Origin of the sequence: Pandoraea capi, assembly GCF_902459735.1 — a bacterium.
Lineage (GTDB): Bacteria > Pseudomonadota > Gammaproteobacteria > Burkholderiales > Burkholderiaceae > Pandoraea > Pandoraea capi.
Window position 1 is genome coordinate 1 of record NZ_CABPRV010000007.1, and the last position, 114,718, is coordinate 114,718.

Here is a 114,718-nt window from a genome sequence, read left to right on the forward strand (position 1 = left end):
ACATCGAGCAACCGCGGACGCTCCTGCCGCTTTCCAGGAGTTGGTTTAACGGGACTTTGCTAGAAGCCCATTGGCCCTATTGAAGGGGGCAGGTCAGATCTTCACTGTGTCGTTGTTGAAGAATATTTCAAGCGCCTCAAGGATCGAAGATTTTCCGATGTCGTTCTTGCCGACAAGCGTCGTTAGGTCGGATATCGGTACAATCATTTCCTCGCGGTAACAACGAAAGTTCTTGATCGCAAGGGAAATCAGCTTCATTTTTTGCCCCGTTGAGTTGATTTTATTCGTTGAATGCGGCTTTTCAGGAAAAAGCGCCCCGCCTTGGGATACTGGCAGGTCACTTCGCAGTTTTATCTACGAGGCCGCAGCCGTACAACGTGTCCCACGACATTCCCTCGCCCCGAAAGAATGCTTCCACGCCCTGCGTCGCAGGGATGGCACCTAATTTCCCCAACGCCCACGCGACAGCGAGCTCGCCGGAAATGATATTTTGTTGAGCGTCTCCCGTATCCAGTGCTGCGGACACCAGAAAGGCTCGTAGGGCGGGGTCAAGTTCTTTGCCCTTTAGAGACCGAATCAAGCCAAGCCATATGAGCCGTTCGGTGTAAAAATCAGACAGTACATTTCTTGCCATGAAGGTAGGGGTGGGGAACAAGTCAGCATTCAGCGGCTTGTCATCTGTCGTTCTTAACTGCTGCACTGCGCTGGCGCAGGCAAACAACACCTGCATCGCGGTAGCCCCTTGGTGAAGCACCACCGACTCGGCACCAAGCACGGGGGTCTGTGCCGCATGGGGCGCGGAATAGAATGGGGCAGTGGACACCCCGGCAGTCGTCGTTGTCAAATGAGCTATCCGTTCCGACAGCACCCCGTCTAGTTGCCCCTCGCCTTGTGCCAATCGTGTGAGAAGGTGCTGCTCAATGCACCAGGGGCACGTCGGAGCGTCATGCCAATTGGGAAGAGGGACGGTATAGCAATGACTGACAGTGGATTTCCATTTGTGCCTAGTGGTCATGCCAGTGACGAACTTCCGATAGTCGGCGTCAGACGACGGCGTGGCCAGCACGGTCCAATATTGGATGTGTGAGAGTTTCGGGGCGCGCTGGGATCGCTTCTCTCTTAGAAAACGATTGATAGACTTGAGCCGATCACCGGTAATCAATACGTCATCCAGAATGAGTGCGCAATTCGCGTCGTGAAGATTGTCATCAACGGGGCCCGAGCCGCTCGCGATGACATGAGAATCCAGAACGACTAGTGGTCGCCCAACGGCGTCCGCTATCAGTTTTCCGAGCCGCCTTGCTGTTGCATGATCGGGGCACACAATGACGTCAGGTTGCGGTTCAAATTTCCGTGCGCTAGCCGTTAACTCCGCTTGAAAATCGGAGATATCAAGCAGCGAACTAACATCAATGTAATACGCGTGGTGACGAGCTGTCGCTTCATTGGGATCGTCGTAGTGCACCCGAAGTACGCCGTCGTGATGCCCCCATCTTTGTAGGAAGGATTTCTGTTGCTCGAAGTACCTTGGGGGCAGCGGAACGACTGTGTTGGACGTTTGTCCGATAAGGTAACTCGACGAATGGACTTTGACGGCGGAGCTGTTGGATCCGCAAAGTTTGCAATCCGCCTCACTTTCATAGTGTTTGTATTCCGGTAGCCGAACGTTGCAGAGCGAGACTGTCTGCATGAGTTCTTGTACCGCGTAAAGTACGATCACGTCTACTGGACCAACTCTTTCCTTTTCGGCCCAGTCTTGTATGAAGTTGGCGAGCCGACCTGTCGACGCAACCCCAATGGCTACGAATACAGATCCGCACCGCGCGGCAACTCTGCCCAGCAACTCTATCGTTGCTGTGCGTGATTCAACGTCCGACGGATACATCGGGAAAGCCGCTACTTCGAGGGGGATCGGGAGAAGCAGTTGAGCTCGAGCCGCAAGGATGAGCATGCTGGGATGATCTACTAGAAGAGCATGAATCCCAGACGTTTCCATCTGTGCGCGAGTTTTGATTTCCAGTGATAGCCAATACGCAACTTGGTCGACGATCGCAATGTCTGTGAACGCATCCGCAAGCCGGATAAACTGCGTTGCGTGGGCGCCGGAAGGTAGCGAAAAGTGATAGTTTTCGCTCGCACATATGACGCTTCTCGCCTTCCCTCGATTGAAAATGCTGTTGAGCTCGGCGGTCCGGATAGTTTCAAGCTCGCTGCCGCTTACGTGCGTGTGTGTTTGCGATCCCGTCACACCGTCCAATACCTGCAGCGGCGCATTTAGAGCTCCGTTGGCAAACCAGTGCTCAGCAAGGCTGTGGCCGTCAGGCATCAGATACAAATTAATGCCAGGAGCACGGCGGCTCACGGCCTTTAGACATTCTTCAAAATTGGCGGGAGGGGAATTCTGTTGGGTGAGGTTGCGCCACAGCGTTGCATGCGTTCGCAAGACAATGCCGCGTGCATCACGAATATTGGCGTCCGAGATTTGAGCAACCGCATGGTCTAGGTCTCCTGGGGTCTCGACGAGGAAGTCGCTGAATGCGAAGTCCATACCTGGTCAACCGCGGGGGCGAGAAAAGAGACTAGGTTGATCCCGATCGATCGCAAACTCAGGGACGAAAATGGAAATGCATGTGCCGAAAACTGTTTCACTGGGTACTTCGTGAATAGACTCCAGATTCAGTCGGGGGTATTTGTCCTCCCCGAGTGAGAAGTCCTGCTCCGCGACGAGGTTACCCGACGAGATTCTCAGTAGGGCTTGTAGGCTGTGAGCTGCCGAGATGACGCTAGGTAAGCCAAGGCCTCGCTTGATGACGCCGACGGGTTTTCTGCTCTCACCGGGCAGAAAGGCTCTTGCCAAGCGTTCCACTGCAGATTCTTGCGGAAGCTCTGCTTTTACTGGCAACGTGCTTTGAATACCGCTCCCTTGATCTGCCACGGAAATACAAAGGACACCGAGGCCGAGGTCTGACTTGTTCGCCTCGAAAATTCGAAGAAGGTACTCCTTTAAATCTTCCGATAGGTGGCGTGAAGAGAGTTCTGCACTTTGAAGAACTATTTTTTCAAGTATGAGGGCTCGCGTGCTTCTCGATTTACGCACAGAGCCTTGCGGGAGGCCGTGCTCCAAACTGTTACGGAGTGCTTCGTAAACGAACGCGACAATGCCGGACTCCTCAGAGGATCCGAGCGCGCGACGAAATCCCAACGACTCAACTTCGGAATTCAGCAGGACAGAGAACGCCGAGGGAGACGGGAAAATATCGGCCGATGTAGCATTTCTCGTGGAGAGTGCTGGTGCAATTTGAAAAACCGGGTCGGGGAAGACCACCGCACGGCTCGTTCCTTTGCCAAAAACGCCTTGACTTGATTTGTACATCCCCCCAAGAAGCGGCTTTAGTGTGGGCGATGCTAAGCCGTTACTAAACTGGATCTGGGACACCAATCGCGATAGCGCGAATCCGAACGGTGATGCGAGCGGTGTTCCTTCAAGCTCCTCGATGCCTTTAGGCTCGTCGAAGTCGCATACGAGGATCGGCGCGTCTCGGCCAATCCGGATCGACGCGAGTAATGAGAGCGCCAACGCTTGTGCGCCAGGTTCAAATGCGGATCTGCGGGCCAAGTTGATGGTGTTGCACGCAGCCAGTCGCCAAGATAGAACATCTGCAATGGACGTTCTATCTTGGATTCGGACGAATGTCATATGCGATATCCCGAGATGTGGCGGCCGATCTCAAGTGCCGGAACTTTCTGCGCGGTATAAGTGAAAATTCCCGCGCTCCCAGTGAGATAGAGACATTCATCATGCCATATAGTGAGCGCATCTGGAACTTTCATGAACCAATTCGCGTTTGCGTTTTTGTTGATATCCTTGAATTCCTGTTGGTCGATCAAGGCATCTTTCACTCAATCCTTGATAAAGCCGGGGATGGGCTGGTGAGATGATTTAAACAGGCACGCCCACATCGCGCGGAGCGATGGCGCGGGCCTTTAGCTTCATACTGCTACGGAGCGCAACTAAAATTTGGCCGACGGACGCCGATAATAGTGTTCCGGGAATAGCTGTCGAGCGACTGTCACACCCGAGTCGAAATGCGAATATACATGATCGGCATCAACGCTTACCCAAAAATTGCGAAGACTACGCTTTTTGTGTTTTCTGTAGCTTTTGTTCTATCCGTTGCGTACCTCTTCGCAGCAGAAAATCTTGGTTTTCAGCATGAAGCGCTTCGACGAATCGCTGGCTTTGTTTGCGCAGTACTGTTACTCCCCGCGTTTGTGACTGTTCGATATGTCACGAGCGTGGTTGACTACGCCAACAATGAGTTGCAGATGACACATGACCCGACACTCGCTATGCGACTCTCCTCGGTGCTCGATCAATTACCCCACCCGGTGAGTATCGGTGTCTACCATTCGGAAGAGATCAACGCTTTTGCTATTTCTTCGATTTTCGGCAATCGGTCTGTGATTGGTTTCTCGTCGGCATTACTGTCGAAGGCTAGTCATGTGCAACTGTTAGCAATTGGGGCGCATGAAGTGGCTCATATTAGGAGCGGCGACTCGAAGAGCAAAGCATTTGTTCTTGCATTTAATTGTTTTCTTCGGGTCTACCCATTTCTCCTTGCAACGATGGCCAAGCAGGTATTTAAGAAGGTGTTGCCTTGGATGCTCGGCTCGGCAGTCCTGTTGTTGCTATTGGGTATCTATTGGGGGGACGTGAGGCACTCTATCGAGAGCGTGGGGAATGGTCTATTGCCGTTCGCGAAGGTTGCTGCCGCTGCTGTTCTCGTCATCATTGGTTCGGCCGGATTGGGGAGGCTTCTCGAATGGGGGTTTTCTGCTTACAGTCGTGAACGGGAGTTCGCTGCGGATGTCGGTGCAGCATATATGACCGGGCCGCAGGCAATGTTATCTGCTCTGGACCTACTTGGTATGGGACAGATTTGCTCGCGGAGTGCCATAAGCATTTTTGACTCACATCCGCCGATAGAAGAGAGAAAGCGAAGAATTCGGAAAATCGCTATCGGCTTGGGCGTTGATTCGGACGATTCAGCGGTGGCGGATATCGACATCGCGTGACGTGGTTGCGCACGATTGAGTGATGCGTGGTGGACGCGTTGCTCGTAGAACCTGTCTACGGTTTCTCGTTGAGGGGACGGCCCCTCAGCCGACGGCTACACGGCGGACCAATGCTGAAGTCAGTTGAGCCTCGGTCTCGCCGTTGCACGGCAAGCGCTGGGCTTCCGCATTGGATAGCCCTTGCTAATTTGTAGTCAACAAAGAGCATCCCAAGCGTCCACTATGGCTGCAAGTGGCTCTTCGATCGAAGTCGTTAGCACAACCCCCAGGCTGCCGACGTGTAGCAAGGGCCGTTCGATTCGGCGAGATGCTGCAGTGCCATGCAACAAGCGGTTTGCCGCGTTGCAGCATGAAAATGTTCGCCGAATCCCGTTACGGAGTTCATTGTTTCGTGACGGAGTTCATTGTTTTGCATCACCTCTGACCCCAATCAGCACCCGATCAGCACCTCTGCGTGCCGAAACGGCACGAAGCGGCATTTTCCTCCGCCTACACTCCGCTTCCTGAGACTGGCAGACGGTCCGGCGTGCGCACGCGCGCTTCCGGGCGTCGACATATCGATTTTCAACGCCAGCGATCCAGAGGAGCAGGCATGACCGGTAACACCAAACCCCATAACCCGTGGCGCGAAATCTGCGCGGCGAGTATCGGCAACGCACTTGAGTTCTACGACCTGCTGATCTATGGCTATTTCGCCATCGTGATCGGCCAGTTGTTCTTCCCCTCGCACGACGCGACCACCTCGCTGCTGCTCTCCGTGGGCACGTTCGGGATCTCGTTCGTCACGCGCCCGCTGGGCTCGATCATTCTCGGCAGCTACGCCGACCGCGCTGGCCGCAAGGCGTCGCTCACGGTGTCCATCGGCCTGATGATGGTCGGTACCGCCATGATCGCGTTCGCGCCGACCTACGAGCAGATCGGCATCCTTTCGCCGCTCATGATCATCGTCGCGCGCATGCTGCAAGGCTTCTCGACGGGCGGTGAGTTCGGCGCCGCCACGGCATTCATGGTCGAGCACGCCGACGCCAAGCGTCGCGGTTTCTTCGCGAGCTGGCAGATGTCCACGCAAGGTCTCGCGACGGTGCTCGCCGCCGGTGTCTCCGCGCTGCTGAGCCTGCTGCTCACCGCTGATCAACTGAGCGCATGGGGCTGGCGTATTGCCTTCGCCGTGGGCCTGCTCATCGGACCGGTCGGCCTCTACATTCGCCGCAACATCGACGAGACCGCCGACTTCAAGAAGCTCGGCGAGAAGCAACGCGAGAAGTCGCCGCTGCGCGAAGTCTTCGGCCGCGACCGCGCCAACATGCTGCTCGGCGCCGGTGTGGTTGCCGCAGCCACCGCGTTCAACTACGTGCACAAGCTGTACATGCCGACGTATGCCGTCAAGCAACTGCATATCCCGGCGACGTCGTCGTTCATCGGCGCCGTCGTGACCGGCGTGATGCTGATGATTGCCGCGCCCGTCGTGGGCCACATGTCGGATCGCTTCGGCCGTATTCGCGTGATGCTCTGGGCGCTCATCGCCGTGGGCGCGACGACGTACCCGCTGTTCGTCCTGCTCAACCGCTACCCGACGTTCCAGACGCTGCTCCTCGTGCAGGCGCTGGTCGGTCTGCTCATCGCCGTGAGTCTGGCGCCGCTGCCTGCGCTGCTCGCCGACATCTTCCCGACAAGCACACGCGGGACCGGACTGGCGCTGTCGTACAACTTCTCGGTGACGCTGTTCGGCGGCTTCGCCCCGCTGATCGTGACCTGGCTCATCGACGCCACACATAACAAGCTCGCCCCGAGTTTCTATGTGATGACGACGGCCGTGCTCAGTATCGCTGCCGTTACCGCACTCGGCCGTCGCGTGCGAGCCGGCAAGATTGTGGGTGTCGCGCACGGGTCGCCGCGCGCCACGAAGGCCTGAAGCGTGCCTGACGCGCATTAGCACCCACACCCGATGCACTGATTTCAGCCGCAACGACGACGTCCGCCTCTCCCCTTGCGCGACGTCGTCACCTTTTTTGTGGCATCCCTGCGGAGCACTATCCATGACCACGCTCGAAGCGATTCGCGCCGCCTTGCCGGCGTACCCCATCGAAGTCTCGTTCCCGGACATTACCCGTTGGCGCGAGGGCAATACCGGCATCGACTATCTGCACACGTTCGATAGCGGCAAGCCCGGCAAGCACGTGATGATTCTCGCGCTCACCCATGGCAACGAAGTCAGCGGCGCGATTGCCGTCGATTCGCTGCTGGCGTCGGGCCTGCGTCCCGTTACGGGACGCCTGTCGCTCGGTTTCGGCAATGTTGGCGCCTACGAGCAATTCAGCGCCGAGAACGCCGACGCCACGCGCTTTCTCGACGAAGACATGAACCGGGTCTGGACGGCGTCGACGCTCGACGGCGAGCGTCAAAGCCGTGAGCTGACGCGCGCACGCGCCATGCGTCCTTTCATCGATACGGTCGATCTGCTGCTCGACATTCATTCGATGCACGAAGCCTCGGCGCCGCTGATGATGACCGGCCCGCTGGAGAAGGCGATTGCGCTGGCCGCCGAGCTTGGCACGCCCGAGCACGTGATCATCGACAAGGGCCACGCCAACGGCACGCGTATGCGCGACTACGGCGGCTTCGGCAATCCGGCCAGCCCGAAGAACGCACTGCTCATCGAAACGGGCCAGCACTTCGCCAGGAGCGCACGCGATGTGGCGCTCGACAGCGCTGCGCGCTTCCTGCTGCATGCCGGTGTGGTCGCGCAGGCGGACGTCGCGCAGTTCCTGACGCAAACGACCGGACCGCAGAAGTTTGTCGAGATCACGCAGCCGGTTGTGGCGCGTTCGATGGATTTCCGTTTCTCGCAACCGTTCACGGGACTCGAAGTGATCGAGAAGGCCGGGACCGAAATCGCCCGCGACGGCGATGAAGTCATCGTCACGCCGTATGACAACTGCGTGATCGTGCAGCCGTCGATGCGTCATCTCGGCGTGAATGTGACGATGATGCGTCTGGGACGTTTGCTCGATCGCTGAGGCGTCTTGCGGGCGCGGGATGGCGTCGGGATGCCTGAGATGTCGCGTGGGCCGGTATTGCACCGGCCCATTTTTTTTCGTCCGCGTTGGCCTCTGCGCATTGCGAATGCTGACGAGCGTCGACGTTGTGGCTTCCAGGGGACGTACGCCGTGGCGTCAGAATGTCCCGACCAATGAGCCGACGACGATGACGGCGACGAGCGCGATCAATGCGCTCACGATGCTTGTCATGACGATATCCAGATAGCTATCACGATGCGTGCTGCCGCACACCGCGAGCAGCGTCACCACGGCACCGTTATGCGGAAGACTGTCGAGTGTGCCGGAAGCGATGACCGCCACACGGTGCATCAGCGCCGGATCGATGCCATGCTGTGCGGCGAGGCTGACGTACGCCGGGCCGAGCGCGTCGAGGGCGATCGTCAGGCCGCCCGACGCGGAACCCGTGATCGCCGCGAGCAGGTTCGCGGACAGGGCGAGCGAGACGAGCGGACCGCCCTCGATGGACAACACCCAGTCGCGCACGAGTTCGAAACCCGGCAGTGCGGCAATGACACCGCCGTAGCCGACGAGGCTCGCCGTGCACATGATCGGCAGCACGGAGGCATTGGCGCCGGCGTCCATCGTCTTGCGCAGTGCGGGCAGACGTCGCCATTGCAGTATCACCAGCACGACGATGGCGCTGGCCAGTGCCACGCATACGCCCCAGACACCCGCCACGCTCTGCAACGTAATGCGCCCCCATCTCGGCTCGGCGAGGAAGCTGGCGTCGAGCCGGGGGAAGACGATCACGTTCATTACGAAGTTCGCGCCGATCACCACGATCAGCGGCAACGCCGCGGTGAGGATGCCCGGCAAGGCGTCGCTGCGGTGTCCCTGCTCGATTTCGGCCGGATCGAACTCGCGCGCCACGCTGGCACGCTCGCGCACCACGGTCGGATCGGCGGCTTTGTCCCAGACCTCCGTCTGCGCGTAGCCGTGGCCGGCGCGACGCGCTTGCGCTTCACGCCACGTGAGCCACCGCAGGCCCACGCCGAGCATGATCGCGGACGCCATCAGCCCCAGTCCCGGCGCCGCGAACGGCGTGGTGCCGAAGAAGGGCATGGGAATCGCGTTCTGGATGGCAGGCGTGCCGGGCATCGCCGACATGGTGAAGGTCGATGTGCCCAGCGCGATCGCGGCGGGCATCAGCCGCACCGGAATGTTCGCCTCGCGAAAGAGGGCGTGTGCCATGGGCGCGAGTACGAAGAACGCCACGAACAGGCTCACGCCGCCGTAGGTGACCAGCGCGCCACCGAGTACCACCGCGAACATCGCGCGACGTGCACCGAGTTTGTCCGTGAGGAACGCGGCGATGGCCCGTACCGCCCCGCTGTCTTCCATCAGCTTGCCGAAGAGCGCGCCGAGCAGGAACAACGGGAAGAATTGCGCGACGAAGCGCGCCGCGTTCTGCATGAACGTTTGCGTCCAGTGCGCGAGAATCGGCTCGCCGGAGAGTGCGGCCGCGAGCATGGCGGCCGCAGGGGCGAGCAGCAAGACGCTCCATCCGCGATAGGCCAGCCAGACGAGTAGCGCCAGGCCGATCAGAATGCCGGCAAGCTCCATTCAGAGGGCCTCCTGGAACGGATCGAGGTCCAGCGACGACCGGCGGCCGAGATCGGCGCTGTGCTCGCGCAGGAAGGTATCGGCGCAGCGGCGTCCCTCGTCGCGCAACATCACGAGGAAATCCCATTCGGCCGAGAGCTTCGACGAGTAGCCGAGCGCCGTCATCATGCTGCTGGCAATCCGGTGCATACGCATTTGCGCCCAGCGCTTGCCCTCGTCGCTCCCCGCATCCACGACCTTACGCAACACCGCAATCATGCGCAGTTCCTTGAGCAGCGTGGCGTTGAACGAGACCTCGTTCACGCGGTTCAGGATCTCGCGCGCGGAGCGAGGCACTTCGTGACGCTCGACCGGATTGACCTGCACGAGGATCGTGTCGCACGACACCGTTTCGCGCACCAGCGGCGTGATCGACGGATTGCCCGCGTAGCCGCCGTCCCAGTAGGGTTCCCCGTCGATTTCGACGGCGCGATAGAGCATGGGCAGGCAGGCCGAGGCGAGCAGCACGTCCGGGGTGATCTCGGCGTTGCGGAAGACACGGCCGCGTCCGGTGCGCACGTTGGTGGCGGTGATGAAGAGTTGGATGGGGTTCGTCTGACCGGCGCGGGAGATGCCGTCGAAATCGATGTGATCGGCCAGCAGACGACGCAGCGGATTGAATTCGAGCGGCGACAGATCGTATGGCGAGACGACGCGCGCGGCCAGATCGAAGAACATGAAGAACGGCGAGTTGTCGAGCGACCAGCGGCCTAGCACGATGTCGAGCGGTGTGCGGCGCAACGGACTGAACCGGCCGGCGTGGGCGACGTCGCGCCAGAACTGTTCGAGGGCGCCGCGTGCCGCGTCGGGACCGCCCCGGGCGTAGCCGGTGGCCAGCACGGCGGCGTTCATGGCGCCTGCGGACGTGCCCGAGATGCCTTCGATGCGAAATGGCGCGTTGGCCGTGTCGTGCGAAATTGCTTCGAGCAGACGGTCGAGCCCCCCCCAGGTGAACGCGCCGTGCGCGCCACCGCCCTGAAGGGCGAGATCGATCGGGAGTGCGGTGCGGCCAGTGGCGCGCGCACCGGGCGGCGTGCGGGTCGCGTTAGCGGTGCGGGTGGCGTGCTGCGCCCGCTTGGGGGATTGGGAGCGTGGCATAGTCCCTCGGCGATGCGGCACTGCACAGATAGGCGCTGGCCGCGGGTTCGTTACGAGAGTACCGTTGCAGGGGGTACGCAGTTTGCGCTGCAACATGACCACTGTCTCAGATAAATATGAATTGGGCAACCTCATGGTGGGGTGGCCCGGTGCGAGGGCTACGCCGTGCGCATGCCTTGCGCACAGCAGGGGCGGGGACGACGCAATACTTATGCTGAACGGCGATGAGGGGGAGAACGCTGCCGTACCCGGCGGTGGGAACGATGTGAGGGTTAGGGGTTTGCGTAGGCGTCGACGGCGTCTTCGCTGGTCGTTTCCGCCTGCAACGGCCTGCCGCGCCGCAGACTCAGTTGCGCGAGCACGTCGGCGTGCCGGTTGCCCCAGCGGTACAGCATCTCGATCGGTTCGATGAACAACTCGCCAAGCGGGGTGAGCGAATACTCGACCTTGGGCGGCACGACGGCGTACACCTCCCGGTGAATCAGCCCGTCGCGCTCCAGTTCGCGTAGCGTCTGAGTGAGCATTTTCTTCGAGATGCCCGGCAACCGACGCTGCAACTCGCCAGTGCGCGTGGTGCCGCACTGCAATGCGTAGAGCACCATGCTCGTCCACTTCACGCTGAAGAGCTCCAGTACGCGGCGCGGCACGCAGGTTTCCTCGAAGACGAAGGGTTCGCGATTGTTCATGGTAACCAAATGGTGACTATTCAACTAAAAGGTGCCTACTGGGGATTTCGACCCTTCGTCACTATACTTTGTGGCGATAGTGCGCGTCACCCCATGTGAGTGATCCCGGAGTCGACGGCGGGGCGATGCGCACAAGCTAACGGAGAACCCCATGAGCAGTTTGTCGAAGACAGCCCTCTCGTTGCTCGATCTGGTGCCGGTGCGCGCCGGCGGCACGGTGGCCGAAGCCCTGAAACAATCCACGGAACTCGCCCAGCACGTCGAACGTCTGGGATTCACGCGGTTCTGGCTGGCCGAGCACCACAACATGGACGGCATTGCGAGTTCGGCGACCTCGCTGCTGATCGGTCACGTGGCGGACAAGACGTCGCGTATCCGGGTGGGCTCTGGCGGTGTGATGTTGCCCAACCATCCGCCGTTGGTCATCGCGGAACAATTCGGTACGTTGGCGGCGCTGTACCCGGGCCGCATCGATCTGGGGCTGGGGCGTGCGCCCGGCGCGGATCAGGCGACGATGCGCGCATTGCGTCGTGACCGGCTGGGCAATGGCGACGACTTCCCCGAGCAAGTGGCCGAGCTGCGTGCGTTGCTCGCACCGGCCCAGCCGGGGCAGCGGCTTGTCGCGACGCCGGGCGCCGGGAGCGATATCCCGGTCTGGCTGTTGGGATCGTCACTCTATTCCGCGCAACTGGCTGCGCATCTGGGACTGCCCTACGCGTTCGCGTCGCACTTCGCGCCACGTTTCCTTTTCGACGCGATCCGCATCTACCGTGAACTGTTCCGCCCGTCGGCGGTGCTGGACAAGCCGTATGTCATGGTCGGTGCGCCGGTGATTGCCGCGCCGACCGATGAGGAGGCGGCATTCCTGGCGACGTCGTCGCAGCAGAAGATTCTGGCGCTCATGCGCGGACAGAGCCTGAAGTTGCAGCCGCCCGTGCACGACATGGACGCGCGTTGGGATCCGGCCGAGCAGCACTCGGTGGAAGCCTTCCTCGGCGTGGCCGTCGTGGGGGGGGCGGAGCGCGTGAAAGCGGGGTTATCCGATCTCGTCGAGCGCACGCAAGCCGATGAGCTGATGCTCGTCACCGATATGTACGACCCGGCGCTGCGCTTGCGCTCGTGCGATATCGTGGCGTCCGTCTGGAAGGATTGAGACGCCAGCGAGCGCGGCTTCCGTAACGCTTCGACGCTACGATATCGCCCGATTACCGGAAGCGCCCGATAGAAAATGGCGAGAGGTCGATCGTCGGCCGCTCGCCGCTCACCAGCCCTGCGATCGTGCGCCCCGTGGACGCGGCGGCCGTCAACCCGACGTGCCCGTGTCCGAAGGCGTAGAAAGCGTTGGGCACCTTCGATGCGGCGCCGAGCACCGGCAAAGAGTCAGGCGTGCTCGGACGGAAACCCTGCCAGCGCGCGCCCTCGACCGACTGCGTCGACTTCACGCCTTGCACCGCGCGGGGGAACATCTTGTGAAGCTGGCCCAGCAGCAGATCGGCACGTCGCCAGTTCGGCGGCGCCTGAAGACCTGCGAGTTCGACCGTCCCCGCACCACGCAGGCGACCGTCCATCGGCGTGGCGAACAACTTGCCCTCCGCCCACATCACCGGGCGCGACGGCACTTCATCAGGTGCCGGGATTTCCACGTGATAGCCGCGCTCGGTGTCGAAGACGATGCTGTCGCCCAACTGACGCACGAACGGTGCCGACCAGGCGCCCGCGGCAACCACAACCGCGCTCGCCGCCTCGCGCCCCTTGTCGGTATGCACCGCAACGGCGTGCGCCCCGTTGGTCTCGATTGCCGTAGCGCCGGCATCGACGACGCGACCGCCACGCGCCACCACCTGCGCCGTCAGACGGGCAAGCAACGCGCCGGGATCGGACGTGTGCCCCGTCTCGCTGATAAAGCGTGCGCCGATGAAATCGTTGGATAGCGTCGGCTCGAATTCGCGCAGTGCGCCCGCATCCAGCGTTTCGATTTGCACGCCGTTGTCACGGCGCAGCGCCATGCCGCCTTCGTCGCCCGTCATGCCGCTCTGACTGGAGTAGGCGATCAGGTAGCCGCGACGCGTGACCAGATCGTTGGCATCGGCGTCGTCGAGCAGTGGCTGATAGGCGTCGAGCGCCGGGCCAAGCAGGGCGCGCAACGCGCGGGCCTGCGCGGCGACTCGGGCCGGCTGACTGGCCGCGACGAAGCGCGCGAGCCACGGCACCATACGCGGCAAGTAGCGCCAGCGCAGCACCAGCGGTCCATCCGGTTGCATCAGCCAACCCGGCACTTGCCACATCACGCCGGGCATGGCGATAGGAACGACCGACGAGCCGTTGATACAACCGGCGTTACCGAGAGAGGCGGCCTGTCGCGCCGAATGCCGGTCGACGATGGTGACGCGGTGCCCGGCACGTTGAAGATAGGCGGCGGTACATACGCCGACTAAACCGCCCCCGATAACGACGACGGGATGCGAAGCGCTCATGAAGCCGTCCTGCAAAAATTCGGAAACGCCTAGTGTACTGCCTCGCGCAGCTACGACCGAGCGCTTCGTCGTTTGCCGCCGATCAGATCATTTCTAGCGGCCGCTTGCGCGACGGCGCCTCGAAGTGATGATCGAGCAGCGAGAGTTCTTCGGCCGTCAGCGCGATGTCATGAGCCGCCCGGTTGGCGCGGACGTGCGCTTCCGATCCGGCTTTCGGGATGGCAATGACGCCCGGTCGGCTCAACACCCAGGCGAGCGCGATCTGCAACGGTTCGACGTGGCGTTTGCGGGCGATGTCACCCAGAACGCCGCTCGTCGGCAACCGGCCCTGTTCGATGGGGGAGTACGCCATCATCGGCAGCTTTCTGGCGGCGAGCCACGGCGCCAGATCGTACTCGGGGCCGCGTCGCGAGAGATTGAACAGCACCTGATCCGTGGCGCATGCGTCGCCGCCCGGCGCGTCGAACAGCTCCTCCATGTCGTCCGTATCGAAGTTGCTCACGCCCCATTGGCGAATCTTGCCGGCGTCGATCAAGGCTTCGAAGCCGGCAATCGTTTCTTCGAGCGGTACGTCGCCACGCCAGTGCAGCAGATAGAGATCGATGCGATCGGTCTGCAAGCGGGCGAGACTTCGCTCGCAGGCGGCGATCACACCGCGTCGCGAGGCGTTGTGCGGATAGACCTTGCTCACGAGGAACACTTCGTCGCGCAGCCCGTCGAGCGCTTCGCCGACGAGACGCTCCGTCGCCCCTTCGCCGTACATTTCTGCGGTGTCCACCAGCGTCATGCCCAACGAGACCCCAAGCCGTAACGCAGCGATTTCTTCGCGACGCCGCTCGGGCTTCTCGCCCATCATCCATGTGCCCTGACCCAGCACCGGCACGGTGTCGCCCTGAGGGAAAGTGATGTTTCGCATGATCTGTCCTCCTGGATTTTTGTGATCATTATCAGCCTGCAAGTCGAGCGATGACCAGTGCCTTGAGGGCTTCGCGCAACACTTCGAGGTGCCGTCCTATCTTTTGACTCGGATTCGTCCTAGGCACGGTACGGACATCTCCGCTTTTGCATTCGTACCCTCGATCTCTCGGATAGTTCACAAGCTTTTTTCCGGGGCGTCGCGATAAGCTGGCTTCACCGATGCACATTGCAAATGTTGCTCCGCAGCGAGACGGCTCGGTGATGGCTTCCGCGATGTGCATCGGCTCGCGATGTCGGTTCCAACGTGTTGGATTGTTGCGACGAAAAAAAGAAAGCCCCGCGAACGGGGCTTTAAAGGCCGGCCGGAGGCGCGCCGGCCAAGGAGGTCATCGATGAAGCGCGAAGCCCTTACGGGCAAGCGCCAAGGACATATTGTCGGCATGGTTCGTCTAGCCATGGGAAGGAGGAATCCGAATGTCGTTAGCGAATTCGAGTAACAAAATGTGACGATTTGCGACCTTTTCGTGACATGGGACGACCGCGATAATGGGAGATACCCCCCAAAACAGCACAGGAGTCCCCACGAGATGGCCAAAGCGATCAAGTTCAATTCACTCGGCCCGTCGCTCATGTCAGTCGAGCGTTACGCACCGCCGGCGATCTTTTTTCATTGGGCGATCGCGTTGCTGATCGTGGTTGCCTATGCCGCGGTGATCACGAAGGGATACCTGCCCAAAGGGAGTGCGCCGCGTGCGCTGGCGATGACGATTCACGAATGGGCGGGGATTGCCGTGCTGGTGTTGGCGGTGCCGAGGTTGCTGTGGCGACTTGTCAAAGGCGCACCTGCGGCGTTGCCCGGTCAGGGATGGCTGGTGCGCGTGGGGTCGTCTCTCGTGCATTTGTTGCTTTACGCGTTCCTCTTCGCGCAGCCGGTGTTGGGCTACCTGACGTTAAACGCAGGTGGGCATGTCCTCACGATTCCGGGGCTGGATATCGCGTTGCCGCAGTTCGTGGGGAAGGACGTTGAACTGCGCCGCTCCATCAAGGAGATTCACGAGACGCTGGGAAGCGCGTTCTACTGGGTTATCGGCTTGCACGCCCTGGCGGCGCTATGGCACCACTACTTCCGTCGCGACGACACGCTGCGTCGCATGATGTAACGCCAATTGTCCTGTCGACCGGAAGCGGGCGACGTGCAACGCCATGAACGACGTTGCACATCGCGGATGCCCTCAGCCGGCGCTTGTCGAGCCAGCGCCAGCCATCGATCAAAACGCGAACCTGACACCCGCGAACACACTGCGCCCGTCACCCGGATAGAACACGGCAGTGTTGGCGGTCCGGGCATCGGTCACGGTGCTGAAGTCCGAGACGTAACGCTTGTCGGTCAGATTGCGGGCGTCGACGTAGAACATCACGCCGCGTTGCACCAGATACGACGCCTGCAAGCCGATCAGCGTGTACCCGGGCACGCGCATCGTATTGGCATAGTCGACCCACGCGCCGGTCGGCACCCAGTCCAGCGATGCCGCAATCTGGAAGCGGTTCGTGAGCGCGTAACCCAGGGTCGTGCGCAGCACTTGTGTCGGCACGCCGGCGATGCGGTTGTTGCCGTATTGCGGATCGTCGCGGAAACGGAAATCGCTGTAGTTCCAGATTTGCGACAGCGTGATGCGATCGCCGGTGGCCACGACGTTCTTTAACAAATCGACAGATGCACCGAGTTCAAGGCCTTGCAATACCGTCTTGTTCGCGTTGAACGTGGACGCCGGAACGTCAGGGTTCGTCGTGTACTGAAGCAGTTGATCGCGCACGAGCGAGCGGTAGGCGGTGACGTCCCACGCCACGCGATCGAGCTTGCCTCGGGTGCCGGCTTCGATCGTCCACGCATGCTGCGAAGCCAGCGGCACGAAGCGCGATGTTGCCCCGAACGTTTGCGAGAGGTCGGTGAAGTCCGGCACGTCGGCGCTGCGCGTCACGTCGATGAAAGCCTGGATGTCCTTGCGCGGCTCCCAGATCAGGCCGATCTTGGGGTTGACGCCGGAGTAGGCGGCGCTTGTCGACCGGTAATTCACGTCCCCCGGCAGACCCCCGTAGTCGATGTACTGACGAACGTCGCGATAGGCCTTGGCGCCGACCATCAGGCCCAGCGTGGGCAGGAAGAACAGACGGTTCTCGAAATACGCTTCGTAGTTGTAGGCACTCTGACGGGAGTCGAGCGTTTGCGCGCCGCGATTACCGTTCACGTTCACATACTGATCCGCCTTCGTGTTGCCACCGAAGAAGCGCGCGCCGACGATCAGGTCGTTGCGCATGCCCCCAAGCGTCAGGTTGGCGGTGTAGCGAGGTGCGACGCCGTAGGTCCAGCCGTCCTGATCGATGACCTGGAAGATCGGGTGGTACAGGCTCTTGTGAATGACCCACGAGGCGATGTCGAGTTGGCCGACGTCGAACCGGAGGGTCGTCAGGTTGCCGAGCCGCTCGGTGCGGGTGTTACGCGCCTGATCCCCGGAGACGGCCGAAGCGGCGGCCTTCGTGGGATTGTTGAGCGCGTCGAACAGAGACAGCGTGCCGGGCAGCTTCTGATCGACGATGTACGCGCCGAAGAAGAATCGCGTTTCCACGCGTGGCGAGAACTTATAGCCGATGTTGGCGTTGATCTGGGCGTAGTTGCCTTTAGCGTGGTCACGGTAACCGTCCGAGCGGTTGAGCGTGACGGTGGCCAGCGCGTCGAGCGGTCCGAAGATTCGCGACATCTGGCCACTGGCCCGCACGGTGCCGAAGCTGCCGCCTTCGAGACGGAACTGGTTGGGCGCCTCTGCGGTGTAGGCCGTGGGGGTCACAAAGTTGAGTGCGCCGCCGAGCGTCGTGGCGCCGTAGGTGAGGCCGTTGCCGCCCTTGTAGATTTCGGTCGAGCGCAGCCCCATCGGGTCGATCTGGTAGTAATCGCCGCTGCCGTCGGCCGAGTTCGTCGGAATGCCGTCTTGCAGGATTTCGAGGCCACGGACATGGTAGCCGCGTGCAATGCCCGAGCCGCGAATCGACACGCGCAACTCCTGGCCATACCGGTTCTGCACGAACACGCCGGGACTGTCCTTCAACACGTCGCGCAGGTTGAAGGCGTAAGTGTTCTGGTAGCTGTCGGCGTCGACGAAGCCGACCGAACCCGCCGTCTGGAAAAGGTTGGCCTTCTGCTCCTCGACGCTCGGTGACGTGAGCGATTCCGCGGGCGCTACGACGTTTGTGGCGGGTAACGTCGCCACCTGGGCGGCCGTGCTTCCCGGAGCGGCCGGGACGGTCGTCTGCGCCAGTAATAGCGGGGACGCTTCCGTCGGCGCAGCCGCTGCTGCGCCGGGCACGAACGCGGCCGTATAGGTGTCTGTATGCTTGCCGGTGTGCGTGGAGGCGTGCGTCGCATCGACGGCGACGCTCAGGCCAGTGGTTGCCGGATCGTTAGTGAGTGCGTGTGCGGTGCCGCCCAGCGAGGCCAGGGCGAGCGCGATGGCCGTTTGCAACGGCTTCTGCATCGTGGAACGTGACATGAATGTCTCTCTCGCGACCGTACGACGGTCGCCTGATGAACGTGGGGTGGCGAGCGCAACTGACGTGTTCCTCGCAGGCACGGCATGCGGCGCATCCACGCGGGATGCGCGTACGACAACGCGAGCTATCGGAACTCAGTACGCACGACAGACGCCGCCGGCATCGACAGGCAATGCGCGGAGGCAGTAACGATCAAACGGCGAGAGACGGCGGCGCACGCGCTAAGGCGTCGGAGAAACGGGCGCGCGGATCGTGCGACACCGGTGCCCGGGGGGCGGCAGCGATGCCAGTCTGCGCGGCAGGCGGGGGGGTATGAAAATCGGTTGTGACGAGCGGTTGATGCGCCCAGAGCGCGCAATAGCCGCACTTTTCCCAGTGGTCTTCGGAGGCGAGGGAATGGTCTGCGCCACCGTGGCTGCTATGCAGGCCCGCCGGTTGGGCCTGTGCGGGCGGCGCCTGGGCGTCGTCGTGACCAGTGTGCCCGTCGTGCGTCGGCTGACGTTGGGCGTCGGCACGCGGCGTGGTCTTCGTCCCGAGCGCCGTTTGTGCCGTTTGCGTGCCCTGCACCGTGCAATAGACCGCAAACGGGTCCTGCTGCATCGCGGCACGCCATTGCGCAATCGCCGGCATGAGCGCGGCCAGCAGGATCGCCAGCAGGGCGATCCCGATTGCGACGCGATGCTGACGGAGCTTGCGCATGCCTTGGCCGGGTTCAGGGGAAATGGGCGAAACCGAAGGCGTCGCGCGATAACGTGATGACGCTATCGGATAAGCGCGGCGCTCAGGGAACCAGGCATTGTAGGGGCTGTCGTCTTGCGGCGTAAATGCCTTGCGTTCGCATGTAGGGAGGGCGCGACAATTTGACGCATCGCTGCCCGGAACCAAAAAAAGAGGACGCCACGGCCCCCCAGCGCGTGGCGCCGCGCGTGGCGCCCTGCACCGGATATCAGAACTTCATCCCCACACCGACGCCGACGATGAGCGGATCGATGTGAAGGGTGCCGAGATCAGTGCCTGCGAGCGAGGTATCCGTCTTCATCCAGATTTTCTTGATGTCGATGTTGAAGAACAGGTTTTTCGTCATCTGAATATCGACCCCGGCTTGCAGGGCCGGACCTACGCTGTGGTTCTTGATGTCGATGGGCGTGCCGCCCGCGTTCAGATTGCTGTTCCAGAAGCGCGTGTAGTTGATCCCCGCGCCGACATACGGACGGACCTTGCCTGCGTGATTGAAGTGGTACTGCAACAGCAGCGTCGGCGGCAGGACGTTGACACCGCCCAGATGCCCGAGGCTCGACGTGAGCTGGTGACGCGACATGCCGAGAATGAGTTCGACGCCGACGTTGTCGAGAATCATGTACGTGAAGTCGAGCTCCGGCACGATGGCATTGTTCACCGTGACGCCGAGCGTCGGCAGCACGCTGCCGCTTGCGTGGGAGTCGGGCATGATGCCGATCGCGCGCACGCGGGCGAGGATGTCTCCGGCGTAAATGCCCTGTGAGCTGTCCTTGATGAAGCCGAAGGTCTTCGGGGTGTCGGGCGTGGTGCTTTGCGCGGCGGCCGGTGCACTGAACAGGCCGGCCCCGGCAACCAGTGCGGCTGCGATGGCCGCGGCGCCGAGTGAGTGCTTCATGATGTTTTCCAAAGTCGTGAGTGAGCACGAGCGATGGTAGAAGCCTGCGGCGTTGCCGAATTTGATGCGCGTCAAGCAAGGGGAAACGCGTGTGCCGTGTGCGACAAACTGTCGCGAACGCGGTGAGGTGCGGCGTTGTGACACGTGATTCCGACCCACGACAATGTCATGGCGATGGTCGACGTGTGTCGGCGAGAGACATCGGTCCCGGCCGATGCCGACACGGCCCTCATCGCTCGTCCGCCGGGCAGGCCTGCCGGTTTTGGTAGGATGCGGACTTTGCCACGCTGTCCCTCATCGTGAAGCGCCCGATTTCGTCGCTGTTTTCATCGTTGTTGCAGACCGTCGCCCAGGCGGGCCGGTATGGTCTGCGACTGTTGCAGCCGCTGCATCCTTACGCCGCACGCGGCTGGTATCACCTGCGTCACCCCACGCGTCGCGGGGTGCTGATCGCCATTGCCGCGTTGCCGTGTCTGCTCGTCGCCTACACGCTGATCCTGATTCCGTTCACGCCGAGCATTCGCGATATCCGGCGGGCGAAGATCGACCAGCCCGCGCAAGTGCTGTCTGCCGACGGCAAAGTGCTCGCCGAATTCCGGCCGTCGAATCGCGAATGGGTGTCGCTCAAGGATGTGTCGCCCAATGTCGTGAAGGCGCTGGTGTCGACCGAAGACCATCGCTTCTACGAGCACCACGGCATTGACCTCAAGCGCACGGCAGGGGCGGCGCTTCGTACGTTCTCCGGCGATCGTCAGGGCGGCTCGACGATCACGCAGCAGCTCGCGCGCAACCTGTACCCCGACGAAATCGGTCGTGCCCCGACGCTGACTCGCAAGATCAAGGAGGCCATCACGGCCCTCAAGATCGAAGCGCTGTACACCAAGCCCGAGATTCTCGAGACGTACCTGAACACGGTGCCGTTCCTGTACAACGCGTACGGCATCGAAATGGCTGCCCGCACCTACTTCGACAAGTCGGCCGATCAGTTGGATGTCGTCGAAGCCGCCACGCTCGTCGGCATGCTCAAGGGCAACAGCTATTACAATCCGGTGATCAATCCCGAGCGGGCGCTGCAACGCCGTAACACCGTGCTCGCGCAGATGGTCAAGTTCGGCGATCTCGATGCGTCGAAACTCGCCGCGCTGCAAAAGCGTCCGCTGCGCATCGACTTCGAGCGTCAGACGGAAGAACCCGGCCCGGCGCCGCACTTCGCGCAGCAACTGCGCAAATGGCTGATCGGCTGGGCGGATCGCAACGACTACAACATTTACTCCGACGGTCTGGTGGTGCACACCACCATCGATTCGCGTTTGCAGACGATGGCGACGCAGGCGCTCACGCGTCAGGCGAATCAGTTGCAGACGATTGCCGATGCGAACTGGTCGGCGCGCGGCGGCTGGCGTGACAGCACGGCACTCGTGCAGACGTTTGTGCGGGAGTCGGCGGAGTATCGCAACGCGGTTGCGGCGGGTGAAGCGCCTGAAGCCGTCATGAAGCGCCTGTTCGCCGACAAGACGTTCATGCAGAACCTGCGTGCAACCAAGACACGTTTGCAGGCGGGGTTCCTCGCTCTCGATCCGCGTACGGGGGAGATTCGTGCGTGGGTGGGTAGCCGTGACTTTACGACGGACCCGTTCGATCACGTTCAGCAGGCGCGTCGCCAGCCGGGATCGACATTCAAGCCGTTCGTCTACGGCGCGGCGTTTATCAAGGGCCGCTCGCCGGATGACACGATCGTCGATCAGCCTGTCGAAATCCCGCTTGCCGGGGGCGAGATCTGGCGTCCCAGCGACGACACAGCCCCGACCAACAAGCCGATGAAACTGAGCGACGCGCTCGCGCAGTCGCGCAACACTGTCACGGCACAGTTGATGCAGGATGTCGGACCGTCGCGTGTCGTCGGGCTGGCGCGTGCGATGGGCGTGCGCGAGAGCAAGCTCGACCCGGTGCCCTCGCTGGCGCTCGGCACGAGCCCTGTCTCGCTCAAGGAGATGGTGGCGGCTTACGGCACCATCGCGGACGGTGGCGAGTATCGCGAGCCGACGATGGTGACGGAAATCACGAACAGCGAAGGCGAGGTGCTGGCGACGTTCTCGCCGGCGCGTCCCGAGCGAGCGCTGTCGAAGGACGACGATTACACGTTGCTCGATACGATGCGCGGGGTCATCAATCGAGGCACGGGCAACGCCATTCGCACGCGATTCGGCATTCGTGCCGACGTCGCGGGCAAGACCGGGACGACGCAGAACAACACCGATGGCTGGTTCATCCTCATGCAGCCGCAACTGGTGGCCGGCGCGTGGGTCGGGTTCAACGACAGTCGAATCACATTGCGTAGCGACTATTGGGGGCAGGGGGCGCACAGCGCCTTGCCGATCGTGGGTGACGTATTCTCACGGGCCCTGCGTGCCAAGGTCATTGACGGCAGTGCGAAGTTCGACGCGCCGGATAACCACCATTGGTATAGCGATCTTTGGACGCGTGCTTCCGACTGGGTGACAAGCCTTTTCGCGAAAAAGCCCGAGCCGAAGACCAAGGCGCCGGTGAAGCGTCCGGCGGCGCCTGCACCGGCGCCCGCGCCAACGAGTCCGACGGTGTCGACGCCGGAGGTCGCGAGCGATAGCGGGCCGCTGCCGGTCCCTGTCGCGTCGGCGGTACTGGCGCAGCCGGAGTATCAGGCGCCCGCCAGCGCACCGTATGGAAACACGATTCCCGGTGTGCCGGGGGAATGGAACGGCCCGGGGGGCGCGTCGGCATCACCGTCTCCCGCCTCGAACGCCGCATCCGAAATCCAATAACAGTTATGCGACATTCTCATGACTAGCCTGTTATGGCTTGCGCTATATTCATGAATATATAGCGGTGACCGAATGCGTCTGCCGCAGCCTTTGCACCATGGACGGTGCAGAGTGACCTGGGGGAGACACAGGCATGTTCATCCGGCAGTTGAGTTATCTCGTAGCGCTCGCGCAGGCGCAGCATTTCCGGCGCGCTGCCGAACTGTGCAACGTGTCGCAGCCGACACTCTCCGGCGCCATCCGGAGCATCGAGGAGGAGTTCGGGCTGCCGATCGTGCGGCGCGGCCGCCGCTTCGAAGGCTTTACGCCGGAGGGGGAGCGGGTGCTGGCGTGGGCGCGTCAGGTGCTGGCCGACTGCGAGGGGTTGCGTCAGGAGGCGAGTGCCAGTCGTCGTGAGGTCACCGGATGCCTGCGCATTGGTGCGATTCCCACGGCGTTGCCGCTGGTGCCATTGCTTACCGACGCGTGTCTGCGCGACTTCCCCGGCATGCGCCATGAAGTCTTCACGCTGTCGGCCACGCAGGCGCTGCGACAACTCTCCGAACTCGATCTGGATGTGGGGCTCAGCTATCTCGACGATCCGCATCTGCGCGAGTTCGAGACCATCTCCCTGTTTCGCGAGCGTTACGTGCTGATTGCCCGTGACGAGTCGGCGCTGGCCGGGCGCACGTCATTGTCATGGCACGAGGCCGCGAAGCTGCCGCTATGCCTGCTCACGGGCAATATGCAGTGCCGTCAGGGGATCGATGCGGCGCTGGCGAGGGCGGGCACCTCGGCGTCGCCACGAGTCGAGACGGATTCGCTCATGGCGTTGTACGCGCATGTGCGATGCGCCGGTCTCTTCAGCATCGTGCCGCACAGCGTGCTGTGCCTGGCCGAGATGCGCGACGAGTTGCATGCGGTACCGCTGCAACCCGCGTTGCACCGCGAGATCGGCCTGATTCTGCGCGAACGACAACCGCGTCCCCCGTTGCTGGAAGCGGCTGTTGCGTCGTTCAGAGCGGTGGACTTGCAGACGCGACTCGATGCCTTGCTGACCGTCTGACGCGACGAGCGGGTGACATGGACCTCATGCCGCTCGCTGGAACCGGCGGGCAGGCCGTGCCCGGGCCGTGAGTGCGGGCATACAATGCCGCCATGACGCTCATCATCCGAAACGAGACCCCCGCCGACATCGATGCCATCCACGCGCTGACGATCGCCGCATTTCGCGACGCACCGCACACGGCACATACCGAACAGTTCATCGTCGCAGCACTTCGCCGCGAGGGGCAATTGACGGTGTCGCTCGTGGCGCTCGATCACGACACCGTCATCGGTCACGTCGCCGTATCGCCGGTAACGATTTCCGATGGCAGTGCGCATTGGTATGGCCTCGGGCCGATTTCCGTCGCGCCTGACCGGCAACGCGGCGGCGTCGGCAGCCGGCTCATGCATGAGGCGCTCGATGCGCTGCGTCGTCTCGGCGCCTCGGGCTGTGTGGTGCTTGGCGACCCTGCGTACTATGGACGATTCGGATTCCGCGCCGAGCCGGGCGTTTCGCTCCCGGGCGTGCCTGCCGAGTATTTCCAGATCATCGCGTTCGAAAACAACGTGCCGTCGGGAACCGTGCGTTATCACGACGCGTTCGATGCCACGGCGTGATGGCATCGAACGTTGCGGTCCGCGCGGGCACGTCGTGAAAATAGCGCTTGACCTCAAGTCGGCTTGAATTGGCACACTCGATGACGTGCGCGATACCGGACGGACGCCGGAACATCATGGGGATCGACTGACGTCCGTGCGGCGTGCACCTCAAACACAGGCTTCATGAGGTTTGCCAATGACCGATCCACGCAACGAATCCATCGCCGCAGCCAACACTGCCCCCATCACGTCATCCAATCGCGATCAGTCCGAGCTTTGGAACGGACGGTCGGGCAACGCATGGGTGAACAATCGCGCCGTACTCGACCAGATGTTCGTGCCGCTCGCGAGATTCCTCATCGACCGCGCTCGCGACGTCGCACAGCACACGCCGTCGGGGCGCATGCTCGACGTCGGTTGTGGCACCGGGGGGACGACGCTGGCGCTCGCCAACGCGTTGGGACATCCGTGGCAACTCACCGGGGCGGACATTTCCGCACCGATGATTGCCGAAGCGCGCACTCGCGCGGCGCATGCACGTTCGCCGGTAACGTTTGTGTGTGCCGACGCGCAAACGCACGCATTCCCGCCCGCGCACTTCGACGTCATCGTCTCGCGACTCGGGGTGATGTTCTTCGACGATCCTGTGGCGGCGTTCAGCAACCTGCGTGCGTGTGCACGGCCCGGGGCATCGCTGCATGCCCTCGCGTGGCGTGGCGCCGACGACAATGCGTTCATGACGGTTTCCGATCGCGCCGCCAGACCACTACTGAGCGACTTGCCAACGCGACGGGCGGGCGCGCCGGGGCAGTTCGGCTTTGCGGATCGGGAACGCGTCTCCGGCATTCTGACGTCTGCCGGATGGGCCGATGTCACGCTCTCGCCGGTGGACTTCGAGTGCTCGTTCGCACAGGCCGATCTGCGGGATTACGCGTCGCAGGTGGGCCCGGTCGGCCTGGCGCTGACGCGGCTGGCACCGCTGGATCGCGAACGGGTCGTCGATACGATCGTCGAGGCCTTTGCCCCGTTCGTGCGCGACGGCGTCGTGCGATTTACGTCCGCCTGCTGGCACCTCTCGGCCTTCGCCAACGATTGATAGGTCTCGCCGATCAACCGATCAGCCGGAACGATTTTCCAGACGAAACACATACACCGATCATTGGCCTCAATGCAGCGACGCCGGCATGCGCCGCCAAGCAGACATCTTGCAAATAACCATTCAGGAGCGAGACACCATGGCCAAGATTGTTTGTGTTCTGTACGACGACCCCGTTACCGGATACCCGAAGACCTACGCCCGCGACGATCTGCCGAAGATCGAGTGCTACCCCGACGGTCAGACGCTGCCGACGCCGCGCGCCATCGACTTCCAGCCGGGCGCACTGCTTGGCAGCGTGTCGGGCGAGCTGGGCCTGCGCAAGTACCTCGAATCGAACGGTCACCAACTCGTGGTGACGTCGAGCAAGGATGGCGACAACAGCGTGCTCGATCGCGAACTGGCCGATGCCGAAATCGTGATCTCGCAACCGTTCTGGCCTGCTTACATGACGGCCGAGCGCATCAAGCGCGCCAAGAAGCTGAAGATGATCGTGACCGCCGGTATCGGCTCGGATCACACCGATCTTCAGGCAGCGATGGAGCATGGCATCACCGTCGCGGAAGTCACGTATTGCAACAGCAACAGCGTTGCCGAACACGTGATGACGACGCTCGCCCTCGTGCGTAACTACCTGCCGTCGTACAACTGGGTGCTCAAGGGCGGCTGGAACATCGCCGATTGCGTCGAGCGTTCGTACGATCTGGAAGGCATGCACGTCGGCACGGTTGCCGCAGGGCGTATCGGCCTGCGGGTGCTGCGTCTGATGAAGCCGTTCGGCACGCATCTGCACTATCTCGATCGCCACCGTCTGCCGGAGTCGGTCGAGAAGGAACTGAACCTCACGCACCACACGAGCCTGGAAAGCCTCGCGAAGGCTTGCGACGTGGTTACGCTGAACTGCCCGCTGCACCCGGAAACGGAGCACATGATCAACGCCGACAGCCTGAAGCACTTCAAGCGTGGCGCCTACCTGATCAACACGGCACGCGGCAAGCTGTGCGATCGCGACGCGGTCGCTGCCGCCCTCGAGAGCGGTCAGCTTGCAGGCTACGGCGGTGATGTGTGGTTCCCGCAACCGGCACCGGCCGATCACCCGTGGCGCACCATGCCGCATCACGGCATGACGCCGCACATCTCCGGCACGAGCCTCTCGGCGCAAACGCGTTACGCCGCCGGGACGCGCGAAATTCTGGAGTGCTATTTCGAGAATCGTCCGATCCGCAACGAGTATCTGATCGTGCAGGGCGGCAAGCTCGCCGGCGTGGGCGCGCACTCGTACAGTGCCGGTAACGCCACGGGCGGCTCGGAAGAAGCGGCGCGCTTCAAGAAGTCTGCCTAACCTTGTGCAGTCTTGTAGTTCTCTTCTTGCTGTTCCTGTTGTACCCGCCGGGTCGTCGGTCCGACGTCCGGCGGGGTGTTACCTCCTCGTGCAACATCGCGATCTCAAGCCGGCCATCTCATCGATGCGCCGGCTTTTTTTCCTGAGGCAGATCGCGATATCGCAAGGCGTGGCGCTCAGGCGGGGCGCTTCGGAATGTCCAGCCCGCGAATCACGGCCGGGCGGGCGACGAATGCCCCCAAGGCGCGCTGCACGTGCTTGAACTGATCGAAGCCGATCAGTTCGCCGGCTTCATAGAAACCGACGAGATTGCGGATCCACGGGAACGTGGCGATGTCGGCAATGGTGTACTCGTCGCCCATGATCCACTGGTGATCGGCCAGACGCGCGTCGAGCACGGCGAGCAGACGCTTCGATTCGGCAACGTAGCGGTCGCGCGGACGCTTATCTTCATACTCTTTGCCGGCGAACTTGTGGAAGAAGCCCAGTTGCCCGAACATCGGGCCGACGCCGCCCATCTGGAACATCACCCATTGCAGCGTTTCGTAGCGCGCGGCCGGATCGACGGGCAGCAGCTTGCCGGTCTTCTCGGCGAGGTACCAGAGAATGGCGCCTGACTCGAACAGCGGCAGCGGCTTGCCGCCGGGGCCGTTCGGATCGACGATCGCGGGAATCTTGTTGTTGGGGTTGAGTGACAGGAATTCCGACGAGAATTGGTCGTCGGTCTGAAAGCTCACGAGATGGACTTCGTAAGGCAGCCCGATTTCTTCGAGCATGATCGATACCTTCACGCCGTTGGGCGTGGGCAGCGAATACAGTTGCAGACGTTCCGGATGCGCAGCAGGCCACTTGCGCGTGATCGGAAACTGGGACAATTCGGCGGACGGATCGGACATGGGGATCGACGCATTCGTGTAAGCGGCCGACAACACCGCGGGACGCCCAATATAACGCCAAGCGCCCGGACGTGCTGGCGAGTCGATCGGGCCGGTCGTCGCGTCTTGCTACGTCCGACGGGCCTCGCTACCGCCGCACCCGCCTGCAACATCAGGATCCCTTTCATGACAGACGTGAGCGAGGTTTCGTGAATGTCACTCATTTGCGCGTCAAAAATTTTCACCTTGCAACTGCGCTCACCGACGCCTTAAATTGAAAGCCTTCGCCGCCGTTGGTCAACGTGCCGACGTGCGAAGTCCTGTCACACTGGCCGGCCGTTGGTTTTGCTGCGATTTGGGCTGAGCGGCTGTGTTTCCCGCCGCTGTCTCTCGCCGTCATTTCATGCAGTAATTTCACGCAGTAATTTCAATTACGCCGCGCTGTCAGTCGTGTCGTGACGTGGCATCCCCCGCCTTCACCGGCGCCACGTCGCGACCCCTCGCTATCGTTCTTAGGTTTCGTAGGTTCTACCGCGCATCGCGCAAGGATGACACCATGAGCACGTTCAAGACGAAGGATGGCACTTCGATTTTCTACAAGGACTGGGGCAGTGGCCGCCCGGTCGTGTTCTCCCACGGCTGGCCGCTCAGCGCCGACGCCTGGGACGCCCAGATGCTGTTCCTGGTTCAGCACGGCTTTCGCGTGATCGCGCACGATCGTCGCGGCCACGGCCGCTCTGACCAGCCGGGCACCGGCAACGACATGGACACTTACGCCGACGACCTCGCGGCCCTCGTCGAGCATCTCGATCTGAAGGACGCCACGTTCATCGGCCACTCCACGGGGGGCGGCGAAGTCGCGCACTACCTCGGACGTCATGGCACGAAGCGTGCCGCACAGGCCGTGCTCATCGGCGCCGTGCCGCCCGTCATGGTGAAGTCGGACAAGAACCCCGGCGGCCTGCCCATCGCGGTATTCGACGAAATTCGCACGAACGTCGCCGCCAATCGCTCGCAGTTCTACAAGGATCTGGCGGTGCCGTTTTACGGCTACAACCGTCCGAACGCCAAGCAGTCGCAAGGCGTGATCGATGCGTTCTGGTTGCAGGGGATGTGGGGCTCGCACCTCGGCCAGTATCTGTGCGTCAAAGAGTTCTCCGAGGTCGATTACACCGAAGACCTGAAGAAGATCGACGTACCGACGCTGGTGCTGCACGGCGACGACGACCAGATCGTGCCCATCGACGATTCGGGCAAGCTCACGGCGCAGATCGTCAAGAACGCCACGTTGAAGATCTATCCGGGCGGCGCGCACGGCATGTGCACGGTCGAAGCGGACAAGGTGAATGCCGATCTGCTGGCGTTCCTGCGCAAGGCGTCGTGAAGCGTCGGAATGCATGATGGATGACGCATAAAAAAAGGGACGGCAGTTGCCGTCCCTTTTTCGTCAGCGTTCGATCGGTGTTCCGGCGAAGCCCCGGTCATTGACCGGGATTCAACCGCTCCCGGCGATCCTCAGCCGTTCAACACCTTGGCGATGCTCTCGGCCACCACGGCAACGTTGCTCTCGTTCAGACCGGCCACGCACATACGGCCCGAGCGGATGAGATAGACGCCATGGGTTTCGCGCAACACGTCGACCTGTGCGGCCGTCAGACCCGTGTACGTGAACATGCCGCGCTGTTCCAGATAACGCGTGAGCATGTTGTCCGGCACGTGACCGCGCAGACCTTCATGGATGGCGCCGCGCATGCGGGTGATGCGCTGGCACATCGCCGAGAGTTCGTCTTCCCACGACTTGCGCAGCTCCGGCGTGCTCAGCACCTTCGCAACGATCTTCGCGCCATGCGTCGGCGGGTTGCTGTAGTTCGAGCGCACGGCGCTCGTCAGTTGACCCAGCACACGGTCGGCTGCTTCCGACGATTCGCAGATGACCGACAGGCCGCCGCAACGCTCGCCGTACAGCGAGAAGTTCTTCGAGAACGAATTGGCGACAAAAGCCGGCAGACCCTGACGCGCCAGTTCGCGAATCACGAACGCATCGGCGTCGATGCCCGAACCGAAGCCCTGGTACGCCATGTCGACGAAGGGCAGCAGTTCGCGCTGCTTGATCACTTCGATCAGTTGCACCCATTGCGCGTCGTTCAGGTCGACACCGGTCGGGTTGTGGCAGCACGCGTGCAGCAGTACCACGCTGCGCGCCGGCAGCTTGTCGATGGCGTCGACCATCGCTTCGAATTGCAGGCCGCCGGTGGCTTCGTCGTAATACGGGTACGTATTCACGGTGAAACCGGCGCGCTCGAAGATGAAGCGGTGGTTGTCCCACGTCGGATCGCTCACCCACACCTGCGAATCCGGGAAGTAGCGCTTGATGAAGTCGGCGCCGACCTTGAGTGCACCCGAGCCGCCGAGCGTCTGCACAGTGGCGATGCTGCCGTTCTTGCGCGCCGGCGAATCTTCACCGAACACCAGACCTTGCACGGCGTCGCGATAGTTGGCGAAACCGGCCATCGGCAGATACGGCTTCGGACCGACTTCGGCCAGCAGCAGGGCCTCGGCCTGACGGACCGCATTCATGACCGGCAGACGTCCGGCGTCGTCGTAATAGATGCCGATGCTCAGGTTGACCTTGTTGGTACGCGGATCCTTCGCGAAGTTTTCGTTCAGCGAGAGGATCGGGTCACCGGGATAGGCATCGATGTGTTCGAACATGGCAGTTCCTGAAAAAACGAAAGAAAGTCGGTGATGCGGGCGCATGAGCGCCGGCCCAGCCCCTGCCCGAGCGCGGTGCCGGTCATGGACTGCGGAGGACGTCGGGCGCTGTCGGGCGTCGTCGGTTGCCTCAAACGACTGATGATACCGCTAGTGCGGCACTGCCGGGTGCGCCCCGGGCGGCAGACGCCCGGAGCGGCATGGGGTGACGCGTTGACCGATATTTAACGCGTTGCGCTGACCGGAACCGGGGCGGCGCTGTTTTTCTGACGCAGGCGGTATCCGATGCCCAGCGCGACCAGCCACACCGGAATCAGATAGACGGACAGGCGCAGATCGGGGATCAGGTACATCACGACCAGAATCCCGGCGAGGAACGCGAGGCAAAGGTAGTTCGTGAGCGGATAACCGAGACTCCTGAAGACCGTGCTCTGCCCGGCGCGTGCCTTGGCACGGCGAAACGCGAGGTGAATCACGCTGATCATCGCCCAGTTGATGATGAGGGCCGAGACGACCAGCCCCATCAGCAGTTCGAACGCCTTGCCCGGCATGAAGTAGTTGATCACCACGCACACGGCGGTCGCGGCGGCAGACACGCCGAGCGCGGCCAGCGGAATGCCTCGGGAATTGACCTTGAGCAGCGCGCGCGGCGCATTGCCCTGACCGGCCAGACCGTAAAGCATGCGGCTGTTGCAGTACACACCGCTGTTGTAGACGGACAGGGCGGCGGTGAGCACCACGGCGTTGAGCACATGCGCGACGAAGTTGCTGTTCAGCTCATGGAAGATCAGCACGAACGGGCTGCCGCCGGTCACGACTTTCTCCCACGGATACAGCGAGAGCAGCACGCCGAGCGCACCCACGTAGAAGATCAGAATGCGGTAGATGACCTGATTGGTGGCGCGCGGAATGGTGCGCGACGGATCGTCCGCTTCCGCTGCCGTAATGCCGACCAGTTCGAGCCCGCCGAAGGAGAACATGATGACGGCCATCGCCATGACGAGGCCGGACACGCCATTCGGGAAGAAGCCGCCGTGTTGCCACAGGTTGGCGACGCTCGCTTCGGGGCCGGCGTTGCCGGAGAAGAGCAGGTAGCCGCCGAACCCGATCATGCCGACGATGGCGGCGACCTTGATGATGGCGAACCAGAATTCCATCTCGCCATACGACTTCACGCTGGAGAGATTGATGGCGTTGATGATGCCGAAGCACACGAGTGCCGAGACCCACGTGGGAATCGCGGGCCACCAGTACTGCACGTAGATGCCGACGGCGGAGAGTTCTGCCATCGAGACCAGCACGTACAACACCCAGTAGTTCCATCCGGACACGAAGCCCGCGAACTGACCGCAATACTTGTTGGCGAAGTAACTGAACGAACCGGCGACGGGTTCGTCGACGACCATTTCGCCGAGCTGTCGCATGATGAAGAACGCGACGATGCCGGCGATGGCGTAGCCCAGCAGAACGGAGGGGCCGGCGGTCTTGATGGTTTGGGCGATGCCGAGAAAGAGGCCGGTGCCGATCGCGCCACCTAGCGCGATCAATTGGATGTGACGATTGTTCAGGCCGCGGTGAAGCGAGCCGTCTTGTGCTGCATTGGCGGACATGTCGTTCCTTACCCTATTGTTACCCTGCGGCGCGGTGCTCTCTTTTCGTTCGGTCGGAACGAACCGGCACCGTTGAGCCGCCACGGCGCGGCGCTTATGACGCCGTCACCGTGTCCTTTGGGATCGTCCGCGCAATCGCGTGTGCGGACGACCACGTCTCCCCCGGAACTCAGACCTTGAGCGTGCCGCGCTCGATCTGGTCGCGTTCGAGCGATTCGAACAGCGCCTTGAAGTTGCCTTCGCCGAACCCGTCGTCGCCTTCGCGTTGAATGAATTCGAAGAACACCGGGCCGAGCAACGTCTTCGAGAAGATTTGCAGCAGCAGACGCGGCTTGCCGTTCTCGGTCGTGCCGTCGAGCAGAATGCCGCGCGCCTTGAGCTCGCCCACCGGCTGACCATGACCCGGGAGACGGGTTTCGAGCGCATCGTAGTAGAAGTCGTTCGGCGCGGTCATGAGGTCGACGCCTGCCATTTGCAGGTTGTCGATGACCTGGATCAGATTGTCGGTGAGGAAGGCGATGTGCTGAATGCCTTCGCCGTTGAAGGCCATCAGGAATTCTTCGATCTGGCCGCTGCCCTTGGCCGATTCCTCGTTCAGGGGAATGCGGATTTTACCATCGGGCGCCGTCATCGCCTTGGACGCCAGGCCCGTGTATTCGCCCGAAATGTCGAAGTAACGGATCTCACGGAAGTTGAACAGCTTCTCGTAGAAGTTGGCCCAGTAGCTCATGCGGCCACGATAGACGTTGTGCGTCAGGTGGTCGATGAGGCGCAGGCCGTGGCCGACCGGGTGACGGTCGACACCTTCGAGGTATTCGAAATCGATGTCATAGATCGACTTGCCTTCTTCGAAGCGATCGATCAGATACAGCGGCGCGCCGCCGATGCCCTTGATGGCGGGCAGACGCAGTTCCATCGGCCCCGTCTCGATCTCGACGGGCTGCGCGCCGAGTTCCAGCGCACGGGCGTACGCCTTGTGCGAGTCTTTGACACGGAACGCCATGCCGCAGGCGCTCGGGCCATGTTCGGCCGCGAAGTAGGCCGCTTCGCTGTTCGGCTCGCGATTCACGATGAAGTTGACTTCGCCCTGACGGTACAGCAGCACGTCCTTCGAGCGGTGCCGCGCGATGAGCGAGAAGCCCATCTGTTCGAAAATCGGTTCGAGGACATTGGGCGTGGGGGAGGCGAATTCCACGAATTCGAAGCCCATCAGTTGCATCGGGTTGTCAAACAGGTCGGCCATGATCGTCTCAACTGGGTGAAGTGATTTGCAGGGATGACGGTTGATTGGACGCACGTCCCGGCCGAAGGTCATTTCCGGCCGCTGCCCACGGCGCGCGAGGGAGAAACAAAATTGTGTATATCTGACCGAAGGGTCGGGATATGGCAATTTGTCCGTTCCGAGTGTCGGAACCCTTGCTGCTGCTGGCTTCGTGCGTGACTTTGCGTCATTTCATGAGGGGCAGTGTAAGTGTGTCGGGACAAAATAGGATTTCGTAACTGCGCTAGGGAAACCCTAGGTTATGCACTAATATTTCTGAATTGGCATTCGATGGGAAATAAAAGTGCGTGACATTGAGATGGACCGGATTGACGTACGCTTGCTGGGGATATTGCAGTCTCACGGGCGGATTTCGAATCTCGAACTGGCCGAAGCGATCAAGCTGTCGCCGGCGCAGACACTGCGCCGTCATCGCCGTCTCGAGGAACTGGGCGTGATCAAGGGGTATGACGCCCGGCTCGACGCACAGCGCCTCGGGCTCGGCGTGGTCGCCTTCGTCCACGTGACGATGGAGCGCGGCCACATCCGCGACCTGTCGAACTTCAAGGGACTGGTCGCGGAGCTGGCGCAGATTCAGGAGTGCTTTTCCGTGACGGGCGACATCGACTACGTGCTTAAGGTCGTGGCCCGCGATCTGAAGGCGCTGTCGGACTTCCTGCTCGATACGCTCATGCGCATTCCTGGCGTGAGTGCCGTGAAATCGAGCGTCTGTCTCGATGAAATCAAATGCACTTCGGCCGTGCCGCTGGAGGCGCGGTGAGGTGATGTCGAGGGAGGAGGCGACACATCATGGTTGACAGCGTCCGAAAATCTGTGCTCTCATGTGCCACATGATCACCGCGCAATTCTCCCTCTCGCTACGACTACTAGCCCGCTCCACCGGGCTTGGTCCGTTGCTGCGCGCGTGCATCGTCTGAATTCCTCACTGAAGCACCGCTGATTTTCCCCAGTTACGCCGACCTGAGCCCCGGTTCATCCAACCGGAGGTCGTAGCTTATCTGCGTCTGTGCGTCGTCCGGTTGACACTTTTGCTGACAATCGAGACACCGCCATGTTGAAGAACCCTGCTACGAAGTACCGTCCGTTCACCCCGGTCAACATCTCCGACCGACAGTGGCCGAGCCGCACCATCACGCGTGCTCCGATCTGGATGAGCACCGATCTGCGCGACGGCAATCAGGCGCTCTTCGAGCCGATGGACGCACAGCGCAAGATGCGCATGTTCAAGACGCTCGTGGCGATCGGTTTCAAGGAAATCGAAGTGGCGTTCCCGTCGGCCTCCGACACCGATTTCAACTTCGTGCGTGAGCTGATCGAAGGCGGTCACATCCCCGACGACGTCACCATCGAAGTGCTCACGCAAGCCCGCGACGACCTCATCGAGCGTACGTTCGCGGCCCTCAAGGGCGCCCCGCGCGCCATCGTTCACCTCTACAACGCCACCGCCCCGGAATTCCGTCGCATCGTGTTCAACCTCGACCAGCCAGGCGTGAAGGCGCTGGCCGTGTCGGCCGCGACGACGATCAAGCGTTGCGCGGACGCCGCACCGGACACGCATTGGACGTTGCAGTACAGTCCCGAGACGTTCACGGGCACCGAACTCGAATTTGCCAAGGAAGTTTGCGACGCCGTCTTCGACGTATGGCAGCCGACGCCCGAGCGCAAGAGCATCGTCAACTTGCCTGCGACCGTCGAAATCGGCACGCCGAACTACTATGCCGACCAGATCGAGTGGATGCACCGCAACCTCGCGCGTCGCGATTCGCTGATTCTCTCCGTGCACCCGCACAACGACCGCGGCACGGCCGTGGCCGCCGCCGAGCTGGCCGTGATGGCCGGTGCCGACCGCATCGAAGGTTGCCTGTTCGGCAACGGCGAGCGCACCGGTAACGTCGATCTCGTCACGCTCGGTCTGAATCTGTACACGCAAGGTGTCGACCCGGGCCTCGACTTCTCGAACATCAACGAGATCGCCCGCACGTCGGAAGAATGCACGCAGTTGCCGGTGCACCCGCGTCATCCGTATGTCGGCGACCTCGTGTTCACCGCGTTCTCGGGGTCACATCAGGACGCCATCAAGAAGGGCTTCGCCGTGCAGAAGCCGGACGCCATCTGGGAAGTCCCGTATCTGCCCATCGACCCGAGCGACCTCGGCCGCACGTACGACTCGATCATTCGCGTGAACAGCCAGTCGGGCAAGGGCGGTATCGCGTACTTGCTGGAGCAGGCCTACGGCGTGCAGATGCCGCGTCGCCTGCAAGTCGACTTCAGCTCGGCGGTGCAGCGTCACACCGATGAGACGGGCGCGGAAGTGAGCGCCTCGCAGATCTGGGAACTGTTCCAGAGCGAGTACGTGTCGGCGAGCGAACCGGTCGCGTACGTCGGTCACACGCTCTCGGAGCGCGACGGCCGTCAGCACATCGCCGTGACGATCGACATCCACGGTCAGCGCACGACGGTGTCGGGCGCCGGCAATGGTCCGCTCGACGCGCTGATGAACGCCATGCGCACTCCGGTTCGCGTGCAGCACTACGAGGAGCGCGCGCTGACGCAAGGTGCCGATGCACGCGCCATCGCGATTGCGGAAATGTCGGGGGAAACCATCGTGGGCAGCGCTTTCGGCGTGGGCATCGATGTCAACCTGACGACGGCTTCGATTCGCGCCGTGATCAGCGGCATCAACCGCGCTTACGGTCGTAGTGATGCAGAGGCACAAGCCAAATTCTTCGGCGCAGTGATGCGCGACGTCGCGAAGGCCGTCTGAGCCGCGCGAACGTCAAAGAACGACGGGAAGGACTGAAGGAGACCTAGGGCAGAGACGCCCCACCCGGCACTGATCGTGCGGAGGGGACGTCGGGAGCGGCGTGGCGAGACTTACCGGATCTCGCGTGCGCTCCCGGCCCTGAAACATCGGCGGTGAGGTTGTCTTACACCGCTTCGATGGCGATAGCGATGCCCTGGCCGACCCCAATGCACATCGTACACAGCGCGAAGCGTCCACCCGTGCGCCTGAGCTGATACATCGCCGTCGTGACCAGACGTGCGCCGCTCATGCCGAGCGGATGGCCCAACGCAATGGCGCCACCGTTCGGATTGACGCGCAGATCGTCGTCGGCCACACCGAGTTGTCGCAACACGGCCAGGCCCTGGCTCGCAAACGCTTCGTTGAGTTCGATGACGTCGAACTGATCGAGCGACATACCGAGCCGCGCGAGCAGTTTTTGCGTTGCGGGAGCCGGACCGATGCCCATGATGCGCGGTGCCACCCCTGCCGTCGCCATGCCTAGTACCCGGGCGCGCGGCGTCAGGCCGAAGCGCGCCGCACTCGCCTCGTCTGCCAGCAGCAGTGCGCAGGCGCCGTCGTTGACGCCAGAAGCGTTACCGGCGGTCACGGTGCCATCAGGGCGTACCACGCCCTTGAGTCTGGCGAGCGCTTCCATGCTCGTCGCACGCGGATGTTCATCGCGATCCACAATGATCGCTTCGCCCTTCTTCTGGGCGATGGACACCGGCGTGATTTCCTCGGCCAGCGTGCCGTTCGCCTGAGCGCGCGCTGCCTTCTCCTGCGAGCGCACCGCAAAGCGATCCTGATCTTCACGGCTGATGCCGAAGTCGGTCGCCACGTTCTCGCCCGTCTCGGGCATCGAATCCACACCGTACTGCGCCTTCATCAACGGATTGACGAAGCGCCAGCCGATGGTCGTGTCGTAAATCTCCGCCTGACGCGAAAACGCGCTCGCTGCCTTGCCCATCACGAACGGGGCACGGCTCATGCTCTCCACGCCGCCGGCGATCATCAGGCCCGCTTCGCCCGCCTTGATCGCGCGCGCCGCCGTGCCGATGGCGTCCATCCCCGAGCCGCACAGGCGGTTGATCGTCGCGCCCGGCACGTCTTGCGGCAGGCCCGCCAGCAGCGACGACATACGCGCGACGTTACGGTTGTCTTCACCGGCCTGATTGGCGCAGCCGTAGATCACGTCGGCCACTTGTGTCCAGTCGACGTTGGCGTTGCGCGCCATGAGCGCCTTGAGAGGGATGGCGCCGAGATCGTCGGCACGCACCGACGACAGCGCGCCGCCATAGCGACCGATGGGGGTGCGGATTGCGTCGCAGATAAAGACTTCACTCATTGGTTTACTCCATTAAGTAGCGCCACACCGCTCAGGCGTTGCAGTTCGTCGAACGACAGCCCCTCGACCATGTCGATGACACGCAGTCCATCGGACGTCACGTCGATCACCGCGAGGTCGGTGTAGATGCGCGTCACGCATCCCACACCCGTGAGCGGATACGTGCACTGCTCGACGATCTTGCTTTCGCCTTGCTTGGTCTGATGTTCCATCATCACGAAGACCTGCTTGGCACCGCTCGCGAGGTCCATCGCGCCGCCGACGGCCGGAATCGCATCGGGTGCGCCGGTGTGCCAGTTGGCGAGGTCGCCGGTCTTCGAGACCTGGAATGCGCCGAGCACGCAGAAGTCGAGGTGGCCGCCGCGCATCATCGCGAACGAGTCGGCGTGGTGGAAGAACGCGCCGCCCGGTTTGAGCGTGACGGGTTGCTTGCCGGCGTTGATGAGGTCTTCGTCCTCTTCGCTCTTTGCGGGGGCCGGGCCCATGCCGATCACGCCGTTTTCGCTCTGGAGAATGATCTCCTTCTCGGCGGGCAGATGATTGGCGACGGCCGTGGGCAGGCCGATGCCGAGGTTCACATAAGCGCCGTCAGGAATGTCCTGGGCAACGCGGGCGGCCATCTGGTCGCGGGTCAGTCGGTTCATGTCTTGCTCCGGTTCAGATGGGGATCAGGCGCGCGCAGCGCTTGGGACCGCGACAACGCGTTGCACGAAGATGCCGGGCGTGACCACGGCTTCCGGATCGAGGTCGCCGAGTTCGACGACTTCGTCCACCTGAACGATGGCGCACTTGGCCGCCGTGGCCATGATCGGGCCGAAGTTGCGGGCGGTCTTGCGATACACGAGGTTGCCCCAGCGGTCGCCCTTGAGCGCCTTGATGAGTGCGAAGTCGGCATGAATCGGCGATTCGAGTACGTACGACTTGCCGTCGATCACGCGCGTTTCCTTGCCTTCGGCCAGCAGCGTGCCGAAGCCGGTCGGAGTGAAGAAGCCGCCGATGCCGGCGCCGGCCGCGCGAATGCGCTCGGCGAGGTTGCCCTGCGGCACCAGTTCCAGCTCGATCTTGCCCGAGCGGTAAAGACCGTCGAACACCTGCGAGTCGGTCTGGCGCGGGAACGAACAGATGATCTTGCGCACGCGCCCGGCCTTGAGGAGTGCGGCCAGACCCGTTTCGCCGTTACCGGCGTTGTTGTTGACGATGGTCAGCTCGCGCGCGCCCTGCTCGATCAGGGCGTCGATCAGGGCCGACGGCATCCCGGCGTTACCGAAGCCGCCAATCATGATCGTCGCGCCGTCGTGAACGTCCGCGACCGCGCTGGCGAGCGAGTCGTAAATCTTGTTGATCACACGTGCCTCCTGGGCAATTCCATCATTTCCATGGGCTCGCGGGCGGATACCCGCGCTCCTGCTGGCTGTCTCCCGGGCGATGGCGTCTTGTCCGGCGGCATCGTTCGGTTCACAATGTTCTTATAGCGAACAAATATTCGCTATAAGAACAGCGTAAGCGTTCCCTTGTCGGGCGTCAAGCGAGGGGCGTCCCGGAGACCGGCGGATGTGCACGCCGTGAGATTGCCTGTCTCGTGCGGTAGAACAGGCGACGCAAATCCTTTACGCTTGCCGTTCACACGAAGATTGCCAACCCTTTGATACATGACCTCTGCCACGACCGGCCCTGCCGACCCCAACGAACCGACCGACCCGACTGACAAGAAGCCGGGGGACTCCTACGTGCAGTCGTTTGCGCGCGGGCTGGCCGTGGTCAAGGCGTTCAATGCGGCACGTCCGGCGCAGACGCTCTCCGAGGTGGCGCAAGCCTCCGGTCTCACGCGCGCCGGTGCACGTCGCATTCTGCTTACGCTCGAAGCACTGGGTTACGTGCGCAGCGAAGGGCGGCTGTTCCGCCTCACGCCACGTATTCTCGACCTCGGTTTCTCGTATCTGACGTCGATGCCGCTGTGGAATCTGGCCGAACCGTTCATGGAAGCGCTGGTGCAGCAGGTGCAGGAGAGCAGTTCGGCCTCGGTGCTCGATGGCGACGACATCGTCTATGTGTTGCGTGTGCCGGTGCGCAAGGTCATGTCGATCAACCTGTCGATCGGCAGTCGTCTGCCGGCGTGGTGCACGTCGATGGGACGCGTGATGCTCTCGGCGCTGCCCGACGCCGAACTCGACGCCGTGCTGCGTCGCGCCGAACTACGTCAGCACACCGGGCGCACCGTCACGGACATCGACACGCTGCGCGCGCGCATCCTCGACGTGCGCGCGAAGGGGTGGGCGCTGGTCGATCAGGAACTGGAGGAAGGGCTGATTTCGATCGCCGCGCCGATCCGCAATCGCGCCGGTCAGGTGATCGCAGCGATGAACGTGAGCGGTCAGGCCAACCGGACGTCGGCCGCCGAGATGGAAGCGAAGTTTCTTGCGCCGCTGCAACAGGCCGCGCAAAAGATTTCGCAGATGGTGGTGGTGTAACGTCTGCCGGGGGCGGACGTTGTCATGGCCGCCACCGCGGCGACACCGACAACACCAACAAGAAAGGGGCGCTCCATTTGGGGCGCCCCTTTCGCTTCACTGACGGCTTACTGCGCAGCGCTATCCCGCTGACCGAGCGCCCCGGCGCGTGCGAGACGTAGCGCCGAGAGCAATGTGTCGTGGTCGCCGACCTGATTGGCGAGCAACAGAATCAGTTGGGCGTTGGCGGCCTGACTCTGTGCGTCGTCGAGATCGCGATGCATGTCGATCAGCGCTTCGTAGAAATCGTCGGGGCGCGTCAGACGCGGTTGGGTATCCAGTGCCATGAAGTGTCTCCTTCCTGCCAAATGCTTGCGATTTGTCGCGTGATCGGTCACGAGGACCGATGCGTCGCCGTGCTATCTCTCGTCATGCCGCGCATTGCAGCGGTGCCACTTGCGGCGCCGTGCGACCCAATGCGCGTTCGCGGGCCGCAGCAATCGCGCTCGCGTCAACCTTGCGCCAGCGCGCGCAGACGTGCTGATCCGGACGAATCAGATACACGGTGCCGGGCGCGGCGTCGTAGCGCTGTGCGGCCAGCCCTTCCGAGTCGTGCCAGACGCTGTGTGTGTCATGCGCATCGAGTGCGGCCTCGGCATCCGGGGTGACGAACACTGGCACGACGGGCACGTTGTCGCCGGCAAGCGCCTCAAGAGAAGCGAGCACCGGCGCATCGAGCGACGACGGCGAGCCGAACACCAGCGCGACGAAGCGTCCGCCCAGACGTGGCAGCAACCAGCCTGCCTGCGCGTGGCGCGAGAGCGGTGCATCGACGCACGCGGCCCCCGGCGTCATGCGCCCGGCGAACGTGTCGCATTCAGCGGTGTTCAACGTCGACTCGTGCAACACGGCGGGCACGGACAACCGTCCGCTGTTGACCAACTGGCGCGCAAACGCATGATCGCGGGCGAGGGTGAGCACCGCGTCGCGGAACACGCGCGACACCGGGCTCTTCGGCGTAATGAAGTCGGTCGAGCGTGTCGAGTTGCGGATGTTTTCGTCGGCCGCGTATTCGCGTTCACGGGCGTAGGTGTCGAGCAGGGCGTCGGGCGCGTGGCCCGCGAGCACAAGCGCGAGTTTCCACGCGAGATTCTCCGCATCCTGCACGCCGCTGTTCGCGCCGCGTGCGCCGAAAGGCGACACGCCGTGCGCGGAATCCCCGGCGAACAGCACGTGGCCGTGGCGGAAGTCGTCCATGCGCAGGCAGGCGAACGTGTAGACGCTGACCCACTCCAGCGTGAATTTGGCGTCAGGGCCGAGCAGTGCCTGCACGCGGGGAATCACGCGCTCGGGGGCTTTCTCGGCGACGGGATCGGCGTCCCATCCCAACTGGAAGTCGATGCGCCAGACATCGTCCGGCTGGCGATGCAGCAGGACCGACTGATTCGGATGGAATGGCGGGTCGAACCAGAACCAGCGCTCGGCAGGGAAGTCCGCCGTCATCTTCACGTCGGCGATCAGGAAGCGGTCCTTGAACGTGCGTCCGTGGCTGTCCACGCCGATGAGCTTGCGCACGGGGCTGCGCGAACCGTCGGCGGCGACCACATAGCGTGCGGTCGTCCGGTATTCGCCGTCCGGCGTCTCGACGGTGAGGGTGACGCTGGCGTCCGCCGTACCGGGCGTGCCCTGCTGCGTGAGACCGACGACCTTGTTTTTCCAGCGGATCTCGATGTTCGGCAACTCGCGTGCGCGCTCGAACAGATAGCCTTCGACGTAATACTGCTGGAGGTTGATGAAGGCCGGACGATGGTGCCCCGCTTCGGGCAGCAGATCGAAGTTGTAGACCTCCTGATCGCGCAGGAACACGCGGCCGACATTCCACCGCACGCCTTTATCCACCATGCGCTCGCCGCAGCCGAGACGGTCGAAGATATCGAGCGTGCGCTTGGCGAAACAGATGGCGCGCGAGCCGGTCGAGAGCGTGCAGTCATCGTCGAGAACGATCACGGACACGCCTTGCTGCGCGAGGTCGATGGCCGTGGCGAGGCCGATCGGGCCGGCGCCGACCACGATGACCGGATGTACCGCGTTCGCGCCGTTGTCGGACTGTTCCGCGCACGGCCGATAGTCGAACGTGAGGCGCTGGTAATCGATGCTGCTCATGCAAAGTCTCCATCGTCGGCACCGCACCGGCGGTTGCACGCCGGCGGGTGACGTTTTTCTACTTCTGCTTTGGCTTGCTGCTTATCGTGTGCGGCGCGGCATTCGGGCTCGCGCCGGGGTTCGTGCCAACGAACTCAGTCCTGTCAGTCTTGCAGGGCGGCCCACATTTCCTTGTCGCGCTGTGCCGTCCAGATGCGCGGATGCGTGATGCCGGCCGCTTCATCGAATGCGCGCGTCACGTCGAACGGCAGGCAGTGTTCGTAGATGAACACGTGCCCGAACTTCGGATCCATCTTGCTGCGCGTGAGCGCCATCGCGCCCTTGAGGTCGAGCTTCTGTTCGACGGCCTGCTTGCCGGCTTCGAACAGCGTCGTCACGAAGTCCTTGGTGTAGGCGAGGCCCTTGGCGACTTCTTCCGGCGTAACGAGTGCCGGACCGCGTCCCGGCACGAGCTTCTCGGCGCCGAGTGCCCCGAGCGCGTCGAGCGTGGCGGGCCACTCGGCCAGTTGGGCGTCGCCGGTGTAGCAGGCGGCGTCGTATTCGACGAGGTCACCCGAGAACAGCACCTTTTGCGACGGCACCCACACCACGGTGTCGCCCTTCGTGTGACCCGAGCCGAGGTGCGCGATCTTCACTTCGAGCTTGCCGAGGAACAGCGTCATTTCCTTCTCGAAGACGAGCGTCGGCCACGTGAGGCCCGGCACCGTCTCCACACCTGCGAACAGGCGCGGGAAGCGTTCGATTTCCGACTTCATGTCGGCTTCGCCGCGCTCGACGATCATCTCGTACGTGCCACGGCTGGCGATGATCTGCTGCGCGCCTTCTTCGAAGTAGGCCGATGCGCCGAGCACACGCACGGCGTGATAGTGCGAGAGCACTACGTACTTGATCGGCTTGTCGGTGATCGTGCGGATCTTGGCGATCAGGTCCTGCGCCATGGCGGGCGTGGCCGTGGTGTCGACGATCATCACGCCGTCGTCGCCGATGATGACGCCGGAGTTCGGATCGCCCTCGGCGGTGTACGCCCAAGTGTTTTCCGACAGTTGGGTGAACGTGACCTTCTTGGCTTCCAGGTCGGCTTGCGAGGCGAATGCTTTGGCCATGCTTGTCTCTCTCTTATCTCGTCTGCGGGGATGGTGCTGCTGGATGAGGGCATCTTACGAAACGCCCAGAATATTTGTCAATGACAAATCTGATTGTTATTTGCTAATGTTGCGGCGTGAGCCATCGAGGGACGTTTTTATCGCGGCTTAAACACGGGTTAAGCACGGGTTTACCCTGTGACGTCGGGCGAATAGGCCAGAACCTGCGCGCCGACTTGTTTAAAATCTAGGCCATTTTTCCGAGGGAGCCTGTCTCCCAAGACTGCATGAACCGAATTCCGATGGACGGCGCGGCCGATGCCGCAAGCCAGTCCGAATCTGGCCAGCCGGGCCGTGGCTCGCGCGGCGTACAAAGCGTGGATGTCGCGGCGCGGGTGCTTCAGGCGCTGGCACAGGCGCGCCGCCCGCTGGGGCCGGGCGATCTGGCATCGCTTGCGGGTCTGCCGCCGGCGCAGGCGCATCCGTATCTGGTGAGCCTGACGCGGCTCGGCCTGCTCAAGCGCGATCCGATGTCCGGTGACTACGCGCCGGGCCCGATGACGCTGCGTCTCGCCCTGCTGCATCTCGAAAACGATTCGGCCTATCGCGCCGCGGTGCCGCGTGTGGTGACGTTCGCCCGCGAGACGGGTTTCTGCGTCGCAATCTGCACCAGCGCACCGCAAGGGCCGGTAGTCGTGCACGTTGAGCGCGCGGCGTTTCCGTTGCATGTGAACCTGCACGTGGGCTCGGTAATGTCGCTCACCACGACGTCGACCGGCCGCGCGTTCTGCGCCTTCACGCCGCAGGATCGATGGCCGCAGGCATGGCACGAACAGATGCCCGATTCGGTCGCGATGGCCGACGAGTGCAGGCGTTTCGACACGCTGCTCGACGAGACGCGTGAACACGGCATGTCGCGCAGCGTGAACGCCCCGAGTCCGTCGGTCAGCAGTCTGTGCGCCCCGGTGTTCGATGCGAGCGGACGTCTTCGACTGGCGCTCACCGCTATCGGTCCGACGGCGGCGCTCGATGTCGCATGGGACGGTGCGGCGGCTGGCGCCTTGCGGGCGACGGCGAAAGCGATCGCGTCGCAGATCGATGCCTTGGGCGAGCGCGTGGAGTCGGTGTCATGAGCACGACCGCGAAACCGCAGCGCGGCATTCAGGCGCTGGAGAGCACGGGCACCTTGCTCGAAGCGTTGGTGACGGCAGGGCGTCCGTTGCCGCTCAATGCACTCGCACGTGAAGCCGGCATGGCGCCGGCGAAGGCGCATCCGCATCTGGTGAGTTTGCAGCGCGCGGGCTTGCTGTCGCGCGATGCGAGTGGCAATTTCGAAGCGGGTGGTCTGAGTCTGGCGCTCGGGCTGATGGCGTTGCAACGTCTCTCGCCCACCGGGGAGGCCGAGCCGGAAATACTCGCGCTCGCGCAAGCGACCGGGTTGTCGGCGGCCATGGCGGTGCTCGGGCCTGTCGGGCCGACCGTCGTTCGGCTGGAAGAGGCGATGCGTCCGCAGCACGTGAGCTTGCGCATCGGTACGGTGCTTTCGCTGGTGAACACAGCCATCGGACGCACCTTCGCCGCTTTCCTGCCCGAGCCGGTGCTCGACGGCCTGCTCGCGCAGGAGCCGGTGCGCATGGCGGGCTTGGGGGCTGAATCCAGCACTGAATCCAGCGACGATGCGCGCACGATGAAACCGCCTGCGGATTACATCGCCCGGTTGTCGACGATTCGCGATCAACGTTTCGACACGGCGCTGAGCAATCCGGTCCCCGGCATCGATACCATCGCCGTGCCGGTGTTCGATCACACGGGCGAGGTCACGCTGGTGCTTGCGCTGATGGGGTCGACGGGCAGCTTCGAGACAGCGTTCGACGCAGAGGCATCACAGGCCTTGCGCGCGGCGGCGCATCGGCTGTCGTGGCGATTCGGCGCGGTGGGGCGGATGGACCGGGTGGAGCGGATGGACCGGGTGGACGATACGGGCAACTGATCGGCGGTCGCGGATTCCGGTGCAGATGCCGATGTGAATGCGCCGGATCCCGAAATCGACGTATTTCCGCCACGCTCGCGGGCCGTGTGCGGTCGCGTCACGGGACGCACGGTAAGATGGACGCCAACGCCGTCCCCGTCACCCCGACCTGCCGCCATGACTGCTGCCCCGAATCGTGTGATGACTCGTGATTCCGTTCGCTTTGCCGATGGGCCGGAGGGCCGTCAGGTGCATGACGGCCCCCTGACGCTTCCCGCCATCGTGCAGCGGCGCATGCCATGGCGCACAGGCGTTGCCGCGCTGATCATCGCCGGTGTGCTGAGCGCCTGTACGACGTCAGCCCCGCCGCCGGCTGGTCCGGCAAAACCGCCCGAGTCGGCGGCTCGCATCGACGGCATGCCCGCAGACTGGACACTCGTCTCGACGGTGATCGTCAGTCGTCACGGCGTTCGTTCCCCGACGCATGCCCATCCCCCGTTAGACAAACTGAGCCCCGATGCGTGGCCCGGCTGGCCGGTGCCCGCGGGCTATCTGACGGCGCGCGGCGGTTCGCTCGCCGAGCGCATGGGACGGTACTACGGCGACTGGCTGCGCGCGCGCCGGGTGCTGCCCGATAACGCGTGTCCGGCGCCGGGCACTGTGTACGGCTGGGCCGATATCGATCAGCGCACGCGCGAGTCGGGCAATGCGTTGTTGCAGGGCATTGCGCCGGGATGCGACATGCGCACCTCGCATCAGGCCGATCTCACGACTTACGATGCCGTGTTCCAGCCGGTGGCGGCGGGCGATTGTCCGCTGGATCCGGGCGCGGCACGCGGCGCCATCGACGCGCGTCTGGCGCCAGACGGCGTGGCGGGCCTCAACAAGCGCTACGCCGCAACGATCGCGCGCGTGGGCGAGGTGCTGGACTACGCGCACAGTCCGGCGTGCGGCGCATCGGGTGACTGCAAGCTGGAGGATGTGCCTACGCGCCTGCGTGTGGAGGGGGACGGCAGCGGTGTGACGCTGCGCGGTGCACTCGGCAGTGCTGCGAAGGCGTCGGAAGTCTTCCTGTTGCAGTACGGCGAGGGGTTGCCGGATAACGCGGTCGCATGGGGACGCATTCGTGACGACAAGGACTGGGCGCTGCTGCTCGAAGCCCACAACGCGCAGCGCGATCTGCTGAACAAGACGCCGTACCTTGCGACGACGAACGGCACGCCGCTATTGGCGACGGTGCTCAATGCGCTCACGCGCGCCGAGACGGCCGGTGCGCCGCCGCCTGCCCCCGTACGCGGACCGACATTGCCTGTCGGCAACCGTGTCTACGTTCTCACGGGTCACGACACGAATATCGCCAACCTCGCCGGCATGCTGAAGCTCGACTGGCGTCTGACCGATCAGCCGGACAATACGCCGCCCGATGGCGCGCTGGTCTTCTCGCTGTGGCGCAATCCAGCGGGCGAGCCTTTCGTCCGTGTGGAGATCGTGTATCAGTCGATGCATCAGTTGCGTCATCTCACGGCGCTTTCACTGGACGAGCCCGCCAAACGCGAAACGCTGTCCATGGCCGATTGCAACGATGGGCCGGATGCGAAGGCGTGCAAGTGGTCGACGTTTGCGCAGCGGGTCAGGACCTCGCTGTCGCCCGCCTGTCTCGAAGGCGTGAAGTAACGCGCGAAGTCAAACCCGTGTAGGAGACCACGTAAGGGGGAGTCAGCGATGCACAAGATGATTCGAATCACGCCCGCCGCTGTCATGTCGTTCGTTGCTATGTTCACGCCGCCCGTATATGCCGACACGACGGTAAGTTCGACCGCCGAATTAGTGAAAAGCGAAAAGGCGATGCAGTATGTGTTTTCCGAGCGGGCGATGCTGGTGATGTACCAGCTCGGCGTTGAGGAGGACAAGAAATTCAATCTGCAAACGGACTGCAAATCGAAGTATCAGGTGAAGCCCGTCGGCGCGGTGCTGCTCAAGCCAGTGACGTTCCCTGACGGCGATCAGAACCCGAGATCGGGTGTTTGGCTCACGCGTTATCAACTGGCCCGCTGTGGAGACGCCAAGACCTACAACGCGGTATTCGTTGCCGATGCCAATGGCGGCAATCCGGCGCCGACGCCGTTCTATCCGGGCAGTCCGCGCGGCGGTCCCGTGCTGGTTCAGGAGGCGGTGATGTCAGCCGTCACGACTGCGCTCGCCAAGTCGGGACAGTCCGGTTGCCGCAAGGTGGAAGCCTTCGACATGAAGGTGACGAAGCCGCCTCACGATGTTGTCGAAGGCGGCAGGACACTCAAGGGCGTCTGGCGTGAGCGTTGGACGTTCCGGGTTTGCGGGCAGATGGTCGACGTCGACATGACCTTTACTCCCGACGCTGACGGCGGCGGAACCTCCTTCAAGAGCGAGTCGGTGAAGCCGACGCAGGGCTAGCGTCGAGCTTGAGCGGGGGGGGCCGAGGTGCCCCCTGTTGGCAACACTTGCGTATCGAATCCACTCAGGCGTAGTGCGCCACCCCATTGCCTAGCGACCAGTTCTCCTTCACGACCTCGACGAGGTTCACGAACACGTCTTCCTTCCGAATGCCGGGGTTCTCGGCCAGCAGCGCGACGATGCGTTGAAACAGCGCCTTCTTCTGTTCCACGGTGCGCGTGTTGTTGGCGGTGATCTGGATGAACACGAGATCGTCGCTTCGACTCACGTCGAGATACGACTTGCCGTATCGGAAGTTGGCGGCGTCGTGCTCGGTCAGCACCATGAACTGATCGTCGTCCGGCACGTTGAACGTCTCGCGCAGGGCGTCGTAGACGCCGTCGAAGATGGCCTGGCGATAAGCCTCCGGCTTGCCGGAGCGCAATGCAATGTTGACGAATGGCATCGTGGGTTCTCCTCCTTGTGGATTCATTTCATCTTAACTATGCTTTTTGCTTATTGATGATTATTTCAAAGATAAGCGTCTGAAATGATTGAGCGCCCTCTCGACCTCGATGCCGTCAAAGCCTTCGTTTGTGTTGCCGAGTTAGGCAGCTTCACGCGTGCCGCTGAGGCCATGCAGACGACGCAAGCCGCCGTCAGTCTGAAGTTAAAGCGACTCGAAGACCGGCTGGGTCTTCGGCTCGTCGAACGCACGCCCCGGTACGTGGAGCTTTCCGCAAACGGGGTGACCTTTCTCGAACATGCCCGCGAGTTGCTCGATGCGCATGATCGCGCGCTCGGCGCGTTTGCGGGCGCCCGGCAGCGGCTGACGATCGGCGTGAGCGATCACGTGGCCGGGCCTGAACTTCCCGCGCTGATCGCGAGAATGAACGCACAGGATCCGGAGTTGATGATCGAAGTGCGGATTGCGTCGTCGGGCGATCTGTTGCAGAGCTTCGACCGGCGTGAATTGGATACGGTGATCGTGCGCCTGCATGCCGGTCGGGGCGACGGCGAAGTGCTTGCCGAAGAAAGCCTCGGCTGGTTCGCCGCGCCTCACTGGCAACACCGCGCGGACGAACCGTTACCGGTGGCCACGCTCGCCGAGCCGTGCGGTGTGCGGGCGATGGCGGCGCGATTGCTCGATGCCGCCTCGATACCGTGGCGCGAGGTCTTCGTCGGTGGCGGCATTCCGTCGGTGGCCGCCGCGGTCATGGCGGGCCTCGGTGTCGCGGCGATGGCGCCCCGGATGTTGCCCTTCGGCGCGCTCGACGTCGGCGCCAAACTCGGACTGCCAGAAATACCCCGGCTGCCCGTGCTGCTGCACACGCGTGTCAAAGCGGGGCGTGAGCACGATGCGTTGATCGCCCTGTCAGCGGCGTTTCGTAGTGTCGTGAGAGGGTAGTCGACTTACATCGACATCGACGTCGGCGCTCGGGACGACACTTAGCACGACGGCATCGTCGACGCGATGCCTTGCCGCATGCTTCCCGGCGCGAGGCGCCAGGTCGTCGCCTCACGACATCTCAATGAATCGCCAGCGCGTTTGCCTGTGCGTTGGCGACGCCTGCCGCCACATTCACACCGATGTTGCCCGCCGCGCCCATCAGGGCGCGATCGCCGAGCGAGGCGTTCATTGCGCCCGTCACCGTCGCCGCATTGCGGATCGTCTGACGGGTATCGACGGAAATGTTCGACGCGGTGGCCAGCACGATCTGATTCGACTGGACGTTGAGAGCGCCCGCAGCAACGTTCACGCCGAAGCTGCCGTGAGCGTCGCGCAGCGCATCGGCGCCGAGCGTGGCCACGGTGCCCGAGCGGGCGTTGAAGACCACGTCGGTGGCGATGGTCTGGCGGGTGGAGAGTTGAACGACGTTGATGTCGTCGGGGGTAGCAGCGAAGGCGGGCGCGCAAACGGCGGCCAGCACCAAAGCACTCAGCAAAGCGAGACGCGGCATGTTGATCTTCCCCAGATCGTCCGTTGGGACGGATATCTGGATAACGGCGCCCGAGGCGCTCGGGTTGAATGATTTTTTCGTGTACCGCGTACGCGTCGGGCAATCATTGTTGTGCCCCTGCGCCGACGTGTGCTGTACCGAAAGCCGCAGTCGTTCCCGTGACCGCTGCGGCGCGCATTCTCGCATGACGGCACGCCGCTGTGCCGTCATGCCTGCACGCCCGAATGCCGCTATCGGGCGTGCTTGACGCGCGAGATCAAGCCGGTTCTCCCGCGCCGTTCGCCAATCCTGCGGAAGGGTTTTTTGACTGCGCTGCGGCCTGCTGCTGCACCGACGCCGATTTCTTGTGGTCGATGAGCAACACGGCAATCACGGCGACGACAGCGGGAATGGCGATCGCCATAAAGTTTTGCTGCAACGGCAGCGACATGCTCACGAGGATACCGATCACGATCGGTGCGAGAATCGCGCCGCTGCGACCCACGCCCGAGGCCCAGCCGATGCCCGTGCCGCGTGCGGCCATCGGGTAGAACTGACCGGCGTAGGCGTACGTCACGATCTGCGTGCCGATGGTCGACGCGCCCGCGAGTCCGACGAGCACGAACAGCACCGGCGTCGGCACCTTCACGCCGAGCAGCGTGATCGACACGGCGGCGAGCGCGTACATGCCCACGAGCACGTACTTGATGTTGAAACGATCCGCGAGCCAGCCGCCGCCGATCGCGCCGAGCATCGCGCCGAAGTTCAGCACGAGCACGAACGTGAGCGCGGAGCCCAGGCTGTAACCGGCACTCGCCATGAGCTTCGCGAGCCACGAGCTGAGCGCATACACCATGAACAGGCACATGAAGAACGCCACCCACAGCATGACCGTGCTGAAACCGCGACCGTCCTGAAACAGGCGCGAGAGCGGGGCAGCCTGTTTGCGATCGGCGCTTGGCAGTGCGAACTGATCCCCCGATTGCGCGACGTAGTCCGGCGTGAGACGGCCGAGCACTTGTCTCAGGGCGTCGAGGCGTCCGGTGCGGATCAGGAACGGCATCGATTCCGGCAACGCGCGCATCGCAAACGGCACGAGCAGCGCAGGCAGACCCGCAGCGAGAAACACCGATTGCCAGCCATACGATTCGATCAGGCCCTTGCCGAGCAGTGCGGCCAGCATGCCGCCCACCGAGTAGCCCGAGAACATCAGCGTGACGAGCGTGCCACGCAGTCGACGCGGCGAGTATTCCGTCATCTGCGCAACGACGATGGGCATCACGCCGCCGATGCCGACACCGGCGAGAAAGCGCGTAACCGAGAAGCTGATGGGCTCGTGTGTGAGGCCGGCGGCCGCAGTGAAGAGCGAGAACATCAGCACACAGATAGCGATGGCTTTGCGACGGCCGATGCTGTCGGCCACCATGCCCATCACGATGGCGCCGAACATCATGCCGAAGAGCGCCGCGCTGACCATGAAGCCGGCGCTGGTCGCGTCGACGTTCATCGCTTTCATGATCGACGGCAGCGCAATGCCCGCGACCGCGAGGTCGTAGCCGTCGAAGATGATGATGAGGGCGCACCAGAGCAGGATGCGTCCGTGATAGCCGTTGAAGCGCGCTTCGTCGGCCAGATGGTGTACGTCGATGTGTCGCATGCGGGTGTCTCCATAACGAATCCGCCCTCCGTCGAAACGCGGAGGGTTCTTTGGAATCTTTTTATGACCGACGCAAGCGGCACCGAGGCCGAGCCCCTTCGACGACGGATGACCGGCGTCGATGAAGCAAACCACCTCTATGCACAACGGGGGTGGCTATTCATGCAATATTGTGCATGTAGTAAACGCGAAATGCCCATCGACTGCAAGGCAAATTTGCAGTGGCTAGGGTTTTACATGAGAAGACTAGATTCGTAAGTGCCTGTTTAATTGAGGCGGATGACAGTCTTCGGGGGAGGGAAAGTGCGGCGACAGAACGTCGCCGCACCGCAGGACTTAATGCAACTTATTGCTTGGCTACCGAGAACGGCGGGAGCTGATAGCTCCAGGTCTCGCTGATCGGCTTGCCGCCGGAGACGAGTGCCGCACGCAGTTCCACGACCTTGGCCGGGTCCTTGACCATGACGCGCAGGTTCAGGCGCATGCCATGCGTGACCGGATTCGGTTGCAGCGTCTGCTCGATGATGGTGGCGTTGTCGCTCACGCTGACTTGCGGCGTGACCGAACCGGCGGGCAGCGTGGCGAGCGGGCCGCCGTCGAAGTCCACGATCAGGCCGGTGCTGCCGTCGAAGTGACGAATCAGGTTGGCCTGCGTGATTTCACCGGCGGTGCGAAGCGTTTGCTTCACCCAGGCGAGATTGCGATCGATGATGCCGCGCTCGTTCATCGTCCAGCGGATCGTGTAATCGGCCTGCAACGGCTGGCCCTTGGGCGGGAGTTGATCAGGCGTCCAGAACGCGCCGATGTTGTCGTTGGTCTCGTCCGGCGACGGAATCTCGACCAGTTCGACATGCCCCTTGCCCCAGTCGCCTTGCGGCTCGACCCATGCGCTCGGGCGCAGATCGTAGCGATCCTTCAGGTCTTCGTACTGCGAGAAATCGCGTCCGCGCTGAAGCAGGCCGAAGCCGCGCGGATTCGTCACCTGGAACTGGCTGATCGCGAGGTTGCGCGGATTGTTCAGCGGACGCCAGATCCACTCGCCATTGCCCGCGTGAATCGCCAGACCGTTCGAGTCGTGCAATGCGGGACGGAAGTTGTACGGATCGCGCTGCTGATTCGGCCCGAACAGGAACATGCTGGTGAGTGGCGCAATGCCGAGCTTCGTCACCTTGTCGCGCATGAACACGCGCGCCTGCACCTTCAGTACCGAATCGTCTCCTGGTGTGAGATCGAAGCGGTACGCACCGGTCGCGCGCTTCGAGTCGAGCAGGGCATAGAACACGAGATGCTTGTCGCCCGCGTTCGGACGCTCGATCCAGAACTCGCGAAACGCCGGGAATTCTTCAGCGATGGGCAGGCCCGTATCGATGGCGAGTCCGCGTGCGGAGAGGCCGTAGATCTGGCCCTTGCCGATGACGCGGAAATAACTCGCGCCGAGCACGCTCATGATCTCGTCGAGCTTGCCCGGTTCGTTGATCGGGTACAGCACGCGAAAGCCCGCGTAACCCAGGTTATGCGTGGCGCTGCGGTCGAGCTTGAGGTCGCCGAAGTCGAAGCGGTTGCTGTCGTACTTGATCTCGTCGATCTTTGCGTTGCTGCCGTTGCCGACGATTTCGTTGATCTTCACCGGCGTGCTGAACTGCATGCCTTGATGATAGAAGCCGAGCTTGAACGCGGTGGGCTGATCGTTCCATTCGAACGCTTCGCGGCGCGGCTGAATCTTGATGTAGTCGCCGAACTGCATCTTCGCGAAGGCGGGCGTGAGGTTGCTTACCGGGGCCGCGTAGGGCTTGTCGGCGAGCGCTTTCGCGCGGGCGGTCACATCGTCGAGGGAGAACGCATGAGCATGCGCGGCACCCAGCAGGGTGGCACCGGCCAGGAGCGTGGGCACGAGCGCGCGTGCGCGTCGTTGCCAGGACATGGCGGGGGAAAACGAAACCACGAATCTCTCCAGTTGTTAGGGCGTGACGGCACAGCATACCGTGCGTGCCGTTCTGCCTGGCTTGGGCGGGCGAAAACCGCAGTTGTGTTCGCAGTTGCGTTCGCTGTTGCGTTGGTACGTAACGGTTTTCGTCGAAAATGAAGCGAAATCTCTCAGAAAATACCAATTGTGGCAAAGTATCGCACTTCGCGTTATGCATCCCGACAGGTATCGATTTCGTTTTTGATTTCGATGTGCTGCGTCGCATAACTCCAGTTGATACGGCGGGGACGAGGTTCGATGCAGCGGCAGATGACGCCCGACATCGCGAATCACGGCCCGTCGCGCCACATTGGATCGCCATCAGATGAGAATGTTCTCCGCACTGGCCCTCGCGGCCAGTCTCGCCGCAGGTACCGCCGTCGTCATGCAGGCACCGGCCTTTGCCAGCACCGCTCAAGCCTCCGACAACGGTAAGCAGGGCGACGTTCCCGTCGCCATGCCGTCGGCCGCCGCCAAGCAGCGTTTCGTCGACGATCTCATCGCGCGCATGACGCTCGAAGAGAAGATCGGCCAGTTGCGCCTGATCAGCATCGGCTCGGAAATGCCGCAGCCGCAGCTCATCAAGGAAATCGCCGCCGGTCGCGTGGGCGGCACGTTCAACTCGGTCACGCGCAGCGAGAACCGTCCGTTGCAGGACGCGGCCGTCAAGCAAAGCCGTCTGAAGATTCCGATGTTCTTCGCGTACGACATCGTGCACGGGCATCGCACGGTGTTCCCGATCAGCCTCGGTCTCGCGTCGAGCTGGAATATGGATGTCGTGAAGCGCGCGGCGCGCGTGTCCGCCGTGGAAGCCGGCGCCGACGGCGTGGACGCCACGTTTGCGCCGATGGTCGACATCTCGCGCGATCCGCGCTGGGGACGCACCTCCGAAGGTTTCGGCGAAGATCCCTATCTGGTGTCGCAAAGCGCTCGCGCGAGTGTCGAGGGGTTTCAGGGCTCGTCGCCCGCCAATCCGGACAGCCTGATGGCGTTCGTGAAGCACTTCGCGTTGTACGGCGCCGTGGAGGGCGGGCGCGATTACAACGTCGTCGACATGAGCCCGATGCGCATGTATCAGGACTATCTGCCGCCGTATCGCGCGGGCATCGACGCGGGCGCGGGCGGCGTGATGATTGCGCTGAACTCGATCAACGGCACGCCCGCCACGTCGAACAAATGGCTGCTGCGCGACGTGTTGCGCGGCGAGTGGGGTTTCAAGGGCGTGACGGTGAGCGATCACGGCGCCATTGAAGAGCTGATGCGCCACGGTGTCGCCAGGGACGGCCGCGAAGCCGCCAAACTCGCGATCGAGGCCGGCGTGGACATGAGCATGGCCGATCAGCAGTACCTCAAGCAGTTGCCCGATCTCGTGAAGTCGGGCGACGTGCCGGTGAGCGTGATCGACGGCGCCGTGCGCGAGGTGCTCGGTGCGAAGTACGACATGGGGCTGTTCGCCGATCCCTATCGTCGCATCGGCAACGCCGCGCAGGATCCAAAGGACGTGAATGCGGAAGACCGTCTGCATCGCGACGCCGCGCGCGACATCGCGCGTCGCTCGCTCGTCCTGCTGGAGAACCGGCACGACACGCTGCCGCTACGCAAGACAGGCAAGGTGGCGGTGATCGGTCCGCTCGCCGATTCGAAGCTGGACATGCTCGGTAGCTGGTCGGCGGCGGGTAAGCCCGCGCAGGCGGTCTCGCTGCTGCAAGGCGTGCGCGACGCCCTGGGCACGAACGCTCACGTGACATACGCACGCGGCGCGAACATCACCGACGACCCGCGTGTGGTCGAGTACCTCAACTTCCTCGACTGGGACAACCCGGAAGTCGTGCAGGACAAGCGCACGCCGCAGCAGATGATCGACGAAGCGGTGCAGGTCGCCCGCAATGCCGACACGCTGGTCGTGGCCGTGGGCGAGTCGCGCGGCATGTCGCATGAGGCATCGAGCCGTACTAGCCTGATGCTGCCGGGCAGTCAACTAGCGCTGTTGCAGGCGCTGGGAGCGACGGGCAAGCCGCTGGTCGTCGTGCTGATGAACGGTCGTCCGCTCGATCTGAACTGGGCGAAGGCGAACGCCGACGCCATGCTCGAAACCTGGTACGCCGGCACCGAAGGCGGCCATGCGATTGCGGATGTGCTGTTCGGCGATTACAACCCGTCGGGCAAGCTGCCGATCTCGTTCCCGCGCTCCATCGGCCAGATCCCGACGTACTACAACCAGTTGCGCATCGGCCGTCCGTTCACACCGGGCAAGCCGGCGAACTACACGTCCCAATACTTCGAGGAAGACTCCGGCCCGTTGTATGCCTTCGGCTACGGCCTGAGCTACACGACGTTCGATGTCTCGAAGGTCAAACTCTCGGCGAAGACGCTCGCGAGCGGCGGCAAGCTCGATGCGAGCGTGACCGTGCGTAACACGGGCAAGCGCGAAGGCGAGACCGTCGTGCAGTTGTACTTGCAGGATGTCGCGGCGTCGATCGTGCGGCCGATCAAGGAGTTGAAGGGCTTTCAGAACGTGAGCCTGAAGCCGGGCGAAGCGCGCACCGTGCATTTCGCCATCGACGAAAGCCTGCTGAAGTTCTACAACGCGAAGCTGCAATACGTGGCCGAGCCGGGTGACTTCAATGTCCAGATCGGGCTTGACTCGCAGCAGGTCGAGCAGGCGACGTTCACGCTTCAGTAAGGTTTCAATAAGGTTTCGGCAACGTCGCGCGTTGCCGACTTCACCGGACCTCACGCCTGCGTCTGGAACTCTCCCGCGAGGAATTCCACGCAGGCGCGCACTTTGGCCGACGACGCCACGCGCGACGGATACACCGCCCACACGTTGGCCGGTTGCGTGACGTCCGGCAGCACCTGCACCAGATCCCCGCGCGCGATCAGCGCCCCTACATCCCACATCGAACGCAACACGATGCCCTGACCGTCGAGCGCCCACTGCACGGCGACCTCGCCGTGGTTCGTCGAGAGCGGCCCGGTCACCTTGAGCGAGACGGATTCGCCGCGCTGCTGCAACCGCCACATGCCGAACGGGTGATCGCGTTCCTTGATGACGATGCAGGCATGCCCGGCCAGATCGCTCAACTGACGCGGTGTGCCGTGCGTCTCCAGATACGCGGCGGACGCGCATAGCACGCGGTGGTTGTCCGCCAGTTTGCGCGCGATCAGGTGCGGGGCGATCTCGTCGCCGATGCGCACGTCGAGATCGTAGCCTTCTGCGGCCACGTCGACGATCCGGTCGAACAGATCCAGTCGCACATTGAGTTGCGGATGCAGCGCGCGCAAGCGCGACATGGCGGGCGCCACCACGTGCCGCCCGAACCCGAAGCTGCTCGACACCCGCAGCGTGCCGCGCGGCACCTGACGCGTGCTCGATACGTCTTCCATCAGGTGATTCACGTCGTCGAGAATCTTCTCGGCCCACGCGTAGACACGCTCGCCTGCGTCGGTGATCGCCACGCGCCGGGTCGAGCGATGCAGCAGCCGCGTGCCGAGATCGGCCTCCAGCACGCCCACGCGCTTGCTGACATAGGCGGGCGAGACCCCCAGCGCCTCGGCGGCGGCGGAGAAGCTGGCGCGGCGCGCGACCTGGCAGAACACACGGAGGTCGTCGAGATTGGGATTGACGGGCAGGGGTTTATTCACGATTTGTGGATAGTGGATTAACCGATTGAGGGATTTTATCCGCCTTGGAATGGAATAATCTAGCGGCATCCATCAAACGTCCAGGAGACAAGACCATGACCGAAACGTCCCAACGCGCCCAGCGTCCGTTCAAGATCGCCGTGATCCCGGGCGACGGCATCGGCAAGGAAGTGATGCCGGAAGGCCTGCGCGTGCTCGACGCGGCCAGCAAGCGCTTCGGTATCCCCGTCGAGTACCAGCACATCGAGTGGGCGAGCTGCGATTACTACGTCGAGCATGGTCAGATGATGCCGGACGACTGGAAGCAGCAACTCGACGGCGTGGACGCGATTCTCTTCGGCGCGGTCGGCTGGCCCGAGACGGTGCCCGATCACATCTCGCTGTGGGGCTCGTTGCTGAAGTTCCGTCGCGAGTTCGATCAGTACATCAATCTGCGTCCCGCGCGGCTGTTCGACGGCGTGCCGTCACCGCTGGCGAATCGCAAGGCGGGCGACATCGATTTCATGATCGTGCGCGAGAACACCGAAGGCGAGTACTCGTCGGTCGGCGGGGTGATGTTCGAAGGCACGGAGCGTGAGTTTGTCGTGCAGGAGTCGGTGTTCACGCGTCACGGCACGGAGCGCGTGCTGAAGTTCGCATTCGATCTCGCACAGCAGCGTGAGCGCAAGCACGTGACCGTCGCGACCAAGAGCAACGGCATCTCGATCTCCATGCCGTGGTGGGACAAGCGTGCCGCCGAGACGGCCGCGAAGTATCCCGACATCACGTGGGACAAGCAGCACATCGACATTCTTTGCGCGCGCTTCGTACTCAATCCGGATCGTTTCGATGTGGTCGTCGCGTCGAATCTGTTCGGCGACATCCTGTCGGACCTCGGCCCGGCGTGTACCGGCACCATCGGCATTGCGCCGTCGGGCAACCTGAACCCGGAAGGCAAGTTCCCGTCGCTGTTCGAACCGGTGCACGGCTCGGCGCCGGACATTGCGGGCAAGAACATTGCCAACCCGATCGGCATGATCTGGACCGCCGCGATGATGCTCGACTTCATCGGTCGCGGCGATCAACGCACGCGCGACGCGCACGATGCAATCCTCGCGGCCATCACACAGGTGATCAAGGACGGTCCGCGCACCGGCGACATGGGCGGGCGCGCGAACACGACCGAAGTCGGTCAGGCGATTGCGGCCGTCGTATCGGCCGGCTGATGGGCTGGCTGATTGGCTGAGTGATCGGCTGAGGGATCGATCGGCTGATCGAGTGAGGCCGGCATCGTGACGCCCGCCGCCGACGCAACGTCGCGCGGCGGGAAGTGACGGTTGGGCACCGCCGGCACACCGAGGTTCTCGCGGAACGTGCGGCCTTCGTACTGCGTGCGGAACAGGCCGCGACGCTGCAATTCCGGCACCACGAGATCGACGAAGGACGTAATCCCCACGGGCGCGCTCGGAAACATGATGTTGAAGCCGTCGGCCGCGCCCGTCTCGAACCAGTGCTGGAACTCGTCCGCAATCGATTGCGGCGTGCCAACCAGCACCCGGTGCCCACCTCCGGTAAAGCGCGTGTAAAGCTGACGCACCGTCGGCTGCTCGCGTCGTATCCAGTCCACCAGCAGCTTCTGACGGCTCTTGTGCGAGTTCGTCTCCGGCACCGTGTCGGGGAGCGGCACTTTCGCATCGAAGGGCAGGCTGGCGAGATCGATGCCGAGGCTCGCGTAGTTCGTGAGCGCGTTCAGCACGACCGCCGGATCGCGATGCGAGAGCAGGCTGTCGTAGAGGTCTTCCGCTTCCCCTTGCGTGCGTCCCACGATGGGCGAGACGCCCGGCAGAATGAAGATGTGTTCCGGCCGGCGGCCGTACTTCAGCGCACGCGTCTTCACATCGGCATAGAAGGCGCGCGCATCTTCGATGTCCTGTGCGGCCGTGTAAAGCAGTTCACCTGCGCGTGCGGCCAGTTCACGTCCCGCTTCGCTCGACCCGGCCTGTGCGATCACCGGCCAGCCCTGCACCGGGCGCGGCGCGCTGAGGGGCCCGCGCACACGGAAGTGCTTGCCGCGATGATCCAGTGTGCGAATCCGTGACGGGTCTGCCCATTGACCGGTCGCCTTGTCGCGCGGGAAGGCGTCGGCGGCATGGCTGTCCCACAGACCCGTGACCACGTCGTAAAACTCGTTCGCACGCTCGTAGCGCACCGCATGATCGACGTGATCGTCGCGATTGAAGTTCTCGCCGCCGCCCGTGGACGTCACCAGATTCCAGCCGGCTCGACCGCCCGACAGATGGTCGAGCGACGCGAAGGCGCGCGCCACGTTGTAAGGCTCGCTGTAGGTCGTACTCACGGAGGCGACAAGGCCGATGTGCTTCGTCGCACCGGCCAGTCCGGCGAGCAGTACGACGGGGTCCCAGCGTGGTGCGCCGGGGCTGTGGGCGAGCGCGATCGGGTCCGTCGATACGAAGAGGTTGTCGAAGAAAAACAGCGCGTCGAAGTAACCGCGTTCGAGTTCCTGGGCGTAATGACGATAGCGTGCGAATTGCGAATAGGCGTCGGTGTCGGTATCGGGGTGACGCCAGCTATCGCCCTGCACGCCGGAACCCGACATGTAGGCGCCCAGCCGGAGTTTGCGGGCAGGTTGGCTCATGAGCTTGCTCTCGTTCGATTTCGGTAGACGGTCACGATAAGTGAGCCGGGCGCCAGACCACAAACAACGAAAGTCCATAAGCAAACCCGCATAAGCAAACCTGCGCGCGACGCGCTATGGATCGCATCAATCGATGGTTGGGGATGCGCGATCGCGTGCCTAGACTGGCGCATCCTCCACTGTTCCGGCCGCGTTTCCCGCGTGGCGATAACACATGACGACATCTGCCTTTCATGCCGCCGAGCCGGTGAACCCGGTGCTGGACGCGTTTATCGCCGCGTCCGCCATTGCCTTTGGGCTCTATGTGTCGCCGCCGTCGCGGGCTGCGATGGTACGCGCGACCCTCGCACGCTCTGCGAAGCGCGACCTGCGTGCGCGGGCGCGTAATGCCTGGCCGCTTTGGCGCACGCGGTTGCGTCGCGCTACGGCAGCGGCGCTGAGCGTCGCCGCCATTCTGCCGTTTGCCGGCAAGGCGGCGGACAAGCCGGTGCTCGTCGTGGGCGATCAGGCGTACAACGCACAGAGTCTCTTCGAAGCGTCCGGCGCGTTGCAGGACGCGCCCTATACCGTCTCATGGAAGCAGTTCCCCGCAGGCACGCCGGTGATCGAAGCGGTGAACGCCGGTGCGCTCGACATCGGCCTGCAAGGTGACGGACCGGTGCTGTTCCTCGCCGCGCAGGGCGCGTCGGTCAAGGTCATCGGGATCTATCGCGACAGTCCCGACAGTGTGGTGCTGCTCGCCGGTCCGCACACGCAAATCAGGACGGTGGCCGATCTGAAGGGCAAGACGGTCGCCATTACGCGCGGCGGCTGGTCGCAGCAACTGGTGCAGGCGGCGCTGACGTCCGCAGGCTTGCCGCTCGATGCCGTGAAGTACTCGTACCTCGCCTCGGTCGACTCGGCGGCGGCGTTGCAGGCGGGCAAGGTGGATGCGACGGCGACGTGGGAGCCGTACGTCACGCGCTTGCGTCAGGCGGGCGCGCGTACGGTGGTGACCGCACGCGGGCTGATCGCGGCGCAGAGCTATCTGTCGACGACGCAGAAGGTCATCGACACCAAGCGCGAGTTACTGGGGGATTTCGTGCAGCGCTATCAACGCGCGCGTGAATGGTCGCTGGCGGACCCGCGTCATATCGAGCGTTATGCCGACGTGTGGGCGGGTAAGTCGCGCGTCGATCCGAAGCTCGCGCATCAATGGTTCAGCACGTCGCGCATTCGCTACGAACCGCTCACAGATGCTGCGATTGCCGAAGCGCAGAAGAGTGTCGACGACTTCGTGAAGACCGGCACGCTCACCAAGGGCTTTGACGTGCGCGGTCTGTTCGATACGTCGTTCAACAAGTTCACGCAGGCTGCGCACTGACGCGCGGCACACGCTGCACGCGCTCGCTGCCGAAGGCCCGCGGGCGCGGTGCATCGACCCGTTCGCGCAGCAGCGCCACGGCGCGTTGCGCGCGCGCCGAGAGCGGCCACTCTGCGCGGTGAATCAACCACAGCGTGTCGACCACGGGCGGGCCGCAATCCACAACGCGAATGGCATCCTGCGAGGCGAAGGCCTGTCGCGCGTACTGCGGAATGACGGTGAAGCCGAGACCGCGTGCGACATATTCGAGAATCAGACTGATCTGGTTCGTACAACCCTTGCACGGCAGGCTTTGCACGCCCGGATTGCCGGGGAAGCGACGGCTCAGCAAGCGCGTGGACATCGCCTCGCCGTCGGGGTGCTCGATGAAGCCGATACGCTTGAGGTCGTCCCACGTATGCACGTCTTCCCCCGCCGGCACCACGAGTTCGAGCGGTTCCTGCGTGAACGGCGTGGCCGTGAGCCGGGGATCGTCGGGGCGCAGCGTCACCAGTCCCAGTTCGAAGTGATTCTGTAGCACGCCCTCCAGCACTTCCCGGTCGGGCGCGAAACGGTGCCGCACCGCCATGGCCGGATTCGCCTGCTGCATGTCGAGCAGGATCGGGCACAGATACAACCCGATGCTGCCCGGCGTAATGAGCGTGATGTTGCCGCACTCCTCGTTGGCGTCCTCCAGACTGGAGCGCAGATGCCGCGCCGCGCACTCCACCTGCTCGCAGTAGACGAGTAACGCCTGCCCGGCTGGCGTGAGTTCGATCGCGCGCGGGCGACGCACCAGCAACGCCCCGAATTCCTCTTCCAGATGCTTGATGTGCTGACTCACGGCGGCCTGCGTGAGGCTCAGATGATCGGCCGTGCGCGTGAAGTTACCCAGCTCGGCGAGCGTGGCGAAGGATTTGAGCCACTGAGGATTTACCATAATGAAGTGTTATCGAATCGATAATTTGCAGATAGTTTCCATTATAGCGATGTGCGTCTACCATTGCTCACGTCGACCTTTTGACGGTCGAGGCGCCGGAAAAGCCGCCGTGGGCCGCAGGCTCCGCCTTCTCAGGCGCCGCTATCCCCTGACAACCCCCCGAATCGAGAATTCTCATGTCTGCCCTGTTTTCCCCGTTTGAACTGAAAAGCGTGAAGCTGCGCAACCGCGTGGCGATTCCGCCGATGTGCCAGTACAGCGCCGTCGATGGCGTGACCAACGACTGGCACCTGGCCCATTACGCCAGCCTCGCGCGCGGTGGCGCCGGTCTGGTGATCGTGGAGGCGACCGCCGTCTCGCCCGAAGGCCGCATTACGCCGGGATGCACCGGTCTGTGGAACGACGAACAGGCGCAGGGCATGGCGCGCATCGCTGCGGCCATCAAGTCGCACGGCGCGGTGCCCGGTATCCAGATCGCCCACGCCGGTCGCAAGGCCAGCGCGAACCGTCCGTGGGAAGGCGACGATCACATCGCTGAAGACGATTCGCGTGGCTGGCCGACGATTGCGCCGTCCGCCGTGGCGTTCGGCAAGCATCTCGGCAAGGTGCCCACGGCCATGACGCTCGACGACATCGCACGGGTGAAGGCCGATTTCGTGGCGGCTGCGCGTCGTGCGCTCGCCGCCGGTTTCGAGTGGCTGGAGCTGCACTTCGCGCACGGCTATCTGGCGCAGAGCTTCTTCTCGTTGCATTCGAATCAGCGCGACGACGCCTACGGTGGCGACCTCGCCGGCCGCGGCCGCTTCCTGCTGGAGACGTTGGCCGCCGTGCGTGAAGTGTGGCCGGACCATTTGCCGCTCACGGCCCGTTTCGGCGTGCTCGAATACGACGGTCGCGACGAAGAGACGCTCGCGGAATCGATCGAACTCACGCGTCAGATGCGTGAAGGCGGTCTGGATCTGCTCAACGTGAGCGTGGGTTTCTCGACGTATGAAGCGAAGATTCCCTGGGGTTCGGCATTCCTCGCGCCCATCGCCGAGCGTGTGAAGAAGGAAGCGGGCATCGCCGTCGCCTCGTCGTGGGGGATCGACGACCCGCACGCGGCCAATCGTGTGGTGGCCGATGGGCAGATGGACCTCGTGATGATCGGCCGCGCACTGCTCGCCAACCCGCACTGGCCGTACTACGCCGCTCGCGAACTCGATCTGGACCGTCCGTCGTGGGTGCTGCCCGCGCCGTATGCGCACTGGCTTGAGCGTTACGCCGTGCAGCGCGCCGCGTAATTCACCGCGCAATACAGCGAGTAATACGCCACGTAATTCGTCGCGTAGCGTGCCGCACAGTGCGCGCAGGCACAGACCCGTCGGCTCGGCGGGCGAAAGCACCAACGCATGAAAGACAGCGCCCCCGGACGTCGGAAGACGCCGGGGGCGTTGTCGTATCCCGCGCGCCGGATCAGGTCGCGCTGGTGGTGACGGGCCGCAGCGTCTGCGGCTGCTTGAGGTCTTCGAGAACGGTTTTCTTCGTGCGATGCGCGTCGGAGGCATCGGAGAGAATTTTCCAGAAGTCGTTGTTGGTCGACGACATCGTGATGTTCTGCCCCAGATCGGCGAGTTCGGTGAGCAGTGTGGCTGCTGTCGTGGCGCGATAGAACTCCGGATGGAATTGCAACATGACGGCGGGTGCTGCGCCTGAATGCGCACCTTCCACCGCTTTGACGAGGTCCTTGTACACGACCGACGGTTTGAGGCTGCCCGCCGGCGCCTGCATCGACACGGGAATCGCCTGGTGATGCGCCACGGTGCTCAGAATCGATTTGCGCATGGCCTCACCGTACAGCCCGTTGCGGCTCTCTTCCGTCAGCTTGAAGCGTTGCAGGCCCTTGTGACCCTCCACGTGCTGCTGCATCTGCGCGCCGAAGTACACGTTGGCCATCTGGAAGCCACGGCACACGGCGAGCATCGGAATGCCCTTGTTGGTGGACTCGCGAATGAGCGCCAGTTCCAGCGCGGAGCGCCGGTAGTCGCCACCCCAGTTCGTCTTCGGATCCTGCGCGGCGCCGTACAAGGCGGGCGGCACGTCTTCACCGCCGGGCAGGACGATGGCGTTCACATGCTCGCCGAGCTTCTGCGCCTTGGCGACGATGGACGACAACTGCGGATGAGCGTCGGGATGGTCGTCGATCTCACGCAACAGCCGTTGACCGATAGGAAGGTCGTGAGGCGTGTATTCGCCGACCGTGCCGAGGGCGGTGTCCATCTCGCGGTTGATCGCCGTCAGCTCGGTCGATTGCGGCTGCATCGTGATGCGCAACGGCACGTTGTTCGCCGCCTGATCGAGCTTCATGAAGACCTTCGGCACCGTGACGCCGCGCACTTCGGGATTGATCAGGATCGCGGCGAGCGGTTTGGTCGTCACGGCGGTATCGCGCGACGCGTCGTCCACCTCGAAGTTCGGCAACGTGCCGAAGAACGCCGCATTCGTCAGATGGCTGTTGTGGATCGACGAGCGTGCGACGTTGGCGTCGAGGAAATGGGTGCCGGCGAGCGTCACCGTATCGAAGCGCGAATCGGTGATGTGGGTGTCTTCGAAACTGCCGCTGACGATGTCGCACCGCTGGAACGTCACGGCGTGCAGCGACGAGCCGGTCATCATCGTCTCACGCATGATGCAGTCCTCGAAGATGCAGTTATCGAGCGACGCCTTCATGAACGACGCATTGTTCAGACGGCATCCGGCGAAGCGCGTGCCGGACAGACTCGCCGTGCCGAAGTGGCTCCAGTCGAAGTGGCAATTGACGAACGACAGGCCGTCGAGCTTCGCGTGCTTGAGCAGCGTGCTGTCGGAGAGCGTGAGGTTGGATATCCGTGTCGAGAACCCGGCGGCGCGCAGTTGTGCGGCCACGTCGACAGGCGCATCGCCATCGGCCGCTTTCGCCTTGGCGATCAGCTTCTCCAACTGCACCTTGTTGACGGAAGGCAACGCGGCGCCGTGATCGCCGGGCGCGGGTTCGGCCAGCTTGTCGGAGACCCGCGACCGGACGATGTTCTTCGCGGACCGCGCCGAGAAATGACCGATGGCGTCGGCCGCATGTCTGAGCGCGGAGCGCCGGTCGACGGGCCGTGTCAGATTGATGGGCGCGGCGCGTGCGGCGGAGATTTTGCCCTTGAGCGCTTGCGTCGCCTGTTCGTCGGGGTTCTGGGTGAGCAGCGTTTGTCGTTCGCGAAACGACAGCCCTTTCTTGAACGCCTTCATCTGCAAGGGCGTCAGGTTCAGGGTCTGTTCGGCGGCAGGCGGTGCGGGCTGCGCCGGGGTCGACGACGCCTTCGGAGGCTGCGCAGGCGTTTCGGCATCTGCCGTGGTGCGCGCCGGCGTCGTATTGAGTGTGAGATGTGATGGCATGAGCGACGTCCCGGGCACGGCGCTGGCCGGGATCGCCAGATCGAAGTGTGCCCTTATCGCTTCAACTTACTCGTCGCGCACGAAAGGTGCGGTGCGTGCAACGAAGTCAGCTTCCGTAAACCGAACGCTTCGACGAAGAGCGTGCGTGTCTCGATAAGACCAAGGGCTCATGCGTCCCCTGGCCGTTCGTCATCACCAGTTGATGTCCACACAAAGCACATGCAGCCCTTGCTTGGCGGGTGACGCGATAGATGCCGTCACGCACAGGTGCGCTTCGTTGATCGAGAGATACGGCGGCGTGAAGTGCACTTCACCGGGCTCGCGCATGGCTTCGATGAAGTACGGGCGCCGCGCCCAGTTCGCCCCTTCCGAATGCAGCAGCGGACGGAAACGCTTGGCGCGCTGCGACGAGTGGCTGTGCGGCAGCACGTTGTCGCCGATCTGACGACCGGCGGCGTCGAGCAGGAAGCATCGGGCAGCGTCGGGCAGCGCCAGCAGATCGTGCGTCGCCTGACGAATGTCCTGCCCTTGTGCGAGGCGTGCCGCCGCCGACTCGATGCCGGCGACGTACGGGGCCAGTCGCGCGTGCTCGGCACGCTCACGCTCGACGAGTTGGGTGCGAAGCGCAGACGACAGCGCGTCCATGCGCTCGGCGGCCACTTTCGGCGGGACAGGATCGAAATCCGGTGCGGCGAAGTACTGCCCCTGCACGAAGTCGACGTTGCACTCCAGCGCGATCAACGCTTCGCGATCCGTCGTGAGGCCGCCCATCATCACCAGTTGCCCCGACTCGTGCAGCAACGACACCAGCCCCGGCAACACGCGCGCCAGATGCGACTGCTCCGTCGCCTGCGCAAGAATGCCGCGATCGAGCACCACGATGTCCGGGCGCAGATCCCACACGCGATCGATGTTCGAATGCTTGGCGCCGAAACTGCCCAGCGCGATCAGGAAGCCTGCCTTGCGCAGACTGCCGACGATGGCCCCGAAGCGCGGCGTGTCGCCACCGGCCTGCTCGGGCACTTCGAGCACCACACGCTGCGGCGACAGGCCCGACGCTTTCAGTGTGGCGATGAGCGCGTCGCCATAGACCGTGTCCATGAGCGCGGCGGGGTGCAGATTCAGAAAGAGCCACGCGTCGCGGCTGTCGAACTCGTGGAAGTTGCCCAGATGCAGCGACTCGGCGAGTCGCCCCAGTTCCAGCATGTCGCCGTGGCGCGCGGCCATCGTGAAGACCTCGTGCGACGGCACGTGACGCCCCTGTGCGTCGTGCGCGCGCAGCGACGCGTGATAACCGATCGCGCGCCGGTGCGAGACCGAGAACACCGGCTGGAAGACGCTGGAGATCGTGAAATCGCCATAGATGACGATGCGCCGGCCGTCGTCGGCTGCCGTCAGTCGGGGCGGCAAAAGTCCTGGGGCGTCGAGGTCGGTCATGGTCATGGTCGTGACAAGCGCGGGGGCGGCAAGGATATGTACAGAATAGGAGAGCAAGAAGCGTGCTCAAAGGCGCGCGCTATTGTCCCCGATTTTTCCGCCGATTTCCGCCTGTCTTGTGACGCGACGCACCAGAGAATGCGGTTCTCGCACCAAAGTGGGGCGAGAACGCGAGGTGCGACGATATGCGCACCTGCGGCAAACCGGCTGCGCTGTCTGCGTAGCTTGCCGTCAGGGCGCGAGCCGCTGTGCCCGTAGCGCCACGCGCGCGAGCGCCAGCGCGCACACCACGTTGAAGACGTGCAGGCCGCCCGGGCCCAGCACCGTCACGACCACGGAGGCGATCATCGGCCCGAGCAGGCCGCCGACCGAGAAAAGGATGAGCAGGGTCGCGCTAACGCCGATGCGCCGTTCCGGCTCGGTGCGGTCGTTCACGTGCGAGACGATCAGCCCGTACTGCGTGAAGTTCACGGCCGAGAACAGGAACATCAGCACGAAGACGAGCCAGTGCGCCTGAATGAAGATCAACGGCGCGCAGAACACCGCCGACGCGAGCGCCAGACGCCGCGACACCGTGCGACGGTCCATCCGGTCCGACAAACGGCCGACCGGCCATTGCATGAGCAGCGCACCGAACAGCGCCACGCCCATCAGCGTCGACAGACTGCCGATGGAAAAGCCGATGCGCGTTAGGTAGACGGGCATCATCGCGTAGAACGCGCTGTACAGAAAGCCCGCGAGAATGCAGCCCGGAATGGCGATGGGCGTGGCGCGCGCCATTTCCGTGATGCTGTCGAACAGACTCATCGCCGGTTGTTTGACGAGACGCTCGTCGGCCACGCGCGTGGGCCAGCCCTGCATGAGCGTGATCGGCAGAATGGCGGCGACGAACAACCCCGCGACGAGCAGCAACTGGCCTTCACTGCCGGCCTCGCCGATGTTGAGCAGGAATTGCCCCGCGCTGACCGCCAGATAGTTGATGGTGAGATACGAGCCGAAAACGCGTCCGCGCATGGTGTTCGGCACGGAGCCGTTGAGCCAGCTCTCCACGGTGGTGTACATGCCCATGAGCGCCAGACCGGTGCCTACGCGCAGCAGGCACAGCAGGAGCATGGATTCGCTCACGGCGAAGCCCATCACGAACAGCGCGGCGAGCGCGGTGAACGCCACGAACGCGCGATGCTGGCCGATATGCTCGATCAGCGACCGGTTGTAGAACGCGCCGAGCAGGAAGCCCGCGTAGTAGCACGACTGAATCACGCCGATGGTGAACGTCGACGCACCGAACTTGAGGGCATGAAAGGGCACCGCCGTGACGAACAGCCCGTTGCCCACGACGAGCACGCCGTAGCCCAGCAGAATGCCCATGAGCGCCGGGTAGACGCTGATGGGCAGGGGCACGGCATCTGCCGGCGCGGGGCCGGGCGGCGTCGAGGGCGCGCCGAGCAACCCGGCTTCGGACAACGGGCCGGGACGATCGGGCTCGTCTTCGGCAATAGCGGTATCTAGCGACGGATCTCGCTGCATTCGGAATAGAGTGGGCCAGAGAATGGGGGGCAAAGGCTTGCACGTGCCTTCATCATCGCACGAGATGACTTTCCGCCGTACTGACGATGGTTATGCCGACGCGAGATTTTGCGATCCCCTTATTCCCTTATCCCGTAACCGCAAAAGCAAAGGGCGTGTCCGATTGTCGGACACGCCCTTGCGATTGCCGCTCTCGCCAGACACCGGCCTTCCCCCGAAGGCCGCAGTCAAATGGCGTTCGCGTCAGGCCACGCTCAATGCTCGGTCACTCCGGCCCCGTGCCAGACCTGTTCGCGACGCTTGCGACTGCCGATCCACGCGGCCGACAGTGCGCTGATGAGACCGGCGATCAGCACGTAGATACAGATCATCCACGGCTCGCCGCCGTTTTTCTGCAACAGGTACGTGGCGATGATCGGGCTCAGGCCGCTCGCGAAGATGCCGGAGAACTGATAGACGAACGAGATGCCGGTGTAGCGCACCTTGGCGTCGAACAGTTCGGAGAAGAGTGCCGCTTCAGGACCGTAGACCGACGCGTAGATCACGCCCAGCGGAATCACGATGGACAGCCACACGAGCATCACGCTGCCGCCGCTCGCCTTCATCAGCCAGAAGCCCGCGAACGACGACAGACCGGTGGCGAGCGAGCCCCAGAAGTAGATGCGGGTGCGGCCGATCTTGTCGGACAGCTTGCCGAAGAACGGAATCGTGAAGATCATCACGAACGCGGCGGCCATCACGCCGGTGAGCGCTTCGGTCTGCGAGAGCTTGAGCGTCTGCGTGAGGTAAGCAATCGAGAACACGCCGAAGATGTTGAAGAACACCCCGTCGATGAAGCGTGCGCCCATGCCGGCCAGCACATTGCCCGGGCTCTTGGTGAGCACTTCGGCAATCGGAATCTTGATCTCTGCGCCCGCTTTCTTGATCTTCGAGAACTCCGGCGTTTCCATCACGTTCAGACGAATGTACATGCCGATGGCGACGAGTCCGACCGACAGGAAGAACGCCACACGCCAGCCCCATGCGAGGAACTGCGCGTTGGTCAGCGTGTATGACAGCACCGCGACCACGCCGGACGCCAGGCACAGACCCACCGCCAGCCCGACTTGCGGAATGCTGGCGTAGTAGCCGCGCTTCTCCTTCGGCGCATATTCGAACGCCATGAGTACCGCGCCGCCCCATTCGCCACCCAACCCAATGCCTTGCAGCACACGCAGCAGGAGCAGCAGCACAGGCGCCCACAGCCCGATCTGCGCATACGTCGGCACCAGGCCGATGAGCATGGTCGCGATGCCCATGATGGTGAGCGTCATCACGAGCATGCTCTTGCGCCCGAGCTTGTCGCCGAAGTGCCCGAAGATCACACCGCCGAGGGGACGGCTCAGGAAGCCGACCGCGAACGTGCCGTAGGCGAGCATCGTCGAGACGAGCGGGTCGCCGCCGGGGAAGTACAGCTTGTTGAACACGATGCCGGCGACGACGCCGTAGAGAAAGAAGTCGTACCACTCGATGGTGGCGCCGATGAGACTGGCGACGACGACCCGGCGCATCTGCCGGGCGTCGGTCTGGGTCGATGCATTCATGGTTGTCTCCGAATCTTGTAATGGTTGGGGGTGCATGTGTCGGGTGACACTGACTAAACCGCCAGAGCGATCTCCGCAGGCGCCTCCTTGCTGCCGCGGATTTCCTGCATGCCCGACGCTTGCTTCCTGTCTTCGAGAATCATGTCGGCCGCCTTCTCGGCAATCATGATGGTCGGTGCATTCGTGTTGCCCGAGACCAGTTCGGGCATGATCGAGGCGTCCACGACGCGCAGCGCCGCGAGCCCGTGCACGCGCAGCCGGTCGTCGACCACCGCCATGCTGTCGTCACCCATCTTGCAGGTGCCTGCGGGGTGATAGATCGACTGGCTGAACTGACGCGCGGCCTGAAGCAGTTCGTCGTCGCTCTGGTACTGCGCGCCGGGCACGAACTCGCTGATGATGTGGGGCGCGAGCGACGGGGCGCACGCAATGCGGCGCGCGACCTTGATGCCGTCGATCACCACGCGATGATCGCGTTCGTCCGACAGGTAGTTGGCATGAATCGAGGGGTATTGCAGCGGATCGTTGCCGCGAATTTCCACGCTGCCGCGACTATACGGCCGCAACTGGCAGACGGACGACGTGAAGGCCGAGAAACGATGGGCGCCCTTGCCGGGTTTGTCGGCGGACAGCGGCTGCATATGGAACTGGATATCGGGGCGCGTGAGTTCCGGGCGCGAGCGCGTGAAGATCGTCACCTGACTGGCGGCGAGCGTGAGCGGGCCGGTGCGGAACAGTGCGTATTGCAGGCCGATGAGCGCCTTGCGCAGCGGGTTGTTCACCTCGTCGTTCAGGGTGCGCTCGCGAGTCTTGAAGACGAGCCGCACTTGCAGATGGTCTTGCAGGTTCTGGCCGACGCCGGGCAACGCATGACGCAACGCGACGCCCGCTTTTGCGAGTACGGTCGTCGGGCCGACGCCCGAGTTTTGCAGCAACTGCGGCGAGCCGATGGCACCCGCCGCGAGAATGACTTCGACACGTGCGCGCGCCTTCTTGCGCTGGCCGTCTTGCAGATATTCGACGCCGACGGCGCGTTTGCCTTCGAACAGCACACGACATGTCTGGGCACGCGTCTCGACGATCAGATTGCGACGATGGCGCGCCGGCTTGAGAAAGCCCTTCGCCGTGCTCCAGCGAAAGCCTCGGAATGCCGTCTGCTGGAAGTAGCCGACGCCTTCCTGCGTCGCGCCGTTGTAGTCCTCGTTGAACGGAATGCCCGTATCCTTCGCGGCGGCGATGAAGTGCTCGGCGATGGGACGGCGCAGTCGCAGATCCGACACCTTCAGCGGGCCGCCTGCGCCGTGATACTCACTCGCACCGTGCTCCTGATCTTCGGACTTGCGGAAGTAGGGCAGCACGTCGGCATAGCGCCAGCCGCGATTGCCCAGTTCGGCCCAATGGTCGTAATCCTCGCGTTGGCCGCGCACATACAGCAGACCGTTGAGCGAACTCGATCCGCCGAGCACCTTGCCGCGCGGCCAGTCGATCTGACGGTCTGCCACGTTGGCATCGGCTTCGGTGCGATAGCACCAGTCCAGCTCGGGGTCGTGCATGGTCTTGAAATAGCCGACCGGGATGTGAATCCAGGGATTGCTATCGGGCCCGCCGGCTTCGAGCAACAGCACCCGGTTCGCGGGATCTGCGCTCAGACGATTGGCGAGCACGCAACCTGCCGAGCCCGCACCGACGATCAGATAGTCGACCTCATGTTCCATACCGCCTGTCTCCTGCTTGACGTTTGCATCCCCATCGGATGAAACGATTCGTTTCGGTTTGTTTCGATCCAATGTCGGCGAGCGAAGGACAAATGCCAAGCGAAAAAAAGCGAGAGACAGGAAACTGAAACGGATTTCGCGCTTGCTGTCTCAGAACGCGGCGATTGCTGCGGCGCACCTGCGGGGTTTTACTTAGTCGCTGCCACGATGACGAACGATGCGCGTGCGACGTGGCCGAACGTGAATGCCGCGTCGCTCACGGGTAATCCCGGGGCTGATCGTCGATCAAAAATTGGTATATTTTGTTTCTTTTATTGATCGAAATGCATTTCGGGCGGACGCGCTCAGGAGGCGTTTGATGCGGGAAACGCAGCAAGAAGCGAGGCAGGAAACGAGGCAGGAAGCAAGGCAGGAAGCGACGCGCGACACCGGCACGCTGGACGATGCCGATCTGCGCGCGAGCGACGAGGCGCGCAATCTTCGCGCGCTCGCCGTCATCGAGCGTCTGGCGATGGCCGGGCAGCCCTACACGCTGTCGCAACTGGCCTCGCGTCTGTCGATTCCCAAGGCCACGCTCATGCGGCTGATCGAAGCGCTGGAAGTGTGCGGCTACGTCTCGCATGTTCCCGATTCGCGCGGCTCGGAGCGCGGCTTGTCGCTAGGGCCGCGTGCCGCGCGTCTCGCGCTCGTCACGCTCGCGAACAACAACTTCACGCGCGCGGCGAGGTCGTTATTGCGTGCGCTGGTGGATCGTGTGGGCGAGACCGTCAACCTCACCGCGCTCGACGGCGACGAAGTTCTCTACATCGAACGGGTAGAAACGAACGAACCGCTGCGCATGCAGATGCACCCGGGCATGCGCGTGCCGTTGCACTGTACGGCGAGCGGTAAATTGTTTCTGTCGCAGATGCCGGTAGCGGAGCGTCGTGCCGTGCTCTCGCGACTGTCGCTCAAGCGGATGACACCGAGAACGATTACGGACGTCAGCCTGCTCGAAGCCGAACTGGACCGGCTCGCCGCGCGCGGGATCGGCATCGACAACGAGGAGTTCGTGCGCGGCATGGTCGCCGTTGGCGTGCCGGTGCGTGCGCCGGAAGACGGTCACGTGCGCGCGGTGCTCGCCGTGCATGGGCCGACGGCGCGCGTGACGCTGGAGCAATTGATGGGATTGGTGCCGACGTTGCGCGAGACGGCGACGGCGCTCGCGCCGCTGCTCGACTGGCAGCGGGCAAGCAAGGCAGAGGCGTTGGCGAAAAAAGCGGAAGCGGAGAAAGCCGAAGACGGCGCCGATCGGGCGAAGGCGCTCTGACGTGCCTGCGCCGTCCAGGCGATCAGTATTTCAGAAGGTCTTCGCCAGTTCCTTGGCGGCTTCCTGAAGACGCGGCACGAATTCCATCGCCCTGGACAGCGACGTACGCGACACCGGCGCATGCACGGCCACTGCCGCGATGCAGGCCCCGTCCTCCTTGAGCACGGGCGCCGCCACGCATGCGATACCCAGCACGAACTCCTCGTTATCGACAGCAATGCCTTTGTGCGCAATGCGGTCGAGTTCGCTTTCCAGCAATTCGGGATCGGTCAGCGTGTTCGGCGTGAAGCGTTGCAACTTCATTGCACGCAACAGGGCGGCGCGCTGCTCGCGAGGCATCATCGCCAGCAGCAGCTTGCCGCTGGCGCTGCTGTGCGCGGGCACGTGCGAGCCCGGTTTCAGATCGAGACGCAGCGGCCACGGGGCCTCCATGCGATCGAGATAGAGCACCTCGGTCTCATGCAGCATCGTGAGGTTGCAGGTCTCGCCGAGATCGGCCACGAGACGCCCGAGAATCGCATGGCGCATGCGTCGCGCACCGGCCTGCATCATTACGCCGAGGCTCAGTTGCGCCAGACGCGGGCCGATCACATAAGCATTCTTCTGGCCCGGTTCGCGAATCACCAGTCCGCCGGCTTCGAGCGAGCCGAGCATGCGGTGCAGCGATGCCTTCGGCATCTGAATGTCGTGCGCCATGTCCGCGAGCGAGACGGGCGCGTCGGCAGCGACGAGATATTCGAGCAGCGCGAACGCCCGCAGGGTCGGCGTATCCGCCTTGTTGTCGGAGGGGGAGTCGTGCTGAATCGCTACGTCGTTCATATGCGCCGTTCCGGAAAATGGATCAGCGGTATTGTACCCAAACAGGTTATCGACCGGCATTGGCAAGGTTCCGATGCGTTTCAGTTCTCCCGAATCTAGACGAGCCGTCGGGCATCGTCAATCCGTGTTTTAATTATTCGGAACAAATTGTTTCTAAAAATGGTTAACGCTATGATGCGACCATGATGCGCCGACAGCGCTATGGAAATGGATGGGAGACACCGTGATGGACATCGCAACCCAGCAGCCGGATCGCAGCGTCGATGCGCGCACCGTATTCGGCATCGACACTGATCTTCAGGTGCCGGCATTCAGTGAGCGCGACGATCACGTGCCCGAGATCGACACGGCGTATCGCTTCAACCCCGATGTGACGCTCGCGATTCTGGCCGGCTTCATGAACAACCGCCGGGTGATGGTGCAGGGCATGCACGGCACGGGTAAATCGACGCACATCGAACAGGTCGCCGCGCGGCTGAACTGGCCTTGCGTGCGCGTGAATCTCGACGGCCACATCAGCCGTCTCGATCTCGTCGGTAAAGACGCCATCGTCGTGCGCGACGGCCACCAGATCACCGAATTCCAGGAAGGCATCGTGCCGTGGGCGTTGCAACGTCCGGTGGCGCTGATCTTCGACGAATACGATGCAGGCCGCCCCGACGTCATGTTCGTGATCCAGCGCATTCTGGAGCGCGACGGCAAGTTCACGCTGCTCGATCAGAATCGCGTGATTCATCCGCATCCGGCGTTTCGGATGTTCGCGACGACGAACACCGTCGGTCTGGGCAATCTCAACGGTCTGTATCACGGCACGCAAGTGCTCAACCACGCGCAGATCGACCGCTGGAACGTGGTGGCGACGCTCAATTACCTGTCACGCGAAGACGAAGCGGGCATCGTGCTCGCGCGCGTGCCTGCGCTGGATAACGACGCGGGGCGCACGCTGATCGATTCGATGGTCAGCGTGGCCGAACTCACGCGCAAGGGCTTTGCGACCGGCGATCTGTCCACGCTCATGTCGCCGCGCACGGTCATCAACTGGGCGGAGAACGTCGGCATCTTCCGCGATGCCGGGCTGGCCTTCCGTCTCACGTTCCTGAACAAGTGCGACGAGGCGGAACGTGCCGTGGTGGCGGAGTATTACCAGCGCGCGTTCGGCCATGAGTTGCCGACGAACGACGGCGGCCGCTCGCTGCTGGCCGATGCGTCATGACGATCTCGGAGCGCGAGGCAGCACGGCGCGCCGCAGCGGGCGAGGCGCTGTGCGCCGCCACCGTTCGCGCGCTGACGGGCGATGCCGCGCTGCATTACAGCGGTGCCCGCCTGTGCCGGAACATGCGGCCGCTGCCGTTGCATGCGCCGCATTTGCAAACGCTGCCACCGCCTGCCGATCCTCTGCATACCCTGCGTGGGGCCGCCGATGGCGCGGCGCTACGACTGCGTCACAGCGACGCCGCCCTGCATCGTCGTCTCCTGCCGGACGCGCCGCTGGAGCGTCTGCTCTTCGAGTTGCTGGAGCAACTGCGTTGCGAGACGTTCATTCCGCCGGGCATGCCGGGCGTCGCCGCGAACCTGCGAGAACGCTTCGAAGCATGGTCGCGTGCAATGCATGCCACGGGCGTGGCCGACAGTCATGTGGGGCTGCTGCTGTACACCGTCGCGCAAATGAGCTGGTCGCGGCTGACCGGCTATCCCGTCGTGGAAGACACCGAGGGGCTGATCGAAGCCACTCGCATGGCGATCGCGCCACGCATTGGCAGCGCGCTCGCGGGCATGCGGCGCACGCGCACCGATCAGGCTGCGTTCGCGGTCTACGCGCTGGCATTGGCCGCCGACATCGCTGGCCTGATTCGCGCGGCCGGCGGTGAGTCGGAGGAAAACGATCAGAAGGACGACGAAGACGAGAAGGGCGTGCGCAACGCGTTCTCCCTGTTTCTGGACTTCGACGAACAGGAAGACGACGGCATCACGCTTGCGCATTCGGGCGACAGCCGCGTGCTCAAGGCGTCCGAGCAGGGCTACCGCGTGTTCACCCAGCGATACGACCGAGAGCTTTACGCGGGTACGCTCGTGCGACGCGCCTTGCTGACCGAATTCCGTGAACGTCTGGACGAGCGCATCGTCGCGCAGGCCATCAACGTGCCGAGGCTCGCACGGGCGTTGCAGGCGGCGCTGGCCGTGCCGCAGCGCGACGGCTGGTCGTTCGGTGAAGAGCAGGGGCGTATCGACGGACGTCGTCTCGCACAACTCGTCAGCTCTCCGGCCGAGCGACGGCTGTTCCGGCTGGAAAAGCACACGCTGATTGCCGAGTCGATGGTGAGCTTTCTCATCGATTGCTCCGGGTCGATGAAGGCGCAGATCGATGCCGTCGCCATGATCGTCGACGTGCTGTCGCGCGCGCTGGATGCCGCTGGCGTCACCAACGAGATCCTCGGATTCACGACCGGCGCCTGGAACGGCGGACGTGCGCGCACGGACTGGCTCGCCCGCGGCAAGCCGCGTTTCCCCGGCCGCCTGAACGAGGTCTCGCATCTCATCTTCAAGGATGCCGTCACCAGTTGGCGACGCGCGCGCACCGACATCGCGTCGCTGTTCAAGGCGGATCTGTTTCGAGAGGGTGTCGATGGCGAAGCCGTCGAGTGGGCGTGCGAGCGTTTGCGCACGCGCAGCGCGAACCGCCGTCTGCTGATTGTGATCTCCGACGGCAGCCCGATGGACGCCGCCACCCACCAGGTCAACGATGAACACTATCTCGACCATCACCTGCGCGACGTGGTGGCGCAGCAGCAATTGCGCGGCGACGTCGAAGTGATGGGGCTCGGTGTCGGCCTCGATCTGAGCCCGTACTATCGTCACTCGCTCGCGCTGGACCTCACGTCGCTGCCCGACATGACAATGCTGGCGAGACTCGTCGACTGGATCGGCAGCGGTGGACGTCGCAGCGGCGGCTGACACTGAGGCCAGCGCTAACGCCGTCGCATCACACCATCTCCAGCACGGCATCGACCATCAGATGCGCCCCCAGCAGGATCAGCGTAAGGAACGCGAGACGTCGTGTCGTCACGCCCGAGAGGGGCGGCGGATGGCGTCGGGCGAAGAGCGTGGCGAAGGTCACCACGGGCAGCGCGATGGCGGCCTGCCACCACATCGATGCGGGCAGTTGCCCGGCAAACGCGCTATAGGTCGTACGAATCGATGCCGTGACCGCGAAGAGGAGAATCAAGGCGCAACGGATCTGCACCAGCGTGAGCGGCTGACGATAGAAGTAGAAGATCAGCGGCGGCCCGGAGATCCCGAACATCCCGCTGAGCAAGCCGCCGAAGATGCCGCTGAAGAAAAAGCCCGTATCGCCGGAGCGTTCGGTCTTCGGCGCAGGCCGCAGCGCGGAGCCGATGCCGCCGTATAGCACCACGGCACCGAGCAGCAGATGCAGCACGTTCGACGCCGTGCCGTTCAGGTAATCGAACAGCAGCACGCCGACGATCACCGACGGAACGATGCCCAGCGTTGCAGCCCGGACTGCGCGCCAGTCGATGAGATGCAGCGTGCCGGGCAGGGCAAGGGCGCTGTTGACGAGCGTGACCAGACTCACCAGGATCGCCACGCTGGCCACCGGCGCGAGCCCGAAGCCGCTCGCGCCGCCCAGCACGATCATGCCGAGCCCGAAGCCCGTCACGGTCTGGAAGTACGTCGCAAAGCCCAGCAGCAACATCAGCGGCAGCGACGCCTGAATCGTCTGCCACGTCATACCCGGAGGGCGAGCGGCGACGTTCCGGTCAGCGTGGCGCGCGCGGCCTGCGCCTGCACGCAGGTCACGCCGATGACGTAATAGATGTCGTCGGCACTGCATCCGCGCGACAAGTCGTTCGCGGGACGATTCAACCCTTGCAACAGCGGCCCGATGGCCTTCGCGCCGCCAATCCGTTCAGCCAGTTTGTAGCCGATGTTGCCGGCGTCGAGACTCGGGAAGATCAGCGTGTTGGCGTGGCCTTCGATCTGCGAATGCACGACCTTGCGCTGCGCGATCTCGGCCACGATGGCGGCGTCGAGCTGCACGTCGCCGTCGATGGCCAGTTGCGGGCGCGCTTCCTTCACCAGACGCGTCGCTTCCACGACCTTGTCGACCGCAGCGTGCCTGGCGCTGCCGCTGGTCGAGAACGACAGCATGGCTACACGCGGCGGCTCCATGAGCAGCGCGGCGGCGCTGTCGGCGGCGGCCAGCGCGATCTGGGCGAGTTGCCCGGCGTCGGGGTCGACGACGAGGGCGCAGTCCGAGAAGATCAGCCCGCCCTTCATCGTATGGAACGGCTCGCAGAGCATCATCAGGAAGAAGCTCGACACGAGTTTGAACGACGGTTGCACGCCGATGATCTGGATTGCCATGCGCACCACGTCGGCCGTGGTGTTGACGGCGCCGGCGACAGAGCCGTCGGCATGACCGAGGCGCACCATCATGTTCGCGAAGCCCAGCGGCGTGCGCATTTCCTCAGTAGCCTGATCGCGGGTCATGCCTTTCTTCGAGCGAATGCCGTACCAGATGTGCGAGAACGCCTCGGTCATGTCGGACGTGGCGGGATCGATCAGCTCCATGCCGGTGAGATCGATGCGTGCGGCGTCGGCCGCGCGCTGTGTCTTGCCGATGTCGCCGACGAGCACGATGCGCGCGATGCCCTCACGCGTGGCGCGTGCTGCGGCGCTCAGGACGCGCTCGTCGTCCGACTCGCACAACACGATGCGCATGGGGGCACGACGCGCGGTATCGATGATGCGGTTGATGGCTTTCATGATGTCTGCAAAATAAAAAAAGCGCCCCCGGCACCCACAGAGCCGGGAGCGCAATCACACGAAAAAAGCCTATCGCGTCAGACGTAGTCCTTGTACTTGTCGAGCATGCGCACCGGCTTGGAGAGTGCGTCGCGGCGGAACGGATCGCCGAGTTCGCGGGTGCACATGATTTCGATGATGGTCGTCTTGCCGTGATTCATCTGCAGATCGATGGCCTTCTTGAGCGCCGGGCCGACGTCTTCCAGACGATCGACCACGATGCCTTCGGCGCCCATGGCACGGGCGATGTTGGCAAAGCTCGGGCTATCCAGTTCACCGGCGACGAAGCGACGGTTGTAGAAGTCCACCTGGTTCTTCTTCTCGGCGCCCCACTGACGGTTGTGGAAGACCACGGCCGTGACCGGAATGTTGTGGCGCACGCACGTAAGCGTTTCCATCAGGCTCATGCCCCACGCGCCGTCGCCCGCATACGAGACGGCCGGACGGTGCGGTGCGGCAACCTTCGCGCCGATGATCGTCGGGAACGCGTAACCGCAGTTGCCCCAGCTCATGGCGGCGAAGAAGCTGCGCGGCTTGTTGAAACGCAGGTAGCTGTTGGCGACGGAGTTGATGTTGCCGATATCGGTCGAGACCATGACGTCTTCCGGCATCGCCTTTTCCAGCTCGCGCAGGACCTGACGCGGATGCAGATACTCGCCGCCGTTGAACGTCTTCTCGCGCTTCTGCTCTTCGATCATGTCGAGGCTGTACGGATCGCGCTCGTGGGTCCACTCGTCGAGTTCCTTCTCCCACGCCGCCTTTTCGGTGGCGATCTGATCGGCGCGGGCAGCACGCGTGGCGTCGCACGCGAGCGTGCGCTCGGCCAGACGCTGCGACAGCGCCACGGCGGCGGCCTTCGCGTCGCCACAGATACCGACCGAGATCTTCTTCACGAGGCCGAGCATCTTGTGATCGGCGTCGATCTGGATGATCTTGGCGTTTTTCGGCCAGTAGTCGAGACCGTGTTGCGGCAGCGTGCCGAACGGTCCGAGGCGCGAGCCGAGTGCTACGACCACGTCGGCCTGTGCCAGCAGCTTCATCGCGGCCTTCGAGCCCTGATAGCCGAGCGGGCCGCACCACAGCGGATGGTTGGCCGGGAACGAGTCGTTGTGCAGGTAGCTGTTGACGACCGGTGCGCCAAGGCGCTCGGCAAGTGCCTTGCACTCTTCGACGGCATCGGCCATGACCACGCCGCCGCCCGAGATGATGACCGGGAACTTGGCCTGAGCGAGCAGTTCGGCGGCTTCGTTCAGACGCTCTTCACCGCCGGCGCCACGGTCCAGACGTTGCGGACGCGGAATCTCGGCCTTGATCTGGCCGTAGAAGTAATCACGCGGAATGTTGAGTTGCGTCGGACCCATTTCGGCCATCGCGCGATCGAAGCAGCGGCCGGTGAATTCGGCCATACGCGCCGGATGCGTCACGTGCCCCTGGTACTTCGTGAATTCCTGGAACATCGGGAGTTGCTTGGCTTCCTGGAAGCCGCCCAGACCGATACCCATCGTGCCGGCTTCCGGCGTCACGATCACGACCGGGCTGTGGGCCCAGTAAGCGGCGGCGATGGCCGTCACGCAGTTGCTGATGCCCGGGCCGTTCTGACCGATCACGACACCGTGACGGCCCGACACGCGGGCGTAACCGTCGGCCATGTGGCCCGCGCCCTGTTCGTGCACCACCGGGATCAGACGGATGCCGGCCGGCGCGAAGATGTCCATCGCGTCCATGAAGGCCGAGCCCATGATGCCGAACATCTCGCTCACGCCGTTGGCGACCATCGTTTCAACGAACGCTTCCGAGGGCGTCATCGTTTGCGGACCGGCATCGGACGCCGTCATTTGCTGGGTGGCCGTAGCCGGGTCTTTGGCATTCATGGGGTGTCTCCAGTGAAAAATAAACGGAACAAATAATTCCGATTTCGTTGCTTGTATCGAAATCTAGGGGATTAAATCGCCGTGGTCAATTGGTATTTTTATTATTTGGTACGTTTTGTATTGAAAAATACAAATTATGGTTATCGGATACGCCGTCGCGCGCCGTGCGGCGTGATGTCCAGAAAAAATGCCCCGGCAGGCGGGGCGGGAAATCCGGACATTCCACGGGGCGTGATCAGAACGCCGGGCGGTCCTTGCGGAACGCGTTCTTCACTTCGATCTTGCCGTCGCGCAGGGTGAAGACATCGACCATGCGCGCTTCGACGCGTGTGCCGTCCGCTTTCGTGCCGCGAAACGTCGATTCCGAGACACCCCGGTCGCCGGTGACGAAATGGCTGCCTTCCGTCCAGGACGCGTCGGGAAAGTTTTCCCATGCGGACTGGAACGCGGCGCGCACGGCTTCGCGTCCTTCGAAGGTGCGCCCAAGCATGTCGGGGCCTGCTACGGCATGGAACACGCAGGTATCCGTCATGCATTCCATGAGGGCGTCGATGTCGTGGCGGTTCCAGGCGTCGTTGAAGGTCGTGAGCAACCGGATCGCGGCGGAGTCGTTCTGAGTCGTCATTGCAAATTCCAGAAAATCGGAGAAATCGGAGGAGGAGGCGAGATCAACGCGCTTCGTCTTGCGCGTGGTATCGCTGATAGAGAAAGCGTTGGCCGATGCGGCGGAATGGCGCGAAGCCCTGCCATTGCACCGTGCCGAACACATTCGGGTATTGCAGCGCGGAGTCGTAGATCGGCAGATTCCACGACGGGTCGCGCTGGCCGGCGATGCGTTGCGCGAGGCGACGTCCGGCATGGGCCGAGAACGACACGCCGTTGCCGCCATACCCTACGGCGTAAAAGAGGCTCTGACGCGGATCGGGTTGCGTGACGCGCGGCATCATGTCGTGACTCACATCGACCCAGCCCCACCACGAGTAGTCGATGCGAATGCCCCCCAGCGCAGGAAACTTGCGATGCAGGCCTTCGACCAGCACCGCCATATGTTTCGGATTCTGCGCATCGGCGCCGGTGATCGAACTGCGGCTGCCGATCTGCAAGCGGTTGTCGGGCAGCAGACGGTAGTAGTAGCGCAGCGTGCGGGTGTCGGTAATGACTTCGTGCGTGCGGAAGTTGGTCGCGGCGATCTCTTCGGGCGTGAGCACACGCGTGACGAGCGAGTTCGAGAGGATCGGCATGATCTTCGAGCGCAGTGCCTTCGTCACGTCGTTACGTGTGTAGCCGCCCGTGGCGAACGCGACCGCTTTGGCGCGCACCACTCCGCGCGGCGTGCGCACGTGGTGCACGCCATTGATCGTCTCGACACCCAGTACCGGTGTCGACGGATGCACCCGGGCGCCGAGCGCGCGCGCCATGCGCAGATAGCCGAAGGCGAGTTTGAGCGGGTGCACACCGATACCGTCGGGTTCGTGCAGCGCGCCGCAATTCTCCTGATCGTTGACGTATTCCTCGCTGACTTCTTCGCGCGAGAGAATGCGAGTGTCGTAGCCGAACACGTCGTGCATGACCTTCGCCTCGTTGCGCAGGAAGTCCATCTTGCGGTCGCGGTGCGCGATGTAGAGATGGCCGCCGGGCTGCGGATCGCACTCCGGCACTTCGGCGATGAGCGACTTGAACGTGTTGAAGCCTTCGCGAATTTCGGCGTCCAGACGCAGTGCGGTCTCCTTGCCCCAGCGGTCGATCCATTGGGAGCGATAGAGACGCCCGCTTGCGTTCTGACCCTGACCGCCGTTGCGGCTGGTGCAGCCCCAGCAGGTCTGGTTGGCTTCGAGCACAGTGGCGCGAATGCCGTGTTCGCGCGCGAGGAAGAGGGCGGTGGACAGGCCGGTGAAGCCCGCACCGACGATGACGACGTCGACATCGGCGTCGCCCGCCAGCGGGCCATCGTCTTCCGGCGGCTCACCGGCGGTCGCGACCCAGTAAGTCGGCGCGTAGTCCATGCCCAGACCGGGACCGGACGAGACTAGCGGATCGTAAAGCGGATCGTACGGCGCTGCGGCGTGACGATCCAGCGCGAAGGATTCAATCGTACCCACGTCAGGCTCCTGAGGAAATGAGCCAATACTGCCAAGAACAATTTCGCGGGATTAGTACCACCGGCAACTTGTGATGGTGCCAGCGCAAAGCGGCACGGCTGCGGGGAATATGCCCTTTGCGCTGACGTCGGCTGGCACTATGGATGTTCGTCGTTTTGCGCCAAACGCGTCGCACTGGTCCTGCCCCTGCGATTCGCTGCGCGTTCGCCTTCTGGCACCACACTTTTCTGGCATGTGGCTCTAAACGGCGCGAATTTTGGCTGGGGATACTGACCCGGTCGAAAGGTTCGCGTCGCCATCCGGTGCGTGAGTCTGTCATGCGCAACGGAGATTGGACATGCTCAGATTGTTGATTGGCCTTGGGTTGCCGTATCTCGGCGTGGTGGGACTGCTGCCGTGGGCGGCGTCCGTCGAGCGCTATGTGCTGGGCGTGCCCTTCGTCTACGGCTGGATCTTCCTGTGGTTCGTGCTGACGTCCGTGTGCCTGTGGCTGTGCTGGGCGCTCTTCGATAAGCACACCGCCGAAGCATCGGCGTGATGTCTCTTTTCCATTCCCGATGATTCTCACGGCGTGACGCGCGCTCGCGTTACGCCTTCGATGGCGCACGCCGGTCGCTGCCGCGACTGACGCCGCCACGTTCCGCATTTCCGGAGACTGTGTCGATGGCAACCCTCATCTTTGCCGGCTTCATCCTGTTGTCGGTCTATCTTGCGCTGCGAGCGCGTGGCGGACGCGGCCCGCAGAGCGTGCACGATTTCTTCGTGGCGTCGCGTCAGTTCGGCGCGTGGCTGGTGTTCTTCCTGGCTGCCGGAGAGATCTACAGCATCGGCACGATGGTCGGCTTTCCCGGCGGTATCTACGCGAAAGGACCGACCTACGGTGTCTGGTTCCTCGGCTACATCCTGCTGGCCTACCCGGTCGGGTATTTCCTCGGCCCGAAAATCTGGGATGCCGGCAAGCGCTACAACGCCATCACGTTGCCCGATCTGTTCAAGGGACACTTCGAGAGCCGCTTCCTCGAACTCGTTGTTGCGGTGACGGCCATCGTGTTCCTGCTGCCGTGGGGCCAGTTGCAGTTCACCGGACTCGTGGCGGCGCTCAAGGGGCTGGGGTGGAATTTCCAGCCGCTCTGGCTGATCTGCTTTTCCGCGATGCTGGCGTTCGTCTACATTGCGATTGCCGGGGTGCGTGCGTCTGCCTACATTGCTGTGCTCAAAGACGTGCTGATGGTGGCGGCCATCGTCATTACCGGCGTCGCGGTGGCGTGGGAGTCCGGCGTGACGCCCGTATTTCAGGCGGCGAGCGAACACGTGAGCAACGCGATGACCACGCAGCAACTCACGTTCGCGATGACGACCATCGTGTTCCAGTCGCTCGGCATGTACGTGATGCCGTTCGGCGTGCAGAACTTCTTCACCGCGAAGAGCGCGGCCACGATTCGTCGCACGCAGATCGCCATGCCGCTCTACATGCTGATGTATCCGTTCCTCGTGCTCGCGTCGTACTACGCGATCAGTCAGAACATTCAACTGGCCTCGCCGAACGAAGCGTTCTTCGCAGCGGTAACGCAGTTGCTGCCGTCGTGGCTTGTCGGCCTCGTGGCGGCCGGCGCCGCACTCTCGGGCCTGCTCGTGCTCGCCGGTATCTGCCTCGCGCTGGGCCCCATCGTCACGCGCAACATCCTGTCGGGCATGCCGGAGCATCGGCAGAAGGCTAGCTCGAAGGTCGTGATCGTGCTGTACCTGCTGGGCTCCATCGTCTTGACGCTGCTCACCCCAAATCTCATGCTCACGCTGATCAACATGGCGTATTACGGCGTGACGCAGTTCCTGCCGGGGGTGATCGCCGTGGTGTTCCGTCTGCGCGTGCGTGCGACGGCCATCGCTGCCGGCGTACTTGCCGGACAAGGGCTGGCGCTCGTGCTTTACTACAAGAATCCGGACCTCGGCGGCATCAACCTCGGGTTGATCTGCCTGGTGGTCAACGTCGTGGTGATCGCCGTGTTCAACCTGCTCCTTGGCAGCCGTCCTGCCCGCGCGATGGACTCCGGCGTCGGCGCGCTTTCCTCCTACAAGAAGTCACAATGACAGACAGAGACAACACCGCCCGGCGTGGCGACGACATTCGCGTGTACGTCGCCCGCAAGATCCTGACCATGAATCCCGCGCAGCCGGTCGCGACGCACGTTGCCGTGTGCGATGGCCGGATCCTCGCCGTCGGCGGTATCGAAGACGTGCGCCGCTGGACCGACGCGACGCCCATCGAGACGCTGCGCGACAAGGTGCTGATGCCGGGCCTCGTGGAAGGCCATTGCCACCTGATGGAAGGCGCGATGTGGGACGCTGTCTATGTCGGCTACTACGACCGGCGTGGCCCCGACGGGCATCTGTGGGAAGGGTTGAAGACGCCGTCGGACGTGCTCGCACGCCTGCACGAGGCCGAGCAGCGGATGACCGACGCGCACAAGCCTCTGCTTGCATGGGGCTACGATCCGATCTTCTTCAAGGACGCCCCGCTCGTCGCGCGTGATATCGATGCCGTCTCGATGACACGCCCCGTCGCGATCTTGCATGCGAGCGTGCATCTGATGAACGTCAATACGCCGATGCTGGACCTCGCCGGTATCGATGGCGACACGGACGTCGAAGGTATCGTGATGGGTGCCGATGGCGAGCCCACCGGCGAATTGCAGGAGTTCGCGGCCATGTTTCCGGTGTATCGCGTGATCGGCGAGGGACTGTCGATTGCCGCGAGCGAGAGTCCGCGCGCAATCTGGAACTTCGGACGTGTCGCGCAGCTCGCCGGCGTGACGACGGCGACCGACCTCGTCAACGACCTGACGCCGTCGGGCAACGCGAACCTGCATGACGCGACGGCCGATCCCAGCTATCCGATTCGCATCGTCCCGGCGTTCGCGCCGCAGCGGTGTCCGGAAGGTGGCCCGCAGCGCGTGTTGAGCGCGCGCGAGGGCAATACCGACAAGTTGCACTACGGTCCCATCAAGTTCATCGTCGACGGCTCGATTCAAGGATTCACCGCACGATTGCGCTGGCCGGGATATCACAACGGCAAGCCCAACGGGCTCTGGCTGATTGCGCCGTCGCAACTGGTCGAGACGTTTCTGCCGTTCCATGCCGCGGGTCTGCAACTTCACATCCATACCAATGGCGACGAAGCCACCGATGTCGTGCTCGACGCGATCGAGGCGCTGCTGGAGAAGCACCCGCGCACGGATCACCGCCACACGTTGCAGCATTGTCAGATGGCCGACGTCGCACAGCTCACACGCGCGCAGCGGCTCGGCATGTGCGTGAATTTCTTCGCGAATCACGTCTACTACTGGGGCGACGCGCATTACGAGCAGACGATGGGCCCGGATCGTGCCAACCGGATGGATGCCGCCGAGATCGCGCGTCAGATCGGTTTGCCGTTCGCGCTGCATTCGGATGCGCCCATCACGCAGCTCAATCCGCTGTTCACTGCGTGGTGCGCGGTGAAGCGGGAGACATCGTCGGGGCGCGTGCTGGGCGAGTCGTTGTGCCTGCCGGTCGACGACGCCTTGCGCGCGATCACGCTCGGTGCCGCTTTCTCGTTGGGGATGGATCATCTGATCGGCAGCATCGAAGTGGGCAAGTATGCCGACTTCGCCGTGCTGGAGGACGATCCGCATGAGGTCCCCGTCGACGCACTTCGTCAGATGCCCGTGTGGGGCACGGTGCTGGGTGGCGAGATTTTCCGCGCACCGGCATGACGACCACGTCAATGTCCAGCTCGATGTCCGCCGACAAGCCAGGTCGCGCACCGGTGCCGATGATCGTGCTGGGCGGCTATCTCGGGGCGGGCAAGACGACCATCGTCAATGCGTTGCTTCGTAACGCGGATGGCTTGCGAATCACGGTGCTGGTGAACGACTTCGGATCGATCAACGTCGACGCCTCGCTCATTCGAGAGCGAGGCGACGACGTGATCGGTCTCGAGAACGGATGCGTGTGCTGCACCATCGGCGGCCGCCTCGTCGAGACGCTGATCGCCATCGGCGAGCGCGAGGTGCGTCCTGACCTGTTAGTGATCGAAGCCAGCGGCGTGTCCGATCCGATGCGCATCGCGCAGGTGGGGCTGCTCGACAAGGCGTTCCGCTTGCATGGCATCGTAGTGGCGGTCGATGCACAAGGTATCGGGCAGACGCTGGCTGATCGTTATGTCGGCGACATCGCGCAGAAGCAGCTCATGGCGGCAAGCACGCTGGTGATGACGAAGACGGATCTCGTCGCGCCCGACACGCTGCAATCGCTACGCGAACGGCTAGCCGAACTCGGTGCAACGCAGGTGGTTGTAACGGCGAACAACGGCGTCGTGCCACCCGCCATTCTGTTTCCGGATGAGGCGCTGGCACTGCCGGGGTGGCTGGGCGGACGACCGATGCGCATCTCCGGACATGCGTTGCCCGCAGGCTTACGAAGCTTTGTGTGGCGAGTCAATGGCGTGTCGGATCGTCATCGTCTGAAAGCGGCATTGACGATGTACCCGGGAAAACTCCTGCGGGCGAAGGGATTCGTGAACCTGGCTTCGGGCGGTGCGAGCGAGGTTCATGTGGTCGGTACACGGGTGGCGATCTCAAAGCGGCCCAACCTGACATTGCACGAATCGTCGATGGTCTTCATCGGCGTGCTGTCGGACGACGACGTTGCGCGCCTTGACGACGCATTGCAGGCCACGCTGACCGAGCCATCGCCCAGCGAGGCGTAGACGAATTCAGAAAGGATCGGGCGACAGGGCGTTCTAGTCTGGAATGATTCCATTCCAGGTGTCGACGATCATGCCTCCTATCACCTCAGTCAGCGGCTGTAACTTCCCGATCGCCGGCTATCCCGACGCCAAGTTGAGCGAGCGGCGCCTGAATGCGCGGGAACGGTTCGACGCGGACATGACATCCGGAGCGCCGGTGCCGGGCGACGTCTACGAGCGCTTCATCCACGACTTCAGTTATATGGGGCCGATAGACATCGCCATCGACGTGTTCAGGAACGGCGATGCCAAAATGCAGGCGCTGCGCGCGGCAGCGCTGGGGCACATCGCGTCTTACCCAGAGGGGCGTCAATTTCTGGCGCCTCGGGATCGCCGACTTTCCCATTCAACGTTGGATCCGTCGAAACACCTGTTGAGACGGATCGCGCCGGAGACCCGGCGGAAAATGCTCACGACCGCCGAGGTCGACGCGCAAGGGAAAATCATCCTGACGATTCCGGGAAGTCAAATACGTTTTCCTTTGACCGAGGCTTGCTTCACGGGCAAGCAGGCGGAACTCACGACAGACGAATGTCTGGCGCTGCTGCTTGCGAAGGATGAGAAAAGGCAGACGCTGTTGGCGCGTGCCGCGAGCCTCGATCCGGCTTCCCATGATTCGGCCCCGTACTTGCAGGTGTGGTGGCATCTGCTCGACGCCGTCGTGACCGAGACCGCGTTCAGCCGTAAAGCGAAAAACGTGGACTATCAGTGCGTGGCAACCCTGTTCCAACGCGCAGGGAAGTGCGATATGGACGCGAATCAGCGAGTGCAGGTTCTGCGCGGTAGTGGCCATGCGCTGTGTCGAGCCGAACTGTGGAGCGAGTCGGCACGGGAATTCGTGGATTTGGCGGGCTTCTACGAGACGTACCGCCGTGAGAGCATCACGAGGCTGCCTCCCGACGAAAGGCGGGTGCTTGAGTTTCAGGCATCCTCGGCCTATCTTCGGTCGGCCGAGCTTTTCATTCGGGGCAACGACACCGCTTCGGCTTTGAGCAGCGTTGACATGGCGTGGCGTGGATTCGAGCGCCTGCTGCAAACCGGGGAGCATCGATTCGTGATGGATCTCGCCGATCGATTCCACAAATGCTATCTGCACATCGACAAAGGGGCCGAGGCGCAAGTCTTTGCTGCCACGGTGTTGCCTTCTGCGCGTGAGATCGGGTTGCCGGGCACGATTGCCGAATGGGAGAGCAGAGCTGCCGTGCCTGAAACGCATGTGGCCGACATCGCGCCGGATGGGAAGAAGGCGCAATAGGGCACGGCGATTCGTGATAGTTGAGCGTCCGGGGAGGGGCGCAGACTGCTCACATCGGGTTCTCAACGAGGCGACGCTCATGCCAAACACAGTGACGCAGGGAAATGTCAACTTCCCGCTCCTGAACTATCCGAATTCCAATCTTAGCGACGCGCGATGCCGCACATTGGGCGAGCTCAATGCCCACATTTCGGCGGGACGATGTCCGTCCGATGGAGTGTTCAGCGAGTTCCTGAGGAACTTCGTTTACCTCGGCCCGTTAGACGCTACAAAGAACGCCTTGTGCTGCGGAATCAAGGCACGGTTACTGTCGTGTGCAGGCCTTTGTCATATCGGGTCGTCTGGCCCGGGTAGGGACTACTTGGAGAGAGACGGAAAACTGGAATTCGCGGGGCGGGACGCCCTGATTCTGCTCAATGAGCTTCCGTTGGACATACGACAAACCATGCTGGATAACGCCCGACTCGGGGACCGTTATCAAATCATTCTCGAGTTTCCCGATATCGAGCTCAACATCCCGATGGGCAGCGAGTGTTTCGGCGATGGACAGGGTGCACTGACGATGGCGGAAGCGAGAGCGCTTCTGCTCGGACGCGACATGCGCGAGGTGTCGCTGCTGGTTCAGTTTGCGCAAAAGATGACGCAGACCGATGTGGCGTGTTTCGACAATCACATCTTGCATGCGTGGCTAAGTGCCATTGATCGCTGCGTGGACGGTAAGGCAGCGGGCAGCTTCAGCAACGAGAGAGAAGACTTGATTGCGCTGGGTGTCGCATTGCGGACCTTTGCGAACAAGTTGGCAGGGGGCTCGCCCAGAGATGACGTGCTACTCAAGCGCATTCTGTACCAGCGACGAGGGGCGTTCGCCAAAGCCGGCCATCCCGGCGAGTGCGGTTTGGCCCACAACGATATTGCGATGCTCTTGCTGCATTCTGGCGACAGGGATCTGGCCAAAAGGGAGTTTACGAGCGCGGGTCACGAGTTCGACAAGGCGATGAGCTACTTTCTGGCATCAAACATGATTTCAGACGCGAAGGAATTTCACGACCACGCAGTGAGAGCATTTCAGAACGCTGAGAACAACGATCTGGCTAATTCGGTCGACCTGAGATTTCACAAGTCCGTCGAGGCGCGCACGCCCAACGAAACGATGCAGTTCGAATCCTTATCATCATCGAATGCCGGAACGGTATGGGAGCGGATGGCGCGGGGCTTCGTTCCCGTGGAGCTGCAATTGGAAGGCGATATGTTTTCGCCCGTCGACGACCGCGTCAATTCGTCCACGCCGAGACCTTCAATGGACGCAATTTCCGGCATCTTCCAAAACGAGAGTTTCGAGAGCGGCGACGCCCTGTCGACATGACAGTAGGGCGGTGACCGCATAGACGAATGGCCACAGGGTGCGCGGCGATATCAGACGTTTGCGCTCCGCTGCCCCGGCTCGCACTCACTTCAACGACGATTTGACGAGGCAACGCTCATGCCAACCACTCCAATCACTCAACCTTCCTCGAGCACGAACTTTCAGGTGCAGGGTTATCCGGATCAGATGCTCAGCGAACGTCGCTTGAGCGAGTTGAGTGACTTCAATCGCTTGATGAATTTGGGCGGCAAAATCCCGGATAGCACGATCTCCGGATTTCTCGCGCGCTTCCGGTCCATGGGCGTATTGGATACCGTGTCCAACACGTTGTCCGGTACGGAAAAGGCGCGCATTCTCGCCGGCGCGGCGCACTGCCATGTCGCGTCGTTTGGACAAGGGCGGGACTATCTCGAGCGCCACAGTCCGCATCGCCCGGTCAACGACGATGCCGCGAATCAACTGGCCGAGCTGACGTCTTCCGTCAGAGATAACGTGATGGCCACTGCCGGGATCGGGGAGGATGGTCTGATCGTCTTCACCTTCCCGGATGTTCCGTTGCACTTTCCGTTGACGATGTCGTCGCTCGGGACTGGCGACAAGGCCCTGCTCCGCCATGAGGCCAGACAATTGCTGCTGAAGCCGGATGGCAACGAATCTTCGCTCCTGGCCGCTCTGGTGAAGCGCATGGCGAACCCACAACCCCGGGATTTCAATGCGGAGGTCTGCGAGGTCTGGATTGCGCTCATTGAGCGTGGTCTTTCGGATGATGAGCCAGCCGCGTTCAGCGACGATCAAATCGAGATCCACATGCTTGGGAGTGCCCTGATGGCGTTGGCGCGCCGGCTTGAGGAGGTCCCGAACGCCGACACCTCACGCTTGCTATGGATGCTGACGACAGGCGCCGATGCATTTGCGAAGTCTCAAGACACCAAGTCGCATGGTGTTGCTTTAATGAGAGTCGCGGATTTCCACAAAGGCCGTGGTGAGCGGGACAAGGCTACGGCGGCAAACACATTCGCCGCGAGCGTGCTCGCGAAAACGGCGCTTCAACGACTAGAGGATGGGAACGTCGAAGACGCCAATCATTGCGCCAGACTTTCGAAAGAGGCAAGAATTCTGGCGGGGACGCTGGATTTCGAAGTCGAGCAACACTCGCCGCCGTTAGACGTAAACTTCGGATACGACGACGCCTACTCACTCTCGCAACTGAGCGATTTCGTCAGCCAGCGTCGTTTTGATGAGAAGTGGGAATCGTTAAACGAGTCAACGCAGGCGCAATCGTCGAGTTGGTTAGACAAGTTTCCGCGTGTAAACAGCGGTGACGTCGAAAGCGAGGGAAGTATCTCCGATGGCGACGGCGAATCTAAGGTTGAGGAGACAGATCTCGGTTTCAAGAGTGACGATAGTCATTAATTTTTACGGTGAGCGACAGCATTGCGCGTCGCCCACCGCAACCCCGATCAGAGATCGAACTCCGGATCCGGGGAGCGCAGCTTGCGCCATATCGACCGCACGGTGAAGGCAACCAGCAGGACCGTCAGACTCGCGACACCGAGCGCCAACGGTGTGCGCTGGTCGGGAATGAAAGCCATGGCGCCGACGATGGACAACATGCCGATGATGGCGACCCAGGTCAGGTAGGGGTACCCCCACATTCTTATCTTGAGCTTGCCCGGCGCCTCGCGTTCCAGCCGCTTGCGCAGCTTGAGTTGCGAGAAGGCGATCAGCACGTAGACGAAGATCGCCACGGTCCCGTATGAGTTCACGAGAAAGGCAAACACCGTATCCGGTGAGACGTACGACATGACCACGGCCGCGTAGCCAAACAGCGTGCCGACGAGAATCGCACGAACCGGCACGCCCCGAGCGTTAAGCTTCGCCAGCGAACGCGGCGCATCGCCCCGGCGCGTGAGCGCAAACAGCATTCGCGATGACGCATACAACCCGGAGTTCAGCGCGGAGAGCACGGCGGTGAGCACGACGGCGTTCATGATGTGCGCCGCCGCCGGGATGTGCATCGCTTCGAGCGCACTGACATACGGCGTCGCCATGCCGGTCGAGTTCCAGGGCACGAGCATCACCACGAGCAGGATCGAACCGATATAGAAGAACAGCACGCGTCCGATCACGGAGTTCGTGGCGCGTGCCACCGCCTGCTGCGGTTCGGCGGCTTCGGCGGCGGCAATCGTCACGATCTCTGCCCCGAAGTAGAAGCCTGTGGCTGCGACTGCGCCGGCCATCACCGGCCCGACGCCGTTAGGCATAAAACCGCCATGCGAGAGCAGATGTCCGGTGCTCGCCACCGCACCCGGCCACATGCCGAACACGAACAGTGCGCCGAGGAACAGGAAGACGACGATGGCCGCGACTTTGATCGACGCGAACCAGAACTCGAACTCGCCGTACGACGCCACCGACACCAGATTGGTCAGCGTGAGCACCACGAGCAGCACGAGGCTGATGGTCCACGCGGGAATGTCCGGCAACCAGAACTGAATCAGATTGGCCCCGGCCACGGCTTCGACCGCGACCACGATCACCCAGAAATACCAGTACATCCAGCCCGTTAGAAAGCCGGCCAGTTCGCCGCCCACGGGCTTGTCGTTCCACGCGAGTCTCGCGTACTCGTAGAACGAGCCGACGGCGGGCAGCGCGCACGCCATCTCGCCGAGCATGCGCATGACCAGAACCACCAGCGCGCCGGTAATCAGGAACGACAGCACGGCGGCCGGGCCGGCGGCATGCACCACCACGCCGCTGCCGACGAAGAGTCCTGCGCCGATCACGCCGCCCAGCGCGATCATGCTCATATGACGTTGTTTGAGGCTCGATTGCAGATGCGTTCCGGTGTCACGATTGGCCATGGCGACCTCCCGTGAGCGGTGCGACGATGCGGGGAAAGACTGCGAGGACTGCAACGAGGGGGAAACTGCCGATGAATGTCTCAACTGCCACACAACCTCCTGAATGCCTTGTTCGACGGCAGGTGCGGCGAATCGGGGGCGCCGCCCTGCGTCTTTCTTGTGATGACCAACGTGACCGCTTACGTCTTGTTGCCGTCTGATTCCTGTCTACGGTATGCCTTGTCAGACCTTGCCTTTCCAGGGCACCAGCACACGTTCTAGATAGCGCATGATCAGATCGAATCCGAACGCGAAGAAGCCGATCACGATGATCCCCATGATCACGATGTCCGACGCGAGGAATTCCGCCGCGTTGAGCACCATGAACCCGAGACCGCTCGATGCCGCCACCATTTCGGCGGCCACCAGCGTGGTCCAGCCCACGCCAATCCCAATGCGCATGCCGGTGAAGATTTCAGGCAGCGCCGATTTGACGATCACGTGCATGACGATCTGACGCGGCGACGCGCCCATCGAATACGCGGCGTGAATCTGTTCCAGCGAGACCGAGCGAACGCCCGCCCGTGCCGCGATGGCCAGCGGTGCGAAGATCGCCAGATAGATCAGGAAGACTTTCGAGAACTCGCCGATGCCGAACCAGATGATCACGAGCGGCAGATAGGCCAGCGGCGGCAGCGGACGGTAGAACTCGATGGGCGGATCGAAGACGCCGCGTCCGATGCGCGACACGCCCATCAGAATGCCGACCGGGATCGCCGTGATACACGCGAGCGCGAAGGCGCCGAACACGCGGTAGAGGCTGGCGAGCGTGTGTTGCCACAATGTCGATCCGGCGAAGCCTTCCGTCGAGACCTGAATGAATTTCTCGACGATGGCGCGCGGTCCCGGCAGGAACAGCGGCTTGATCATGCCGGACGACGTGATCGCGACCCACAGCAACAGCAGCGCGAAGACGGTCACGACACTGATCGCGAGGCTGGGGCCCTGACCGGGCGCGCCGAACGACTCGCCGGCCTTGACAGGACGCGGCGCGAACATGCGCGCGAACAGGCCGCGCTTGCGTCGCGAACTGGCGGCACGCGCCATGCCGTTCGAGGCGGCCGGCGTGGCGGCGTGCGCGTGAGGATTGGTGACGGGTTTGGTCATCATGATGGCTCGTCTCCCGCGTCGCTCAGGCGGCGACCGCGCCGGCAGACGTCGTCTGCCCGGCACGCTCGTCGCCGTAGATGATGCTGAGCACGGTCTCGCGCATGGCGATGAAATCGGGGCTCGACTTGATGGCGCGCGCATCGCGGGATTCGAGGTAGCGCTTGTTGAAGTCGAGTTCGTAGGTGTGCGTGATGCGTCCAGGGCGGGGCGACATCACGATCAGGCGGCTGGCGAGGAACAGCGCTTCTTCCACGCTATGCGTGATGAAGAAGATCATCTTCTGCGTTTCACGCCAGACGTCGAGCAACAACTCCTGGATGGTCTCTCGCGTGAGCGCGTCGAGCGCGGCCATCGGCTCGTCCATGAGCAGCATCGACGGATTGCAGGTCAGTGCCCGGGCGATCCCCACGCGCTGCTGCATGCCGCCCGAGAGCTGATAGATCATGTGATGGTGAAAGTCCTGCAAGCCGACGAGCGCCAGATTGCGCGCGGCACGGGCGCGGCGCTCGGTCTTGGGCACGCCTTGCAGCTTGAGTCCGAACTCGGTGTTCTCCATCACGCTCAGCCACGGCAGCAGGGCATGCTTCTGGAACACCACGCCACGGTCGGCGCCGGGGCCTTCGATGGGCGAGTCGCCGAGCAGCAATTCGCCGGACGTCGGTGCGATGAAGCCCGCCATCAGACTGAGGAGCGTGGTCTTGCCGCAACCCGAGGCGCCGAGCGCCACCACGAAGTCGCCGGGTGCGATGGTCAGATCGACATGGGCGAGCGCCTGCACCTGCTCGCCGGGGCGCCGACCGGGATACACGACGCTGACGTCGTTGACGATGAGTTGTTCCATGAAGCCCTTCTCCAGCAGATCCAGCGATCGGGGAGGGACCACCGCGCCGGACCTGCCGGCATGACGGCCCCGGTGCGGCTTACTTCAACTTGAGTGCGGCGTCGACATAGCGCGACGTGACATACGGCGTGTAGTCCGCCTTGACGGCGTTGATCTTCTGCTGACTCTTCAGAAACTCGGCGGTGTCCTTGAGCGCCTTGGCCGCACGGCTGTCCTTGCCGCCGCCCAGCCACTCGGCCGACGCCTGCTGCTGCGCGGACGGATAGGCGTAGAGCGAGAGCGCGCCGGGCACGTCTTCCGGTTTGCCGCCGATGGTCTTCACGATCGACTTCACCTGCGGGGACGCCGGTGTCCACGCCGCCTGATTCTGGCGATAGGCCGCATCGGCGTCGGCGATCACCTTGACGAACTTCGCCATGAAGTCGGCATTCGCTTCGCCCCATTTGCGGTCGACGGCAATCCCGTCGAAGGTCGGCTTGCCCTGCTTCGACAGCTCGCCGGACGTGATGAGCACGTGCCCGCTTTGCTTGATCTGGGCGAGCGCCGGATCCCACACGTAGGCGGCGTCGATGTCACCCCGCTCCCACGCGGCGACGATCTGGTTCGGCTGCATGTTGAGCACCTGCACCTCGGTCGGCTTGATGCCCCACTGTTGCAGCGCGAACATCGTGTGGTAGTGCGTCGTCGAGACGAACGGCACGCCGATCTTCTTGCCCTTCAGATCGGCAGGCGTCTTGATGTTCGACGCATTGCGCACGACCATCGCTTCGGCCTGGTTGATGTCGTCGAGAATCCAGAACAGTTGCAGATCCAGCCCCTGCGAGACGGCGGCCGCCATCGGGCTGGAACCGAGCACGCCGATCTTGATGTCGCCGGAGGCGAGCGCCGTGGCGACCTTCGCGCCCGATTCGAACTGGCGCCAGTGGATCTTGTAGCCCGTCGCTTTCTCGAAGTCGCCGCTCGCGATGGCGACCAGCCACGGATCGACGATCTGCTGATACGCGATCGTCACCTCCTTCTCCTGCGCCTGGGCTGTCCCAGGCAGCGTCAAGCCGAGCATGAGCGTCGCGGGAAGCGCGGCTGCCGCCAGCGCCGTGGCAGCGAACACCCGTCGCAGCCGGTTCGGAAGTCCAGTCATGGTTCACCTCTAATCGGAAAGTTTTCGGTGGAACACTCGGGTTGACGCATCCGCTATGACAAATCGGCGTCAAGTGACTGCATCATTGCCGCGCACTTTTTTGTTCGTTAGAGCCAGTTGGCCGCATTTGATGATGCCAACTGGTCCAGCTACGGCGAAATCGCCCGCCAAGGCGCATGGATGCTGGCATTCGGCCCTTTTTCTCGCGTCTGCGGATAAACCCCAATTCGGAATAAACGTCACCGTCTCATGAGTAATAATTGACGTTCTGGAAGTGACATAAGAAAGGGGACGCGATGTCGAGCCGGATTTCTGCGGCGATGTGGAACCAGTTGTTCTCGGTGTCGGCGCGAGCGGGCATGAGTTTGCAGAGCCAGATTCGCCAGATGCTGGTGTCGGCGATTCTGGATGAGCGTCTGATGCGCGGCGCGGCGGTGCCGTCGTCGCGTGAACTGGCCGAAGGGCTGGGCGTGGCGCGCAACACGGTGGTGCTGGCGTACCAGCAACTGGTAGATGAGGGGTATCTGATCGCGCGCGAGCGGCGCGGCTACTTCGTCAATGGCGATATCCTTGCGCCGCGCGTCGGGTCACAAAGCGCGTCGGCGCGTGATGGCCGTGGCGCTGCGCTTGTGCCCACCGATGACGACGCGGCTGGCACCATCGCGCCGCTGGACCCGTCCACGCCGGACTGGGAGGGGCGATACGTCGTGCGTCCGTCGGCACAGCGCAACATCGTCAAGCCGATCGACTGGCAGCAATACCAGTACCCGTTCATTTACGGGCAGTTCGATCCGACGATGTTTCCGACGGCGGACTGGCGCGAGTGCTGCCACAAGGCGCTGACCGTCATGGAGATTCGCGACTGGGCGCCGGACATGATCGCGCGCGACGACGAGACGCTGATCCAGCAGATTCGCACGCGCGTGCTGCCGCGTCGCGGCGTGTGGGCCGACGCCGACGAAATCGTCCTCACCAACGGCGCACAACAGGCGTTGTACTTGCTGGCCGATCTGCTGGTCGGTGCGCGCACGACCGTCGGCATTGAAGATCCGGGCTATCCGGATGCGCGCAACATCTTCGCGATGCGCACGCCGAAGCTGATCGACCTGCCGGTCGACGAACACGGCCTGCCCGTCGACGACCGGTTGTCGCAATGCGATTACGTGTACGTCACCCCGTCACATCAATGTCCGACCACGACGACGATGCCGCTGGCCCATCGTGAGGCGTTGCTGCGTCGTGCCGAAGCCGACGATTTCGTGCTCATCGAAGACGATTACGAAAGCGAGAACAGCTATTCGGACATTCCGATTCCGGCGTTGAAGAGTCTGGACCGCAGCGATCGGGTGATCTATATCGGCAGCCTGTCGAAGTCCTTCGCGCCGGGATTGCGGCTGGGATATATCGTCGCGCCGGCGGCGCTGGTGAACGAGCTGCGCGCGCTGCGGCGGCTGATGATTCGTCACCCGTCGGCATTCATTCAGCGTTCGTTCTCGATGTTTCTCGCGCTGGGTCATCACGATGCGCTGCTGCGGCGTCTGGCCGACACCTACGCCAAGCGCGCCGAAGTGTTGAGCGCGGCGCTCGAAACCCACTTGCCGGAAGTGTCGTTCGTGCGCGTGAAGGGCGGTGCGTCGTGCTGGGTGCAGGGGCCTGCGCAGCTCAATGCGAACGTGCTGGCGGCGAGGGCGAAGTCGCGCGGCATCCTGATCGAGCCGGGCGACGTGTTCTTCATGGGGGATGCGCCCCCGCGCAACATGTTCCGGCTGGGCTTTTCGTCCATTCGGCTGGAGCACATCGAAGCGGGAGTCGTCGCGCTCGCGGAAGTGCTGCGCGAGACGATGGCAGAGGCGGCGCCTGCGGCGGAGTAACCTGCCGGTCCCGGCGGGTGCCGGGGCCGCCGCGCATCAGGCATGCATCAGGCGCGCGTCGAGATGCCGACCGTCTGACCTTGCAGGCGCGTCATGATGTCCAGCGCCTGTTGCAGACGCTTCGCATTTTCGGGGTCGTTCAGGGCGAGCGCCCCGGCGATGCCCTGACGTGCCCGATCCGCGAAATCGATGCGTTCGGGATCGCGGTCCGCCGGAATTTCAGGGCTGCCGTCGACCGGCACCTTCATCGTCATCGCCATGAACGGCGAGCTATCGTCGAGCGACATCTGGCCGCTGCGAATCTGGCCGTTGACCCAATCGCGCATCTGTTGACGCGTCATGTCGTGGAAGTCGATCTGGCGCGTGCTTTGCTGTGCGCCGGTCGCGTCGCCGGGTTGCTGCGTTTTTTCCGCCAGCACGGCCTGAAATGATCCGATGTCGGTCCGCCCGTTGCCGGTGTTCGTCTGTTGGCGACCCGTGAGCGTGTGCGTGATACCACTATCGATTTTCATAGGGATAGGTCAGTTATCCTAACGATAAAGGGGGTGTTCGTTTCCCGGGACAGTAGAGGTTCACGTGTCGCGCGTCAATGCCTTTCGTGTCGGGCGGGGTGCGCGTTGCGAAATCGGGGCTCCTGGACGGAAACCTGCCGGTGCGGAAAATTCATCGCGGCACGTTATCGCCGGGTGTCGGAACGCACGGGATTCCTGCGCCTTAGCAAGGCTGGTTCGGATAGCATGAAGCCCTCGCTCAAGAGCATCCGACTACCGGGAGACACATGAAAGCCATTCGCTGGGCGGCCGCCGCCGCTGTATTGATGATCGGCGCTGCGGCCCACGCTGCACCGTCCGCCACGTCAGTAACTTCCGCTTCAGCCTGCAACGACCCGCAGGATCAGGCGACGATGAACAAGTGCGCGATGGACGCCTACAAGGCCTCCGACAAGAAGCTCAACGACGCCTTTCAGACGCTGAACAAGAAGCTGAGTCCGGAGGGCAAGGCCGCACTGCAAAAGTCGCAGCGGGCGTGGATCGCGTGGCGCGACGCGCAGTGTACGTTCGAGACGATGGGCTCGGACGGCGGCAGCATTCATCCGCTCGTGATCACCACCTGCTTCGACGAATTGACGAAGGCGCAGACCAAACGTCTGGACAGGATGAACAACTGCGAAGAAGGCGATCTGTCCTGCACTCGCCCGTGATCCGACTCACGCATCGCACTCGGCAGCGGGCATTCGTCGATCGATGCCCACTGCCGTGCGCTGCCTCAGAACGTATGACGCAACCCCAGCGAAACCCCCATCTTGCTGCCGTAGGTGCCCTGTGAGGCAATCAGCGTGTACTTGCCGCTGATGTTGTTGTGATCGACTTCCAGATAGACGTCCGTGCGCTTGCTCAGTTGGTAATCCGCCATGCCATAGACGGCGGTACGCTTGCCGCCCGGCTGCGCCTGCCAGTCGACGAAGCCGCCCACGCCCAGTGTGAGCGCCGGTAGCGGGTTATAGCTCAGGCCGAGCAGCATGACGTTGTTGCGCGTCTCGACCTCCGTCAACTGGCTATGCAGATAGCCGGCCGTGGCTTTCCACGCGCCGAACGCTGCGCCCGTCGAAAAGCCGAACGTGTTGCGCGACTGCGTGCCGTCCGCCGACGTCAGGCGCTGATAAACCAGGGTGCCGTTCACCCCGCCCGCCGTATATCCCGCCGTCACCCCCACGCCCGAATTCGCATGCGTATCGCTCGCGGCATTGCCGAAGGTGTAGGCCGTACCCAGCGAAAAGCCGCCCGCATCGAGGGTGTACTTCACCGTGTTGTCGAGACGGCTGCCGACGTAGTTGCTGGCCACGATCAGCGTGTCGAGGTTCGGGTTGTTGAAGATCTGCGCCGCACCCATCGCCGTGTAGCCCACGCTGTACTGACGCCCGATCGACAACGCGCCATAACTGCCGCGCACGCCCACGAACGCCTGACGGCCGAACAGTCGACCCGCACCGTTCGACGACGCCTGCCCGAAGCCGGCGCTCTTGGTGCCTTGCAACGACGTGCCGTCATCCAGACTGAAGCCGCTCTCCAGCACGAAGAACGTTTCCAGATCGGGGGCGAGTTGCTCGGTGCCCTTGATCCCCCAGCGCGAGCCGGTGAACGAACCTTGCGAGGCGCTGAACAGCTTGCCGTCGCTGGCGCTGGCGTTGGTTTCGTAGCGAATGGCCGTGTCGATGAGGCCGTACAGCGTGACTTCGGCGTGCGCGCTGGTGGACGCGAGCAGCAGAGGCGTTGTGCAGGAAAGGCAGGCCGCCGCGTACGCGATGCGGCGTCGTGTTGCGAAAAGCATGACGGGTGTCTCCGATGTGTATTTTTGGATGTCGCGGGTATTGCTGGTGTTGCTGGTATTGCCAGGGGATGCGGTGAATCAGGCCGGTGGCGATGCCCCGTGCGGGGCCACGGCGAAGACGGCGCTGGCGGTGGCCAGCAGGCGGTCGTCGGCGTCGAGCACCTCGGCTTCGCAGAACGCGAGCGAGCGGCCGCTACGGCGCACCCTTGCATGCGCCGTGATGCGTCCGCGTGCCGGGCGCAGGTAGTTGATCGTGAGGCTGGCGGTGCCGAGGTTGTCGACCGTGCCACTCGCGCGCGTCGCCATGCCCATCGCCGTGTCGAGCAGCGTGGCGATCAGGCCGCCGTGCGCGTTGCCGTGGCGGTTGGTATGCCGGTCGAGCACATCGCACGCGAGGACGGCCGTGCCGTCGCCCGATTCCAGCAGCGTGAAGCTCTGATCGAGGCAGAACTGCGATTCGATGCGTAGCGGGCCGACGGGCACGGGAGACGTGAGGTGCGTCATTGGGCTGCGGTGGCTGCGGCCGCGGACGTGCTCAGCATCGGATTCAGGCCGGTGCGTGCGACCCGGCTGGCGAGCTGACGCCCGAGCGCGGTTTCGCACGCTTGTGACGCGGCCATCATCGCGGCCAGATCGATACCCGTATCGACGCCCATCGTCTCCAGCACGTTCACGAAGTCTTCCGTGCAGACATTGCCGGTCACGCCGCCGCCGTACTGCACCTTCGCCGGATGGCCGCCGGTGCCCCCGAACGCGACATCGAAGTGGCTCACGCCCGCTTCCAGTGCCGCGAGGTAATTGACGATGCCGGTGCCACGGGTGTCGTGAAAATGCGCGATGGCGTGGACGTCGGGGAAGGACGCCAGCATCTGCGAGAACAGGGCCTTCGTCGATGCCTGCGTCGCCACGCCGATGGTGTCGCCGAGCGTGATGTATTGCACGCCGAGCGAGGCGAATCGCTCCACGTCCTGAAGCACGCGCGCGGGATCGATGGCCCCTTCGAACGGACATCCGAAGGCGACCGAAATGGTGCCAACCAGACGGAAACGGCCTTGCGCAGCCTTTGCCATCGCCTCGATGCGCAACCACTGATCGGCGCGCGACTGCTTCAGGTTGCGCGTCGAATGCGCGTCGCTGGCCGACACCAGCAGGCTGATTTCATTGACGCCGATGCCCGCATCCAGATCGACCAGCGCACGCTCGACGGCGCGCGTGTTGGCGCACGTCGCCTTGTAGTAGACGCCATCGACGCGCGGCAGCACGGCGAGCAGGGCGCTGGCGTCGGCGAACTGCGGCACGACGGCCGGGTTGGAGTAAGACGTCGCCTCCACGCGGCGAAAACCGGCACGTGCGAACCGGTCGATCAGATCGCGCTTGGTATCGGTGGCGAGGAATGCGGTCTCGTGTTGCAGGCCGTCGCGGGCAAAACATTCGCACAGGGTCAATTCGGACATGACGAACGGCGCAGCGCGCCAAAAATGAGTTCGGATGGCACGCATCAAATCATTTAATGTGACGCAATGTCAAATAAATTGTGGGCCGTGCGACACAGGGTTTACCGTAATTATTTATGTTTATTGAGGTTTTTCGCCGTGTGAGAAACACTGCGTCAATAATTTTGTTTGACGACGTCACATTTGTTGGATTAGGCTAGCCGCCATACCCGTCTTACCCAAGGTTGATGAACCCGATGTCCCGAACCCTGACGCTTCCCGACGCCCTGCGCGTTGAAGATCGCGGCGCCGTGCGCGTGATCACCATGAACCGCCCCGACAAGCGCAACGCGCTGAACAACGAACTGACCCATGCCTTGCTGGCCGCGCTGCGCGAGGCCGACGCCGATCCCGACGTGAACGCCATCGTGCTGGCTGGTGCGGGGCAGAGCTTCTGTGCGGGGGCCGACGTCAAGGAGTTCGGCGGCTTCGTTGCGGGTGGCTCGGATGCCGACGCCGCACAGGCGGCGCTCAAGCGTGCGCATCTCACGACATCGCTGCACCGCGCGTTCGCCGAGATCGGCACGCCGGTGGTCGGCGCCGCGCAGGGCTATGCGATGGGCGGCGGCGCAGGGCTGGCGCTCGCGTGCGACCTGCTGGTCGTGGGCGAGAGCCTCAAGCTGGGCTATCCCGAACTGAAGCACGGCATCGTGGCCGCAATCGTGATGGCGAATCTGGTGCGTCAGGTAGGACGCAAGACGGCATTCGAGCTGGTCTCGACGGGCGATACCGTCGATGCGTCGCGCGCATTGGCGCTGGGTCTTGCCAATCGTGTGAGCCCCGATGCCACGCTGGTCGACGACGCCGTCGCGCTGGCCGCCCGTCTGGCCGACTACGATCCCGTCTCCATGACTGCGACCAAGCGCCTGTTCCATCGCGTGGCCGATTTGCCGCTGACGCAGGCGTTCGACGTCTCGCTCGACACGAACATGATGATGCGCAGCTTCCCCAAGCGCGTGCGTCCGTCATGAGCGCAACGATGAAGCCGCTCGCCGGCGTGACGATTCTCGAACTGGCGCGCGTGCTGGCATGCCCCTTCGCAGACATGATCCTCGCGGAACTGGGTGCTACGGTCATCAAGATCGAGCAGCCGGGCAGCGGGGACGAAACCCGCACGTTCGAGCCGAAAGTCGGCGACGAGTCGGCGTATTACTTCGCCTGCAACCGCAGCAAGCAGTCCGTCACGGCGAACATGAAGACGGAGGCGGGCCGCGCGATCATTCGCGATCTCGCTTCGCGCGCTGACGTGCTGCTGGAGAACTTCCCCGTCGGCACGCTCAAGCGCTACGGCCTCGATCAGACGGCGCTGCGTGAAGCCAATCCGAAGCTCATTTACGTCTCCTGCACCGGCTTCGGCCAGACAGGTCCGTATGCGAAACGCAAAGGTTACGACACCGTCTTTCAGGCGATGGGCGGGCTGATGAGCCTGACGGGCGAGCGCGGCGGCGGTCCGGTGAAGCCCGGGTTGCCGATTGCCGACCTGTCGTCGGGATTGTGGATCGCGATTGCCATTCTCAGCGCCTTGCAAGGGCGCACGCAGACCGGCGCCGGGTGTCACGTCGATTTCTCGATGCTCGACGGTCAGGTCAGTCTGCTCACGCTCGCCGCCGGACGCTACTTCGCGCTGGGCGAGGTGCCGCCGCGTCTGGGCACGGAGCACCCGGGTCGCGTGCCGTCCGCGACGTTCGCGTGCAGCGACGGGGCTTACGTCCATATCACGTGCAGCGATCAGCACTGGCTGCCGCTGTGTGAATTGCTCGGACTCGACGCACTGGCCGCCGACGCCACGCTCGCGACCAACGCCGGCCGTGTGGAGCATCGCGATCGCCTGATGGCGGCGCTGACGGCGGCGATCTCTCGCAGGACCCGTCGCGAACTGTGCGACGCATGTGACGCCGCCGGTGTGCCCGCCGGTCCGATTCAGCATGTCGACGAAGTACTTGCGGATCCCCACGTGCTGGCTCGCGGCATGGTGAGCGAGTTCGAGCACCCGTCGGTCGGAAAATTCGGCGCGCTGCCGGTGCCGTTCAAGTTCGACGGCTTCGCCGATCCGGAAGTGGGGCGCCCGCCGCTGCTGGGCGAGCACACCGATTCCGTGCTGGCAGGACTCGGCTACACGCCCGAGAAGATCGCTGCGCTGCGTCGCGATGGCGCCATCTGAATACGATTGAACAGGAAGCGAACAAGCATGAAAGATTGGGAGACATTGGAGGTCTTGCGCGGCGCCGAAGGCACGGAGGGTGCCGAGGGCGCTGTCGTCGAGATCGTGCTCAACCGGCCGCAACAGCGCAATGCGCTCAATGCCGTGATGTGCGACGAATTGCGCACGGTCGTTCAGGCGTTGCGTGGCGACGATTCGGTGCGCTGCGTGATCGTGCGCGCCAACGGGCCGGTGTTCTGCGCAGGGGCGGATCTCAAGGAGCGTCAGGGCATGAGTCTCGACGATGTGCGTGCGCGTCGCATCAAGGCGTTCGCCGCTTATGACGCCATCGAGCAGATCGGCAAGCCGTGCATCGCATTGGTCGAAGGCCCGGCCATCGGCTCGGGCGGCGAGATCGCCATGGCGTGCGACTTCATCGTCGCGACGGACAACGCGGCGTTCCGTACGCCTGAAGCGCTTTGGGGGACCGTAGGTGCGACGCAACGCATGCCGCGCGCGGTGGGCAAGCGTCTCGCGAAGGACATGGCATTCACGGGCCGCACGCTCTCGGCGCAGGAAGCGCGCGAGGCAGGATTGGTGTCGCGCATCGTGCCGGCCGATGACGCGCTGGACGCCGTGCGGGCCATGGCGCAGACCATCGCCGCTGCACCGGCGCTCGCCATGCGACTGACGAAAGACTGTATCGACCGGGGCGTGGAAACCGATCCGGCCGGTGCGCTCGCCATCGAGATGCTGGCCATCGACACGCTGTTGCAAAGCCCCGACTGGGGCAGCAAGATCGCGCGTTTCGGCAGTGGGACGAGCAACGACGTGAATCACGCGGCCAATGGCGTAGATGCCGCCGCGAGCGTGACGAAGCAGGGAGGCCGCCATGCGTGAAATGGGCCACGAAGTCTATGCCAGCAAGTTCGGGTTGGAGGGGCCGGTAACGCTGCCCGCGATTCTCGCCGCGCGTGTGCGTGAGACGCCTACGGCCGAAGCGCTGGTGATCGACGGTGAGCGGATCGACTACCGAACGCTGGCGGCGCGCGTCGAGCAGGCGGCCGCACGCATGGTGCATCTCGGGGTGCAACACGGCGAGCACGTCGGCATTCTGATAGGCAACTCGGTGAGCTGGGTGGTGCTGTTCTATGCCGCCGCATCGATCGGCGCGGTGGCGGTCCCCGTCAATACGCGCTTCAAGTCGGACGAACTGAATTACTGCCTGAGTCAGGGCGACGTGCGCGTGCTGTTCTACACCGACACGTTCCTCAACATCGATTACACGGCGTTGCTGCGCAGCGTCGAACCGGCTTTCGATGCCGCATTGCCTGGCGATTTTCTCCCGTTGTTGCGGCGCGCGGTGATGGTCGGCGACCGGTCGCGCGGCCTGCCGCAGGCCGTCGAGCATTTCGACGATTTGCCCGACACCGCCGAGCTTCGCGCGGAAGTGGCGCGTCGCGCGGCGGCGGTGTCACCGGAGGACATTCTGCTGATTCAGTACACCTCGGGCACGACGTCGTTCCCGAAGGGCGTGTTGCTGCGACATCGCAACATGCTCACGAATGCGGCCGCTTCGGCGTTGCGCATCGGCGTGCGCGCCGATGATCGCTACTTCAGTGTGCGTCCGTTCTTCCACGTCGCGGGCACGACGATGTCGCTGCTCGTCTCGCTGGTCACCGGCGCCTGTCTGTTGTCGGTGCCGTCGTTCGACGTGGCGAAGGTGCTGACCATTCTCGATGAGGAGCGCTGCACGCTCACGTCCGGGAACGACACGATTTTCCTGATGATGATGGGGCACCCCGAATTCCGTCGCGAGCGCATTCATCTGCGCGGCGGCTGGGCGGCGGCCGGACCCGAGATCATGCAGAAGATTCACGACGTGATGGGTGTGCCGCACATGGTCGGCGCTTACGGGCAATCGGAAGCGTCGCCCAACGTGGTGCTCAACGACTGGCGCGACCCGCTGGCATTGCGTGTGGGCGGCTGGGCGAGTCCGCATCCGGGCATCGAGATCCGCACGGTGTCGCCGGAGACGGGCGACGTGCTGGGGGCGAACGAGCCGGGCGAGATTCAGGTGCGCGGCTGGAGCGTGATGAAGGGCTACTACAACAAGCCGAAGGAGACCGCGCAGGCGTTCAGTGACGACGGCTGGCTGCGCACGGGCGACCTCGGCGTGATCGACGGCGAAGGGCGCATGCGCATGATCGGCCGACTGAAGGACGTGTTCCGCGTCGGCGGCGAGAACGTGGCGCCCGCCGAGGTGGAAGAGACGCTGTTCACGCATCCCGCCGTGCAACTCGCACAGGTCGTCGGCGTGCCGGATGCGCGTCTTGGCGAAGTGCCGGCGGCGTTCGTGGTGCTGCGCCCCGGGGCAGACGTCACAAGCGAGGCGCTCATCGACTGGTGTCGTGCGCGCGCTGCGAATTTCAAGGTGCCGAGGTATCTGCGGTTCGTCGATTCGTTCGATGGCATCGGCATGACGGGAAGCTCGAAAGTGCAGAAGAACAAGCTGCGCGACTACGCGATACGGGAGTTCGGCCTGTCGTGATGCGGTGAAGGCATCGCACAACAGCCGGACCTCATCAAAAAATCAAGATTGGAGGAGACATGACTTCACATTCGACGACGGCGTCACAGCCGTTCGGCGGCACACCCGCGCCTGCGGCGAGTGCAACGGTGGTCGAGGAATCGACCTATCGCAAGATCGCCTGGCGCACGCTGCCATTGCTGTTCGTGTGCTACATCATCAACTACATCGACCGCGCGAACATCGGCATCGCGCAGATTCAGTTCAAGGCGGATCTGCACTTCAGCGATCTCGTCTACGGCATTGGCGCCGGGCTGTTCTTCGTCGGCTTTCTGCTCTTCGAGGTGCCGAGCAATCTGATGCTCGCCCGCATGGGCGCACGCAAGACGCTGCTGCGCATCATGACGCTCTGGGGCGCGGTGTCCTGCGCCATGATGTTCGTGCGCACGCCCACGGAGTTTTATGTCGCCCGCATGCTGCTCGGCGCGGCCGAGGCGGGTTTCTTCCCCGGCCTGATCCTGTATCTCAGCTACTGGTTCCCGGCGGAGCGGCGGGCGCGCGTGACTGCGTTGTCGTTCGTCGCCATTCCGATTGCGACGATGATCGGTGCGCCCACGTCGGGCTGGATCATGCGCAGCTTTCATGAGATTCACGGACTGGCCGGCTGGCAGTGGATGTTCCTGCTCGAAGGGCTGCCTGCTATCGTGTTGGGCGTCGTTGTCTTCTTCGCGCTTGAAGACAGGCCCGAGTCGGCGAAGTGGCTGAGTGCAGACGAGAAGGCGCGGCTCACGAGCGTGCTCGGCGAGGAGCGCCGTCAGAAGGCGAGCAAGGGTGGTCATAGTCATGGCGGTGGCCACGGCGGCACGCTGGCGGCGCTGCGCGACTGGCGTGTCTACGTCGCGGGACTCGTGTCGTTCTGCGCGTATGTGCTGGCCAGCACCATCGCGTTCTATGCGCCGCTGGTGATCCAGTCCACCGGTGTGAAGGATCCGTTCCACGTGGGGCTGCTCTCGGCGGTGCCGCCGGTGGTCGGCATCGTGTCGATGCTGATCGTCAGTCGTCATTCGGACCGCCATCGCGAGCGTCGCTGGCATGCTGCCGTGCCGCTGATGTTCGCGGCCGTCAGCCTGATGGTGATGCCGTATCTGTCGCACAACCTTGGACTCGCCGTACTGCTGCTCGCAATTGCGACGGCCGGACACCTGTCGAGTCTGTCGGTGTTCTGGACGATTCCGTCGACGTACCTGGCGCCCGCCAGCGCCGCGGCCGGGATTGCCGTCGTGAGCAGTATCGGGGCGCTGGGCGGGCTGGTCGGGCCGAGTGTGATCGGTTACGTGAAAACGACGACGGGTAGCCTGCCGCTGGGATTGCAGGTCGCGGGCTGCTTCGTGTTGTTCGGCAGCGTGCTATTGCTTGTCGGCATTCCAGCGCGGTTATTGCCCAAGGGGGCTTCTCGGTCCTGAAACGGCGTTGTGAACCGCTCGCGTCGGTAGGGTGGTTCGGGGCTGGTTTCGGGGTGTTCGCGGGTTTGACCGGGCATTGGCGAGGCGATAGCATGACGCCATTCCATTCCACCGTTCCGGCCCGCCCGACACATGCCCAAGCCTAACCCTTCGCGCTCGCCAGAACCGGCGAGCGCCGCACCGTCCGACTTGCGGCAGCTCACGTCGTTTCAACTGCGTCAACTGACGAACATCTACACGAAGGGGTCGTCGAGCGTCTACGAGCGCAACTTCGGCCTGACGCTCAACGAATGGCGTTCCATCGCGCTGCTCCACAGCAGCGCGGGCATGTCGCTCAATCGCCTTGCCGAGCAGGCGCAGTTCGATCGCGGGCTGATGAGCCGCACGGTCAGTGCGCTCGAAGCGCGGGGCATTCTCCAGCGCAGCACCGACAGCGCCGATGCGCGCGGCGTCGTGATCTCGCTCACGGCGACCGGCCGCGATCTCGTCAAACAAGTCTTTCCCGTTGCCGAAGAACTCAACGACCGGCTGTTGTCCGTGCTGACGCGCGCAGAGCGCGATGCGTTGCCCAAGATACTTGACAAGCTCACGTATCAGGCGAGGATCATGCTGGATCAGGAGCGGGAGGAGGCTGGCGAAGACCTGTGATGTTGTTGGGTTTTGTGCAGTAAATTGTTTGACATTGCATCATATGTCCCTTAGATTGACGAGCATCGTCAATGCGCGTCTGCGCGGTATTTCGAGGGACTTTTCATGCTTCAGACCCGCCTCACTCGGCTGTTGAATATCAAATATCCCATCATCCAGGCCGGGATGAGCTGGGCGTCGTCGAACGCGGCGTTGCCGATTGCCGTGTCCAATGCCGGCGGTCTGGGCGTGATTGCTGCCGGGCCGATGTATCTCGATGCCTTTCGCGACACCGTGCGCGAAGTGAAGGCGGCGACCCAAGGCGCGTTTGCCGTCAATATTCCCTTGTACCGGCCGCAGGCCGAGCAGTTTCTCGATGTCATCGAGGAGGAGGGCGTGCCCGTCGTGATCGCATCGCAGGGCGGTCCGAAGGCGCACCTTGCGCGCTTCCAGTCGCGAGGCGTTCGCTGGATACACGTGGTCTCGACGATGCCGCATGCGCGCAAGGCGGCTGACGCCGGTGTCGATGCTCTCGTGGTGGTCGGTGCGGAGGCGGGTGGACATCCGCCGGTCAATGGCGTGAGCACGCTCGTGGCCGTGCGCCGGGCCGTCGTCGAGTTCGATCTGCCGATCATCGCCGGGGGCGGTGTGGCGGATGGCTATGGCGTTGCGGCGTTGCTCGCGCTGGGCGCGGACGCCGTGCAACTCGGTACACGCTTTCTGGCCACGCGTGAGGCAGGCGTCCACGAGAATTACAAGCGTGCCGTGCTCGATACCGACATCGACGGCACGACGCTCGTCGGCGTGCGCGGATTGCCGGTGCGCATGACACGCAACCGTTTCGCCGAACGCGTGCTGCTTGCCGACAAAAACGAACCGGACGACGCGGCGTACGACACGCTCTTCAAATCCAGCTCGCTCAAGCAGGCGGCACTCGACGGCGACACTGACTGGGGCAAGGTCGAACTCGGCCAGTCGGCCGGGCTGATCGGCGACCTGCCCGGTGCGGCGGACGTCATGGCCAGGCTCGTGGAAGAGTGCGAGCGCGCGGCGCACCGGCTCGCGGGCTGACGCGCTCGACTTCGGGCGCCGGCACTGGCATGGACGACGATCGCGCACGGATTGCCGCCGGTCGTCGATTTCGTCATTTTTTTGTAATTTCTGCGTCAGTTCTCTGACGTCCCCCGCTCCTTAGACTGGCTTCACGTTGTTCACCGCAACGTCCGTATCCGGATGAACGAAGTCACGAAGTCAACTCAAGGAGCTCACATGCCCACTCGCCAACTGCGCGCTATCGCTGCGCGTACTGCTACTGCCGGCGCGCTGCTTGCCGCCGCCGCTGCTGCCGTCTTCCCCGCCGTGTCGGCGCATGCCGCCCCGGCGGCCACCGGTCCGATCAAGAACATCGTGCTCGTGCACGGCGCGTTCGTCGGCGGCGCCGGCTGGCGTCCGGTCTACGACCTGCTGGTCAAGGACGGCTATCACGTCACGCTGGTGCAGGAGCCGCTGACGTCGTTCCAGGAAGACGTGACCGCCACCAAGCGCGTGCTCGACGGTCTGGACGGCCCGGCAGTGCTGGTAGGCCACAGCTACGGCGGTGCGATCATCACCGAAGCGGGCAACGACGAACACGTCAAGGCGCTGGTGTACATCGCCGCGCACGCGCTGGATGTGGGCGAAACCGAAGCCAGCAACGGCAAGAAGTTTCCGAATCTGACCAAAGCGGTCGTGAAGACGCCGGACAACTACCTGTACCTGAACCCGAAGGACTATCCGGCCGACTTCGCCGCCGACCTGCCGCGCGCGCAGGCCGAATTCGAAGCCAACGCGCAGATGCCGACGGCCGCCTCGGTCTTCACCGCCCTGATCCCCGATCCGGCATGGAAGACGAAGCCGTCGTGGTATATGGTGGCCAAGGCCGACCGCATCATCAACCCGGATCTGGAACGGATGTATGCGGCACGTGCCCATGCCCACACCGTCGAGATCGAGGGCGCCAGCCACTCGGTGTACGAGTCGCATCCGCAGGCCGTGGCGCGTCTGATCGAAGAAGCAGCGAACGCAGCGGGCAAGTAAGTCTGCGAGTAAGCTGGCGGTGACCGACGGTCGACCGCCAACCGGATGGCGGCCCTGGAGGCCGCCATGCCGCTATCGCCATTGGATTTTTGAGAGCCTGCCGACACCATGCGCATTCTGGTCATAGATGATGAAGCGAAGACTGGCGAATATTTGCAGAACGGCCTGACCGAAGCCGGGTATGTGGTCGACGTGGCGCCCAACGGCATCGACGGTCTGCATATGGCACAGGAGCTGACGTACGACCTGATTCTGCTCGACGTCATGATGCCCGGCATGGACGGGTGGACGGTGATGCGCAAGCTGGGGGATCGCACGCGCACGCCGGTGCTGTTCCTGAGTGCGCGGGGCACGCTCGAAGACCGTCTCAAAGGGCTCGATCTCGGCGCGGACGACTACCTTGTCAAGCCGTTTTCCTTTGCGGAGTTGCTCGCACGCATTCGCATCATTCTGCGACGCGGGCAGCCGCAGTCGACCGACGATGTCTTACGCGTCGGCGATCTCTGCGTCGATGTGACCAAACGTCGCGTCGAGCGCGGCGGCACGCGCATTACGCTGACCAACAAGGAATTCAATCTGCTGCACTTCTTCGTGCAGCACCCGGGCGAAGTCCTGTCGCGTGCGCTGATTGCATCGCGCGTGTGGGACATGAATTTCGACAGCGATACGAATGTGGTCGACGTGGCGGTGCGACGTCTGCGGCAGAAGATCGACGAGCCGTTCGCCACGCGATTGATCCACACCGTGCATGGCGTGGGCTATCGCTGCGAGGAGATCGAATGACGGCCTTCTCCGGCACTACGGAAACGGCGCACGACAAACGCATGTCGCTCAGCACGCGGCTGGCGCTTGGCTTTGCGCTGATGGCGTTCGTCGCGATGGCGGTGGTCGGCTTCGCGCTGTACTGGAAGCTTGAGGCGCAACTGGTGGTGCGCGACGATGGCGCGCTGGTCACGCGTGTCGATCAACTGCGCACGTTGATGCAGGATGTCGACGCGCACGATCTCATTCGCGACAAGCCGCACCTGTTCGCCAACATGCTGGGGAACACCGAGTCGCTGCTGGTCGTGGGTTACCCCGGCGAGCCGCCCCTCATCGAGGTGAATCCCGGGCGAGCGATCGTGCCGCCAGTCACACCCGTCGCACCCGACGCTCCGTTGACGCTCGACGCCGTGCATCACACGCAGGCGGCTGATGGCACCCCGTTCATCTACGTCGCTGCGACCGCGCATGGGGTTGCCGGCCAGCGCGATCTGCAAATCATGTCGGGCCGACTGATGACCGAGCGCACGCGCATGCTGAGCGATTACCGCACCCAGATATTCCTGTTTGCGACGACAGCGGCCTGTCTCGCGGCGCTGCTCGCGTTCTGGCTGGCGCGGCGGAGCATGCGTCCGCTGCGGCGGCTGGCAGTGCAGACGGCGTCCATTGGCGTCGGCACGCTCTCCACGCGGCTGCCGCAGCGCGACACCCCGGCCGAACTCGATGCGCTCGTCGTGTCGATCAACGCGATGCTCGGGCGGCTGGAGCGGGGCTTCACGCAATTGCAGCAGGTCTCGGCCGACATGGCGCACGACTTGCGCACGCCCATCGGCAACTTGCTGGGGCAGACGGAGGTCGGCCTCAGCCATTCGCGCGAGCCCGTGTATTACCAGCGTCTGCTGGGATCGAACTTCGAGGAACTGCAACGTCTCTCGAAGATGATCGACAACATGCTGTTCCTCGCGCGTGCCGAACATGCGGATCACGCTATCGACCGCCGTTCGCTGGACGTGGATGATGAATTCGAGCGCATCGCCGATTACTTCGAGGGGCTGGCGGACGAGCGTGGCCTGCGCATCGAGCGTGAGGGCGACGGCGAAGTGCTGGCCGACGCCCAACTGCTGCGCCGCGCGATGGCCAACCTGCTGGCCAATGCGGTGCGGCACGCGAACGAGGGCAGCGCGATTCGCCTGATCGCCGAGCAGCGCAGCGACGAGACGCTGCTGCATGTGGAGAATCTTGGCGCGACGATCGAGGCGGCGCATCGCGATCGTTTGTTCGACCGGTTTTACCGGGCGGACGCGTCGCGTCAACGGTCCTCCGAGTCCAGCGGTCTCGGGCTGTCCATCGTGCGAAGCATCATGCAATTGCACGGCGGCGCTTGGCGTGTGACGAGCGAGAACGGCGTGACGCGCTTTACGCTGGCGTTCCCGAAGGCATGACGCCCCCCGGGGCGTCACGACCGAATGCCCTGATTTCCCGATTTTCCTATCGCGTCCCGCCGTTGATCGGGAAGTCGGGCTTGGCATCCTTCGCCGTCAATCCCCATTTCTTCAGCAAGAGATCGTAGGTGCCGTCCTTCTGAAGCTTGAGTAACGCCTGCCGGATCAGGTTGGCTAGTTGCCTGCTTTTCTCATCGACTCCGAAGCCGATTCCGTAAGGGGCTTCCGCGTTGTAGTAGACGACCTTGTACTTCGCGGGAAACTTGCTCTCGTTGTAGTACCCGATCGGCGAATCGACCCACGCCACCTGACTTGCGCCGGTCGACAGCGACAACAGCGTCATGTTCGAGTCGGGGTAGGTGGCTACCGTCACCGGTTGCTTGCCCGCCTTCTGACATTTGTCGCTCAGTATGCTGGCTTTCTCCATGGTCGCTGTGCCGCGCGGCAGCGCGAGTTGCATGCCGCAGAGATCGTCGAGCGATTGCAGTGTCTTCGCCTTGGACGGCAGCGCGATGACCGTCAGCCCCATGTCCAGATAATCGACGAAGGTCACGACTTTCTGGCGCGACGTGAAGTCCGAGAGCGACAGCAGGACATCGAAGCGGTTGGCGCTCAGCCCCGGAATCAGCGCATCGAAAGAGGATTGCGCGAGCCTGACCTTCAGATCGAGCACCGCCGCTGCGGCGGACAGCAGTTCCGGCGTGAAGCCGACGATATTGCCGTCCGCGTCGACGAACTTGATTGGTGCGACATCGGGATTGACGCCTGCCGTGAGCGTGCCCCGATCGCGATAGAACTTCGGCACCTGCGCGGCCAACGCCGGATCGACTTTGGGGGCGGGTAGGGGCGTTGTCTCCGCCGCGCTGGCCACGCCGGACACGCCAAGTGACAGCGTGGCAAGCGCGGTGGCGCAAGCGATGGAGAATACGCGACGTGTCGCGCAGAGGAAGTGACGAGTCATGCGAAGGCCTCGATGAAAAGGGACGTGCCGGGCACGTCCGGATGGCGATGAATGCCGGCGGGTCATGCGGCTCGCTGCGGGCTGTGGGCGAAGTCCCGGTGATGCCAGAGCAGGCAGTCGGCCTCCCGCGCGTCGTTGACGGTTGCCTTGACGATCTGCCCGACGATGATGCTGTGGGTGAATCCGTCATGCACCTTTGCCAACTGACATTCGAAGACGACGACCGCGTCGAGCAATGTCGGCACGTCGAGATCGCCCGTGCGCCAGTGCGCCGGGTCGAATCGATCCGGGCCGCGCAGCGACGTGAAGCGCCGCGCCACCGGCAACTGCTCGGCCGACAGCAGATTGACCGCGAAGCGCCGGGTGCGAAGCAGGATGTCGTGCGCTGACGCCGACTTGTTGACGCACACGAGAATCGTTGCCGGGTCGGCCGACAGGCTGCATACCGAGGTGGCGATCAGTCCGGCGGGCGTGCCGTGCTCATAAGTCGTCACCGCCGTGATGCCGCTGGCGAAACACGTCATGGCGTGACGGAAGACGTCGGCGGAAATTTGTTCGTTCATGCTCATACCTCATGATCTCCGATGAAGCGGAGGCCTCATTCAGTCACTGTGAATCAGTCAATCAGTCGCCGTAATGCAGCGTACCGAGTCCGAGGTTGCCGCGCAGCGTGCTGGCAGCGTACTCGGTGCGGAACAGGCCGCGACGGCGCAGTTCGGGCAGCACGAGTTCGACGAAGTCGTCGAGGCCGCCGGGAAGGATGGCGGGGCACAGGTTGAAGCCGTCCGCAGCGCCCTCGCGGAACCATGCCTCCATGTCGTCGACGATGTCCTCGGCCGTGCCGATGAGCTGACGTCCGCCCGATGCCCGGATCTTGTAGAGCTGGCGAATCGTGAGATTGTCGCGACGTGCCATTTCGATCAGGCCGTTGCCGATGCTGCTCACCGGCCCGGAACTGGTATCCGGCACCGGCCCGTCGAGGTCGTAGCCGGAGAGGTCGCCCAGCGTGCTGTACAGGATCGACAGGCCGCTCAGCGGATCGATCAGCTCCTGCAACTGATCGAACTTGTCTTGCGCTTCCTGCCGGGTTCGGCCGACGTAAGGCGTCAGGCCTGGCATGATCAGGAGTTGATCCGGCGTGCGGCCATATTTCGCGAGACGGCCTTTCAGATCGGCGTAATAGGCCTTGGCCGACGCAATGTCGAATGAGGCGCTGTACACCACGTCGGCATTCTTCGCCGCGATTTCCCGGCCAGCCTCGGCCGCACCCGCCTGCACGATGATCGGACGG

Annotated in this window: 95 protein-coding genes (1 of these 95 cut by a window edge); 45 read left to right on the forward strand and 50 right to left on the reverse strand. The window is 63.3% G+C overall.

Translation table 11 applies throughout. The annotated features are described in order from the left end of the window. Positions 1 to 93: 93 nt before the first annotated feature. The 3 genes from PCA20602_RS14965 to PCA20602_RS14975 all read right to left on the reverse strand — a co-directional run bounded on the left by PCA20602_RS14965 (position 94) and on the right by PCA20602_RS14975 (position 3,697). Entirely contained in the window at positions 94 to 258 is a 165-nt protein-coding gene (locus PCA20602_RS14965) for an AAA family ATPase (protein WP_150721915.1), read from the reverse strand. A 79-nt stretch (positions 259 to 337) separates the two neighbouring features. Then, on the reverse strand, positions 338 to 2,548 hold the full coding sequence (locus PCA20602_RS14970; protein WP_150721916.1) for a phosphoribosyltransferase: 2,211 nt from the start codon (positions 2,546 to 2,548) through the stop codon (positions 338 to 340). Between the two features lie 6 nt (positions 2,549 to 2,554). Further along, complete coding sequence (locus PCA20602_RS14975) at positions 2,555 to 3,697, reverse strand: hypothetical protein (RefSeq protein ID WP_150721917.1); 1,143 nt, start codon at positions 3,695 to 3,697, stop codon at positions 2,555 to 2,557. A gap of 401 nt (positions 3,698 to 4,098) precedes the next feature. On the opposite strand from PCA20602_RS14975, the gene PCA20602_RS14980 reads away from it, so the two are divergent. The 3 genes from PCA20602_RS14980 (at position 4,099) to PCA20602_RS14990 (ending at position 8,093) form a co-directional block, all read left to right on the forward strand. Beyond that, positions 4,099 to 5,076, forward strand: coding sequence for a M48 family metalloprotease (locus PCA20602_RS14980; protein WP_174981168.1), 978 nt, complete (start codon positions 4,099 to 4,101; stop codon positions 5,074 to 5,076). 592 nt (positions 5,077 to 5,668) lie between these two features. Further along, positions 5,669 to 6,988, forward strand: coding sequence for an MFS transporter (locus tag PCA20602_RS14985; protein ID WP_150721919.1), 1,320 nt, complete (start codon positions 5,669 to 5,671; stop codon positions 6,986 to 6,988). A 124-nt stretch (positions 6,989 to 7,112) separates the two neighbouring features. After that, the gene (locus tag PCA20602_RS14990) at positions 7,113 to 8,093 is read left to right on the forward strand and encodes a M14 family metallopeptidase (RefSeq protein WP_150721920.1); all 981 of its coding nucleotides are present in this window, start codon (positions 7,113 to 7,115) and stop codon (positions 8,091 to 8,093) included. Between the two features lie 156 nt (positions 8,094 to 8,249). Here the strand turns inward: PCA20602_RS14990 and PCA20602_RS14995 are convergent, their stop codons facing one another. The 3 genes from PCA20602_RS14995 to PCA20602_RS15005 form a co-directional block, all read right to left on the reverse strand. After that, on the reverse strand, positions 8,250 to 9,698 hold the full coding sequence (locus PCA20602_RS14995) for a GntP family permease (RefSeq protein WP_150721921.1): 1,449 nt from the start codon (positions 9,696 to 9,698) through the stop codon (positions 8,250 to 8,252). Then, positions 9,699 to 10,835, reverse strand: coding sequence for a patatin-like phospholipase family protein (locus tag PCA20602_RS15000; RefSeq protein ID WP_150721922.1), 1,137 nt, complete (start codon positions 10,833 to 10,835; stop codon positions 9,699 to 9,701). 272 nt (positions 10,836 to 11,107) lie between these two features. After that, on the reverse strand, positions 11,108 to 11,521 hold the full coding sequence (locus PCA20602_RS15005; RefSeq protein WP_150721923.1) for a winged helix-turn-helix transcriptional regulator: 414 nt from the start codon (positions 11,519 to 11,521) through the stop codon (positions 11,108 to 11,110). Between the two features lie 151 nt (positions 11,522 to 11,672). Between PCA20602_RS15005 and PCA20602_RS15010 the strand changes: the two genes are divergently transcribed. After that, positions 11,673 to 12,674: an LLM class flavin-dependent oxidoreductase gene (locus PCA20602_RS15010; protein ID WP_150721924.1), complete on the forward strand. Its 1,002-nt coding sequence runs from the start codon at positions 11,673 to 11,675 to the stop codon at positions 12,672 to 12,674. A gap of 52 nt (positions 12,675 to 12,726) precedes the next feature. Here PCA20602_RS15010 and PCA20602_RS15015 read toward each other — a convergent pair whose 3' ends face one another. Next, on the reverse strand, positions 12,727 to 13,995 hold the full coding sequence (locus PCA20602_RS15015) for an NAD(P)/FAD-dependent oxidoreductase (RefSeq protein ID WP_150721925.1): 1,269 nt from the start codon (positions 13,993 to 13,995) through the stop codon (positions 12,727 to 12,729). An 82-nt stretch (positions 13,996 to 14,077) separates the two neighbouring features. Further along, complete coding sequence (locus PCA20602_RS15020) at positions 14,078 to 14,911, reverse strand: aldo/keto reductase (RefSeq protein ID WP_150721926.1); 834 nt, start codon at positions 14,909 to 14,911, stop codon at positions 14,078 to 14,080. A 589-nt stretch (positions 14,912 to 15,500) separates the two neighbouring features. Between PCA20602_RS15020 and PCA20602_RS15025 the strand changes: the two genes are divergently transcribed. Continuing rightward, positions 15,501 to 16,073: a cytochrome b gene (locus PCA20602_RS15025; protein ID WP_150721927.1), complete on the forward strand. Its 573-nt coding sequence runs from the start codon at positions 15,501 to 15,503 to the stop codon at positions 16,071 to 16,073. A 108-nt stretch (positions 16,074 to 16,181) separates the two neighbouring features. On the opposite strand, the gene PCA20602_RS15030 is transcribed toward PCA20602_RS15025, so the two are convergent. The 3 genes from PCA20602_RS15030 to PCA20602_RS15040 form a co-directional block, all read right to left on the reverse strand. After that, positions 16,182 to 18,455: a TonB-dependent receptor family protein gene (locus tag PCA20602_RS15030; protein WP_246182176.1), complete on the reverse strand. Its 2,274-nt coding sequence runs from the start codon at positions 18,453 to 18,455 to the stop codon at positions 16,182 to 16,184. A 193-nt stretch (positions 18,456 to 18,648) separates the two neighbouring features. After that, the gene (locus tag PCA20602_RS15035; RefSeq protein ID WP_150721928.1) at positions 18,649 to 19,155 is read right to left on the reverse strand and encodes a DUF2946 family protein; all 507 of its coding nucleotides are present in this window, start codon (positions 19,153 to 19,155) and stop codon (positions 18,649 to 18,651) included. A gap of 247 nt (positions 19,156 to 19,402) precedes the next feature. Further along, on the reverse strand, positions 19,403 to 20,089 hold the full coding sequence (locus PCA20602_RS15040; protein ID WP_150721929.1) for an OmpW/AlkL family protein: 687 nt from the start codon (positions 20,087 to 20,089) through the stop codon (positions 19,403 to 19,405). Positions 20,090 to 20,388: 299 nt separating this feature from the next. Between PCA20602_RS15040 and PCA20602_RS15045 the strand changes: the two genes are divergently transcribed. The 5 genes from PCA20602_RS15045 (at position 20,389) to PCA20602_RS15065 (ending at position 26,951) form a co-directional block, all read left to right on the forward strand. Further along, a complete protein-coding gene (locus PCA20602_RS15045; protein ID WP_425495672.1) occupies positions 20,389 to 22,887 on the forward strand; it encodes a penicillin-binding protein 1A in 2,499 nt (832 codons plus the stop codon). A gap of 133 nt (positions 22,888 to 23,020) precedes the next feature. Continuing rightward, positions 23,021 to 23,932, forward strand: coding sequence for a LysR family transcriptional regulator (locus PCA20602_RS15050; protein WP_150721930.1), 912 nt, complete (start codon positions 23,021 to 23,023; stop codon positions 23,930 to 23,932). 92 nt (positions 23,933 to 24,024) lie between these two features. Then, positions 24,025 to 24,531 carry a GNAT family N-acetyltransferase gene (locus tag PCA20602_RS15055; RefSeq protein ID WP_150721931.1) on the forward strand — a complete coding sequence of 169 codons (507 nt, stop codon included), beginning with the start codon at positions 24,025 to 24,027 and terminating at the stop codon, positions 24,529 to 24,531. A gap of 178 nt (positions 24,532 to 24,709) precedes the next feature. Then, positions 24,710 to 25,609, forward strand: coding sequence for a class I SAM-dependent methyltransferase (locus tag PCA20602_RS15060; protein WP_150721932.1), 900 nt, complete (start codon positions 24,710 to 24,712; stop codon positions 25,607 to 25,609). 139 nt (positions 25,610 to 25,748) lie between these two features. Beyond that, a complete protein-coding gene (locus PCA20602_RS15065) occupies positions 25,749 to 26,951 on the forward strand; it encodes an NAD-dependent formate dehydrogenase (protein ID WP_150721933.1) in 1,203 nt (400 codons plus the stop codon). A gap of 176 nt (positions 26,952 to 27,127) precedes the next feature. Here PCA20602_RS15065 and PCA20602_RS15070 read toward each other — a convergent pair whose 3' ends face one another. Further along, a complete protein-coding gene (locus tag PCA20602_RS15070; protein ID WP_150721934.1) occupies positions 27,128 to 27,847 on the reverse strand; it encodes a glutathione S-transferase N-terminal domain-containing protein in 720 nt (239 codons plus the stop codon). A 535-nt stretch (positions 27,848 to 28,382) separates the two neighbouring features. Between PCA20602_RS15070 and PCA20602_RS15075 the strand changes: the two genes are divergently transcribed. Continuing rightward, positions 28,383 to 29,210: an alpha/beta fold hydrolase gene (locus PCA20602_RS15075; RefSeq protein WP_069340172.1), complete on the forward strand. Its 828-nt coding sequence runs from the start codon at positions 28,383 to 28,385 to the stop codon at positions 29,208 to 29,210. Positions 29,211 to 29,341: 131 nt separating this feature from the next. Here the strand turns inward: PCA20602_RS15075 and PCA20602_RS15080 are convergent, their stop codons facing one another. The 3 genes from PCA20602_RS15080 to hppD all read right to left on the reverse strand — a co-directional run bounded on the left by PCA20602_RS15080 (position 29,342) and on the right by hppD (position 33,391). Further along, positions 29,342 to 30,538 carry an amino acid aminotransferase gene (locus PCA20602_RS15080; RefSeq protein WP_069340171.1) on the reverse strand — a complete coding sequence of 399 codons (1,197 nt, stop codon included), beginning with the start codon at positions 30,536 to 30,538 and terminating at the stop codon, positions 29,342 to 29,344. Between the two features lie 224 nt (positions 30,539 to 30,762). Then, positions 30,763 to 32,148 (reverse strand): amino acid permease, encoded by a 1,386-nt coding sequence (locus tag PCA20602_RS15085; RefSeq protein WP_150721935.1) that lies wholly within the window; start codon positions 32,146 to 32,148, stop codon positions 30,763 to 30,765. Between the two features lie 169 nt (positions 32,149 to 32,317). After that, on the reverse strand, positions 32,318 to 33,391 hold the full coding sequence (gene hppD, locus PCA20602_RS15090; RefSeq protein WP_069340440.1) for a 4-hydroxyphenylpyruvate dioxygenase: 1,074 nt from the start codon (positions 33,389 to 33,391) through the stop codon (positions 32,318 to 32,320). Positions 33,392 to 33,713: 322 nt separating this feature from the next. On the opposite strand from hppD, the gene PCA20602_RS15095 reads away from it, so the two are divergent. After that, positions 33,714 to 34,190, forward strand: a complete 477-nt coding sequence (locus PCA20602_RS15095) for an Lrp/AsnC family transcriptional regulator (RefSeq protein ID WP_150721936.1) — start codon at positions 33,714 to 33,716, stop codon at positions 34,188 to 34,190. A 291-nt stretch (positions 34,191 to 34,481) separates the two neighbouring features. Continuing rightward, a complete protein-coding gene (gene leuA, locus PCA20602_RS15100; protein ID WP_150721937.1) occupies positions 34,482 to 36,194 on the forward strand; it encodes a 2-isopropylmalate synthase in 1,713 nt (570 codons plus the stop codon). 163 nt (positions 36,195 to 36,357) lie between these two features. On the opposite strand, the gene pcaF is transcribed toward leuA, so the two are convergent. The 3 genes from pcaF to PCA20602_RS15115 are packed head-to-tail and all read right to left on the reverse strand — an operon-like array spanning position 36,358 to position 38,906. Then, on the reverse strand, positions 36,358 to 37,560 hold the full coding sequence (gene pcaF, locus PCA20602_RS15105; protein WP_150721938.1) for a 3-oxoadipyl-CoA thiolase: 1,203 nt from the start codon (positions 37,558 to 37,560) through the stop codon (positions 36,358 to 36,360). After that, complete coding sequence (locus tag PCA20602_RS15110; RefSeq protein WP_150721939.1) at positions 37,557 to 38,204, reverse strand: 3-oxoacid CoA-transferase subunit B; 648 nt, start codon at positions 38,202 to 38,204, stop codon at positions 37,557 to 37,559. The genes pcaF and PCA20602_RS15110 overlap by 4 nt, the downstream gene beginning before the upstream one ends. A 24-nt stretch (positions 38,205 to 38,228) precedes the next feature. Continuing rightward, positions 38,229 to 38,906 carry a 3-oxoacid CoA-transferase subunit A gene (locus PCA20602_RS15115; RefSeq protein ID WP_150721940.1) on the reverse strand — a complete coding sequence of 226 codons (678 nt, stop codon included), beginning with the start codon at positions 38,904 to 38,906 and terminating at the stop codon, positions 38,229 to 38,231. A gap of 303 nt (positions 38,907 to 39,209) precedes the next feature. On the opposite strand from PCA20602_RS15115, the gene PCA20602_RS15120 reads away from it, so the two are divergent. Continuing rightward, positions 39,210 to 40,028, forward strand: coding sequence for an IclR family transcriptional regulator (locus tag PCA20602_RS15120; RefSeq protein WP_069340164.1), 819 nt, complete (start codon positions 39,210 to 39,212; stop codon positions 40,026 to 40,028). Between the two features lie 107 nt (positions 40,029 to 40,135). Here PCA20602_RS15120 and PCA20602_RS15125 read toward each other — a convergent pair whose 3' ends face one another. The 3 genes from PCA20602_RS15125 to PCA20602_RS15135 all read right to left on the reverse strand — a co-directional run bounded on the left by PCA20602_RS15125 (position 40,136) and on the right by PCA20602_RS15135 (position 43,273). Then, positions 40,136 to 40,354, reverse strand: a complete 219-nt coding sequence (locus PCA20602_RS15125) for a DUF2783 domain-containing protein (RefSeq protein ID WP_150721941.1) — start codon at positions 40,352 to 40,354, stop codon at positions 40,136 to 40,138. An 82-nt stretch (positions 40,355 to 40,436) separates the two neighbouring features. Beyond that, the gene (locus PCA20602_RS15130; RefSeq protein ID WP_150721942.1) at positions 40,437 to 42,170 is read right to left on the reverse strand and encodes an FAD-dependent oxidoreductase; all 1,734 of its coding nucleotides are present in this window, start codon (positions 42,168 to 42,170) and stop codon (positions 40,437 to 40,439) included. A 143-nt stretch (positions 42,171 to 42,313) separates the two neighbouring features. Continuing rightward, positions 42,314 to 43,273, reverse strand: coding sequence for an MBL fold metallo-hydrolase (locus tag PCA20602_RS15135; RefSeq protein WP_069340161.1), 960 nt, complete (start codon positions 43,271 to 43,273; stop codon positions 42,314 to 42,316). Positions 43,274 to 43,539: 266 nt separating this feature from the next. Here PCA20602_RS15135 and PCA20602_RS15140 point away from each other — a divergent pair, with 266 nt between their 5' ends. The 4 genes from PCA20602_RS15140 (at position 43,540) to PCA20602_RS15155 (ending at position 47,651) form a co-directional block, all read left to right on the forward strand. Further along, positions 43,540 to 44,385, forward strand: coding sequence for an IclR family transcriptional regulator (locus tag PCA20602_RS15140; protein ID WP_246182177.1), 846 nt, complete (start codon positions 43,540 to 43,542; stop codon positions 44,383 to 44,385). Then, on the forward strand, positions 44,382 to 45,242 hold the full coding sequence (locus PCA20602_RS15145) for an IclR family transcriptional regulator (protein ID WP_150721943.1): 861 nt from the start codon (positions 44,382 to 44,384) through the stop codon (positions 45,240 to 45,242). Before PCA20602_RS15140 ends, PCA20602_RS15145 begins: the two co-directional genes overlap by 4 nt. A gap of 180 nt (positions 45,243 to 45,422) precedes the next feature. Beyond that, positions 45,423 to 46,895, forward strand: coding sequence for a histidine-type phosphatase (locus tag PCA20602_RS15150; RefSeq protein ID WP_150721944.1), 1,473 nt, complete (start codon positions 45,423 to 45,425; stop codon positions 46,893 to 46,895). 48 nt (positions 46,896 to 46,943) lie between these two features. Beyond that, a complete protein-coding gene (locus tag PCA20602_RS15155; RefSeq protein ID WP_150721945.1) occupies positions 46,944 to 47,651 on the forward strand; it encodes a hypothetical protein in 708 nt (235 codons plus the stop codon). A 64-nt stretch (positions 47,652 to 47,715) separates the two neighbouring features. Here the strand turns inward: PCA20602_RS15155 and PCA20602_RS15160 are convergent, their stop codons facing one another. Then, a complete protein-coding gene (locus PCA20602_RS15160) occupies positions 47,716 to 48,096 on the reverse strand; it encodes a tautomerase family protein (protein WP_150721946.1) in 381 nt (126 codons plus the stop codon). Positions 48,097 to 48,180: 84 nt separating this feature from the next. Here PCA20602_RS15160 and PCA20602_RS15165 point away from each other — a divergent pair, with 84 nt between their 5' ends. Continuing rightward, positions 48,181 to 49,038 carry a LysR family transcriptional regulator gene (locus tag PCA20602_RS15165; protein WP_150721947.1) on the forward strand — a complete coding sequence of 286 codons (858 nt, stop codon included), beginning with the start codon at positions 48,181 to 48,183 and terminating at the stop codon, positions 49,036 to 49,038. Between the two features lie 121 nt (positions 49,039 to 49,159). On the opposite strand, the gene PCA20602_RS15170 is transcribed toward PCA20602_RS15165, so the two are convergent. The 3 genes from PCA20602_RS15170 to PCA20602_RS15180 form a co-directional block, all read right to left on the reverse strand. Further along, the gene (locus PCA20602_RS15170; RefSeq protein ID WP_150721948.1) at positions 49,160 to 49,591 is read right to left on the reverse strand and encodes a hypothetical protein; all 432 of its coding nucleotides are present in this window, start codon (positions 49,589 to 49,591) and stop codon (positions 49,160 to 49,162) included. A gap of 256 nt (positions 49,592 to 49,847) precedes the next feature. Continuing rightward, positions 49,848 to 51,227, reverse strand: coding sequence for an MFS transporter (locus PCA20602_RS15175; protein WP_150721949.1), 1,380 nt, complete (start codon positions 51,225 to 51,227; stop codon positions 49,848 to 49,850). Positions 51,228 to 51,573: 346 nt separating this feature from the next. Beyond that, a complete protein-coding gene (locus PCA20602_RS15180) occupies positions 51,574 to 53,148 on the reverse strand; it encodes a glucan biosynthesis protein G (RefSeq protein ID WP_150722117.1) in 1,575 nt (524 codons plus the stop codon). 373 nt (positions 53,149 to 53,521) lie between these two features. Here PCA20602_RS15180 and bglX point away from each other — a divergent pair, with 373 nt between their 5' ends. Further along, positions 53,522 to 55,873: a beta-glucosidase BglX gene (gene bglX, locus PCA20602_RS15185; RefSeq protein ID WP_174981206.1), complete on the forward strand. Its 2,352-nt coding sequence runs from the start codon at positions 53,522 to 53,524 to the stop codon at positions 55,871 to 55,873. A gap of 50 nt (positions 55,874 to 55,923) precedes the next feature. On the opposite strand, the gene PCA20602_RS15190 is transcribed toward bglX, so the two are convergent. After that, positions 55,924 to 56,823, reverse strand: a complete 900-nt coding sequence (locus PCA20602_RS15190) for a LysR family transcriptional regulator (protein ID WP_150722119.1) — start codon at positions 56,821 to 56,823, stop codon at positions 55,924 to 55,926. A 107-nt stretch (positions 56,824 to 56,930) separates the two neighbouring features. On the opposite strand from PCA20602_RS15190, the gene PCA20602_RS15195 reads away from it, so the two are divergent. After that, complete coding sequence (locus PCA20602_RS15195) at positions 56,931 to 58,040, forward strand: tartrate dehydrogenase (RefSeq protein ID WP_069340150.1); 1,110 nt, start codon at positions 56,931 to 56,933, stop codon at positions 58,038 to 58,040. On the opposite strand, the gene PCA20602_RS15200 is transcribed toward PCA20602_RS15195, so the two are convergent. Continuing rightward, entirely contained in the window at positions 58,007 to 59,470 is a 1,464-nt protein-coding gene (locus tag PCA20602_RS15200) for an LLM class flavin-dependent oxidoreductase (RefSeq protein ID WP_150721950.1), read from the reverse strand. The genes PCA20602_RS15195 and PCA20602_RS15200 overlap by 34 nt on opposite strands. Positions 59,471 to 59,684: 214 nt before the next feature. On the opposite strand from PCA20602_RS15200, the gene PCA20602_RS15205 reads away from it, so the two are divergent. Then, positions 59,685 to 60,833, forward strand: a complete 1,149-nt coding sequence (locus tag PCA20602_RS15205) for an ABC transporter substrate-binding protein (protein ID WP_217432436.1) — start codon at positions 59,685 to 59,687, stop codon at positions 60,831 to 60,833. On the opposite strand, the gene PCA20602_RS15210 is transcribed toward PCA20602_RS15205, so the two are convergent. Next, entirely contained in the window at positions 60,814 to 61,752 is a 939-nt protein-coding gene (locus tag PCA20602_RS15210; protein WP_069340148.1) for a LysR family transcriptional regulator, read from the reverse strand. The two genes, PCA20602_RS15205 and PCA20602_RS15210, sit on opposite strands and share 20 nt — an antisense overlap. Before the next feature lie 176 nt (positions 61,753 to 61,928). On the opposite strand from PCA20602_RS15210, the gene PCA20602_RS15215 reads away from it, so the two are divergent. Then, the gene (locus tag PCA20602_RS15215; RefSeq protein ID WP_150721951.1) at positions 61,929 to 63,035 is read left to right on the forward strand and encodes an NADH:flavin oxidoreductase/NADH oxidase; all 1,107 of its coding nucleotides are present in this window, start codon (positions 61,929 to 61,931) and stop codon (positions 63,033 to 63,035) included. A gap of 172 nt (positions 63,036 to 63,207) precedes the next feature. On the opposite strand, the gene PCA20602_RS15220 is transcribed toward PCA20602_RS15215, so the two are convergent. The 5 genes from PCA20602_RS15220 to PCA20602_RS15240 all read right to left on the reverse strand — a co-directional run bounded on the left by PCA20602_RS15220 (position 63,208) and on the right by PCA20602_RS15240 (position 71,416). Beyond that, positions 63,208 to 65,154, reverse strand: a complete 1,947-nt coding sequence (locus PCA20602_RS15220; RefSeq protein ID WP_150721952.1) for a gamma-glutamyl-gamma-aminobutyrate hydrolase family protein — start codon at positions 65,152 to 65,154, stop codon at positions 63,208 to 63,210. A gap of 192 nt (positions 65,155 to 65,346) precedes the next feature. Beyond that, the gene (locus PCA20602_RS15225) at positions 65,347 to 66,597 is read right to left on the reverse strand and encodes a sensor domain-containing phosphodiesterase (RefSeq protein WP_150721953.1); all 1,251 of its coding nucleotides are present in this window, start codon (positions 66,595 to 66,597) and stop codon (positions 65,347 to 65,349) included. Between the two features lie 225 nt (positions 66,598 to 66,822). Continuing rightward, positions 66,823 to 68,118, reverse strand: coding sequence for an MFS transporter (locus PCA20602_RS15230; RefSeq protein ID WP_150721954.1), 1,296 nt, complete (start codon positions 68,116 to 68,118; stop codon positions 66,823 to 66,825). Positions 68,119 to 68,372: 254 nt separating this feature from the next. After that, positions 68,373 to 69,701, reverse strand: coding sequence for an MFS transporter (locus PCA20602_RS15235; RefSeq protein WP_150721955.1), 1,329 nt, complete (start codon positions 69,699 to 69,701; stop codon positions 68,373 to 68,375). Positions 69,702 to 69,754: 53 nt separating this feature from the next. Next, positions 69,755 to 71,416, reverse strand: coding sequence for a GMC family oxidoreductase (locus PCA20602_RS15240; RefSeq protein ID WP_150721956.1), 1,662 nt, complete (start codon positions 71,414 to 71,416; stop codon positions 69,755 to 69,757). A gap of 358 nt (positions 71,417 to 71,774) precedes the next feature. Between PCA20602_RS15240 and PCA20602_RS15245 the strand changes: the two genes are divergently transcribed. Further along, on the forward strand, positions 71,775 to 72,725 hold the full coding sequence (locus tag PCA20602_RS15245; protein WP_281354662.1) for an IclR family transcriptional regulator: 951 nt from the start codon (positions 71,775 to 71,777) through the stop codon (positions 72,723 to 72,725). A 30-nt stretch (positions 72,726 to 72,755) separates the two neighbouring features. Here the strand turns inward: PCA20602_RS15245 and PCA20602_RS15250 are convergent, their stop codons facing one another. Then, positions 72,756 to 73,544 carry an IclR family transcriptional regulator gene (locus PCA20602_RS15250; RefSeq protein WP_069340140.1) on the reverse strand — a complete coding sequence of 263 codons (789 nt, stop codon included), beginning with the start codon at positions 73,542 to 73,544 and terminating at the stop codon, positions 72,756 to 72,758. A 226-nt stretch (positions 73,545 to 73,770) separates the two neighbouring features. Between PCA20602_RS15250 and PCA20602_RS15255 the strand changes: the two genes are divergently transcribed. Continuing rightward, positions 73,771 to 74,757 (forward strand): AAA family ATPase, encoded by a 987-nt coding sequence (locus PCA20602_RS15255; RefSeq protein WP_170836154.1) that lies wholly within the window; start codon positions 73,771 to 73,773, stop codon positions 74,755 to 74,757. Beyond that, positions 74,754 to 76,496, forward strand: a complete 1,743-nt coding sequence (locus PCA20602_RS15260; RefSeq protein ID WP_150721957.1) for a cobaltochelatase CobT-related protein — start codon at positions 74,754 to 74,756, stop codon at positions 76,494 to 76,496. Before PCA20602_RS15255 ends, PCA20602_RS15260 begins: the two co-directional genes overlap by 4 nt. A 28-nt stretch (positions 76,497 to 76,524) precedes the next feature. On the opposite strand, the gene PCA20602_RS15265 is transcribed toward PCA20602_RS15260, so the two are convergent. The 5 genes from PCA20602_RS15265 to PCA20602_RS15285 form a co-directional block, all read right to left on the reverse strand. Continuing rightward, complete coding sequence (locus PCA20602_RS15265; RefSeq protein WP_069340137.1) at positions 76,525 to 77,292, reverse strand: sulfite exporter TauE/SafE family protein; 768 nt, start codon at positions 77,290 to 77,292, stop codon at positions 76,525 to 76,527. Beyond that, positions 77,289 to 78,329: a phosphate acetyltransferase gene (gene pta, locus PCA20602_RS15270; RefSeq protein ID WP_150721958.1), complete on the reverse strand. Its 1,041-nt coding sequence runs from the start codon at positions 78,327 to 78,329 to the stop codon at positions 77,289 to 77,291. The genes PCA20602_RS15265 and pta overlap by 4 nt, the downstream gene beginning before the upstream one ends. A 77-nt stretch (positions 78,330 to 78,406) precedes the next feature. Then, positions 78,407 to 80,239, reverse strand: coding sequence for a sulfoacetaldehyde acetyltransferase (gene xsc, locus PCA20602_RS15275; protein ID WP_371442383.1), 1,833 nt, complete (start codon positions 80,237 to 80,239; stop codon positions 78,407 to 78,409). Between the two features lie 235 nt (positions 80,240 to 80,474). After that, positions 80,475 to 80,864 (reverse strand): nuclear transport factor 2 family protein, encoded by a 390-nt coding sequence (locus PCA20602_RS15280; RefSeq protein ID WP_150721959.1) that lies wholly within the window; start codon positions 80,862 to 80,864, stop codon positions 80,475 to 80,477. 43 nt (positions 80,865 to 80,907) lie between these two features. After that, positions 80,908 to 82,338 carry an NAD(P)/FAD-dependent oxidoreductase gene (locus tag PCA20602_RS15285; RefSeq protein WP_174981175.1) on the reverse strand — a complete coding sequence of 477 codons (1,431 nt, stop codon included), beginning with the start codon at positions 82,336 to 82,338 and terminating at the stop codon, positions 80,908 to 80,910. A 337-nt stretch (positions 82,339 to 82,675) separates the two neighbouring features. Between PCA20602_RS15285 and PCA20602_RS15290 the strand changes: the two genes are divergently transcribed. The 7 genes from PCA20602_RS15290 (at position 82,676) to PCA20602_RS15320 (ending at position 91,155) form a co-directional block, all read left to right on the forward strand. Beyond that, positions 82,676 to 82,876, forward strand: a complete 201-nt coding sequence (locus PCA20602_RS15290) for a DUF3311 domain-containing protein (protein WP_150721960.1) — start codon at positions 82,676 to 82,678, stop codon at positions 82,874 to 82,876. Positions 82,877 to 83,001: 125 nt separating this feature from the next. Beyond that, positions 83,002 to 84,426: a sodium:solute symporter family protein gene (locus tag PCA20602_RS15295; RefSeq protein ID WP_150721961.1), complete on the forward strand. Its 1,425-nt coding sequence runs from the start codon at positions 83,002 to 83,004 to the stop codon at positions 84,424 to 84,426. Continuing rightward, positions 84,423 to 86,090: an amidohydrolase gene (locus PCA20602_RS15300; protein WP_150721962.1), complete on the forward strand. Its 1,668-nt coding sequence runs from the start codon at positions 84,423 to 84,425 to the stop codon at positions 86,088 to 86,090. Before PCA20602_RS15295 ends, PCA20602_RS15300 begins: the two co-directional genes overlap by 4 nt. Continuing rightward, on the forward strand, positions 86,087 to 87,085 hold the full coding sequence (locus tag PCA20602_RS15305; RefSeq protein WP_246182179.1) for a CobW family GTP-binding protein: 999 nt from the start codon (positions 86,087 to 86,089) through the stop codon (positions 87,083 to 87,085). Before PCA20602_RS15300 ends, PCA20602_RS15305 begins: the two co-directional genes overlap by 4 nt. A gap of 70 nt (positions 87,086 to 87,155) precedes the next feature. Next, a complete protein-coding gene (locus tag PCA20602_RS15310; protein WP_150721963.1) occupies positions 87,156 to 88,379 on the forward strand; it encodes a hypothetical protein in 1,224 nt (407 codons plus the stop codon). 445 nt (positions 88,380 to 88,824) lie between these two features. Further along, positions 88,825 to 89,742 carry a hypothetical protein gene (locus PCA20602_RS15315; protein WP_150721964.1) on the forward strand — a complete coding sequence of 306 codons (918 nt, stop codon included), beginning with the start codon at positions 88,825 to 88,827 and terminating at the stop codon, positions 89,740 to 89,742. A gap of 117 nt (positions 89,743 to 89,859) precedes the next feature. Continuing rightward, on the forward strand, positions 89,860 to 91,155 hold the full coding sequence (locus PCA20602_RS15320) for a hypothetical protein (protein WP_150721965.1): 1,296 nt from the start codon (positions 89,860 to 89,862) through the stop codon (positions 91,153 to 91,155). 47 nt (positions 91,156 to 91,202) lie between these two features. On the opposite strand, the gene PCA20602_RS15325 is transcribed toward PCA20602_RS15320, so the two are convergent. The 4 genes from PCA20602_RS15325 to tauA all read right to left on the reverse strand — a co-directional run bounded on the left by PCA20602_RS15325 (position 91,203) and on the right by tauA (position 95,734). Beyond that, the gene (locus tag PCA20602_RS15325; protein WP_150721966.1) at positions 91,203 to 92,606 is read right to left on the reverse strand and encodes an amino acid permease; all 1,404 of its coding nucleotides are present in this window, start codon (positions 92,604 to 92,606) and stop codon (positions 91,203 to 91,205) included. A gap of 222 nt (positions 92,607 to 92,828) precedes the next feature. After that, positions 92,829 to 93,644 carry an ABC transporter permease subunit gene (locus PCA20602_RS15330; protein WP_150722124.1) on the reverse strand — a complete coding sequence of 272 codons (816 nt, stop codon included), beginning with the start codon at positions 93,642 to 93,644 and terminating at the stop codon, positions 92,829 to 92,831. A gap of 133 nt (positions 93,645 to 93,777) precedes the next feature. Next, positions 93,778 to 94,596 carry a taurine ABC transporter ATP-binding protein gene (locus tag PCA20602_RS15335; protein ID WP_069340126.1) on the reverse strand — a complete coding sequence of 273 codons (819 nt, stop codon included), beginning with the start codon at positions 94,594 to 94,596 and terminating at the stop codon, positions 93,778 to 93,780. Between the two features lie 79 nt (positions 94,597 to 94,675). After that, on the reverse strand, positions 94,676 to 95,734 hold the full coding sequence (gene tauA / locus PCA20602_RS15340; protein ID WP_150721967.1) for a taurine ABC transporter substrate-binding protein: 1,059 nt from the start codon (positions 95,732 to 95,734) through the stop codon (positions 94,676 to 94,678). Between the two features lie 296 nt (positions 95,735 to 96,030). Here tauA and pdxR point away from each other — a divergent pair, with 296 nt between their 5' ends. Then, positions 96,031 to 97,605 carry a MocR-like pyridoxine biosynthesis transcription factor PdxR gene (pdxR, locus tag PCA20602_RS15345; RefSeq protein WP_150721968.1) on the forward strand — a complete coding sequence of 525 codons (1,575 nt, stop codon included), beginning with the start codon at positions 96,031 to 96,033 and terminating at the stop codon, positions 97,603 to 97,605. Between the two features lie 47 nt (positions 97,606 to 97,652). On the opposite strand, the gene PCA20602_RS15350 is transcribed toward pdxR, so the two are convergent. Next, positions 97,653 to 98,117: a hypothetical protein gene (locus PCA20602_RS15350; protein ID WP_150721969.1), complete on the reverse strand. Its 465-nt coding sequence runs from the start codon at positions 98,115 to 98,117 to the stop codon at positions 97,653 to 97,655. A 266-nt stretch (positions 98,118 to 98,383) separates the two neighbouring features. Between PCA20602_RS15350 and PCA20602_RS15355 the strand changes: the two genes are divergently transcribed. Further along, positions 98,384 to 98,806: a lysozyme inhibitor LprI family protein gene (locus PCA20602_RS15355; protein WP_150721970.1), complete on the forward strand. Its 423-nt coding sequence runs from the start codon at positions 98,384 to 98,386 to the stop codon at positions 98,804 to 98,806. 65 nt (positions 98,807 to 98,871) lie between these two features. Here PCA20602_RS15355 and PCA20602_RS15360 read toward each other — a convergent pair whose 3' ends face one another. The 3 genes from PCA20602_RS15360 to PCA20602_RS15370 all read right to left on the reverse strand — a co-directional run bounded on the left by PCA20602_RS15360 (position 98,872) and on the right by PCA20602_RS15370 (position 101,387). Then, complete coding sequence (locus tag PCA20602_RS15360) at positions 98,872 to 99,933, reverse strand: porin (RefSeq protein WP_150721971.1); 1,062 nt, start codon at positions 99,931 to 99,933, stop codon at positions 98,872 to 98,874. Between the two features lie 78 nt (positions 99,934 to 100,011). Continuing rightward, on the reverse strand, positions 100,012 to 100,437 hold the full coding sequence (locus tag PCA20602_RS15365; RefSeq protein WP_150721972.1) for a PaaI family thioesterase: 426 nt from the start codon (positions 100,435 to 100,437) through the stop codon (positions 100,012 to 100,014). Further along, positions 100,434 to 101,387, reverse strand: coding sequence for a hydroxymethylglutaryl-CoA lyase (locus tag PCA20602_RS15370; RefSeq protein WP_150721973.1), 954 nt, complete (start codon positions 101,385 to 101,387; stop codon positions 100,434 to 100,436). The genes PCA20602_RS15365 and PCA20602_RS15370 overlap by 4 nt, the downstream gene beginning before the upstream one ends. 236 nt (positions 101,388 to 101,623) lie before the next feature. Here PCA20602_RS15370 and PCA20602_RS15375 point away from each other — a divergent pair, with 236 nt between their 5' ends. The 10 genes from PCA20602_RS15375 to PCA20602_RS15420 all read left to right on the forward strand — a co-directional run bounded on the left by PCA20602_RS15375 (position 101,624) and on the right by PCA20602_RS15420 (position 112,466). Then, positions 101,624 to 102,397 carry an enoyl-CoA hydratase/isomerase family protein gene (locus PCA20602_RS15375; protein ID WP_150721974.1) on the forward strand — a complete coding sequence of 258 codons (774 nt, stop codon included), beginning with the start codon at positions 101,624 to 101,626 and terminating at the stop codon, positions 102,395 to 102,397. 8 nt (positions 102,398 to 102,405) lie between these two features. Next, positions 102,406 to 103,587, forward strand: a complete 1,182-nt coding sequence (locus tag PCA20602_RS15380; RefSeq protein WP_150721975.1) for a CaiB/BaiF CoA transferase family protein — start codon at positions 102,406 to 102,408, stop codon at positions 103,585 to 103,587. 27 nt (positions 103,588 to 103,614) lie between these two features. Beyond that, positions 103,615 to 104,466, forward strand: a complete 852-nt coding sequence (locus PCA20602_RS15385) for an enoyl-CoA hydratase/isomerase family protein (protein WP_150721976.1) — start codon at positions 103,615 to 103,617, stop codon at positions 104,464 to 104,466. Further along, positions 104,459 to 106,117: an AMP-binding protein gene (locus PCA20602_RS15390; protein ID WP_246182180.1), complete on the forward strand. Its 1,659-nt coding sequence runs from the start codon at positions 104,459 to 104,461 to the stop codon at positions 106,115 to 106,117. Before PCA20602_RS15385 ends, PCA20602_RS15390 begins: the two co-directional genes overlap by 8 nt. A gap of 59 nt (positions 106,118 to 106,176) precedes the next feature. Further along, entirely contained in the window at positions 106,177 to 107,559 is a 1,383-nt protein-coding gene (locus tag PCA20602_RS15395; RefSeq protein WP_150721977.1) for an MFS transporter, read from the forward strand. Positions 107,560 to 107,691: 132 nt separating this feature from the next. After that, entirely contained in the window at positions 107,692 to 108,207 is a 516-nt protein-coding gene (locus PCA20602_RS15400) for a MarR family winged helix-turn-helix transcriptional regulator (protein ID WP_069340115.1), read from the forward strand. A 105-nt stretch (positions 108,208 to 108,312) separates the two neighbouring features. Next, the gene (locus tag PCA20602_RS15405) at positions 108,313 to 109,257 is read left to right on the forward strand and encodes an NAD(P)H-dependent flavin oxidoreductase (protein WP_150721978.1); all 945 of its coding nucleotides are present in this window, start codon (positions 108,313 to 108,315) and stop codon (positions 109,255 to 109,257) included. Between the two features lie 198 nt (positions 109,258 to 109,455). Next, entirely contained in the window at positions 109,456 to 110,262 is an 807-nt protein-coding gene (locus PCA20602_RS15410; RefSeq protein ID WP_150721979.1) for an alpha/beta fold hydrolase, read from the forward strand. 108 nt (positions 110,263 to 110,370) lie between these two features. After that, positions 110,371 to 111,045, forward strand: coding sequence for a heavy metal response regulator transcription factor (locus PCA20602_RS15415; protein WP_069340113.1), 675 nt, complete (start codon positions 110,371 to 110,373; stop codon positions 111,043 to 111,045). Beyond that, a complete protein-coding gene (locus PCA20602_RS15420; protein WP_246182181.1) occupies positions 111,042 to 112,466 on the forward strand; it encodes a heavy metal sensor histidine kinase in 1,425 nt (474 codons plus the stop codon). Before PCA20602_RS15415 ends, PCA20602_RS15420 begins: the two co-directional genes overlap by 4 nt. 46 nt (positions 112,467 to 112,512) lie before the next feature. Here the strand turns inward: PCA20602_RS15420 and PCA20602_RS15425 are convergent, their stop codons facing one another. From PCA20602_RS15425 to PCA20602_RS15435, 3 genes are all read right to left on the reverse strand, one after another. Next, complete coding sequence (locus PCA20602_RS15425) at positions 112,513 to 113,427, reverse strand: ABC transporter substrate-binding protein (RefSeq protein ID WP_174981177.1); 915 nt, start codon at positions 113,425 to 113,427, stop codon at positions 112,513 to 112,515. 62 nt (positions 113,428 to 113,489) lie between these two features. Continuing rightward, positions 113,490 to 113,990, reverse strand: a complete 501-nt coding sequence (locus tag PCA20602_RS15430) for a flavin reductase family protein (protein WP_150721981.1) — start codon at positions 113,988 to 113,990, stop codon at positions 113,490 to 113,492. A 61-nt stretch (positions 113,991 to 114,051) separates the two neighbouring features. Beyond that, positions 114,052 to 114,718 carry the 3' portion of an LLM class flavin-dependent oxidoreductase gene (locus PCA20602_RS15435; protein WP_150721982.1) on the reverse strand. Its footprint extends 650 nt past the window's final position, so only the last 667 of its 1,317 coding nucleotides appear in the window; its start codon lies beyond the right edge, outside the window — the gene reads right to left on this strand; its stop codon occupies positions 114,052 to 114,054.

What these genes read in the sequence shown, in the direction of transcription:
- PCA20602_RS15225 (WP_150721953.1), bottom strand. Translation starts at nt 66,597, where the DNA reads ATGACCATGACCGACCTCGACGCCCCAGGACTTTTGCCGCCCCGACTG.
- hppD (WP_069340440.1), bottom strand. Translation starts at nt 33,391, where the DNA reads ATGGCCGACCTGTTTGACAACCCGATGCAACTGATGGGCTTCGAATTC.
- PCA20602_RS15020 (WP_150721926.1), bottom strand. Translation starts at nt 14,911, where the DNA reads ATGCGAAACATCACTTTCCCTCAGGGCGACACCGTGCCGGTGCTGGGT.
- PCA20602_RS15230 (WP_150721954.1), bottom strand. Translation starts at nt 68,118, where the DNA reads ATGCAGCGAGATCCGTCGCTAGATACCGCTATTGCCGAAGACGAGCCC.
- PCA20602_RS15035 (WP_150721928.1), bottom strand. Translation starts at nt 19,155, where the DNA reads ATGCGCAAGCTCCGTCAGCATCGCGTCGCAATCGGGATCGCCCTGCTG.
- PCA20602_RS15060 (WP_150721932.1), top strand. Translation starts at nt 24,710, where the DNA reads ATGACCGATCCACGCAACGAATCCATCGCCGCAGCCAACACTGCCCCC.
- PCA20602_RS14985 (WP_150721919.1), top strand. Translation starts at nt 5,669, where the DNA reads ATGACCGGTAACACCAAACCCCATAACCCGTGGCGCGAAATCTGCGCG.
- PCA20602_RS15330 (WP_150722124.1), bottom strand. Translation starts at nt 93,644, where the DNA reads ATGTTCGCGCCGCGTCCTGTCAAGGCCGGCGAGTCGTTCGGCGCGCCC.
- PCA20602_RS15365 (WP_150721972.1), bottom strand. Translation starts at nt 100,437, where the DNA reads ATGACGCACCTCACGTCTCCCGTGCCCGTCGGCCCGCTACGCATCGAA.
- tauA (WP_150721967.1), bottom strand. Translation starts at nt 95,734, where the DNA reads ATGACTGGACTTCCGAACCGGCTGCGACGGGTGTTCGCTGCCACGGCG.
- PCA20602_RS15350 (WP_150721969.1), bottom strand. Translation starts at nt 98,117, where the DNA reads ATGAAAATCGATAGTGGTATCACGCACACGCTCACGGGTCGCCAACAG.
- PCA20602_RS15300 (WP_150721962.1), top strand. Translation starts at nt 84,423, where the DNA reads ATGACAGACAGAGACAACACCGCCCGGCGTGGCGACGACATTCGCGTG.
- PCA20602_RS15015 (WP_150721925.1), bottom strand. Translation starts at nt 13,995, where the DNA reads ATGAGCGCTTCGCATCCCGTCGTCGTTATCGGGGGCGGTTTAGTCGGC.
- PCA20602_RS15405 (WP_150721978.1), top strand. Translation starts at nt 108,313, where the DNA reads ATGCTTCAGACCCGCCTCACTCGGCTGTTGAATATCAAATATCCCATC.
- PCA20602_RS15420 (WP_246182181.1), top strand. Translation starts at nt 111,042, where the DNA reads ATGACGGCCTTCTCCGGCACTACGGAAACGGCGCACGACAAACGCATG.
- PCA20602_RS15395 (WP_150721977.1), top strand. Translation starts at nt 106,177, where the DNA reads ATGACTTCACATTCGACGACGGCGTCACAGCCGTTCGGCGGCACACCC.
- PCA20602_RS15000 (WP_150721922.1), bottom strand. Translation starts at nt 10,835, where the DNA reads ATGCCACGCTCCCAATCCCCCAAGCGGGCGCAGCACGCCACCCGCACC.
- PCA20602_RS15370 (WP_150721973.1), bottom strand. Translation starts at nt 101,387, where the DNA reads ATGTCCGAATTGACCCTGTGCGAATGTTTTGCCCGCGACGGCCTGCAA.
- PCA20602_RS15210 (WP_069340148.1), bottom strand. Translation starts at nt 61,752, where the DNA reads ATGGTAAATCCTCAGTGGCTCAAATCCTTCGCCACGCTCGCCGAGCTG.
- PCA20602_RS15245 (WP_281354662.1), top strand. Translation starts at nt 71,775, where the DNA reads ATGCGGGAAACGCAGCAAGAAGCGAGGCAGGAAACGAGGCAGGAAGCA.
- PCA20602_RS15170 (WP_150721948.1), bottom strand. Translation starts at nt 49,591, where the DNA reads ATGCCGCGTCTCGCTTTGCTGAGTGCTTTGGTGCTGGCCGCCGTTTGC.
- PCA20602_RS15010 (WP_150721924.1), top strand. Translation starts at nt 11,673, where the DNA reads ATGAGCAGTTTGTCGAAGACAGCCCTCTCGTTGCTCGATCTGGTGCCG.
- PCA20602_RS15240 (WP_150721956.1), bottom strand. Translation starts at nt 71,416, where the DNA reads ATGGAACATGAGGTCGACTATCTGATCGTCGGTGCGGGCTCGGCAGGT.
- PCA20602_RS15080 (WP_069340171.1), bottom strand. Translation starts at nt 30,538, where the DNA reads ATGTTCGAACACATCGATGCCTATCCCGGTGACCCGATCCTCTCGCTG.
- PCA20602_RS15200 (WP_150721950.1), bottom strand. Translation starts at nt 59,470, where the DNA reads ATGAGCCAACCTGCCCGCAAACTCCGGCTGGGCGCCTACATGTCGGGT.
- PCA20602_RS15085 (WP_150721935.1), bottom strand. Translation starts at nt 32,148, where the DNA reads ATGTCCGCCAATGCAGCACAAGACGGCTCGCTTCACCGCGGCCTGAAC.
- PCA20602_RS15235 (WP_150721955.1), bottom strand. Translation starts at nt 69,701, where the DNA reads ATGAATGCATCGACCCAGACCGACGCCCGGCAGATGCGCCGGGTCGTC.
- PCA20602_RS15005 (WP_150721923.1), bottom strand. Translation starts at nt 11,521, where the DNA reads ATGAACAATCGCGAACCCTTCGTCTTCGAGGAAACCTGCGTGCCGCGC.
- PCA20602_RS15315 (WP_150721964.1), top strand. Translation starts at nt 88,825, where the DNA reads ATGCTGGATAACGCCCGACTCGGGGACCGTTATCAAATCATTCTCGAG.
- PCA20602_RS15295 (WP_150721961.1), top strand. Translation starts at nt 83,002, where the DNA reads ATGGCAACCCTCATCTTTGCCGGCTTCATCCTGTTGTCGGTCTATCTT.
- bglX (WP_174981206.1), top strand. Translation starts at nt 53,522, where the DNA reads ATGTTCTCCGCACTGGCCCTCGCGGCCAGTCTCGCCGCAGGTACCGCC.
- PCA20602_RS15255 (WP_170836154.1), top strand. Translation starts at nt 73,771, where the DNA reads ATGGACATCGCAACCCAGCAGCCGGATCGCAGCGTCGATGCGCGCACC.
- PCA20602_RS15040 (WP_150721929.1), bottom strand. Translation starts at nt 20,089, where the DNA reads ATGAAGCACTCACTCGGCGCCGCGGCCATCGCAGCCGCACTGGTTGCC.
- PCA20602_RS15155 (WP_150721945.1), top strand. Translation starts at nt 46,944, where the DNA reads ATGCACAAGATGATTCGAATCACGCCCGCCGCTGTCATGTCGTTCGTT.
- PCA20602_RS15320 (WP_150721965.1), top strand. Translation starts at nt 89,860, where the DNA reads ATGCCAACCACTCCAATCACTCAACCTTCCTCGAGCACGAACTTTCAG.
- PCA20602_RS15180 (WP_150722117.1), bottom strand. Translation starts at nt 53,148, where the DNA reads ATGTCCTGGCAACGACGCGCACGCGCGCTCGTGCCCACGCTCCTGGCC.
- PCA20602_RS15130 (WP_150721942.1), bottom strand. Translation starts at nt 42,170, where the DNA reads ATGAGCAGCATCGATTACCAGCGCCTCACGTTCGACTATCGGCCGTGC.
- PCA20602_RS15430 (WP_150721981.1), bottom strand. Translation starts at nt 113,990, where the DNA reads ATGAACGAACAAATTTCCGCCGACGTCTTCCGTCACGCCATGACGTGT.
- PCA20602_RS15175 (WP_150721949.1), bottom strand. Translation starts at nt 51,227, where the DNA reads ATGCGACACATCGACGTACACCATCTGGCCGACGAAGCGCGCTTCAAC.
- PCA20602_RS15265 (WP_069340137.1), bottom strand. Translation starts at nt 77,292, where the DNA reads ATGACGTGGCAGACGATTCAGGCGTCGCTGCCGCTGATGTTGCTGCTG.
- PCA20602_RS15150 (WP_150721944.1), top strand. Translation starts at nt 45,423, where the DNA reads ATGACTCGTGATTCCGTTCGCTTTGCCGATGGGCCGGAGGGCCGTCAG.
- PCA20602_RS15120 (WP_069340164.1), top strand. Translation starts at nt 39,210, where the DNA reads ATGACCTCTGCCACGACCGGCCCTGCCGACCCCAACGAACCGACCGAC.
- PCA20602_RS15280 (WP_150721959.1), bottom strand. Translation starts at nt 80,864, where the DNA reads ATGACGACTCAGAACGACTCCGCCGCGATCCGGTTGCTCACGACCTTC.
- PCA20602_RS15050 (WP_150721930.1), top strand. Translation starts at nt 23,021, where the DNA reads ATGTTCATCCGGCAGTTGAGTTATCTCGTAGCGCTCGCGCAGGCGCAG.
- PCA20602_RS15415 (WP_069340113.1), top strand. Translation starts at nt 110,371, where the DNA reads ATGCGCATTCTGGTCATAGATGATGAAGCGAAGACTGGCGAATATTTG.
- PCA20602_RS15410 (WP_150721979.1), top strand. Translation starts at nt 109,456, where the DNA reads ATGCCCACTCGCCAACTGCGCGCTATCGCTGCGCGTACTGCTACTGCC.
- PCA20602_RS15325 (WP_150721966.1), bottom strand. Translation starts at nt 92,606, where the DNA reads ATGGCCAATCGTGACACCGGAACGCATCTGCAATCGAGCCTCAAACAA.
- PCA20602_RS15075 (WP_069340172.1), top strand. Translation starts at nt 28,383, where the DNA reads ATGAGCACGTTCAAGACGAAGGATGGCACTTCGATTTTCTACAAGGAC.
- PCA20602_RS15135 (WP_069340161.1), bottom strand. Translation starts at nt 43,273, where the DNA reads ATGGCCAAAGCATTCGCCTCGCAAGCCGACCTGGAAGCCAAGAAGGTC.
- PCA20602_RS15125 (WP_150721941.1), bottom strand. Translation starts at nt 40,354, where the DNA reads ATGGCACTGGATACCCAACCGCGTCTGACGCGCCCCGACGATTTCTAC.
- PCA20602_RS15380 (WP_150721975.1), top strand. Translation starts at nt 102,406, where the DNA reads ATGAAGCCGCTCGCCGGCGTGACGATTCTCGAACTGGCGCGCGTGCTG.
- PCA20602_RS15335 (WP_069340126.1), bottom strand. Translation starts at nt 94,596, where the DNA reads ATGGAACAACTCATCGTCAACGACGTCAGCGTCGTGTATCCCGGTCGG.
- PCA20602_RS15195 (WP_069340150.1), top strand. Translation starts at nt 56,931, where the DNA reads ATGACCGAAACGTCCCAACGCGCCCAGCGTCCGTTCAAGATCGCCGTG.
- PCA20602_RS14995 (WP_150721921.1), bottom strand. Translation starts at nt 9,698, where the DNA reads ATGGAGCTTGCCGGCATTCTGATCGGCCTGGCGCTACTCGTCTGGCTG.
- pcaF (WP_150721938.1), bottom strand. Translation starts at nt 37,560, where the DNA reads ATGAGTGAAGTCTTTATCTGCGACGCAATCCGCACCCCCATCGGTCGC.
- pdxR (WP_150721968.1), top strand. Translation starts at nt 96,031, where the DNA reads ATGTCGAGCCGGATTTCTGCGGCGATGTGGAACCAGTTGTTCTCGGTG.
- PCA20602_RS15400 (WP_069340115.1), top strand. Translation starts at nt 107,692, where the DNA reads ATGCCCAAGCCTAACCCTTCGCGCTCGCCAGAACCGGCGAGCGCCGCA.
- PCA20602_RS15385 (WP_150721976.1), top strand. Translation starts at nt 103,615, where the DNA reads ATGAAAGATTGGGAGACATTGGAGGTCTTGCGCGGCGCCGAAGGCACG.
- leuA (WP_150721937.1), top strand. Translation starts at nt 34,482, where the DNA reads ATGTTGAAGAACCCTGCTACGAAGTACCGTCCGTTCACCCCGGTCAAC.
- PCA20602_RS15215 (WP_150721951.1), top strand. Translation starts at nt 61,929, where the DNA reads ATGTCTGCCCTGTTTTCCCCGTTTGAACTGAAAAGCGTGAAGCTGCGC.
- PCA20602_RS14990 (WP_150721920.1), top strand. Translation starts at nt 7,113, where the DNA reads ATGACCACGCTCGAAGCGATTCGCGCCGCCTTGCCGGCGTACCCCATC.
- PCA20602_RS15360 (WP_150721971.1), bottom strand. Translation starts at nt 99,933, where the DNA reads ATGCTTTTCGCAACACGACGCCGCATCGCGTACGCGGCGGCCTGCCTT.
- PCA20602_RS14980 (WP_174981168.1), top strand. Translation starts at nt 4,099, where the DNA reads ATGATCGGCATCAACGCTTACCCAAAAATTGCGAAGACTACGCTTTTT.
- PCA20602_RS15305 (WP_246182179.1), top strand. Translation starts at nt 86,087, where the DNA reads ATGACGACCACGTCAATGTCCAGCTCGATGTCCGCCGACAAGCCAGGT.
- PCA20602_RS15140 (WP_246182177.1), top strand. Translation starts at nt 43,540, where the DNA reads ATGAACCGAATTCCGATGGACGGCGCGGCCGATGCCGCAAGCCAGTCC.
- PCA20602_RS15070 (WP_150721934.1), bottom strand. Translation starts at nt 27,847, where the DNA reads ATGTCCGATCCGTCCGCCGAATTGTCCCAGTTTCCGATCACGCGCAAG.
- xsc (WP_371442383.1), bottom strand. Translation starts at nt 80,239, where the DNA reads ATGAATGCCAAAGACCCGGCTACGGCCACCCAGCAAATGACGGCGTCC.
- PCA20602_RS15250 (WP_069340140.1), bottom strand. Translation starts at nt 73,544, where the DNA reads ATGAACGACGTAGCGATTCAGCACGACTCCCCCTCCGACAACAAGGCG.
- PCA20602_RS15055 (WP_150721931.1), top strand. Translation starts at nt 24,025, where the DNA reads ATGACGCTCATCATCCGAAACGAGACCCCCGCCGACATCGATGCCATC.
- PCA20602_RS15160 (WP_150721946.1), bottom strand. Translation starts at nt 48,096, where the DNA reads ATGCCATTCGTCAACATTGCATTGCGCTCCGGCAAGCCGGAGGCTTAT.
- PCA20602_RS15205 (WP_217432436.1), top strand. Translation starts at nt 59,685, where the DNA reads ATGACGACATCTGCCTTTCATGCCGCCGAGCCGGTGAACCCGGTGCTG.
- PCA20602_RS15145 (WP_150721943.1), top strand. Translation starts at nt 44,382, where the DNA reads ATGAGCACGACCGCGAAACCGCAGCGCGGCATTCAGGCGCTGGAGAGC.
- PCA20602_RS15260 (WP_150721957.1), top strand. Translation starts at nt 74,754, where the DNA reads ATGACGATCTCGGAGCGCGAGGCAGCACGGCGCGCCGCAGCGGGCGAG.
- PCA20602_RS14970 (WP_150721916.1), bottom strand. Translation starts at nt 2,548, where the DNA reads ATGGACTTCGCATTCAGCGACTTCCTCGTCGAGACCCCAGGAGACCTA.
- PCA20602_RS15290 (WP_150721960.1), top strand. Translation starts at nt 82,676, where the DNA reads ATGCTCAGATTGTTGATTGGCCTTGGGTTGCCGTATCTCGGCGTGGTG.
- PCA20602_RS15030 (WP_246182176.1), bottom strand. Translation starts at nt 18,455, where the DNA reads ATGTCACGTTCCACGATGCAGAAGCCGTTGCAAACGGCCATCGCGCTC.
- PCA20602_RS15220 (WP_150721952.1), bottom strand. Translation starts at nt 65,154, where the DNA reads ATGCCATCACATCTCACACTCAATACGACGCCGGCGCGCACCACGGCA.
- PCA20602_RS15025 (WP_150721927.1), top strand. Translation starts at nt 15,501, where the DNA reads ATGGCCAAAGCGATCAAGTTCAATTCACTCGGCCCGTCGCTCATGTCA.
- PCA20602_RS15375 (WP_150721974.1), top strand. Translation starts at nt 101,624, where the DNA reads ATGTCCCGAACCCTGACGCTTCCCGACGCCCTGCGCGTTGAAGATCGC.
- PCA20602_RS15165 (WP_150721947.1), top strand. Translation starts at nt 48,181, where the DNA reads ATGATTGAGCGCCCTCTCGACCTCGATGCCGTCAAAGCCTTCGTTTGT.
- PCA20602_RS14975 (WP_150721917.1), bottom strand. Translation starts at nt 3,697, where the DNA reads ATGACATTCGTCCGAATCCAAGATAGAACGTCCATTGCAGATGTTCTA.
- PCA20602_RS15065 (WP_150721933.1), top strand. Translation starts at nt 25,749, where the DNA reads ATGGCCAAGATTGTTTGTGTTCTGTACGACGACCCCGTTACCGGATAC.
- PCA20602_RS15310 (WP_150721963.1), top strand. Translation starts at nt 87,156, where the DNA reads ATGCCTCCTATCACCTCAGTCAGCGGCTGTAACTTCCCGATCGCCGGC.
- PCA20602_RS15390 (WP_246182180.1), top strand. Translation starts at nt 104,459, where the DNA reads ATGCGTGAAATGGGCCACGAAGTCTATGCCAGCAAGTTCGGGTTGGAG.
- PCA20602_RS14965 (WP_150721915.1), bottom strand. Translation starts at nt 258, where the DNA reads ATGAAGCTGATTTCCCTTGCGATCAAGAACTTTCGTTGTTACCGCGAG.
- PCA20602_RS15110 (WP_150721939.1), bottom strand. Translation starts at nt 38,204, where the DNA reads ATGAACCGACTGACCCGCGACCAGATGGCCGCCCGCGTTGCCCAGGAC.
- pta (WP_150721958.1), bottom strand. Translation starts at nt 78,329, where the DNA reads ATGAAAGCCATCAACCGCATCATCGATACCGCGCGTCGTGCCCCCATG.
- PCA20602_RS15355 (WP_150721970.1), top strand. Translation starts at nt 98,384, where the DNA reads ATGAAAGCCATTCGCTGGGCGGCCGCCGCCGCTGTATTGATGATCGGC.
- PCA20602_RS15425 (WP_174981177.1), bottom strand. Translation starts at nt 113,427, where the DNA reads ATGACTCGTCACTTCCTCTGCGCGACACGTCGCGTATTCTCCATCGCT.